The sequence below is a fragment of the Chryseobacterium formosum genome (genome assembly GCF_026460885.1).
Taxonomy (GTDB): Bacteria; Bacteroidota; Bacteroidia; order Flavobacteriales; family Weeksellaceae; genus Chryseobacterium; species Chryseobacterium formosus.
Genome location: NZ_JAOVZW010000018.1, coordinates 1 through 115343 on the forward strand (window position 1 = coordinate 1; position 115343 = coordinate 115343).

123 protein-coding genes and 1 riboswitch (1 of these 124 running past the window's edge) are annotated in these 115343 nt (G+C 33.5%); of the genes, 27 read left to right on the forward strand and 96 right to left on the reverse strand.

Annotated features, from left to right (window positions below; all coding sequences use genetic code 11):
- Positions 1 to 49 precede the first annotated feature (49 nt).
- The 9 genes from OF897_RS14470 to folE all read right to left on the reverse strand — a co-directional run bounded on the left by OF897_RS14470 (position 50) and on the right by folE (position 10770).
- Positions 50 to 559: a ferritin gene (locus OF897_RS14470; protein ID WP_267266404.1), complete on the reverse strand. Its 510-nt coding sequence runs from the start codon at positions 557 to 559 to the stop codon at positions 50 to 52.
- Between the two features lie 146 nt (positions 560 to 705).
- Entirely contained in the window at positions 706 to 1161 is a 456-nt protein-coding gene (locus tag OF897_RS14475) for a hypothetical protein (protein WP_267266405.1), read from the reverse strand.
- 179 nt (positions 1162 to 1340) lie between these two features.
- Positions 1341 to 2351, reverse strand: coding sequence for a hypothetical protein (locus tag OF897_RS14480; RefSeq protein WP_267266406.1), 1011 nt, complete (start codon positions 2349 to 2351; stop codon positions 1341 to 1343).
- Positions 2352 to 2490: 139 nt separating this feature from the next.
- Complete coding sequence (locus tag OF897_RS14485) at positions 2491 to 5139, reverse strand: 4-alpha-glucanotransferase (RefSeq protein ID WP_267266407.1); 2649 nt, start codon at positions 5137 to 5139, stop codon at positions 2491 to 2493.
- Between the two features lie 126 nt (positions 5140 to 5265).
- Positions 5266 to 6429 (reverse strand): T9SS type A sorting domain-containing protein, encoded by a 1164-nt coding sequence (locus tag OF897_RS14490; RefSeq protein ID WP_267266408.1) that lies wholly within the window; start codon positions 6427 to 6429, stop codon positions 5266 to 5268.
- Positions 6430 to 6595: 166 nt separating this feature from the next.
- Positions 6596 to 7912, reverse strand: coding sequence for a T9SS type A sorting domain-containing protein (locus tag OF897_RS14495; RefSeq protein WP_267266409.1), 1317 nt, complete (start codon positions 7910 to 7912; stop codon positions 6596 to 6598).
- 174 nt (positions 7913 to 8086) lie between these two features.
- On the reverse strand, positions 8087 to 9553 hold the full coding sequence (cysS, locus tag OF897_RS14500; RefSeq protein WP_267266410.1) for a cysteine--tRNA ligase: 1467 nt from the start codon (positions 9551 to 9553) through the stop codon (positions 8087 to 8089).
- A 120-nt stretch (positions 9554 to 9673) separates the two neighbouring features.
- Complete coding sequence (locus OF897_RS14505) at positions 9674 to 9931, reverse strand: hypothetical protein (RefSeq protein ID WP_267266411.1); 258 nt, start codon at positions 9929 to 9931, stop codon at positions 9674 to 9676.
- Between the two features lie 170 nt (positions 9932 to 10101).
- A complete protein-coding gene (gene folE / locus OF897_RS14510; RefSeq protein WP_262149433.1) occupies positions 10102 to 10770 on the reverse strand; it encodes a GTP cyclohydrolase I FolE in 669 nt (222 codons plus the stop codon).
- A 98-nt stretch (positions 10771 to 10868) separates the two neighbouring features.
- On the opposite strand from folE, the gene OF897_RS14515 reads away from it, so the two are divergent.
- Together OF897_RS14515 and OF897_RS14520 are read left to right on the forward strand one after the other, a co-directional pair.
- Entirely contained in the window at positions 10869 to 12023 is a 1155-nt protein-coding gene (locus OF897_RS14515) for a hypothetical protein (RefSeq protein ID WP_267266412.1), read from the forward strand.
- A gap of 20 nt (positions 12024 to 12043) precedes the next feature.
- Positions 12044 to 12535 (forward strand): hypothetical protein, encoded by a 492-nt coding sequence (locus OF897_RS14520; RefSeq protein ID WP_267266413.1) that lies wholly within the window; start codon positions 12044 to 12046, stop codon positions 12533 to 12535.
- A gap of 48 nt (positions 12536 to 12583) precedes the next feature.
- On the opposite strand, the gene metF is transcribed toward OF897_RS14520, so the two are convergent.
- From metF to OF897_RS14570, 10 genes are all read right to left on the reverse strand, one after another.
- Positions 12584 to 13540: a methylenetetrahydrofolate reductase [NAD(P)H] gene (gene metF / locus OF897_RS14525; protein ID WP_262149436.1), complete on the reverse strand. Its 957-nt coding sequence runs from the start codon at positions 13538 to 13540 to the stop codon at positions 12584 to 12586.
- Positions 13541 to 13571: 31 nt separating this feature from the next.
- Complete coding sequence (locus OF897_RS14530) at positions 13572 to 14006, reverse strand: hypothetical protein (protein WP_267266414.1); 435 nt, start codon at positions 14004 to 14006, stop codon at positions 13572 to 13574.
- 31 nt (positions 14007 to 14037) lie between these two features.
- Positions 14038 to 16704 carry a methionine synthase gene (metH, locus tag OF897_RS14535; RefSeq protein WP_267266415.1) on the reverse strand — a complete coding sequence of 889 codons (2667 nt, stop codon included), beginning with the start codon at positions 16702 to 16704 and terminating at the stop codon, positions 14038 to 14040.
- Between the two features lie 225 nt (positions 16705 to 16929).
- Positions 16930 to 18021, reverse strand: a complete 1092-nt coding sequence (locus OF897_RS14540) for a fatty acid desaturase family protein (protein ID WP_267266416.1) — start codon at positions 18019 to 18021, stop codon at positions 16930 to 16932.
- A 63-nt stretch (positions 18022 to 18084) separates the two neighbouring features.
- Positions 18085 to 19095 (reverse strand): homocysteine S-methyltransferase family protein, encoded by a 1011-nt coding sequence (locus OF897_RS14545; protein WP_267266417.1) that lies wholly within the window; start codon positions 19093 to 19095, stop codon positions 18085 to 18087.
- Positions 19096 to 19144: 49 nt separating this feature from the next.
- Positions 19145 to 19273 carry a hypothetical protein gene (locus OF897_RS14550; RefSeq protein WP_267266418.1) on the reverse strand — a complete coding sequence of 43 codons (129 nt, stop codon included), beginning with the start codon at positions 19271 to 19273 and terminating at the stop codon, positions 19145 to 19147.
- Complete coding sequence (gene tnpA / locus OF897_RS14555) at positions 19251 to 19703, reverse strand: IS200/IS605 family transposase (RefSeq protein WP_267266419.1); 453 nt, start codon at positions 19701 to 19703, stop codon at positions 19251 to 19253. The genes OF897_RS14550 and tnpA overlap by 23 nt, the downstream gene beginning before the upstream one ends.
- A 241-nt stretch (positions 19704 to 19944) precedes the next feature.
- Entirely contained in the window at positions 19945 to 21111 is a 1167-nt protein-coding gene (locus OF897_RS14560) for an O-succinylhomoserine sulfhydrylase (RefSeq protein ID WP_267266420.1), read from the reverse strand.
- A 101-nt stretch (positions 21112 to 21212) separates the two neighbouring features.
- Positions 21213 to 22757, reverse strand: a complete 1545-nt coding sequence (locus OF897_RS14565) for an ACT domain-containing protein (RefSeq protein WP_267266421.1) — start codon at positions 22755 to 22757, stop codon at positions 21213 to 21215.
- Positions 22758 to 22759: 2 nt separating this feature from the next.
- The gene (locus tag OF897_RS14570) at positions 22760 to 23698 is read right to left on the reverse strand and encodes an alpha/beta fold hydrolase (protein ID WP_267266422.1); all 939 of its coding nucleotides are present in this window, start codon (positions 23696 to 23698) and stop codon (positions 22760 to 22762) included.
- A 60-nt stretch (positions 23699 to 23758) separates the two neighbouring features.
- Positions 23759 to 23871, reverse strand: a riboswitch (SAM riboswitch).
- 186 nt (positions 23872 to 24057) lie between these two features.
- Between OF897_RS14570 and OF897_RS14575 the strand changes: the two genes are divergently transcribed.
- On the forward strand, positions 24058 to 26670 hold the full coding sequence (locus OF897_RS14575) for an MGH1-like glycoside hydrolase domain-containing protein (protein ID WP_267266423.1): 2613 nt from the start codon (positions 24058 to 24060) through the stop codon (positions 26668 to 26670).
- A gap of 141 nt (positions 26671 to 26811) precedes the next feature.
- Here OF897_RS14575 and OF897_RS14580 read toward each other — a convergent pair whose 3' ends face one another.
- The 9 genes from OF897_RS14580 to OF897_RS14620 form a co-directional block, all read right to left on the reverse strand.
- Positions 26812 to 27237: an OsmC family protein gene (locus OF897_RS14580; protein WP_267266424.1), complete on the reverse strand. Its 426-nt coding sequence runs from the start codon at positions 27235 to 27237 to the stop codon at positions 26812 to 26814.
- 18 nt (positions 27238 to 27255) lie between these two features.
- On the reverse strand, positions 27256 to 27759 hold the full coding sequence (locus OF897_RS14585) for a YegJ family protein (protein WP_267266425.1): 504 nt from the start codon (positions 27757 to 27759) through the stop codon (positions 27256 to 27258).
- A 125-nt stretch (positions 27760 to 27884) separates the two neighbouring features.
- Complete coding sequence (locus tag OF897_RS14590) at positions 27885 to 28154, reverse strand: FHA domain-containing protein (protein ID WP_267266426.1); 270 nt, start codon at positions 28152 to 28154, stop codon at positions 27885 to 27887.
- A gap of 44 nt (positions 28155 to 28198) precedes the next feature.
- On the reverse strand, positions 28199 to 29521 hold the full coding sequence (locus OF897_RS14595; RefSeq protein WP_267266427.1) for a DUF58 domain-containing protein: 1323 nt from the start codon (positions 29519 to 29521) through the stop codon (positions 28199 to 28201).
- Between the two features lie 72 nt (positions 29522 to 29593).
- Positions 29594 to 30538, reverse strand: a complete 945-nt coding sequence (locus OF897_RS14600; RefSeq protein WP_267266561.1) for an AAA family ATPase — start codon at positions 30536 to 30538, stop codon at positions 29594 to 29596.
- Positions 30539 to 30746: 208 nt separating this feature from the next.
- A complete protein-coding gene (locus OF897_RS14605; protein WP_267266428.1) occupies positions 30747 to 31904 on the reverse strand; it encodes a DUF4350 domain-containing protein in 1158 nt (385 codons plus the stop codon).
- A 15-nt stretch (positions 31905 to 31919) separates the two neighbouring features.
- Positions 31920 to 32726: a DUF4129 domain-containing protein gene (locus OF897_RS14610; RefSeq protein ID WP_267266429.1), complete on the reverse strand. Its 807-nt coding sequence runs from the start codon at positions 32724 to 32726 to the stop codon at positions 31920 to 31922.
- On the reverse strand, positions 32719 to 33681 hold the full coding sequence (locus tag OF897_RS14615) for a DUF4013 domain-containing protein (protein WP_267266430.1): 963 nt from the start codon (positions 33679 to 33681) through the stop codon (positions 32719 to 32721). The genes OF897_RS14610 and OF897_RS14615 overlap by 8 nt, the downstream gene beginning before the upstream one ends.
- Positions 33665 to 34648, reverse strand: coding sequence for a stage II sporulation protein M (locus tag OF897_RS14620; RefSeq protein WP_267266431.1), 984 nt, complete (start codon positions 34646 to 34648; stop codon positions 33665 to 33667). The genes OF897_RS14615 and OF897_RS14620 overlap by 17 nt, the downstream gene beginning before the upstream one ends.
- 27 nt (positions 34649 to 34675) lie before the next feature.
- Between OF897_RS14620 and OF897_RS14625 the strand changes: the two genes are divergently transcribed.
- Complete coding sequence (locus OF897_RS14625) at positions 34676 to 35425, forward strand: RDD family protein (RefSeq protein ID WP_267266432.1); 750 nt, start codon at positions 34676 to 34678, stop codon at positions 35423 to 35425.
- 69 nt (positions 35426 to 35494) lie between these two features.
- On the opposite strand, the gene OF897_RS14630 is transcribed toward OF897_RS14625, so the two are convergent.
- Complete coding sequence (locus OF897_RS14630) at positions 35495 to 35968, reverse strand: hypothetical protein (protein WP_267266433.1); 474 nt, start codon at positions 35966 to 35968, stop codon at positions 35495 to 35497.
- Positions 35969 to 36164: 196 nt separating this feature from the next.
- Between OF897_RS14630 and OF897_RS14635 the strand changes: the two genes are divergently transcribed.
- Positions 36165 to 36455: a GNAT family N-acetyltransferase gene (locus OF897_RS14635; protein WP_267266434.1), complete on the forward strand. Its 291-nt coding sequence runs from the start codon at positions 36165 to 36167 to the stop codon at positions 36453 to 36455.
- Here OF897_RS14635 and OF897_RS14640 read toward each other — a convergent pair.
- The 5 genes from OF897_RS14640 to smpB form a co-directional block, all read right to left on the reverse strand.
- Positions 36444 to 37415 carry a glycosyltransferase family protein gene (locus tag OF897_RS14640; protein WP_267266435.1) on the reverse strand — a complete coding sequence of 324 codons (972 nt, stop codon included), beginning with the start codon at positions 37413 to 37415 and terminating at the stop codon, positions 36444 to 36446. The two genes, OF897_RS14635 and OF897_RS14640, sit on opposite strands and share 12 nt — an antisense overlap.
- A gap of 1 nt (position 37416) precedes the next feature.
- Positions 37417 to 38241 carry a UDP-2,3-diacylglucosamine diphosphatase gene (locus OF897_RS14645; protein ID WP_267266436.1) on the reverse strand — a complete coding sequence of 275 codons (825 nt, stop codon included), beginning with the start codon at positions 38239 to 38241 and terminating at the stop codon, positions 37417 to 37419.
- Between the two features lie 288 nt (positions 38242 to 38529).
- Positions 38530 to 39270, reverse strand: coding sequence for a YebC/PmpR family DNA-binding transcriptional regulator (locus OF897_RS14650; RefSeq protein ID WP_267266437.1), 741 nt, complete (start codon positions 39268 to 39270; stop codon positions 38530 to 38532).
- A 93-nt stretch (positions 39271 to 39363) separates the two neighbouring features.
- Positions 39364 to 40854, reverse strand: coding sequence for an OmpA family protein (locus OF897_RS14655; RefSeq protein ID WP_267266438.1), 1491 nt, complete (start codon positions 40852 to 40854; stop codon positions 39364 to 39366).
- Between the two features lie 77 nt (positions 40855 to 40931).
- Entirely contained in the window at positions 40932 to 41390 is a 459-nt protein-coding gene (smpB, locus tag OF897_RS14660; protein WP_267266439.1) for an SsrA-binding protein SmpB, read from the reverse strand.
- Between the two features lie 118 nt (positions 41391 to 41508).
- On the opposite strand from smpB, the gene OF897_RS14665 reads away from it, so the two are divergent.
- Entirely contained in the window at positions 41509 to 43131 is a 1623-nt protein-coding gene (locus tag OF897_RS14665) for an ABC-F family ATP-binding cassette domain-containing protein (protein WP_267266440.1), read from the forward strand.
- 85 nt (positions 43132 to 43216) lie between these two features.
- Here the strand turns inward: OF897_RS14665 and OF897_RS14670 are convergent, their stop codons facing one another.
- The 3 genes from OF897_RS14670 to OF897_RS14680 form a co-directional block, all read right to left on the reverse strand.
- On the reverse strand, positions 43217 to 44032 hold the full coding sequence (locus OF897_RS14670; RefSeq protein ID WP_267266441.1) for a M48 family metalloprotease: 816 nt from the start codon (positions 44030 to 44032) through the stop codon (positions 43217 to 43219).
- A gap of 102 nt (positions 44033 to 44134) precedes the next feature.
- Complete coding sequence (locus OF897_RS14675; protein WP_267266442.1) at positions 44135 to 44950, reverse strand: ferritin-like domain-containing protein; 816 nt, start codon at positions 44948 to 44950, stop codon at positions 44135 to 44137.
- Between the two features lie 23 nt (positions 44951 to 44973).
- Positions 44974 to 45684, reverse strand: a complete 711-nt coding sequence (locus OF897_RS14680) for a ferritin-like domain-containing protein (RefSeq protein ID WP_267266443.1) — start codon at positions 45682 to 45684, stop codon at positions 44974 to 44976.
- 215 nt (positions 45685 to 45899) lie between these two features.
- On the opposite strand from OF897_RS14680, the gene recJ reads away from it, so the two are divergent.
- The 4 genes from recJ to OF897_RS14700 all read left to right on the forward strand — a co-directional run bounded on the left by recJ (position 45900) and on the right by OF897_RS14700 (position 51689).
- Positions 45900 to 47618: a single-stranded-DNA-specific exonuclease RecJ gene (recJ, locus tag OF897_RS14685; RefSeq protein ID WP_267266444.1), complete on the forward strand. Its 1719-nt coding sequence runs from the start codon at positions 45900 to 45902 to the stop codon at positions 47616 to 47618.
- Between the two features lie 78 nt (positions 47619 to 47696).
- The gene (gene nadD / locus OF897_RS14690) at positions 47697 to 48281 is read left to right on the forward strand and encodes a nicotinate (nicotinamide) nucleotide adenylyltransferase (RefSeq protein WP_267266445.1); all 585 of its coding nucleotides are present in this window, start codon (positions 47697 to 47699) and stop codon (positions 48279 to 48281) included.
- A 51-nt stretch (positions 48282 to 48332) separates the two neighbouring features.
- Entirely contained in the window at positions 48333 to 48671 is a 339-nt protein-coding gene (locus tag OF897_RS14695) for a DUF3817 domain-containing protein (protein WP_267266446.1), read from the forward strand.
- A gap of 732 nt (positions 48672 to 49403) precedes the next feature.
- Positions 49404 to 51689: an outer membrane beta-barrel family protein gene (locus OF897_RS14700; protein WP_267266447.1), complete on the forward strand. Its 2286-nt coding sequence runs from the start codon at positions 49404 to 49406 to the stop codon at positions 51687 to 51689.
- Positions 51690 to 51900: 211 nt separating this feature from the next.
- Here the strand turns inward: OF897_RS14700 and OF897_RS14705 are convergent, their stop codons facing one another.
- The 16 genes from OF897_RS14705 to OF897_RS14780 all read right to left on the reverse strand — a co-directional run bounded on the left by OF897_RS14705 (position 51901) and on the right by OF897_RS14780 (position 69000).
- Positions 51901 to 53655, reverse strand: a complete 1755-nt coding sequence (locus OF897_RS14705) for a discoidin domain-containing protein (RefSeq protein WP_267266448.1) — start codon at positions 53653 to 53655, stop codon at positions 51901 to 51903.
- A 98-nt stretch (positions 53656 to 53753) separates the two neighbouring features.
- On the reverse strand, positions 53754 to 54779 hold the full coding sequence (locus tag OF897_RS14710) for a hypothetical protein (protein ID WP_267266449.1): 1026 nt from the start codon (positions 54777 to 54779) through the stop codon (positions 53754 to 53756).
- 98 nt (positions 54780 to 54877) lie between these two features.
- On the reverse strand, positions 54878 to 56500 hold the full coding sequence (locus OF897_RS14715; protein ID WP_267266562.1) for an NAD(P)-binding protein: 1623 nt from the start codon (positions 56498 to 56500) through the stop codon (positions 54878 to 54880).
- Positions 56475 to 57989 carry a polyamine aminopropyltransferase gene (locus tag OF897_RS14720; protein ID WP_267266450.1) on the reverse strand — a complete coding sequence of 505 codons (1515 nt, stop codon included), beginning with the start codon at positions 57987 to 57989 and terminating at the stop codon, positions 56475 to 56477. The genes OF897_RS14715 and OF897_RS14720 overlap by 26 nt, the downstream gene beginning before the upstream one ends.
- On the reverse strand, positions 57982 to 58197 hold the full coding sequence (locus tag OF897_RS14725; protein ID WP_056076051.1) for a DUF350 domain-containing protein: 216 nt from the start codon (positions 58195 to 58197) through the stop codon (positions 57982 to 57984). Before OF897_RS14725 ends, OF897_RS14720 begins: the two co-directional genes overlap by 8 nt.
- A 12-nt stretch (positions 58198 to 58209) precedes the next feature.
- Complete coding sequence (locus OF897_RS14730) at positions 58210 to 58410, reverse strand: hypothetical protein (protein WP_267266451.1); 201 nt, start codon at positions 58408 to 58410, stop codon at positions 58210 to 58212.
- A gap of 3 nt (positions 58411 to 58413) precedes the next feature.
- Positions 58414 to 59874: a DUF4178 domain-containing protein gene (locus OF897_RS14735; protein ID WP_267266452.1), complete on the reverse strand. Its 1461-nt coding sequence runs from the start codon at positions 59872 to 59874 to the stop codon at positions 58414 to 58416.
- Between the two features lie 5 nt (positions 59875 to 59879).
- Positions 59880 to 60239, reverse strand: coding sequence for an S-adenosylmethionine decarboxylase family protein (locus OF897_RS14740; protein ID WP_267266453.1), 360 nt, complete (start codon positions 60237 to 60239; stop codon positions 59880 to 59882).
- Between the two features lie 23 nt (positions 60240 to 60262).
- Positions 60263 to 61186: a citrulline utilization hydrolase CtlX gene (ctlX, locus tag OF897_RS14745; protein ID WP_267266454.1), complete on the reverse strand. Its 924-nt coding sequence runs from the start codon at positions 61184 to 61186 to the stop codon at positions 60263 to 60265.
- An 11-nt stretch (positions 61187 to 61197) separates the two neighbouring features.
- Complete coding sequence (locus OF897_RS14750) at positions 61198 to 61866, reverse strand: CPBP family intramembrane glutamic endopeptidase (protein WP_267266455.1); 669 nt, start codon at positions 61864 to 61866, stop codon at positions 61198 to 61200.
- An 8-nt stretch (positions 61867 to 61874) separates the two neighbouring features.
- Entirely contained in the window at positions 61875 to 62789 is a 915-nt protein-coding gene (locus OF897_RS14755; RefSeq protein ID WP_267266456.1) for a dimethylarginine dimethylaminohydrolase family protein, read from the reverse strand.
- A gap of 370 nt (positions 62790 to 63159) precedes the next feature.
- The gene (locus OF897_RS14760; RefSeq protein ID WP_267266457.1) at positions 63160 to 64446 is read right to left on the reverse strand and encodes a citrate synthase; all 1287 of its coding nucleotides are present in this window, start codon (positions 64444 to 64446) and stop codon (positions 63160 to 63162) included.
- A gap of 90 nt (positions 64447 to 64536) precedes the next feature.
- A complete protein-coding gene (gene eno / locus OF897_RS14765; protein ID WP_267266458.1) occupies positions 64537 to 65829 on the reverse strand; it encodes a phosphopyruvate hydratase in 1293 nt (430 codons plus the stop codon).
- Between the two features lie 292 nt (positions 65830 to 66121).
- On the reverse strand, positions 66122 to 66910 hold the full coding sequence (locus OF897_RS14770; RefSeq protein WP_267266459.1) for a sensor histidine kinase: 789 nt from the start codon (positions 66908 to 66910) through the stop codon (positions 66122 to 66124).
- A gap of 648 nt (positions 66911 to 67558) precedes the next feature.
- Positions 67559 to 68362: a hypothetical protein gene (locus tag OF897_RS14775; protein ID WP_267266460.1), complete on the reverse strand. Its 804-nt coding sequence runs from the start codon at positions 68360 to 68362 to the stop codon at positions 67559 to 67561.
- A gap of 5 nt (positions 68363 to 68367) precedes the next feature.
- Positions 68368 to 69000, reverse strand: coding sequence for a response regulator transcription factor (locus OF897_RS14780; RefSeq protein ID WP_267266461.1), 633 nt, complete (start codon positions 68998 to 69000; stop codon positions 68368 to 68370).
- A 172-nt stretch (positions 69001 to 69172) separates the two neighbouring features.
- On the opposite strand from OF897_RS14780, the gene OF897_RS14785 reads away from it, so the two are divergent.
- On the forward strand, positions 69173 to 69601 hold the full coding sequence (locus OF897_RS14785; protein ID WP_267266462.1) for a hypothetical protein: 429 nt from the start codon (positions 69173 to 69175) through the stop codon (positions 69599 to 69601).
- 56 nt (positions 69602 to 69657) lie between these two features.
- On the opposite strand, the gene rplQ is transcribed toward OF897_RS14785, so the two are convergent.
- From rplQ to rplC, 28 genes are all read right to left on the reverse strand, one after another.
- Positions 69658 to 70176 (reverse strand): 50S ribosomal protein L17, encoded by a 519-nt coding sequence (gene rplQ, locus OF897_RS14790; RefSeq protein ID WP_267266463.1) that lies wholly within the window; start codon positions 70174 to 70176, stop codon positions 69658 to 69660.
- Between the two features lie 6 nt (positions 70177 to 70182).
- Positions 70183 to 71178 (reverse strand): DNA-directed RNA polymerase subunit alpha, encoded by a 996-nt coding sequence (locus tag OF897_RS14795; RefSeq protein ID WP_074230972.1) that lies wholly within the window; start codon positions 71176 to 71178, stop codon positions 70183 to 70185.
- 33 nt (positions 71179 to 71211) lie between these two features.
- Complete coding sequence (gene rpsD / locus OF897_RS14800) at positions 71212 to 71820, reverse strand: 30S ribosomal protein S4 (RefSeq protein ID WP_066679831.1); 609 nt, start codon at positions 71818 to 71820, stop codon at positions 71212 to 71214.
- A 19-nt stretch (positions 71821 to 71839) separates the two neighbouring features.
- A complete protein-coding gene (gene rpsK / locus OF897_RS14805) occupies positions 71840 to 72229 on the reverse strand; it encodes a 30S ribosomal protein S11 (RefSeq protein ID WP_066679832.1) in 390 nt (129 codons plus the stop codon).
- Between the two features lie 12 nt (positions 72230 to 72241).
- On the reverse strand, positions 72242 to 72619 hold the full coding sequence (rpsM, locus tag OF897_RS14810) for a 30S ribosomal protein S13 (RefSeq protein WP_034678036.1): 378 nt from the start codon (positions 72617 to 72619) through the stop codon (positions 72242 to 72244).
- Between the two features lie 3 nt (positions 72620 to 72622).
- Positions 72623 to 72739: a 50S ribosomal protein L36 gene (gene rpmJ / locus OF897_RS14815; RefSeq protein ID WP_007839480.1), complete on the reverse strand. Its 117-nt coding sequence runs from the start codon at positions 72737 to 72739 to the stop codon at positions 72623 to 72625.
- 65 nt (positions 72740 to 72804) lie between these two features.
- Positions 72805 to 73020: a translation initiation factor IF-1 gene (infA, locus tag OF897_RS14820; protein WP_027381317.1), complete on the reverse strand. Its 216-nt coding sequence runs from the start codon at positions 73018 to 73020 to the stop codon at positions 72805 to 72807.
- A gap of 3 nt (positions 73021 to 73023) precedes the next feature.
- Positions 73024 to 74403 (reverse strand): preprotein translocase subunit SecY, encoded by a 1380-nt coding sequence (gene secY, locus OF897_RS14825; protein ID WP_129535101.1) that lies wholly within the window; start codon positions 74401 to 74403, stop codon positions 73024 to 73026.
- Positions 74404 to 74412: 9 nt separating this feature from the next.
- Positions 74413 to 74862 carry a 50S ribosomal protein L15 gene (rplO, locus tag OF897_RS14830; RefSeq protein ID WP_267266464.1) on the reverse strand — a complete coding sequence of 150 codons (450 nt, stop codon included), beginning with the start codon at positions 74860 to 74862 and terminating at the stop codon, positions 74413 to 74415.
- 19 nt (positions 74863 to 74881) lie between these two features.
- Positions 74882 to 75058, reverse strand: coding sequence for a 50S ribosomal protein L30 (rpmD, locus tag OF897_RS14835; RefSeq protein ID WP_047442249.1), 177 nt, complete (start codon positions 75056 to 75058; stop codon positions 74882 to 74884).
- A 10-nt stretch (positions 75059 to 75068) separates the two neighbouring features.
- Positions 75069 to 75590 carry a 30S ribosomal protein S5 gene (gene rpsE / locus OF897_RS14840; protein WP_027387203.1) on the reverse strand — a complete coding sequence of 174 codons (522 nt, stop codon included), beginning with the start codon at positions 75588 to 75590 and terminating at the stop codon, positions 75069 to 75071.
- Between the two features lie 18 nt (positions 75591 to 75608).
- Positions 75609 to 75962: a 50S ribosomal protein L18 gene (rplR, locus tag OF897_RS14845; RefSeq protein WP_267266465.1), complete on the reverse strand. Its 354-nt coding sequence runs from the start codon at positions 75960 to 75962 to the stop codon at positions 75609 to 75611.
- A gap of 14 nt (positions 75963 to 75976) precedes the next feature.
- Complete coding sequence (gene rplF / locus OF897_RS14850) at positions 75977 to 76522, reverse strand: 50S ribosomal protein L6 (RefSeq protein ID WP_267266466.1); 546 nt, start codon at positions 76520 to 76522, stop codon at positions 75977 to 75979.
- 17 nt (positions 76523 to 76539) lie between these two features.
- A complete protein-coding gene (gene rpsH / locus OF897_RS14855; protein WP_267266467.1) occupies positions 76540 to 76938 on the reverse strand; it encodes a 30S ribosomal protein S8 in 399 nt (132 codons plus the stop codon).
- A gap of 351 nt (positions 76939 to 77289) precedes the next feature.
- The gene (gene rpsN / locus OF897_RS14860) at positions 77290 to 77559 is read right to left on the reverse strand and encodes a 30S ribosomal protein S14 (protein ID WP_047442254.1); all 270 of its coding nucleotides are present in this window, start codon (positions 77557 to 77559) and stop codon (positions 77290 to 77292) included.
- A 3-nt stretch (positions 77560 to 77562) separates the two neighbouring features.
- Complete coding sequence (rplE, locus tag OF897_RS14865) at positions 77563 to 78114, reverse strand: 50S ribosomal protein L5 (RefSeq protein ID WP_267266468.1); 552 nt, start codon at positions 78112 to 78114, stop codon at positions 77563 to 77565.
- A gap of 11 nt (positions 78115 to 78125) precedes the next feature.
- Complete coding sequence (rplX, locus tag OF897_RS14870; protein ID WP_267266469.1) at positions 78126 to 78452, reverse strand: 50S ribosomal protein L24; 327 nt, start codon at positions 78450 to 78452, stop codon at positions 78126 to 78128.
- Positions 78453 to 78474: 22 nt separating this feature from the next.
- Positions 78475 to 78843, reverse strand: a complete 369-nt coding sequence (rplN, locus tag OF897_RS14875; RefSeq protein ID WP_034684837.1) for a 50S ribosomal protein L14 — start codon at positions 78841 to 78843, stop codon at positions 78475 to 78477.
- A gap of 2 nt (positions 78844 to 78845) precedes the next feature.
- Positions 78846 to 79100: a 30S ribosomal protein S17 gene (rpsQ, locus tag OF897_RS14880; RefSeq protein WP_034678021.1), complete on the reverse strand. Its 255-nt coding sequence runs from the start codon at positions 79098 to 79100 to the stop codon at positions 78846 to 78848.
- Positions 79101 to 79114: 14 nt separating this feature from the next.
- Positions 79115 to 79300, reverse strand: coding sequence for a 50S ribosomal protein L29 (gene rpmC / locus OF897_RS14885; protein WP_267266470.1), 186 nt, complete (start codon positions 79298 to 79300; stop codon positions 79115 to 79117).
- Between the two features lie 12 nt (positions 79301 to 79312).
- Positions 79313 to 79738, reverse strand: coding sequence for a 50S ribosomal protein L16 (rplP, locus tag OF897_RS14890; RefSeq protein WP_267266471.1), 426 nt, complete (start codon positions 79736 to 79738; stop codon positions 79313 to 79315).
- A gap of 76 nt (positions 79739 to 79814) precedes the next feature.
- On the reverse strand, positions 79815 to 80561 hold the full coding sequence (gene rpsC / locus OF897_RS14895) for a 30S ribosomal protein S3 (RefSeq protein WP_066679842.1): 747 nt from the start codon (positions 80559 to 80561) through the stop codon (positions 79815 to 79817).
- A gap of 8 nt (positions 80562 to 80569) precedes the next feature.
- Complete coding sequence (gene rplV, locus OF897_RS14900) at positions 80570 to 80965, reverse strand: 50S ribosomal protein L22 (protein ID WP_267266472.1); 396 nt, start codon at positions 80963 to 80965, stop codon at positions 80570 to 80572.
- A gap of 2 nt (positions 80966 to 80967) precedes the next feature.
- Positions 80968 to 81246 (reverse strand): 30S ribosomal protein S19, encoded by a 279-nt coding sequence (rpsS, locus tag OF897_RS14905; protein WP_267266473.1) that lies wholly within the window; start codon positions 81244 to 81246, stop codon positions 80968 to 80970.
- A 2-nt stretch (positions 81247 to 81248) separates the two neighbouring features.
- On the reverse strand, positions 81249 to 82070 hold the full coding sequence (gene rplB, locus OF897_RS14910; protein ID WP_267266474.1) for a 50S ribosomal protein L2: 822 nt from the start codon (positions 82068 to 82070) through the stop codon (positions 81249 to 81251).
- A 22-nt stretch (positions 82071 to 82092) separates the two neighbouring features.
- Positions 82093 to 82383, reverse strand: a complete 291-nt coding sequence (gene rplW / locus OF897_RS14915; protein WP_047442263.1) for a 50S ribosomal protein L23 — start codon at positions 82381 to 82383, stop codon at positions 82093 to 82095.
- Between the two features lie 3 nt (positions 82384 to 82386).
- Positions 82387 to 83016, reverse strand: a complete 630-nt coding sequence (gene rplD / locus OF897_RS14920; RefSeq protein ID WP_267266475.1) for a 50S ribosomal protein L4 — start codon at positions 83014 to 83016, stop codon at positions 82387 to 82389.
- Positions 83007 to 83633, reverse strand: a complete 627-nt coding sequence (gene rplC, locus OF897_RS14925) for a 50S ribosomal protein L3 (protein WP_267266476.1) — start codon at positions 83631 to 83633, stop codon at positions 83007 to 83009. Before rplC ends, rplD begins: the two co-directional genes overlap by 10 nt.
- Positions 83634 to 83875: 242 nt before the next feature.
- Between rplC and OF897_RS14930 the strand changes: the two genes are divergently transcribed.
- The 3 genes from OF897_RS14930 to OF897_RS14940 all read left to right on the forward strand — a co-directional run bounded on the left by OF897_RS14930 (position 83876) and on the right by OF897_RS14940 (position 88128).
- Entirely contained in the window at positions 83876 to 84289 is a 414-nt protein-coding gene (locus tag OF897_RS14930) for a hypothetical protein (protein ID WP_267266477.1), read from the forward strand.
- A complete protein-coding gene (locus OF897_RS14935) occupies positions 84289 to 85260 on the forward strand; it encodes a hypothetical protein (RefSeq protein ID WP_267266478.1) in 972 nt (323 codons plus the stop codon). Before OF897_RS14930 ends, OF897_RS14935 begins: the two co-directional genes overlap by 1 nt.
- Before the next feature lie 156 nt (positions 85261 to 85416).
- Positions 85417 to 88128 carry a hypothetical protein gene (locus OF897_RS14940; RefSeq protein ID WP_267266479.1) on the forward strand — a complete coding sequence of 904 codons (2712 nt, stop codon included), beginning with the start codon at positions 85417 to 85419 and terminating at the stop codon, positions 88126 to 88128.
- A 43-nt stretch (positions 88129 to 88171) separates the two neighbouring features.
- Here OF897_RS14940 and OF897_RS14945 read toward each other — a convergent pair whose 3' ends face one another.
- On the reverse strand, positions 88172 to 89005 hold the full coding sequence (locus OF897_RS14945; protein WP_267266480.1) for a GLPGLI family protein: 834 nt from the start codon (positions 89003 to 89005) through the stop codon (positions 88172 to 88174).
- Between the two features lie 93 nt (positions 89006 to 89098).
- The gene (locus OF897_RS14950; protein WP_267266481.1) at positions 89099 to 89593 is read right to left on the reverse strand and encodes a low affinity iron permease family protein; all 495 of its coding nucleotides are present in this window, start codon (positions 89591 to 89593) and stop codon (positions 89099 to 89101) included.
- A gap of 392 nt (positions 89594 to 89985) precedes the next feature.
- Between OF897_RS14950 and OF897_RS14955 the strand changes: the two genes are divergently transcribed.
- The gene (locus OF897_RS14955; RefSeq protein WP_267266482.1) at positions 89986 to 91722 is read left to right on the forward strand and encodes a tetratricopeptide repeat protein; all 1737 of its coding nucleotides are present in this window, start codon (positions 89986 to 89988) and stop codon (positions 91720 to 91722) included.
- A 2-nt stretch (positions 91723 to 91724) separates the two neighbouring features.
- Here OF897_RS14955 and OF897_RS14960 read toward each other — a convergent pair whose 3' ends face one another.
- The 7 genes from OF897_RS14960 to OF897_RS14990 all read right to left on the reverse strand — a co-directional run bounded on the left by OF897_RS14960 (position 91725) and on the right by OF897_RS14990 (position 98519).
- Positions 91725 to 92552 carry a GLPGLI family protein gene (locus tag OF897_RS14960; protein ID WP_267266483.1) on the reverse strand — a complete coding sequence of 276 codons (828 nt, stop codon included), beginning with the start codon at positions 92550 to 92552 and terminating at the stop codon, positions 91725 to 91727.
- A 113-nt stretch (positions 92553 to 92665) separates the two neighbouring features.
- Positions 92666 to 93499, reverse strand: a complete 834-nt coding sequence (locus OF897_RS14965; RefSeq protein WP_267266484.1) for a GLPGLI family protein — start codon at positions 93497 to 93499, stop codon at positions 92666 to 92668.
- Between the two features lie 148 nt (positions 93500 to 93647).
- Positions 93648 to 93953, reverse strand: a complete 306-nt coding sequence (gene rpsJ / locus OF897_RS14970) for a 30S ribosomal protein S10 (RefSeq protein ID WP_002661363.1) — start codon at positions 93951 to 93953, stop codon at positions 93648 to 93650.
- Between the two features lie 17 nt (positions 93954 to 93970).
- Positions 93971 to 96088, reverse strand: coding sequence for an elongation factor G (fusA, locus tag OF897_RS14975; protein WP_267266485.1), 2118 nt, complete (start codon positions 96086 to 96088; stop codon positions 93971 to 93973).
- A 6-nt stretch (positions 96089 to 96094) separates the two neighbouring features.
- Positions 96095 to 96571 (reverse strand): 30S ribosomal protein S7, encoded by a 477-nt coding sequence (rpsG, locus tag OF897_RS14980; RefSeq protein WP_055987532.1) that lies wholly within the window; start codon positions 96569 to 96571, stop codon positions 96095 to 96097.
- A 23-nt stretch (positions 96572 to 96594) separates the two neighbouring features.
- The gene (gene rpsL, locus OF897_RS14985; protein ID WP_027383325.1) at positions 96595 to 97008 is read right to left on the reverse strand and encodes a 30S ribosomal protein S12; all 414 of its coding nucleotides are present in this window, start codon (positions 97006 to 97008) and stop codon (positions 96595 to 96597) included.
- 134 nt (positions 97009 to 97142) lie between these two features.
- The gene (locus OF897_RS14990) at positions 97143 to 98519 is read right to left on the reverse strand and encodes a hypothetical protein (RefSeq protein WP_267266486.1); all 1377 of its coding nucleotides are present in this window, start codon (positions 98517 to 98519) and stop codon (positions 97143 to 97145) included.
- Between the two features lie 137 nt (positions 98520 to 98656).
- Here OF897_RS14990 and OF897_RS14995 point away from each other — a divergent pair, with 137 nt between their 5' ends.
- The 8 genes from OF897_RS14995 (at position 98657) to OF897_RS15030 (ending at position 105473) form a co-directional block, all read left to right on the forward strand.
- Entirely contained in the window at positions 98657 to 99133 is a 477-nt protein-coding gene (locus tag OF897_RS14995) for a Dps family protein (protein WP_267266487.1), read from the forward strand.
- A gap of 95 nt (positions 99134 to 99228) precedes the next feature.
- Positions 99229 to 100407: a nicotinate phosphoribosyltransferase gene (gene pncB / locus OF897_RS15000; RefSeq protein ID WP_267266488.1), complete on the forward strand. Its 1179-nt coding sequence runs from the start codon at positions 99229 to 99231 to the stop codon at positions 100405 to 100407.
- An 18-nt stretch (positions 100408 to 100425) separates the two neighbouring features.
- On the forward strand, positions 100426 to 101109 hold the full coding sequence (locus OF897_RS15005; RefSeq protein WP_267266489.1) for a hypothetical protein: 684 nt from the start codon (positions 100426 to 100428) through the stop codon (positions 101107 to 101109).
- A gap of 51 nt (positions 101110 to 101160) precedes the next feature.
- Entirely contained in the window at positions 101161 to 101667 is a 507-nt protein-coding gene (locus OF897_RS15010) for a YciI family protein (protein ID WP_267266490.1), read from the forward strand.
- 11 nt (positions 101668 to 101678) lie between these two features.
- Positions 101679 to 102416 carry a hypothetical protein gene (locus OF897_RS15015; protein WP_267266491.1) on the forward strand — a complete coding sequence of 246 codons (738 nt, stop codon included), beginning with the start codon at positions 101679 to 101681 and terminating at the stop codon, positions 102414 to 102416.
- Between the two features lie 59 nt (positions 102417 to 102475).
- Positions 102476 to 103231, forward strand: a complete 756-nt coding sequence (locus tag OF897_RS15020; RefSeq protein ID WP_267266492.1) for a DUF5995 family protein — start codon at positions 102476 to 102478, stop codon at positions 103229 to 103231.
- 59 nt (positions 103232 to 103290) lie between these two features.
- Positions 103291 to 104646: a DNA recombination protein RmuC gene (gene rmuC / locus OF897_RS15025; protein WP_267266493.1), complete on the forward strand. Its 1356-nt coding sequence runs from the start codon at positions 103291 to 103293 to the stop codon at positions 104644 to 104646.
- Positions 104647 to 104705: 59 nt separating this feature from the next.
- Positions 104706 to 105473: a TrmH family RNA methyltransferase gene (locus tag OF897_RS15030; protein ID WP_267266494.1), complete on the forward strand. Its 768-nt coding sequence runs from the start codon at positions 104706 to 104708 to the stop codon at positions 105471 to 105473.
- A 73-nt stretch (positions 105474 to 105546) separates the two neighbouring features.
- On the opposite strand, the gene OF897_RS15035 is transcribed toward OF897_RS15030, so the two are convergent.
- Positions 105547 to 105804: a hypothetical protein gene (locus OF897_RS15035; protein WP_267266495.1), complete on the reverse strand. Its 258-nt coding sequence runs from the start codon at positions 105802 to 105804 to the stop codon at positions 105547 to 105549.
- A gap of 184 nt (positions 105805 to 105988) precedes the next feature.
- Between OF897_RS15035 and OF897_RS15040 the strand changes: the two genes are divergently transcribed.
- Positions 105989 to 107155 carry a hypothetical protein gene (locus OF897_RS15040; protein WP_267266496.1) on the forward strand — a complete coding sequence of 389 codons (1167 nt, stop codon included), beginning with the start codon at positions 105989 to 105991 and terminating at the stop codon, positions 107153 to 107155.
- Positions 107139 to 107714, forward strand: coding sequence for a hypothetical protein (locus OF897_RS15045; RefSeq protein ID WP_267266497.1), 576 nt, complete (start codon positions 107139 to 107141; stop codon positions 107712 to 107714). The genes OF897_RS15040 and OF897_RS15045 overlap by 17 nt, the downstream gene beginning before the upstream one ends.
- On the opposite strand, the gene OF897_RS15050 is transcribed toward OF897_RS15045, so the two are convergent.
- A complete protein-coding gene (locus OF897_RS15050; protein ID WP_267266498.1) occupies positions 107672 to 108238 on the reverse strand; it encodes a 5-formyltetrahydrofolate cyclo-ligase in 567 nt (188 codons plus the stop codon). The two genes, OF897_RS15045 and OF897_RS15050, sit on opposite strands and share 43 nt — an antisense overlap.
- A 94-nt stretch (positions 108239 to 108332) precedes the next feature.
- A complete protein-coding gene (gene trhO, locus OF897_RS15055; protein ID WP_267266499.1) occupies positions 108333 to 109691 on the reverse strand; it encodes an oxygen-dependent tRNA uridine(34) hydroxylase TrhO in 1359 nt (452 codons plus the stop codon).
- A 332-nt stretch (positions 109692 to 110023) separates the two neighbouring features.
- Here trhO and OF897_RS15060 point away from each other — a divergent pair, with 332 nt between their 5' ends.
- A complete protein-coding gene (locus OF897_RS15060) occupies positions 110024 to 111547 on the forward strand; it encodes a trypsin-like peptidase domain-containing protein (protein WP_267266500.1) in 1524 nt (507 codons plus the stop codon).
- A 69-nt stretch (positions 111548 to 111616) separates the two neighbouring features.
- Here OF897_RS15060 and OF897_RS15065 read toward each other — a convergent pair whose 3' ends face one another.
- Genes OF897_RS15065 through OF897_RS15075 form a run of 3 tightly spaced genes read right to left on the reverse strand, consistent with a single transcriptional unit; the run spans position 111617 to position 115098 of the window.
- Positions 111617 to 112069: a hypothetical protein gene (locus tag OF897_RS15065; protein ID WP_267266501.1), complete on the reverse strand. Its 453-nt coding sequence runs from the start codon at positions 112067 to 112069 to the stop codon at positions 111617 to 111619.
- Positions 112069 to 112449 (reverse strand): RidA family protein, encoded by a 381-nt coding sequence (locus tag OF897_RS15070; RefSeq protein WP_267266502.1) that lies wholly within the window; start codon positions 112447 to 112449, stop codon positions 112069 to 112071. Before OF897_RS15070 ends, OF897_RS15065 begins: the two co-directional genes overlap by 1 nt.
- Before the next feature lie 60 nt (positions 112450 to 112509).
- Positions 112510 to 115098 (reverse strand): putative LPS assembly protein LptD, encoded by a 2589-nt coding sequence (locus tag OF897_RS15075; protein ID WP_267266503.1) that lies wholly within the window; start codon positions 115096 to 115098, stop codon positions 112510 to 112512.
- Positions 115099 to 115150: 52 nt separating this feature from the next.
- Here OF897_RS15075 and OF897_RS15080 point away from each other — a divergent pair, with 52 nt between their 5' ends.
- Positions 115151 to 115343 carry the 5' end (the start) of an N-acetylmuramoyl-L-alanine amidase family protein gene (locus OF897_RS15080; RefSeq protein ID WP_267266504.1) on the forward strand. The gene runs 1100 nt beyond the window's last position, so the window shows 193 of its 1293 coding nt (coding positions 1–193); its start codon is at positions 115151 to 115153; the stop codon falls past the right edge of the window.

Here is a 115343-nt window from a genome sequence, read left to right on the forward strand (position 1 = left end):
GGCGGCACCTTTGGTGCCGCCGAAACTTTATCATATTAATTAAAATAACTTACGCTGTTGCATCTGCTACAAAAACTCTTTTCGCCAGTTCCTGATCAAAAAGATATAATGCAGAAGGATTATCGCAAACCATTTTAATTTTTGTCACATATTGAGAAGCACTTGCCTCTTCTTCCACTTGCTCATTGATAAACCACTGCAAGAAGGAAGTCGTTGCAAAATCACCTTCGTCATTTGCATTTTTCACGATGTTGAAGATGCTTTTTGTTACTTTCTTTTCGTGTTCCAAAGCTTTTTCGAAAATATCTACTGCGCTCTCAAATACATGAGGCGGCTGCGCAATTTCTCCAATAACAATTTGACCTCCTACATCATTTAAGTAATCAAACATTTTATCGGCATGCATCAATTCTTCTTTGCTCTGAACTCTGAAGTAATTGGCAATTCCGTCTAAATCTTTTGCCGAAAACCAAGCCGACATAGAAAGATAATATTGAGCCGCATATTGCTCGTGTGCGATTTGTTCGTTTATTAACTGTGCAATTTTTTCACTTACCATAATAAAAAATTTATACTCAAATTTACGGATTATAAGGCGAATTGGAAAGTTTTCACAAAATTTAGATTTAGATTGAATATAAAAAAGGACAGAATTGCTTCTGTCCTCTAACATTAAAAATCAAAATTATAAACTTCTACATCAGCTTAGATTGAAGCTCCAGACTGAGGTTTCGCCATCATTTTTCTTTCACCTTTAAAACCTCTTTCTTTCATCGCAGCTTTTCTCTCTTCCATTTTTGCTTTTCTTGAAGCCTGCCATTTATCATATTGTTCTGGAGACAAAATGCTTTTCATTTCGGCATCCATTTGTTGTCTTTTAGCTTTCATCTTCTCCATTCTTGCCTGTCTTTCACCTTTGTTTTTTTCAAAGTTAGCTTTCATTTCAGCTTTTCGTTTTTCGTGCAGACCTTTTATTTTAGCAACCTGAGCTTCGTTCAGATTTAAATCTTTTTGCATTTCAGCCATTTTTTCTTCATGCTTCTGCTCCATTTTTTTATGCATTTCCTCTCTGTTGATTTTTTTATCCTGAGGATTTACTTGCTGTGCCATTGCGAAACTTCCTGTTACGATAAACGCTGCGGCTAATACTAATTTTTTCATGTGCTTAAATTAATTAATTGTTTGTTATATCTTTTTGATACTAAATTTCAGAAGAAGTTAAAAACGAAATTCATAAATATTGTTAAATTTTAATATTAAATATTTAAACATTTTTAAAATAAAAAAGAGAGTAGATAAAAAATCTACTCTCAACACCACTCAAATATAATATATGAAAACTAATTACTCACTAAATTCCCTCTAAAGCCAGAGCCTCTTCCTTCACCTCCTCTGCTTTCCTGTCTTGGAGAACTATTTTGTCTCGGGCTAAAACTTTCGTTTCTCGGTTGAGATCTGAATCCACCATTTCCGTTATTTCGAGGCGAACTGCTTTCTGATCTTGGAGAAACCGTTCTTGGAGTTTCTGATCTGAAGCCGCCATTACCATTATTTCTCGGAGAACTGCTCTCAACTCTTGGACTTTCAGATCTGAAACCACCGTTTCCTGAATTTCCTCTCACTCCATTGTTTCCGTTGTTATTTCTTACACCATTATCAGAATTTCTGAATCCACCATTACTTCCTCCTCTTACGCCACTTTCATTTCTTGCTCCTCCAGAATTATTATTTCTGAATCCTGAATTTCTCACCATATTTAAAGTTGGGTTATCATTTCCACGGAAACCGCTTCTTTCAACTTTATAGACATTGATGTTTACATTTCTATATCTCGGAGTTACTCTAAATCTAGGAACATAATGCGTTCTTCTATAATTTTGGAAATATACAACCGGGCTCGCTCCGTGATAATAATTATTCTGGAAAACCACAAAAACTCTTGGGCCTAAAATTCTTTCCATTGCATAAAATCTGTCGTAATACCATCTGTCTGGATTGTAACGGTAGAAATTATTCCAAGTTGCAAAGTTTGAGTATAAATTATTCAGATACAAAATCTGATCAATTTGCCAACGGTTTAATCTGTTCTGAGCAAAGAAACCGTTCCAGTTGATATTTATAATACTTTGTCTGTAATCGTTATAATAACTTTGGTAATAATCCTGAGGATAATAATCTTGAGGATAATTGTAGTAATAGTCATCCGGAAAATAATTCCTGTCATCTTCATCACTATAATATCCGTCGTTATTTCCGTAATAGCCGTCATTATAGCCACCGTTATTTGGATATTGCTGAGCAAAAGTTAAAGTTGCTAATCCAAGTGCAAATCCTATAAATATTTTTTTCATTTTTTTAATCATTAATTGGTTAAATAAGAATTCTCATTCTTGTCTTTTTGATATGAATAAAAAAAAGAAGTTAAATCCTCAGATAAAACTTCTTCTTAAAATATTTTTAAACAATTGATTTTCAATTAAATAATTTTCATCAATTTCGACCACTGTCATTAATCCAAGTTGAAATTTTCTGGTTAAATTCTGAATTTTTCATTAAATTTTCTAAATTTAAGTGCATTCTGTATCGCCAATAGTGCGGAAACTCTGCAGGATTGTTAATTCGTTCATTATCTATTTCAAGATTAACCAAATTTTCGTTAAGAGCAAAGAATTCCTGAATCGGGAAAATCGCCAACATAGCATCGTTGTAAAGATGTTGCTTCATAATAATTTCCGCTAAATATGGACTCAAATCTTCCGGAGCTTTTCCTTGTTGATTTAATTGTTGATTAAAATAAGTCTGCGTTAATTGAGGATTTTCTTTCCACCATTGTCGAAGCGTCGAGCTGTCGTGAGAAGAACCCGTAACCACATTCAAATACTCTGCCTTTTTAGGATTGTAAAACTGAATATTTCCTGAAGGCATTCGCTGAACTTTCAAAGCAATGATTGCCAATTCATCCATCACTTCGGGAACACAATCGGGAACTAAACCTAAATCTTCACCGCAAATCAGCATATCTGTAGCATTCAAAATCACAGGAAGTTTCTCCATTGCATTTTCTTTCCATAAATAATCTTGTCTTTTGAAGAAATAATCCTGATAAAGCTCGTAAATCGACCTTTTCTCCCAGTCAGAAAGATATTGGTAAGATTCAGTTTTAAAAACATTGAATCTTGGATGGTACACGGTATCACCATTTTTTTCTTCCGTTAAAAACAAAACATTGGCGCATAGTGAAATTAATTTCTCAGCTAAATCATCATTTGATTCTTTGAAATAATCTGAAATTTTTCTCTGCGTATTAAATTCTTCTTTAAAATGATATTTTCCGTCTGAATTTTTATTAATAAATTCTAATGCTTTGAAACTTTCTTCCCCAAAATATTTCCACAAAATCTCATCATTGATGAAAGGTGTACAATATCTTTCAAAATCAAAAGGAATATGTCTCGCTCTAAATTCATCCAAAACTACCGGAACTGCAGGGTAAAAATAACCCAAAATTCCCTGAGTTGCAGAAATAGGCATTCTCCAGATTCTGAAAAAACCAAGAATATGATCAATTCTCATTGCATCAAAATATTTCTCCAATGCTTTGAATCGGTTTTTCCACCATTTATAATTGTCATTCTTCATTGCTTCCCAATTATACGTCGGGAATTCCCAGTTTTGTCCGATTTCCGTAAACTGATCTGGTGGAGCTCCTGCCTGAAAATCCATCCCGAATAATTCAGGTTCCGTCCAAGCTTCTACAGAATATCTATAAATTCCGATTGGTAAATCTCCTTTCAAAGAAATTCCTAAACCATGAATATATTCTACCGCATCTTTTAGTTGCTTATTAAGTTGAAATTGCACCCAAGCATGGAGCATTGACGCATCATAATCTTTATTTTTAGCCGAGAAAAACGGAGTAATTTTTCCTGCAATGTATTTTTTATGGGTTTTCCAATTGTTGAAATTCGGAGTTTTATATTTATCTCTTAAAACACAAAAAGCTGAATAAGGTAGAAGCCATTCTTCGTTGTCTTTTAAGAATTTTTTGAAACTTCTGTCTTTGTAAATTTTCTCTTTTTCTACATTGAAAACAGCTTTCAGATATTTCCATTTTGAAGAAATTACCTTTTCATAATCAACTAATTCCAACGAATTTAATTCATTTTTCTCAGCTTGATATTCTTGAACTAAATCCTTCGGTAATTTAAAATCAAGATTTTCTATAGAGATATATTGTGGATGTAAAGCGTAAACAGAAACCGCTGCATAAGGATAAGAATCTGTCCAAGAATAATTTGCAGTTGTGTCATTTATTGGTAAAATCTGAATAATTCCCAACGAAGTTTGATTTGCCCAATCTGCCAGTTTTTTTAAATCTGAAAATTCACCTACGCCAAAACCATTTTCGGTTCGTAAAGAGAAAACAGGAACTGCAACTCCTGCATCGTGATACATTTGATAAGATTTAAATCTAAAATAATGATCTGAAACAATCTGCAAGACATCATTTTGTGGATTGGGATGAGTTGATCTGTTTTCACCACTTTCAACATCAATTATTTTCTGCTGTTTTTTATCAAAAATTGCATATTTGTATTGAATCAATTGAATTTCGGCAATTTCAACCGAAGCTTCCCAAATTCCGAAATCTGTCTGAGACAAATGAATTGAATTTTCATAGCTCCAATTTCCTAAAGAGGTAACATTTCCAATTAAGATAATTTCCCAATCCGGATTATAAACTGGTGCTTCAATTCTGAATAAATGAGTGTGCTTTTTTAGAACTAAAGTTTTTCGTGGACTGAAATGATTAAGCTTATTTTTAAGAATTTTATTATTTAAATAATTTTCAGGAAAGTTTTTACTGTTCCATTCATCAAAAATTAAAAACTCTTTATAGTTGTGAGGAAAATTTAAATGATGCTGAACAAATTCTTCATGCAAGACATTTCCTTTTTCGTCTTTAAGCTGATATTGATAAGCAATTGATTTTGAAAAAAAATCTACTTCACATTTCCATAAGCCATTTTCGGCATGAAACATCATGTGATTTCGAATGGCAGAATCTTTTTCCTCAATGATCAATTCTAGTTTTTCGCCCGGCTTCGCATGATATTCTATATTAAAATATAATTTCATCTATGTATATTTTTCTTAAAAATACGTTTAAAAATTGAAAAACAAGTTGTTGCAACATCAAATATTCATTAAAAAACCTCTTCTCAAAACTGAGAAAAGGTCTTTAAATATTATAAAAAAGTAAATTTATTTGGTAACCAAAATTTTCTTAGAAAGTAAAATCTTACCAGATTCTTCTGCAATATTTACGATATAAGCTCCTGTCACAAGATTTCTAAGCTGAATCTGCTGATTAAGATTTCCGTCTTTAACCGATAAATTAGTTGTCATTACAGATTTCCCGGAAGCATCGAAAATATTCACTTTAATATTTCCTTTTACAGCTTTATCGTTCACATTTACAGTGATGTTTTGCTCGTCAACTCTTGTAGGATAAACATCAATATTCGCCAATGCAGCTACAGCCGCAACTCTTTCATTTGCAAAATACTTACTTGCCAAATCGTAGATGTGAAGATTTTGTTCTCCCGGAAGCTGTTTAGCTTCTAAATTTTCAAGATTTAATTCATATAAAGCAGCTCCTTTTGCACTTGCAACTACTACTTTTCCTTTTGAATTTACAGCCGCTCCGTTTACGGAATACGTTTCAGGCAAACCAGTGATTTTTCCGACAAATTTTGCGTTTAATTCTTTTGTTGAAACTTTAAACACATTTCCTGAAGTTGAAAAAACGAAGAAATTATTGTCTGCATCGGCAATCATATCGCCTCCAAAACCGCTTGACATTTCGGTAAACGAATTTTTACCATTTGAAGGATCATCTTTAATCGTTCCAAGATCGTTTACAGCATATTGATTATTTTTCTTGGTGATTTGTAGGAATTGCGTTCCTGCATTGTTAATTGCATAAATATTTCCGTCGTAACCGGTTGTCATTCTCGTAATATGCGAATTGATATCACAAGATGTAACTCTCGCAACTGAATTTTCAACTAAAGTAATTTCTTTTGTTTTTTGATTTAAAACATAAATATTAGAAGAAAACATCGGCATATACACCAAATTATTTCCAGAGGAATCTAATGCTAAAGCCGCTAAAGTCATCGACTGAGCATGATTATAAGTGTTTTTATCTTCGGTAACCGCAGTTTTTCTTTCCTGAGAAATAACTTTTGCTTCCGAAGAAACGCCGAAAATACTTTGCCCAGAAGTTCCATCCGAATTCATTGCACGGAAGTCACTAAACTCAATTCTTGGAGAATCTTTTCCTGTCAATGCAAAAAAATCTTGTTGTGCGTTGATTGTATTTCCAAGTAATAATAAGATAATAGGGAATAAATGTTTTTTCATATATCGATTTTTATTTGTAATGTTTTTGTTCTTACTAAGTTAAATAATTTTATTGAATAAGAAAATAAAAAAACTCTCAAAACTTAAAGTAATGAGAGTTTTGATTTTTAAATAAACTTAGAATTATATTTTATCGTTTCGCAGTATTTAACGTCAAAGAAAATATTTATTCTTTAATGAATTTTCTATAGTGATAAATTCCCTGATGCAACACAGAAACCTGATAGACACCTTTGCTAAGCCAAGAGACATTTATTTTATTATCGTTACTTTTTCCTTGCCAAATTAATCTTCCTGAAAAATCCCAAATTGAGAAAGAATCTAACAATATTTTAGATTTAATATTTAAAAAATCACCTGTAGGAATAGGATAAATACCAAAAATATCAGATTCACTTCCTGATCCTATCTGAGGACTTCCCGGAACGCCTGGAACACCGGGAGTTCCCGGATTTTGGGGACCTTGCGGATCAATCGGTCTTCCATTTAATTTCACAATTCTCCAATAATCACTATCTCCACCCAAACCGTCCCAACCGAAAGCAAAAGTCATATCGATTCCTTTAGACTTTATAAACATTCTGCCTATATTATTAATAAGAACCCATGTAAGACCGCCATCAGTGCTATACTTTGACCCTCTTGAAGTTCCTGGGTTGAAGCTTCCCGAAACAGCAATTAAAATATCGGTATTAGGTATTTTCTCTAAATAAGTTTGCCGACCAAATCCGGGATCACCAACGTATTGTTCCGTTAAGAAACCATCTGTAGTTTTATACAATTTTCCTGTATTATAATCAGTAAAATAGGCACTATTAGAATCAATCATTGCAAAATGCCCTAAGCTTTTAGCACCAAATTCATAATGAGAAGAATCGTAAGGCGATTGTGTTACCGACCATGTTGTACCTTGATTATTCGTTTTTATCATTTCACCATCGCTAGAGCCAAACCAAAAGGAATTTCCCAAATCATCTTTTATATATCTAGGAATTTGATTAGGCCGTGAATTTGTCAATAAACTACCACCTTTCGCAATCCATGTAACTCCACCATCTATAGTTTTAAATATTTCTATTTTTTTAGAACCATTACTACTATTATCTGGATAACAAACAGCAATTCCGACATTTGCATCCCAAAAATGAATATATGATAATAATGTAGAAAAATCTTTTACAGCATTCCAAGTAGCACCTCCATTTACGGTTTTGTACAAACGTCCTCTTCCGATATTATTCTGATAAGATGCCGCTAAAAAAGCGACATTTTCCGAAACTGCAAAAAAATCTGTAACCCGAAAATTGTAATCATTATATTGAAATACAGTAGGTATTGCATTCCATGTATTTCCGCCATCTGTACTTTTTGAGTAAGCTACCCTTCCCATATCATTCCAAGAATTTGCCCAAATCACTTGGTCATTAACAATACTGTAATTAATAGAAATATTATTTACACCTGAAGGATATACCGTGTTCATTTTCTGCCAACTAAATTGTGAAAACAAGAATAGATATGAAAAGAATAAGAGAATAAAAGAGAGTAGTTTTTTTATCATAGTTAATAGTTTTAATTGATGCTTCTCAAAGTTAATAAAAAAATCCCTTCCAAATGATAAATTTGAAAGGGATGTAAATATTAAATATTTAAAACTTTATGATATTGAGTACGTTGTACCGTCTCTGCCGTCTTTTAGCTCAATTCCTTCTGCTAGAAGTTTATCTCTGATCTGGTCAGAAAGGTCAAAGTTTTTAGATTTTCTTGCTTGATTTCTCAATTCAATTAAAACCTGTAATGTCTGATCTAATTTTTCGTTGTTATTTTCTTCGATATTCTGTAAACCTAAAACATCAAAAACAAACGCATTTAAAGTTGATTTTAAATCTTGCAAATCCTCTGCTGAAATGGTTTCTTTATTTTCTTTTAATTTAAAAATAAAACTAACCACTTCAAAAATATGTGAAATCAAAATCGGTGAATTGAAATCATCTGTCAATGCATCATAACATTTTTGTTTCCAACCTTTCAAATCAAATGACGATGAATCTGAAACCTGAAAATCAAAACTTGAAACAATTTTCAATGCTTCCATTAATCTGCTGAAACCTTTTTCACTTGCCAACATTGCGTCATTAGAAATATCTAAAACACTTCTGTAATGTGCCTGTAAAAAGCAAAAACGAACAATCGCAGGATTAAATGGTTTTTCAAAAAAATCATTCTCTCCAGAAACCAATTGTTTAGGTAAAATATAATTCCCTGTAGACTTGCTCATACGCTGAGAATTCATCGTCAACATGTTGGCGTGCATCCAGTAATTAACAGGTTCTACACCATTGCAAGCTTTCCCTTGTGCTATTTCACATTCGTGATGTGGGAATTTCAAATCCATTCCACCACCGTGAATGTCGAATTTATCGCCAAGATATTTTGTACTCATCGCAGTACATTCAAGATGCCATCCCGGGAAACCTTCCCCCCACGGAGAATTCCAACGCATAATGTGAGCTGGAGATGCTTTTTTCCAAAGTGCAAAATCCTGTGGATTTTTCTTTTCACCTTGTCCGTCAAGATCTCTTGTATTGGCAAAAAGCTCTTCGATATTACGTTTTGAAAGTTCACCGTAATTCAAGCCTCTTTTGTTATATTCTAAAACATCAAAATACACCGAACCTTTGCTTTCGTAAGCAAAACCTTTCTCTATTAATTTTTGAGTCAGTTCAATTTGTTCAACAATGTGACCTGTGGCAGTCGGTTCTATATTTGGTGGAAGTAAATTAAACATATCCAAAACTTTATGAAAATCTACAGTGTACTTTTGTACGATTTCCATTGGTTCTAATTTTTCAAGACGTGTTTGCTTTACAAAACGGTCGTTATTTACGTCTCCGTCGTCGGTAAGGTGGCCTGCATCGGTAATATTTCTTACATATCTTACCTTGTAGCCTAAATGCATCAAACTTCTGTAGATAAAATCGAAGGAAAGAAATGTTCTCACATTCCCCAAATGTACGTTGCTGTAAACTGTCGGTCCACAAACGTACATTCCTACATTTTCGTCTAAAATTGGTTTGAATATTTCTTTTTCCGCTGTAAGCGAGTTGTATATTTTTAGTTGCATTATTTGATTTGAAATTTGAGGTTTGAAATTTAAAATTGATTCACAGAAAATTATCCACAACAGACAATGGTTGTGATGAAAATCTGGTTTAAAACTTTTTTAAATTTTATCATTTCCTGATTATTTTTTCAATTTAAAATCATTATTTTTTTGTACTCCGACTCTTGCATTATCAAAAAAGCCATGCCCAAACTTAGCCGTAATGCTATTGTTCATCTTTGTTTGATAGCAAATTTCACTTTCTTCAAGTTCATTCCGGTCATTAGGCAAGCAAGAAACAGGATATTTTGTTTTAAATATAACTTTAATATTCTTTTGTTTCAAAATATTAACAAAATCAACATTTTTAGATTTATCATCATTCAAATAGATATTCATAAAAAACGTATTTCTGCTTATCGAAATCTGCTTTTGCAATCTGGCGGGCTTCAATACAAGTAGGTATGCTGTTCTTTTCTTTTTGGCAAGAAAAAAATATCACGAAAATCAGAACAAATTTTAGATCACTTCGTATAAATAAAGGTGAGAATCTGTTCATTTTTCAAGTTTTAATAATCCAGTTTCGCATGACTTCCTACATAATGCAGAAACTCTTGTCTCGTAATAGGATTGGTTCTGAAAATCCCGCTTAATTCTGCCGTAATTGTAGAACTTGCGGTGTCTTTTATTCCTCTACAATTCACGCAAAGATGTTTTGCATCGATGATACAGGCTACATTTTGAGTTCCCAACGCATCTTTCAACGCATCTACTATCTGCATCGTTAATCTTTCCTGAACCTGTGGTCTTTTTGCGTAATAATCAACAATTCTGTTGATTTTTGAGAGTCCGATCACGTCGCCGTTTGAAATGTAGGCAACGTGCGCTCTTCCGATGATTGGCAAAAAGTGATGCTCGCAGAATGAGTAAACTGTGATGTCTTTTTCCACCAACATCTGGCGGTATTTGTATTTGTTTGAAAATGTAGAAATTCCTGGTTTGTTTTCCGGAAGAAGTCCGCCAAAAATTTCATTGACATACATTTTTGCAACTCTTTTGGGAGAATCTTTTAATGAATCATCGGTCATATCAAGACCTAAGGTTTCCATGATTTCTCCGAAGAGTTGGGTAATTTTTTCTATTTTTTCCTGTGGCGATTTCTCAAAGGCATCTTCACGAATCGGCGTATGCTCTTTCCCTGTGAAAATATCATCATCGTTATCGGTAAAATCAACCATTTTTATTTATTTTGCAACAAAAATACGGATAAAATTAATTCTATATTTTAATTTAAACCTAAATTGAATTACCTTTCCCATCTAAAGTCTATAAAAATATGGTCACTGCACAAGAAGTACTGAATAACGCACAAAAGAAAGAATTTTTGGAGTTTCCTGCGAGACTTTACAGGAATGACGAAGCGTACATTCGACCATTGGATAAAGATATTGAGTTCGTTTTTGATCCTCAGAAAAACAAGTTTTTTGACAATGGTGTCTGCAAACGTTTTTTATTTTCAAATAAAAATGGCGAAACCGTAGGAAAAGTTGCTGTTTTTAATCATCAGCTGTATCTGCAGGATCAACCAACAGGTGGAATTGGTTTTTTCGACTGCATTAATGATCAGGAAACAGCTAATTTCATTTTTAATTTCTGTAAAAACTGGCTTCAGGAAATCGGAATGGAAGCGATGGATGGCCCGATAAATTTTGGAGAACGGGATAAATTCTGGGGCGTTTTAATCGATGGTTTTACGCCGCCTTTGTACGGAATGAATTATAATTTCCCGTATTACAAGGATCTTTTTGAGAATTATGGTTTTCAGGTTTATTATGATATGTTGTGTTTCAGCAGAAAAGCACACGCTCCGACTTCCAGAATTTTCAATCTGATGCACGCGAAGCATTCAAAAAACGAAAATTTTTCTGCAAAACCTGTGACTAAAGCAAACATGGATCAGTTTGCACAGGATTTTTTTGAACTTTACAACAAAACGTGGGAAAGCCATGGTGGCGGAAAACAGATGAATTTAAAGGAAGTTAAAAAAATGTTTAATCAGATGAAACCAGTAATGAATGAACACATTGCGTGGTTTGCCTACGAAAATAACAAACCGATTGCGATGTGGATTAATATTCCGGATTTGAACCAATGGTTTAAATATCTAAACGGGAAATTCGGATTTTTGGATAAACTGAAATTTTTATACTACAAAGCCACAAAAACCAATACCAAGTTTGTCGGCCTGATCTTCGGAGTGGTTCCTGAATGGCAAAATAAAGGTGTGGAAGGCTATCTGATAGTGGAAGCGGCCAATCATTTCAGGGTTGCCACAGAATTTTTAGATTTTGAAATGCAATGGATTGGTGATTTTAACCCAAAAATGCTGGGACTCGCGAAGCATTTGGAGACTGAGGTGACAAGAAAACTCGCAACTTACAGATATTTATTTGATCCCAGCAAGGAATTTGAAAGACATCCAATGATATAAGTTTAAACCAAAATAAAATTATGGATTCTTTAATTTTTTTCTTTATCGCAATTGTATTTTTCATCCTGTTAATTCCGGTAATTATTCTTTTGATAGCCTATTTTGCGGCGCAAAGCAGAAAAAAGAAACAAAAAATTCTTCTTGACGAGGTTGGAACAACTGAATTTCATGCTTTTGTAAGGTATAATCTTGGGAACGCACAAAACGAGTTTTTTAAACTGAAAGCATTCCAGGGAAGTGGGATTATTTATATTGAAGACCGAAATATAGTTTTCAGGGATACATTAAATCAACATCCGTACACGTTCAATTTAGATGAAGCTTCAATAAAATGGGAAGACATCAATCTTGTAAATGGTCTGTTGAAATGGTTTTCAGTAAGCGATGAAACGAAGAAGTATTACTTTAATATCGACAGTGGAATGTTTATTTTTAATACCAATTCTTCCAAACCCACGACGAAAAGTGTTTTTGACAAACTGATTCAATACCAAACAGAATACAAACAATAAGGCTTCGGAAAATTCCCGAAGCCTTGTCTTTTCACTTTTACTGACTATTTAAAACAGCTCTCCGGCTACTTTTTTAATATTATCACTTTTACCCATCGAGTAAAAATGCAGTACGGGAACGCCAAAATCAAGCAATTCCCTGCATTGGCTGATGGCCCATTCCACGCCGATCTGTTTTACGGCTTCATTGTTTTTTGCACTTTCTACAGCGTTGATTAAGTCTTCAGGCAGATCAATTTTGAAAACCTGAGGCAGTAATTTTAAATGTTTCTTCGTCGCAATCGGTTTAATTCCCGGAATAATTGGAACCGTGATTCCCATTTCACGGGCTTTTGTGACAAATTCGATGTATTTTTTATTGTCAAAAAACATTTGGGTTACAATATAATCTGCTCCTGCATCTACTTTCTGTTTGAGCCATTTCAGATCGTAATTCATTGACGGAGCTTCCATGTGTTTTTCGGGATAACCGGCAACTCCGATGCAGAATTTGTTGTTATCATCGCAAGCCTGATCGTCGTGAAGATATTTTCCTCTTCCTAAATTATTGATTTGATTCACCAAATCCATTGCACTGGCGTGCCCGCCTGGGGTTGCTTCGAAATACTGATGACCTTTCATCGCGTCGCCACGGAGTGCCATGATGTTGTCGATTCCCAAATACATACAGTCAACCAAAAGATATTCTGTTTCTTCTTTGGTAAAACCTCCGCAAAGCAAGTGAGGAACGGTATCTACGCCATATTTGTGTTGAATTGCCGCACAAATCCCCAAAGTTCCGGGACGCATTCTAGTGATTCGGCGTTCCATTAAACCGTTTCCTTTGTCGATATAGATGTATTCTTCTCTGGAAGTGGTGACATCGATGAATGGAGGTTTAAACTCCATCAAAGGATCGATGTTGGTATATAAATCTTCAATTCCAATTCCTTTTTGAGGCGGAACAACCTCCAAAGAAAATAAGGTTTTGCCGTTGGCGTTTTTTATATGGTCTGTGATTTTCATTTATTATAATAGTCGTTTAATTTTTGTATATCTAGTCAGTAATTAATTTGTTTGATTCTCCACAGCGAGCGTAAGAATCGAGAGGAAAAGAAATTTTAAATCTGTATTTTCGGTCATTAAAGGTTTCGAAAAAATCAGTCGATTGCAATACAGCAAGATCAGATTTGATATCAACTGTGTAAATATTGGTTTTAGCAGGTTTAAGCTTTATTGATTTATCTTTAAAATCAAAACAATCAATATCTTTTTTGGCTAAATTTATTTTTTCAAAAGATTTTTTACTTTCATCATACATTTCCAGATCGATCAATCTCAAATTGCACAAATTAATTTTTTTCGGAATTTTGAAAGATTGAGAGTCTGTGCTTACAATAGTTAATTTAAATTTCCCTGTTGCTTTTAAATTTTCTGAATTGATGGCTACCTGATATCTACAGTTCTGCGCAAACGAAAAACTGTAGATCATAAAAATTATAAAAGAAAAAAGTTTTTTCATTTTAAATTCCATCTGCCAAATTAGGGTTCAGCCATTTTCTGGCTTCCTGTAAAGAAATTCCCTTTCTTACAGCATATTCTTTCAACTGGTCTTCTGAAATTTTTCCTAAACCAAAATATTTGGCGTGCGGACTTCCAAAATAATATCCGGAAACGGCTGCTGTCGGGAACATTGCTAAACTTTCAGTCAGATAAACCCCAATTTCTTCTTCCACATTCAAAAGATCCCAAATAGCATGCTTTTCCAAATGGTCAGGACACGCGGGATAGCCCGGAGCAGGACGAATTCCTTTGTATTTTTCGGCAATTAATTCTTCGTTGCTTAAGTTTTCCTGATTGGCGTAACCCCAGTATTCTGTACGCACTTTTTTATGTAAAAATTCGGCGTAAGCTTCTGCAAAACGGTCGGCAATAGCTTTTACCATGATCGCGTTGTAATCGTCGTTGTCTTTTTCATACTGATCAGACAGTTCATCTGTTCCGAAACCTGTGCAAACACAGAAAGCGCCCATGTAATCGGTCTTTCCTGAACTTTTTGGTGCAATAAAGTCGCTTAATGCGATATAATCTTTCCCTTTCGATTTCTGAACCTGCTGTCTTAAAGTCAAAAACTTAACTTTTTCCTGATCATTTTCATCATAAATTAAAATGTCATCGGTTTCGTTTGAATTGGCTTTAAAAATTCCGAAGACCGCTTTGGCAACCAAGAGTTTTTCGTCAACAATTTTCTTTAAAATTTTCTGTCCGTCTGCAAACAATTCTTTTGCCTGCTCGCCAACAACCTCATCATCAAAAATATTCGGATATTTCCCATGGAGATCCCAGCTTCTGAAAAACGGCGACCAGTCGATAAACGGAATCAGTTCTTCCAAATCCTGATTTTCAAAAACCTGAATTCCCAAATTGTTAGGCGTGAAAATTTCTTCGTTTTCCCAATCGATTTTAAATTTATCTTTTCGGGCATCTTCGATGGTAACGTAATTTTTATCAACTTGTCTGTTTAGGAACTTTTCTCTAAAATCTGAATAGTCATTTTTCAGATCGTCAACATATTCTTTATTTCTGTCCCCAAGCAATGAACTTACCACGTTAACCGCTCTGGATGCATCATTCACGTGAACGACTGCATTTTTATATTTTAAATCAATCTTTACAGCTGTGTGAGCTTTAGAAGTTGTCGCACCACCGATCAGCAAAGGGAAATTTAAATTCTGTCTTTCCAGTTCTGATGCGATGTACACCATTTCATCCAAACTTGGCGTGATCAGTCCGCTCAGACCAATAACATCGACGTTGTGATCAATCGCTGCCTGAATAATTTTCTCGGCAGGAACCATCACGCCCAAATCAACAATATCGTAATTGTTACAACCCAAAACGACACTCACAATATTTTTTCCGATATCGTGAACATCGCCTTTTACGGTTGCCATCAAAATTTTTCCGTTAGGTTTCTGAGCGACGTCTTTTTCAGCTTCAATAAATGGCTGCAGATAAGCAACCGCTTTTTTCATCACACGGGCAGATTTCACGACCTGCGGAAGGAACATTTTTCCTGCACCGAAAAGATCACCGACAACACCCATTCCGGTCATCAGATTGACTTCGATCACGTGAAGAGGGCGGTCAGCAAGCAATCTGGCTTCTTCCACATCTTCTTCTATGAATCGGTCAATTCCTTTCACCAGAGAATGTGTAATTCTTTCCTGCAAAGAATGTGTACGCCATTCGAGCTCCTCAACTTTCTCTTTTTTAACAGATTTATTCCGTTCAGAATAATCCAAAAGCCTTTCAGTCGCATCTTCTCTTTTGTCGAGAATAACATCTTCAACGAGCTCGAGAAGTTCTTTATTAATTTCATCATAAACTTCAAGCAATGCAGGATTTACAATTCCCATGTTCATCCCCGCCTGAATCGCGTGGTACAGAAAAACCGAGTGCATCGCTTCACGTACCGTATCATTTCCACGAAACGAGAACGAAACATTGGAAACTCCTCCACTGACTGAAGCATAAGGAAGATTTTGTCTCACCCATCTCGTAGCTTCGATGAAATCGATTGCGTTTCGACGGTGCTCATCCATCCCAGTGGCTACTGGGAAAATATTTAAATCGAAAATAATGTCTTCAGCAGGAAAACGAACAATTTCAGTTAAAATTTTATAACTTCTTTCGCAGATTTCGAGCCTTCTGTCATACGTATCGGCCTGCCCTACTTCATCAAAGGCCATTACAATCACGGCGGCTCCGTATCTTTTAATGGTTTTTGCCTGTTTTATGAATTCTTCTTCACCACCTTTCAAACTGATGGAATTCACCACGCATTTTCCCTGAACAACCTGCAAACCGGCTTCCAGAATTTCCCATTTGGAAGAATCAACCATAATTGGGATTTTGGAAATATCCGGTTCGGAGCCAATCAAATTCAGGAATTTAATCATGGAAGCTTTTCCGTCGATCAAACCGTCGTCAAAATTCACATCAAGAATCTGAGCACCGCCATCCACCTGATCTCTTGCGATCTCTAAGGCTTCAGAAAATTTCTCTTCTTTTATTAATCTTAAAAACTTTTTAGATCCGGCAACGTTGGTTCTTTCGCCCACGTTGATAAAATTTGATTCCGGAGTAATAATCAGAGGTTCCAGCCCTGATAATTTTAAATATTTCATTTTTATTTATGTAACAATTGATCAATTTAACAGTATACCACTGTTTGGAATCGCTAAACTGATTTGTTTTTAATTTAAATTTTTAATCATCATTTTGAATACTAAATACACTAAGTTTTTTAATGCTTATTGTTTTAAGTTTTACGAACCGTTAAACCTGTAAAAGCAAGCTAAGTTCTTTATCTTAAACAGTACTCAATATTCATTTTTTTTATTTTAAACCATTTATTCTTCTAAAATAAAATAAGCGTTATTCGCATTTTGCTTCAGCAAATCGACGTGTTTGCCCAAAGCAGTAAACATTGGAAAGCGTTTGTAACCCAGATTGTTTTCTTTGGCAAACTGTTCAATTTCCTCTGTAATTTCGTTGTAATACATATAGCTGTAGTTTGGGAAAAGATGGTGGGCAACGTGAAAGTTGAAATTTCCCAACACATTTCGCACAAACCAGTTGTTTTCTTTTAAATCATTCGTTACTTCTAGCTGATGACGGATCCAGCTGAACGGGAGTCCGTTTTTTTCATCCAATTTCGGAAAGGCATTGTCTGGCAGCGGATGTAGTGGCAACAGTACAAAAAGCGCAAAAATGCTCGCTGCAATCACCTGTAAAAACCATGCGCCCAAAGCCAACCCCAAAGAAACCTTTAAAAATAAAACCGGTACGGCGATCTGGTAGAAAAAGTAAAATAATTTAAAGCAAATCATCTTAATTTTCTCTGAAACCGGAATCTTGCCCTGCGTTTTTAAAATCACTCTGTCGTTATCAAAAAAATCTCTGAAATCCCTGATAAACATCCAGTTGAACAGATATAAAGGATACACCAGAAAGAAAAAGAAGTGTTGATATTTCTGAACTCCTTTAGCCTTGATCCATGGCACGATGAGTAAAAGACCGCTCTGCTCGATGTCGGTATCCCAGCCGTCAACATTCGGATAGGCGTGGTGCGCTGTGATATGTCTTTTTTTCCAGATGTAGGAATTGGCTCCCACAAAATCGAAAATCTGCAGTACAAAACTGTTGAGTTTTTTACTCTTAAAAATATTGTTGTGAGCAGCCTCGTGAATCAGATTTAAATAAATTAAAACCAGAGAAATTCCCATCAGAACAAAACTGGAAATGTAAACCCAAGGTCTGTCTGCATTGAAAAGTGCAAACACATACAAACCAAAATAGACCAAAGGCAAAATAATGGCTTTGATCCGGATGTAAACATCTCTGTTTTTGGGAAGTGTTTCTACGCGCTCGTTCACTCTTTTTCTCAGTTCATTAAACAATTTTGTATCGTCGGAATTTTTAAGGTAAAGTGGCTTGTCCATAAGATTGTTGATTTGATTTAAAAAAAGTTTTCACACTCGTTCTAAATTTTCAACAATCAAAAATCATACAAAATCCTTTACTTTTCTCGGTTCGTATTTATCTACAAGTTCGGCAATAGCTTTGATGTGTTCAGGCGTTGTACCACAGCATCCGCCGATGATATTGATCAATCCTTTTTCCACATATTCTCTGATCTGAGCAGCCATCTGATCCGGCGATTCATCGTACTGACCGAACGCATTCGGAAGACCCGCATTGGGATAAGCCGAAACGTGGAATTCTGAATTGTGCGCCAGTGTTTCCAGATAAGGCGTCAGCTGATTGGCTCCCAAGGCACAGTTGAACCCGACACTCAGTAAATTTAAATGCGAAACTGAAATTAAAAATGCTTCAGCTGTCTGTCCGCTCAATGTTCTTCCTGATGCATCGGTAATCGTTCCTGAAACCATAATTGGAATTTCAATTCCTCTTTCTTCCTGAATTTCGTCAATGGCGAACAACGCCGCTTTTGCATTCAGTGTATCGAAAATAGTTTCTACCAGAAGAATGTCTGAACCGCCGTCCAGCAAAGCCTCCGACTGTTGCTTGTAAGCCAGTCTCAAGTCTTCAAAAGTAATTGCGCGGTAGCCCGGATCATTCACATCCGGACTTAAACTTGCCGTTCTGTTGGTCGGTCCGATGGAGCCTGCAACAAATCTTGGTTTATCAGGATTTTGAGCAGTAAACTCATCACAAACTTTTCTTGCTATTTTAGCTGACTCATAGTTAAGTTCGTACACCAAATCTTCCATGTGGTAATCTGCCATTGCGATGGTCGTTCCGGAAAAGGTATTGGTTTCCAGAATGTCCGCACCGGCTTCCAGATACTTTCTGTGAACTTCCTCAATCGCGTGAGGTTGAGTTAAAGAAAGCAGGTCGTTATTTCCTTTTACAGGATGTTCCCAGTCTTTGAAACGCTCACCACGGTAGTCTTCTTCTTCAAATTTATACCGCTGAAGCATGGTTCCCATCGCTCCGTCGAGAATAAGGATTCTCTCGGAAAGGGCTTTGTATAGTTGTTCTGAATTTTTCATTTTTATTTATTTTTTAGCTCCGGTGGCTTTTCATTAGTAGTAAAATTAATTAGTATTTTTTGATACCGTTTAGCCCTGAAAGGGCTCTGTCATTAGCATTGGGTGAAGCCCAATGATTTACATCTGCGGGTTCATTAAGCCCTGAAAGGGCGACATCAATCCCACACATAATCTTCATTATAATCAATGTTATACTTTTTTAAGAACACCCTGAATTCATCCTGATAACTTTTTGTTTTATGATGTTCTTCCTGATTCTGAATATAGTTTTTGGCCACTTCAATCTCTGTAGGATTTACTAAAAATGCTCCGTAACCACTCTGCCAATAGAAATTTGAAAATTTTTCGTCTTTTGTTTTAATCCATTTTGATGATGAAGATTTTACATCCTCTAATAATTTGACTAACGTTACCTTTTTCGAAAGCAGGCACAAAATATGAACATGATCGCGATACCCACCAACTTGTAGAGGATTACATTCCAAACTTTTGCAGATGCCTCCTAAATAGCTAAACAATTCTTCTTCAATTTCTCTAGAAATAACCGGTTCTCTGTTTTTTGTACTGAAAACGATATGAACATACATTTTACTTAAAGATTGTGGCATAATATTTTACTTAAAAAAATTGATTCCGCCCTTTCAGGGCTACATAAAACCTGACCATTTTCCTGCGGCTGCACCGCAGGCTATTGATTTTGCCCTTTCAGGGCTTGCAACTAACATTCTTCTTAAAATTTTCTAAATAACAAGATGTTATCTCGTCCTTTCAGGGCTACATCCCGTTATTTCATTTGTTCCTTTGGCTTCACGTTGATTTTGTCCTTTCACGGAAAACCTAAACCATAAACTATCCCAATGCCTGCTTCAAATCGGCAATAATATCATCCACATTTTCCAGACCTACCGAGCAACGGACCAATCCCGCAGTTATTCCAACTTCATTTCTCTCTTCGTCAGAAAGTTTGGAATGGGTTGTAGATGCCGGATGAGTGACAATGGTTCTAGTGTCGCCCAAGTTTGCAGACAGTGAGCACATTTTTATTTTATCTAAAAAGTTTCTTCCGCCGTCAATGCCACCTTTGATTTCAAAAGCAACGACGTTTCCGCCCAACTTCATCTGTTTTTTGGCAATTTCATAGCTCGGATGCGATTTTAAAAACGGGTATTTTACCAATTCCACATTTGGATGATTTTCTAAAAACTCTGCTACTTTCAAGGCATTTTCGCAGTGTCTTTCTACACGAATCGCCAAGGTTTCTAAGCTTTTTGAAAGAACCCAAGCATTGAAAGGCGACATTGCAGGACCCGTATTTCGTGCAAAAAGATAAATTTCTCTGATTAAATCTTCTCTTCCAACGGCTACTCCGCCCAAAACACGACCCTGACCGTCAATCAGTTTTGTGGCTGAATGAACCACCAGATCAGCTCCGTATTTTATTGGCTGCTGAAGGTAAGGCGTCGCAAAACAATTGTCTACAATGAAAATGAGATTGTGTTTTTTGGCAATCTGACCAAAATATTCCAAGTCTAAAATTTCTATGGCCGGATTGGTCGGCGTTTCCAGATATAGAATTTTTGTGTTGGGTTTGATGTACTGCTCTACGTTTTCAGAATCTTCGGCTTTGAAATAGGAGGTTTCGATATTCCATTTCGGGAAATATTTTGTGAACAACGTGTGCGTAGATCCGAAAACCGACTGACAGCTCACAATGTGATCTCCAGCATTCAGCAATGTTGCAAAGGTAGAGTAAATTGCGGCCATTCCGGTGGCGAATGCATACCCTGATTCAGCACCTTCCATTTTGACGATCTTATCTGTAAACTCTGTCACATTTGGATTTGAAAACCGGCTGTACAGATTCTTGGATTTCTCCTCAGCAAAACTTGCTCTCATATCTTCCGCATCTTCAAAAACAAAGCTTGAAGTAAGATATAAAGGCGTAGAATGCTCGTCAAACTGAGTTCTTTCGGTTTGGGTTCTTATCGCGAGGGTTTCGAAATTTTCGTTTTCCATAAATTTAATCTAATGTAACAATGTACCAGTTTAACAGTTTACCAATGTTTACAGCATTTTACGATTGGTACATTGGTACATCGTTATATTGGTACATTTATCTATTTTGTTTCACTTAATCTTAAAATATCTCCAAAAACACCGCGGGCAGTTACTTTTGCGCCGGCGCCAGCTCCCATGATGACGATTGGATTTTCACCGTAACTTTCTGTGTAGATTTCGAAAATTGAGTCTGAACCTTTCAATTGTCCTAAAGCGGAAGTTGCGGGAACGGAAATCAATTTCACATCCAGTTCACCTTTTTCTTTCTGTAAATCTCCGTGCAGATCGCCAACGTATCTTAAAACATGATTCGGTTCCTGATTTTTCTTGATTTGATCGTATTCTTCATCCAGTTCTTCCAATCTTGAAAGAAATTCCTGTTTTGAAACTGAAAGCAAAGCTTCAGGAACCAAATTCTGAATGTTGATATCACTAAATTCATTGATTAAATCTAATTCTCTGGCTAAAATCAAAAGTTTTCTCGCCACGTCATTTCCTGATAAATCTTCTCTTGGATCCGGTTCGGTAAAACCTTTTTCTAAAGCTTCATTAACGATGGTTGAAAATTTATCATCTCTCAAAGAAAAATTATTGAAAACATAACTTAGCGTTCCCGAAAATACACCTTTGATTCTCGTAATATTTTCTCCGGAAAGATGTAAAAGTTTTATAGTATCGATCAACGGCAAACCTGCACCTACATTGGTTTCATAAAGATAACGTTTGTTATTTTTGTTCAACGTATATCTTAGTTTACGATATTCTTCAATCGGAAGCGTGTTGAAAATTTTGTTGGAAGAAACCAGATCAAAACCATTTTCTGCCAAAGCCTGATAATTTTTCACGAAGTCAACACTTGCTGTATTATCTACAACAATCAGGTTTTCAAGTTGATTTTCTTTTGAAAAATTAATTAACTCGTCTACGCTTGTAGATTTTTCCGCTGTAAAAACTTCATCACTCCAAGTGCTGTCAAATCCTTTTTTGTTAAAAGCAATTTTGCGCGAATTGGCAACAGCTACAACTTTCAGGTGAATATTTTTTCTTCTTTTAATTTCTTCTGAAGAATGTAAAACCTGCTCTATTAATGTCTTTCCAACATTTCCATGACCAATAATTGCTAAGTGAACTGTTTTTGGTTTCTTAAAAATTTCCGATTCAATGATATTTTTAGTTTTCTCATCCTGAGAAGACGTCACCACAATATTGATTCGCTTTTCGCTTGAATTTTGGTTTAAAAGTAATGGAAAAACGTTGTTTCTCGCCAGCTCAGAAAGTATTTTATTTAAATCATCTGCCACAAAACCAATGACAGAAACATTATTGATGCTGTAAATCTGAGAAACTTTTCCTGATTTTCTTTCGGGAGCAAATTCCTCAATCAGACAGGTTACTGCTTTTTCAGAATCATCTTCGTGTACAAGAATTGACAATCCATTCTCAACGGCCTGCTGAGAAATTACGCCTACACTAATTCGTGCCAAGGTGAGCGCCTTAAAAACCCTGCCGTCAATCCCGATTTCGCCTAGAAAATCTGCTCCTTCAAATTTGATGATTGATCTGTTTTTTAAAAATTTTATTTCGTTTGCATTAATCTTACTCATCTCTACAAAATATTTTTTATGATATAATTTAACTGTTGATATTCCATTAAAAAGGCGTCGTGCCCATGAATTGATTTGATCTCGTGATAGAAAACATCGTCTTTCTCAGCCTTCAGCTTATTAAAACACATTCGGATTTCAGAAGCTGGGAAAAATAAATCAGTATCTACAGAGATCATGTGCATTCGTGCTTTGATTTTACTTAAATCTTTATCGTCTGCATTAATATTCATCAGTAAATGATTCATCAGCTGATAAGCTTTTAAACTAAATCTATCGTTTAAAGAATTTCCGTGATAAACAAGCCAGTCTTCAGATTCTAACTTCTGCTTTTCCTGATTGAATTTATTTTGAAATCTGTCATTTAAAGACTGTGGTGTTCTGTAGCACAACATCGCATGAATTCTGGCTTTTTGAAGTGGCTCATCATTTCCGTTCAGTAAAAATTTCTGAACCAGACATTGAGCGTGCAGCCAGTCATGGGTCTTGGAATCACAGGCGATCGGAATGAATAGCTCAGCCAAATTTGAATTCTTAGCAAGCATTTCCCAACCGATCCCGCCTCCGAGCGAGCCACCTATAATGGCATATAAGTTTTTAATATTTAAAATTTCTAAACCTTTCAGAAATATATTCGCAATATCTGAAGGTGTGAAATCTGAATATTCATCAATAAAAAAATCATCATATCCGTTTCCGGGAATATTGAAACAGAGAACTGTATATTTATTGGTATCAATGACTTGGTTTTCCCCAATCAGTTGTTTCCACCAACCTTTTTCTCCGGAAACATTTGAATTTCCGGTTAAAGCATGATTGACCAAAATAATGGGTGCAGAAAACAAGTCTTTCCCAAAAAGCTGATAGCTTAATGAGATATGATATTCCTTTTGGGAATCGGTTGTGTACAAAAAATTAATATGTTGCAGTTCTGTTTTCAATTTTATATTATTAAAATAAATTTGAAAATGCCATAAGAAATGGCTGAAAAGAACTTCAGTAAGTTATCTGTCCAAAATAAAATTTTATTTGGTAGAACGTAGCACCTTCTTCGCTTGCGCAAAGGGTTGCTAAGGTTTCACAGGGTCTATCCCTCAACCTTTCTTGATAACATTTTCAATATGTAAATGAACGAATGGTGCAAAGATAGAACTTTTCTTTTTAAAAATTAAAAAAAATTAATAAACATCATGAAACTTAATATTAGAGAGGTTTTAATTGGATTGTTAAGAATTATTCAGATTAAAAAAATTGGAATTATTTCTCAAAAAAATTAACTTAGCGATGAAAATGATTGGCAATGAACATTGAAAAGCAAAGATTACAAGATAAAAGCTGGAAAAACTGGGGACCTTATGTAAGCAACAGACAGTGGGGAAATGTGCGTGAAGATTACAGCAACAACGGAAATGCATGGCATTTTGCTAATCATGATATTGCAGAAAGTCACACTTACAGATGGGGTGAAGAAGGTATTGCCGGAATTTCAGACCCCAAACAAATTTTCTGTTTTGCACTTTCATTTTGGAATAAAAAAGATAAAAGGGTAAAAGAAAGGCTTTTCGGACTGAGTAATCCGCAGGGAAATCACGGAGAGGATATTAAAGAAATTTTCTATTATCTTGACAATACACCGACTCACAGCTACATGAAAATGGTGTATAAATACCCTATAAATGAATTTCCGTATGATGATATTGTTGCTGAAAATGCAAGACGTTCAAAAAAAGAACCTGAATATGAACTTTTCGACACCGGAATTTTCGATAAAGATGAATATTTTGACATTTTTATAGAGTATTGTAAATCTGATGCTCATGATATCTTGGTAAGAGTAACGGTTTGCAACAGAAGTAACCGAGCTGCACCGATTGTTATTTTGCCCACAACTTGGTACAGAAACAACTGGAAATGGGGCTATAATGAGTACAAAGGTCAGGTTGAAGCAGGAAAAGATGGATGCATCAATGTCAATCACGACAGTATTCCTATTAAAAAGTTTTACTCAAAAAATAAAAATGCAGAACGTGTTTTTTGTGAAAATGAAACAAACAATCCTAAGCTTCACGGAACACCAATAGTTGAAAACGCTTACTATAAAGACGGAATCAACGATTATGTTACTCATCAGAAAAACACTATTAATCCTGAAAAAAGAGGAAGCAAAGCAGCATTTATAATTGATGAAATTATTGAAGCAGGAAAATCTGAAGTTTTCGAATTCAGATTGTCCCCCTACGATATGGAAGATGCATTTTATCAGTTTAATGATATTTTTAATGCAAGAATTAATGAAGCAAATGCTTTTTATGATGAAATTCAGCAGGATATATTTAATGATGATGAAAAAAATGTTCAGAGACAGGCTTTTGCTGGACTTTTATGGAACAAACAATTTTATCATTACAACGTTGGAAAATGGTTAAAAGGAGATCCTAATCATGAAGCTCCACGAGATTTCAACAATTACGTTCGGAATACGGAATGGGATCATCTTCACAATAAAGATATTATCTCAATGCCCGATAAATGGGAATATCCTTGGTATGCGACTTGGGATTTGGCGTTTCATTGCGTTCCGTTTGCGATTATTGATGCTGATTTTGCTAAAAACCAATTGCTATTACTGACCAAAGAATGGTACATGCATCCGAATGGACAAATGCCTGCTTATGAATGGAATTTAAGTGACGTAAATCCACCTGTTCATGCGTGGTCTTGTTTCAGAGTTTTTAAAATTGATGAAAAAACTAACGGGAAACCAGATCTTTTATTTCTTGAAAAAGTTTTCCAAAAATTACTGCTAAATTTTACTTGGTGGGTGAACCGAAAAGATAAAAACGGTAAAAATATTTTCGGTGGAGGATTTTTAGGGCTTGATAATATCGGTGCCTTTGACCGAAATATGGAGTTGAAAGATGGTGAACACCTAGAACAAGCTGATGGAACCAGTTGGATGGCAATGTATGCTTTGAACATGATGCGAATAGCGATGGAACTTGCTCAATATTATCAAGTTTACGAAGATATGGCAATCAAGTTTTTTGAGCATTACCTTTATATTGCAGAAGCCATGGAAAACATGGGAGAAGGCAAAGAAGGACTTTGGAACGAAGAAGACGGTTTCTTCTACGATGTTTTACAGTTGGCAAATGGAGAGAGCGTTTCTTTAAGATTGAGAAGTATTGTGGGTTTAATTCCTATGTTTGCTGTTGAAATTATCGATCATCATTTGCTTGATAAAATGCCGAATTTCCGTGAAAGAATGGAATGGGTTTTAAAAAATAAACCCGAATTAACTTCTTTAGTTTCACATTGGGATGAAGAAGGAAGTGGCAGAAAACATTTGATGAGTATTTTACGAAAAACAAGACTGACAAAAGTTTTGAACAGAATGCTTGATGAAAAAGAATTTCTGAGTTCTTACGGAATCCGTGCGATGTCTAAGGTTTATGAAGAAAATCCTTTTGTGTTTACCGTTCATGGCAATAAAAATGTAGTATATTATACTCCTGCAGAAAGTGACAGCCGAATGTTTGGTGGAAACAGCAACTGGCGTGGTCCGATTTGGTTCCCAATAAATTTCCTGATTGTTGAAAGTCTGCAACGTTTCCATTTTTATTATGGAAACAGCTTAAAAGTAGAATTCCCAACCGGAAGTGGAGAAAAGAAAAACTTAGATGAAGTTGCCCAAAATATCAGCGGAAGATTGTGCTCAATTTTCCTGAAAGATGAAAGCGGACAACGTGCTTTCAACGGTGGAAATTATAAATTTAATTATGATCCAAACTTCAAAGATTACATTACTTTCTTTGAATATTTCCACGGAGACAATGGAAGAGGAGTTGGTGCATCACATCAAACGGGATGGACTGCAACTGTTGCAAAACTGATGAAGCCGAGACTTGCGTAATTGGGTTGAAGTGTAGTAGTAGTAGTAGTAGTAGTAGTAGTAGTAGTAGTAGTAGTGTTTGAGCGTATTAGAGTTTGAAAATTGTAGATAATTTTTATTTTCTAAAATTCTCAAACTCTATTCATCTCCCACTCTATTGCTCTATCCCTCAACTTTCTCTCCGTTTACAAAAACTTCGTAACCAATTTCTACATTTGGTTCTAAAGTTTTAGAAACTGAACAGTATTTTTCAAAAGATAATTCTGATGCTTTTAAAGCTTTTTTAGGATCGATATTTCCTTCCAGTAAAAATTTTACCGTGATTGATTTGAATGGTTTTGCATCATCAACTTGAATTCTTTCGCCTTCAACTTCAGCTTTAAAATCGGTAATTTCCTGTCTTTGCTTTTTTAAAATTGACACAATATCTATTCCGCTACAACCAGCAACTGCCATCAAAACGCTTTCCATCGGAGAAACACCTTTTGCTCCTGGTTGAGAAGTATTATCCAATAAAATCGAATTTCCCTGCGAATTGGTACATTCAAATAAAAAATCGTCGTTTAGTCTGTTTAAAGTAATTTTCATTTTTAATTATTTCTAAATTTATTCATAAATCAAGCCTTGAGAATCCATTTGTTTCTTTTCTTCATCGGTCATTGTCTTTCTTAAAACTTTTACGGTATAAGCTCCTTTCACAATGTTTTTATCATAATACATCCAATCTGAAAGATTTTTAATGTTTACAACAACTTCATCTCCAAGTTTTACATCAAGTGGTTGCATTGGTTCATTTTGTACAATACCGCGATATTTTCCGTTATCAAAAACAATATCACCAATCCACATATGTTCCCCTCCTCCATCCGGAGTATCGAATCTCTGTTTTACAACGAAATTAGAAAAGTTCGGATTTTTGCTTAAAAGTGCTCGATGAAAATCTGTTTTGAAAGTTTTTTTAGCATTTTCAATAGCCTCATTCATCTCATTATCCTGATTTTCCACAAATATAACATCTGGTTCGCCTTCTCGCTGAACTTTTTCTCGTTTATTATTTTCGCAACTCACGGCAAATAATGAAATTGCCGCAACAATAATTATTTTTTTCATCTTATTTAATTTTTTCAGTATAATAATCTGCATAAACTCACTTACTCACCTTGAATATGCATCCAACTTATTACATTAAATTCATTTTTTCTGAATCTTGAAAACTCATCTTTATTAAAAATAAGTTAAACATTCTTATTGCTTTCATTATAATCTATTAACCATGGCATTGCAATTTTATTGGCGTACGATAAAATTTCGTTAATAAAATTATTTTTTTTTGAACCGAGTGAAATTTCAAATTCAAGTTGAAATGAGTTTTCATTTTTAAAATATTTCTCAATAGAAATAAGATTAAAATTTTCATCGCAATTTTGAAGTTGATGGCTAAGTTTTTCAGCTTTAATTTTGCTATTTTGATTTTCAGTAATTATAGTGAGATTAATTTTTTTCATAATATCTTGTCAAGAGAATCCCGTACTTAAAACTAAAAAAATTGCTACAGAATTCCTCTTGCTTTTATTTCAAGATATTTATTAATAACATCTACATTTAAATTTTCAGGCAATGTATACACTGAATAAATCCCATATTTTCTTAATTCCTGAATAATCAGTTTCTTTTCAAACTCAAATTTCTCTGCGATGATTTCGTCATAAATTTCCTGCGTACTTTCAGGATTGGTATGAATAAGATTCTGAATTTCAGTATTTTTAAAGAAAACAACAACCAACAAGTGATTTTTGGCAATCCCTCGAAGATATTTCATTTGACGATTTAATCCATCCAACGTTTCAAAATTAGTGAAAAGCAAAACCAGACTTCGCTGATTGATAGAATATTTCACATCCTGATACAATCTGTTAAAATCACTTTCAAAAAAATCGGTTTTAATATTATATAAAGCTTCAGAAATCTTTCTTAACTGTCCGGATTTATTTTCGGCAGCAACTTTATTTTCTGCCTTTTTCGAAAAAGTCATCATTCCGGCGCGATCTCCTTTTTTTAAAATAATATGAGACAAAGCCATCGTCGCATTGATGGAATAATCAAGAAGGCTCAACCCATTAAAAGGCATTTTCATTGTTCTTCCCTTATCAATCAGCATAAAAATTCGTTGCGATTTTTCATCCTGAAACTGATTCACCATCAAGCGATTCGTTTTTGAAGTTGCTTTCCAATTGATCGTTCGAACATCATCTCCGGGAACATATTCTTTGATTTGTTCAAATTCCATCGTGTGTCCCAATTTTCTGATTTTCTTGATTCCACCTAAAAGAAATTCGTTCTGAAGCGCCATCAATTCATACTTTCTCAAATGAATAAATGACGGATATGAAGCTAGAGAAGTATCTTTCTGAAAAATAAATCGCTTTGAAACAAAACCAATCGGCGAAGAAGCATAAATATTTAACGCTCCAAAATGATATTCGCCACGTTCTTTAGGTTCTAAAAAATATTGAAAAAGTGTATTTTTCCCCGACTGAATCTGCTTTTTAATTAAAAAATCTCTCTTCTGAAATTGAAAAGGAATTTCATCAATAACTTTTACATTAATTTTAAAACTGTAATTGTTTTTAATATCAATTTTTACTGCATTTTCATCGCCATTTGATAGTTTTTCAGGTAAAATTCTCTGCGCTAAAATGGCATCTTTCTGTCTGAAAATAAGCAAATAATCAACAAATGCTGTAAGAAAAATCAACAATAAAAACCCATGCCCCAAAATCATAAAAAATGGAAAGAAAAATGCCAAAACATAAAGCATTCCCACACCGATGAGTGCGAAAAAAAAGCGTGTATTGATGTATAAGTTCTTCATTGGTATATGCTGTAAGCAATAGGCAGTAAGCTAAAAACCGTCAACCGACAACTTCTAACCAACAACCAATTTCTATCTCGGAATCTCTATTCCTTCCAAAATCTGTCTGATAATTTCATCTGCAGTTAAACCTTCCATTTCTCTTTCAGGCGAAACGATTACTCTGTGTCTCAAAACTGCATAACTTGCTTCTTTAATGTCTTCCGGAGTTACAAAATCTCTACCTCTCAATGCTGCGAAAGCTTTTGAAGCCGTCAATAATGCCAAACTCGCTCTTGGTGAAGCTCCTAAATATAAGAATTGGTTTTCTCTTGTATTGATGATGATTTTAGCAATATATTCAATCAACTGAGATTCAACAATAATTTCCTTTACTAATTTTTGATAATCATTAAGTTGCTGTGCTGTAATTACTTTATTTATTGCTTCAGTCTTATCAACCAATCTGTTATTATGCTGATTTTTAATGATTGAAACTTCCTGCTCAAGCGTAGGATAACCAACATTTATTTTAAATAAAAATCGATCAAGCTGAGCTTCCGGAAGTCTATATGTTCCTTCGTGTTCAATTGGGTTTTGAGTAGCAATTACCAAAAAAGGTTCATCCATTTCATAACGGGTGCCGTCAATCGTAATCTGTTTTTCTTCCATCACCTCAAACAAAGCAGCCTGCGTTTTTGCCGGAGAACGGTTGATCTCATCAATCAGAATAAAACTTGAGAAAATCGGACCTTTTTTAAACTCAAATTCCGAATTTTTCATACTGAAAACCGATGTTCCCAAAATATCTGAAGGCATTAAATCCGGTGTAAACTGTATTCTGCTGAAATCTACATCGATTGTTTTTGCCAATAACTTAGCCGTAATTGTTTTCGCAACTCCGGGAACTCCTTCAATCAAAACATGACCGTTAGAAAGCAAAGCCGCCAAAAGATGTTCAACCATATTTTCTTGTCCGACAATGACTTTTGCAATTTCCGTTTTTACTTTATTCAAATTTTCCCGGAGATCAATCATATCAATTCTTGATTCAAATTGACCCTGATCTTTTTGCTCTTTATTTAAATTGATAGAATTTTGGCTTTCTAAATTCTGTTCTATGTTATTTTCCATACTAATTTGTTTTTATTTTTGAAAAATAGTTTTGCTCCTACGGAGCTCAAATTCATTGTACACTTTTTTCTACAAAGGTCAGACTCCTACGGAGCCTTTTTTGCCTACTTCTTTATTTCAATATCCCATCTAAAAGCTTATTCATTCTTCCCAAATCTTCTTTCATTACACCTGCATAAGGATCTTGTGCTTTTTTAATCAGCGAAATTGCTTCATTCACCAATTCAGCCGATTTTCCAGTTTTTAGTTGAAGCTTTTTTGAAAACTCTTCATCCAAATTTTGAGTATCAATTAAAAGATCAAGCCTTACTTTATTTAAGAAATACTGAGCTTTCTTTGCCATCATATCGTGGAAATCTCCTTCTTGTAGATAAAGATTTCCAATACTTTTCACAAAATCGGCAGATGTATTTTTTAAAGGTTCAATGATCGGAACAATTCTTTGTTTTCGTTTTACATTAAAGAAAATAAATAAAACAATTCCACCTAAAAATACCCACCAAGCATATTTCAAAGCAGGATTTGCAAGAATAAATCTTAATAATGAACTCGATTCTTTGGTATTACTCTCTACAAACCATATTGTTTCTTTATCTCCCAAATAGGAAAAGATACTTTGAGCATATTTTACATTTCCTGATTTCAGCAGATAATAATTGGTAAGAAAAAGCGGTTCGCAATGCACATAAATATTTCCTTTTCCAAAAGTTGCTTTGATGAAATTTGCCTGATCTTCATTATTCTTTTCAACTGTTTTTCCTAAAACCTGAACGTTGGGTTTAATGTAAGAAAAACCTCTTCCAGACGGAAATTTATCTAATTCAATAAAATCATTTTGATATTTTTTGTCAGTTAGTTTCAAAACATTCTGTTCTTCAAAAGATATTTTTGAATTGTAAAAACCAATCGAATCTGAAATATTTTTCGGAATTCGGGTTGCAATAATCATCGCATCAGAACCTTTTGAAACCTCATCCAAAATTTTGTTCCAGGATTCCTGATCGACTTCGCTTTCTACAACAAGAATATTGTGGGGTTTCTTGTTTTTTTCCGAGTAATAATCGTACGGAGTAACATCTATTTTGGTAAAATTATTTTTAAATAAATCTTTTATTTCTTTATTAAAGACAAACAAACCGAAAGGCGATTTTTCATTCACATCAAAGTTTTTTCGCCAGTCTGTAACCTCCTTTTTACTCACTTCAAGCAATGCCAAAATCACCATGATAATGATGAAGATAACAGCATATATTTTGAAAGTTTTATTCATTATAAGAAGTTTTATTTAAGGCTTAAATCCTTGAAATTGATTTTTAAATTTATTGTAACTCTGCTCATCGATACTGAATTCACCGTACCAAACGTAATCGAAAATATAAGAAAGATTGTAAAAATCGTTTTTTAAATGGTTCACTTTTAATTCTGAAACGTATTCTTTATTTGTTTTTTCGGGATTCCAAAGGATGAGCTTTTTATCACTTAATTTTTTAAGGATAAATAAAAACTGATAACGAACGGCAGAGCGATAATCTCCGTCATTTTCAAATTTAGCGATACTTTGTGGAAAATTGATTTCGTGGATGTTTTCGTGAAGCTCTTCGTCGTTGATTTCTATTTTTTTATTTTTCTTTCCAAAAAATAGACTTCCATTATTTTTAATTAAAAATTTAACGATAAAATACAGTAAAAAGCCTACCACAATAATCGCAAAAAGTCGAATGATTATTCCTGTAATTTGTGAAGAAGTTTCTAAGCTTGTATCACCAAAAATACTTCGGATTAATTGAATCAATTTTCGCTGAAGTTTTTCAAAAAATGACTCTCTAGGCTTTGAAGTGGTATAATCGAATTCGTTTCCTTTATATCTAGAAGGTAGATTTTCTTTAAATTTCTTTGGAAAAACTGTATTTTCAGTCTGCGGATTGGCTTTTAAAATTGAATCTGCAATATACATATTTTTGTAATGACTAGTAAAAACAGTATCTGTAGTCACAACTTCTGTATAATCATCAGAATATTCATCATCATATTCCTGAGCTTTTACAAACCCAAGATGTAGAAAAATCAGTAAAAAAAATAACAATTTATTCATTGATACCGATTGTTTCAATTTCTTCCAACTCAACTTTTTGGTGAAAATCTCTTCTGCTGTCGTAATACATTAATCCTGAATTGACGTACAATATATTCGAAAGGAAAAATGAAATCAACGTTGAAACACCATACATTACAAAAATTATTATACCGAAACTTCCGGCAAAAGGATTTTGTTCAAAATTTCCATCGGGTGCCATTGTGGTAATTTTCAGCATGAAAAATATCATCGGGATCATCGTAAAAACAGTTGTGATGACATACAAAATAATAAGTATAACTATAGTTGCACCCCAATATTTCCAGAAAGGTGAACCTTCTCTGTTATTTGCATAAGAAAATTGTGAACGAATGGAATAGCTTAAACTTTCAAAAAAACCTCTATTGCTGTTAAAATAATCAAACATCAGAAAATTAATCACATTGATCACGACCGGAAATATTAGCAGCAAAAGAAAAAAGCCAATAATAACAAGCATTAATGCGTAAGAAATTCCGATAATGATAATTGATATTGGGGTCACTATAAAAATCAACCCCAACAAAAGTTTACCGATTCTTCCTGCATTTTTCTTAAAATCACCAAAAATATCGTCGGTTTTTATTTTGGTTTCACCCTGAGCTAATCTTTTCAAATAAAAAATAGGGAAAAGATAATTGACAATCATCATTGTCATGAAAAGCAAAAATGTGATTACTCCGATTACAATAAACATTCCGATGTTGTCTTCAAAATAAGACTCGAAATAATAACTTTCTCCGCTCATATTTGAACCGAAAATCTGCATAAATAATTCCCTGTAGCCGAAAATAAAAATCGTCACCATGAGAATCAGCAAAAGACCATTCAGCAGAATATAATTTTTGAAATAATTTTTACCGTAAAGTTTGAAAAATGTAAAACTATCTGTGATAAAAGCTCCGAAATCTCTTTTTTTATAAAATTGCATCATTGATAAGATTTTTTATTCTTCGGTTAACAATTCTTGGGTACACAAAATAATAAAAGCCGATGATTCCCAAACAGCCAAAAATAATGACAAGATTTAATATTAAAGGCATTTCTAAAGCGTGTCTCGTAACATAACCTTCAAGAATTCCGGCACAGATTGTAAAGGGAATTGTGCTTAAAAATATTTTGAATGAATTTTTAAATCCATTTTTAAAAGAATTAAATCTTGAAAGCGTTTTAGGAAAAAGAATAGAGGTTCCCAAAATCAAACCGCACATTCCTTCCACTACCATACTGAAAATTTCAAATGCACCGTGAAGCCAAATTCCTCTTGCGCTATCTCCCAAAGCTCCGTGTTGATAGAAAAAATACTGAAAAGTTCCCACCATAATCGAGTTATGCATCAAAAGATATAACGTTCCGATTCCGCAAGTGATTCCGTAAATATAAAGTTTTGCGCCAACAATGATATTGTTGAAGGTAATCCCAATTGTACTTCCCCAAGTTGAGCCATCCTGATAAACACCAACCGCATTTCCATTTTTGATATTTTCAATGGTCATATTTACATAACCTCTACTTAGAATGAGATTGGCAAATTCATTATCATAAATCGCTGAAAGTACACCAATCAGCATAAAAAATATAAAGAACAAAAACGAATAAACTAAATATCTTCTGTTTTCATAAACAATCAAAGGAACTTCGGTTTTAAAGAAATAAATCAGCCTGTTTTCTTCAACCCTTTTAGTTTTATAAATTTTCTGGAAAATCTGAGACGAAAGATGATTAAGATAAACCGTCGTATTGCTTTTAGGATAATAAGTTTGAGCAAAGGAAAGATCATTGACAAGGTTGATATACAGCGAAGACAGGTCATCAGGATTTTTTTTAATTTTCCCTTGAACAACCTGCTCAATTCCCAACCATTTTTCTTTATTTTGTTTAATGAAATAAACTTCTCTCATAATTGTAAGGCTAAAATAATAAAAATTATGTCTCAAATTGCGATAAATACCTCCCAAAATGTAAATATTAATTTTATCACTGCAAGTATCGGAGAACGAATAGTAGCGTACCTTATAGATGGTCTCATCAAGGTGGCTTATCTTGTTGCAACTTTTTATTTATTTTTTAATATTTTAAATTTAGGCTACCTATTAGACGGGATGGATTCCTGGTCTCAAAACGCAATTTACATTGTCCTTACATTACCTGTTTCGCTTTATCCGTTAGTTTTGGAAAGCTTAATGGAAGGACAGACTCCCGGAAAAAAAGTGATGAAAATACGTGTGGTAAAAATCGACGGTTACCAAGCGAGTTTTGGGGATTATTTGATTCGCTGGGTTTTCAGATTAATCGACACCACTTTTGTAGGAATTATTGGTTTAATTTCTATGATTGTTTCTAAAAATAATCAGCGTTTGGGTGACATCGCTTCCGGAACAGCGGTGATTTCATTGAAAAACAACATCAATATTTCCCATACAATTCTTGAAAACATCAATCATGATTACATTCCAACTTTTCCACAAGTGATTGGTTTGAGCGATAATGATATGAGAATTATTAAGGATAATTATTTAAAAGCTTTAAAAATTGATGACCGACAAGTCATTACAAAGCTTTCAGACAAAATAAAAAGCATTCTCAAGCTGGAAGTTGATCCTACAAGAATGACCGAAAGGCAGTTTATCGGTGTTGTTATCAAAGATTATAATTATTATACGGGAAAAGACAGCTAAATTATTGACAATTTTGCTCCACAAATGAATTGTTATTTTTTAATTTAAATACTAAAAAATTAAAATAGGTTATTTCAGAAGCGACCAAATTCCAACACCAATTCCCGCATAAGCAGCAATAGTAATAATATCTGCGATAGGTTTTGAAAATTGTTTTTCAGCAATTTTTTCGCTATTAATTTGGTTCTTATGGAATTTGAAAATTACTTTAGGATTACTAACCGAATGTGCAACCAGACTATCACTTTCCCATCGGTCAACTATTATTTTATAACTCTTACCATCAACATCAATTTTAAAATTCTTATTAGGAGCAAGTTTCTCCTGAACATTGATTGGGATAGGTGTTTGTTGTGAATTTAGACTTTGGGATTTGGCTTTTTCACTATTCATCTGTATTGAAGACTCCTTTGCAAGCTCAGCACTTCTCTTAGAATCTTGCTTATTATCAATTGCTGTAGCATCCAAAGGTTTTTTAACTTGGTACGTATAGCAACTCACAAGACATAACGATACAATGATAAGATAAAAATTCTTTCGCATAAGTCAAATTTAAGAATTAAACGGAATATTTGGTATTTTCTTTTGAAAGATTCTGTTTTAAAAAAAAGATTCTGCAAAAAAATTGACAGGTGAAACAAATTAACTATTCACAAACCACATCAATTCATTTCTTGATGTAGATCAAAACTGCTGCGGTTCAATTTTTGTATTTTTAATTTTAATTAAAATATAGATTATGAAATTCGAAAATAATAAATCTGGAAACGGCGGAGTCATTACACTCAACAACGAAATAAAAGAAGTTGGAAGATTGACTTACACAATTTTCCCGGAAGACAATAAATTGATTATTTCTTTTGTTTTGGTTCATCCCGAGTTTGAAGGTCGTGGAATGGGAAAATTTCTTGTAGAAGAAGCTATAAAATTTTCAAGAGAAAACAAATGGAAAGTTTATCCGCATTGTTCTTACGCAAGAGCGGTGATGAAAAGAATGAATGATGTGGAAGATATTTTTTTACAGAACTAAAACTTCATTCAGAAGAATATCTTCAATATTATCTGGATAATCAACTTGAAAATGAAGATCAGAAGCTACCCAATTTTTAATTTCTTCTAAATCTAAAATTTTAGAATTCGGAATTCCCATTTTATTTAAAGCACATGCATTACATTCCTGTTCATACTGGTTATGAATAGGAATTACGAATAGTTTTTTATCCATAAAAAGTGCTTCAGCCGGAGTCTCAAAGCCAGCATTGCATAAAATACCGTCACAGTTTTCGAAAGATTTTAAATATTGAATTTCATCAATCGGGAAAACCTCAACATTCCTCTCCTTTCTGTGAAGTTTGCTATGTTTGGAAAAAACTTTCCACTCTACAGGAATTTCACTTAAAACTTTAATGATATTTTCATCTGAAAAACTCGGAAGATAAACCACGTAAAATCCTTTTTTATCAGGATTTAAATTTCTTATTTTCCTTCTGATAACCGGTTTTTTAATTTGTGGATGATAGTTATTAAAATGAAAACCTATTTTCCTTTCACTTGGAACATAATATTTTAAAATCAATTCTCCGAAAAAGTCTTTTTTATCAGGTTTTGGTGTTTCTTTAAAACTCATTGAGGCTTGATGACTCAGCTCAATCATATTTAAATTTTTCGTTTTACAAGCCCAACCCGTCAAAGGTTCATAATCATTAATGATTAAATCATACTTGCTTAAATCGATATCTTTAATGGTTTTAAATGCTTCTAGAAAAGAATTTTCAAAAAGAATTTTTTTATAAGAAATTCCTCCTGTTTTATTGTAAAGCAGAGAAACACCTTTGTGTTGAAAGTTGATAGGAAAATCAGCTTTTAACTGAGATTGATGACCACTGATTAATGTATCTACAGAAACATATTTTTTAAGAATCGGAATAATTTCCTGCGCTCTCGCAACATGACCGTTTCCTGTTCCCTGAAATGCATACAAAACTTTCATGCTAAGTAAATTGGGTTACAATTTTCAAAAGATCCGAACTTTTGATATCCTGAATTTCTTCAGTTTCGTCATCTTTAAGTAAATGTTTGTAATCTTCATAGTGAAAAATCGTCCATTCATTCTGATTAAATTCTAAAGCTGATAAATTTTCAATCCAATCTCCTGAGTTCAAATAAGTACATGAACCTTTTTTGTTTACTACTTCACGCATTTGAGGTTGATGAATGTGACCACAAATTACATAATCGTAGCCGTTATCGATTGCCAGTTCAGACGCCGTTAATTCAAAATCGCCGATGTATTTTACCGCCTTTTTTACGTTATTCTTGATTTTTTTTGAAAATGAATATTTTTCTCTACCCATTTTTTCTAAAAACCAATTCACAGCATTATTAATGACGATGAGAAGATCGTATCCTTTTCCACCTAATTTTGCAATCCATTTTGAATGCTGAACGGATGCATCAAAAACATCTCCATGGAAAATCCACGTTTTTTTGTGATTAATTTCAAGGCAAAGTTTGTCGCAAACTTTTAGTTTACCCAATTCGAAGTCGGTAAACTTTCTGAACATTTCATCGTGGTTACCGGTAATATAGTAGACATTTGTGTTTTTCGTAGCAAAAGAAATAATCTTTTTGATTACTTTTAAATGAGGCTTAGGGAAGTAAGACTTTTTAAACTGCCAAATATCGATGATATCACCATTTAAAACTAATGTTTTCGGTTGAATAGAATTTAGATATCTAAGAAGTTCTTTAGCCTTACATCCGTAAGTTCCCAAATGTACATCCGAAATAACAACCAGTTCAACGTCTCTTTTCATTTGCAGATATTTATCTTACTAAATGATCAAATGTGATCGCCATATCAATTAGTATTTTTGTATTACCAAGGATGGCGATTGCACAATTGATTCTTTTGCAAAGAAACTAATTGAAAATGAACTGTGTATGAATGCTATATTATTTTTTATAAACAACTCTAATTTTAATCTTAAAAAATAGCCACGAATTCACGAATAATCAATCTTTCCTTTTAAGGGATTTCATTTGATTACCTAATTCGTAAATTCATGGCAAAATATTTAGAAGTTTATAAAACTTGTGAATTTTTATAAAGACTCCAATAATTCGTCTGTGATTTCCATGTTATGATATACGTTTTGTACATCATCATCTTCCTCAAAACGATCAAGCATTTTCATATTTACTTTAAATTGCTCTGCATTGACTTCTTTTATATTATTCGGAATCCTTTGCAATTCTGCACTTTTAGCTTCAATTTTAAGCTCATCTAATTTGTGAGATAAAGAACCGAAGTCCTCAAAAGCAGTTGTGATCATTACTTCCTCATCATCTTTTTCTACATCTTCTGCTCCACCGTCAATCATTTCCATTTCAAAATCATCCCAATCCATCGTAACTTTAGCTAAATCGATTGTAAAAATTCCTTTTCTGTCGAAGATGAAGGCTAATTCGCCATTCTTTCCAAGATTACCATCAAACTTATTGAAAATTGCTCTTACATTAGCTACAGTTCTTGTAGGATTGTTTGTAGTACATTCTACGAAAAATGCAACACCACCTTGTCCGTAACCTTCATAAGTGATTTCCTCATAATTTTCTGCATCTGCACCACCTGCTTTTTTGATTGCTCTTTCAACATTATCTTTAGGCATATTTGCACCCTTAGCATTCTGGATACATCTTCTCAATGCAGGATTGGCTTCCGGATCTGTTCCTCCAGCTTTAACTGCTAAGGCAATATCTTTACCTATTTTAGAAAAAGTCTTGGCCATTTTATCCCAACGAGCCATTTTGGATGCTTTTCTATATTCAAACGCTCTTCCCATTTTTTGTATTAAATTTTGACAAAAATACTCAAAATCAACAACAAAAAAAATACCCCCAGAAACCTGGAGGTATTTATTATTTAGAAAAATTAATTATTTTTTCTTTTTAGCTGGAGCTTTTTTCTTTTTAGCTGGAGCTTTTTTAACTGGTAAGTCAGATTTCTTGTAAGTTTCCCACTCTGATCCAGAGATAGCTCTTACAACAACTCTTCTATCAGCTTGTCTTTCTTCATCAGAAGCAGTTTCAGCAACTTTAGCGTCTTGCTCACCAATACCGATAGATTTCAATACTGATGGATTAACACCTCTAGATTCTAAAGCAGCAACTACAGCAGCAGCTCTTTGCTTAGATAGGTTTAAGTTATAAACATCACTACCTTTTTTGTCAGTCATACCAACAATTACAAAGTTTTGACCTGCAGCTTCATCCTTAATGATTCTAGCAGCTTGATCCAATTTACCATTAGATTGTGCTTTGATTGTAGCTTTGTTGAAGTCAAATAATAGATCTCTAAATTCTTCAGTTACTCTCTCGTCAATTGGCTTAACTGGAGCTGGAGGAGGACATCCGTTAAATTCTGGAACTCCAGGAACTGTAGGACATGCATCATCTTTATCTAAGATTCCGTCACCGTCTGTATCTGGCCAAGGACAACCGTTGTTTTCTGCAGGACCTGCAACTGATGGACAAGCGTCATCTTTGTCGATTACACCGTCACCATCTGTATCTGGCCAAGGACAACCATTGTTTTCAACCGGACCAGCAACTTCTGGACACTGATCGTCTTTATCTGGAACTCCATCACCGTCTGTATCAGGACATCCTTGGAATTCTGGTAAACCTGGTGTATCTGGACACAAATCATCTTTGTCTAAGATACCATCCTTATCTCTGTCTCTGTTTCCGAATCTGAAGTTCAATGAAGCAGAAGCTTGCCAAAAGTTAGCATAGTTAGCTTTATCTCCAGGAGTTGAAACGTAATCACCTTGAACACCTAAACCGAAGTTCTTAGTCAACCAGAAGTTAACACCTGCACCTGTAGAAACTACGAAGTGATTAGCTTTACCTGGTTCCATTCCATTATCACCATTGGTAGTCATTTCTGCTGGATTACCGTTGATGAAAGTTTGTCTTGGGAAAGAAAGACTTGTGTAGTCATGTCTTAAATAGTTAGCACCAACTCTCAAGTATGGATCAAACCAAGACTCTTCATTCCAGATAAGTCCAGCCGCTTTAGCTTGGAAACCTAAACCTGTCATCAACATGAATTCTTTACCCATGTTAAGTCTTTTGTTTTCAACATTTCCTACACTAGTTTGCCAGTCGATAACTAAACCTTTACCGATGTTTCTTGCAACTGTTAATTTAGAAAGTGGTGGTGTAATTGAAAAATTGTTCACGTTGAACATATTTTTCGTCAAATTAGTAGCAGAAAACGTATTGGTAAAATTACCACGCTGTGCTGTATGGTTTTCCGCATGAGCACCAACTCCGATCATCCACGGATTGTTGGTAGTCTGAGCGAAAACAGTAGAAGCAACCGTAAGCGCCAATACTGAAATTCCTAATTTTAGATTTTTCATAGAATTAAATGATTAAATAATTGATATTGCAAAATAAATATAATTTTTCTTTATAAACAAAGTTTTCAGGATGATTTTTAACTTTTCTTTAATATTCTATCGAGGTTTCGCTTATTTTCTCTATCTTTTATACTCTCCCTTTTATCAAAGAGTTTTTTACCCCTTCCCAAGGCGATAATAATTTTAGCTTTTCCCCCATCGTTTATATAAAGCTTAAGCGGAATGATTGTATTCCCTGCATCCTTAAGTTTTTTTTCAAATTTTAACAGTTCTCTTTTGTGCAACAGCAACTTCCGTTCCCTTTTTGTTTTGTGGTTATAAAAAGTTCCCAATTTATATTCATCAATCATCATATTAATGATATATAATTCCCCATCAATAAACTGGCAAAAAGACTCTGTGATAGATGCTTTAGAAGAACGAAGCGCTTTAATTTCCGTTCCCATCAACACCATCCCAGCTTCTACCTCTTCTAGAATTTCATATTCAAACCGAGCTCTTTTATTTAATATCCTGACTGTTTTTTCAATCTTCATTATTCTTAATTTTGTTAATAAATATACAAAATTTGCTTTCATATAAAAACTTGAGTATTACATTATTATAATTTACCCAAATTCTTTTCGTAATTTTGCGCCAAATTTACAAAACTATATGTTAACAGTATCTAACTTATCTTTACAATTCGGGAAAAGAGTTCTTTTTGACGAAGTAAACATTATGTTTGCGAAAGGAAACTGCTACGGAATTATCGGAGCAAATGGTGCAGGAAAGTCTACATTCCTTAAAATATTAACAGGAAAGCAAGACCCAACAACAGGGCACGTATCTTTAGAACCTGGAAAAAGAATGTCAGTTCTTGAGCAGGATCACTTTGCTTATGATGAATTTACTGTTCTTGAGACTGTTTTAAGAGGTAACAAAAGATTATTTGAGATAAAGGAGGAAATGGATGCGCTTTATGCAAAAGAAGATTTCTCTGACGAAGACGGTATTAAAGCCGGAGAACTGGGTGTAATCTATGATGAAATGGGTGGATGGAACTCAGAATCTGATGCACAAACAATGCTTTCAAACGTAAGAGTGAAAGATGACATGCATTATCAATTGATGAGCGAACTAGAGAATAAGGACAAAGTAAAGGTTCTTTTAGCTCAGGCACTTTTCGGTAATCCTGACGTATTGATCTTAGATGAACCTACGAATGACCTTGATATTGAAACAATTTCTTGGTTAGAAGATTTCTTGGCCGATTACGAAAATACAGTAATCGTAGTATCTCACGACCGTCACTTCTTAGATACGGTTTGTACACACATTGGAGATTTAGATTATGCTAAATTAAACCTTTATACAGGTAACTACTCTTTCTGGTATCAAGCTTCTCAATTAGCAACGAGACAAAGAGCTCAAGCTAACAAAAAAGCAGAAGAAAAGAAGAAAGAACTTCAGGATTTCATCGCTAGATTTAGTTCAAACGTTGCAAAAGCTAAACAGGCAACTGCAAGAAAGAAAATGATCGACAAGTTAAACATCGATGATATCAAACCGTCTTCAAGAAGATATCCGGCGATTATTTTCGAGATGGAAAGAGAAGTTGGAGACCAGATTCTAGATGTAAAAGGTCTTGAAAAAACTAAAGATGGAGAATTATTGTTCTCAAATATCGATCTAAATCTTAAGAAGAATGATAAAGTTGCTATTTTATCTAAAAACACTTTAGCAATTACAGAATTTTTCGAAATTTTAGCAGGTAATAATGAAGCAGATAAAGGAACTGTTGCTTGGGGAGTTACTACAAACCAATCTCAAATGCCTTTAGATAATACTAAATTCTTTCAGGAAGACATCAGTTTAGTTGATTGGTTAAGACAATTCACCAAAAATGATGAAGAGCGTCACGAAGAATTTATGAGAGGATTCTTAGGTAGAATGCTTTTTTCAGGAGATGAAGCGCTGAAATCTTGTAAAGTACTGTCCGGAGGTGAAAAAATGAGATGTATGTTCAGTAGAATGATGCTTCAGAAAGCAAACGTTCTTTTATTGGATGAACCAACAAACCACTTAGACCTTGAAAGTATCACAACATTAAACAACTCATTGTCGAACTTCAAAGGAAATCTTTTATTGTCATCTCATGACCACGAAATGCTTTCTACTGTCTGTAACAGAATCATCGAATTGACTCCAAACGGAATCATCGACAGAGAAATGACTTATGACGAATATCTTGCCGACAAAAAAATCAAAGAATTAAGAGAAAAAATGTACGCTTAATCTTTAAGATACATTTAAACTTATACTAAAGAAAACTCCTCAAAATTAATTTTTGAGGAGTTTTTGTTTTAAATATTAAACTAAATTATTTTGTAAGCTTTGTTGTTGGCAAAGAAACTGTTCCCGGATCTTTCCAAAGACCGTCTTTTTCAGCTTTTTTCTTAATCGCCTCCGCTCTTTTATTACTGTCGGGATGAGAATTAAACATTTTTTGGAATTTAGACTGAGTTGAACCTCCTTCAGAAAGTAAAGCCAACTTCTTGAATGCCGTATAAGCTCCTACAACATTGTATTTATTAGATTTCATAAAATCATAAGAATAATCATCAGCTTGATTTTCCTGTTTTTTGCTATGCGAAGCGTCAAGGAAAGCATTTGCCATTTTTCCAACCTGAGTTTCGCTTAGATTTGCTACAGTGGAAGAAGCAGATGAAGCTGCATCCATTGCGGCAGCTTTCAGATAAGCAGACTTTATTCCATCTTTGGTGTCTTCGTTTTTGACATGACCGATTTCATGACCGATTACCGCTAATAATTCATCATCAGTCATTATATCCATTAATGAAGAAAAAACACGTACACTTCCATCCGCACAAGCAAATGCATTGATGTCGGTCACTTTGTAAACTTTATAATTTAAGTTTAAACCATCCTGAGATTTGTGCTTTGCAAAAAGTTTGTTTAAACGAACCGTGTAAGGATCTTTCGGACCTGCAATCGGGTTGTTTTTATCCATATAATCTACCGATTCTTTAGATAATTTAATTGCATCTGCATTAGAAAATGTTAAAGCTGAAGCGCCTTTAGAAACTACACCTGCAGCTTTCCCTAAATTGATTTTTTGAGCTTGAACGTCCGTTACAGCACTTATCAAAAGTGCAGAAATTAAGATTTTTTTCATACTATAAAAATTTGTGCTGTGAAGATAATACTTTTTATAAAATAAAAATCCTCTTCCGGAAATGTACCGAAAAAGGATTTACTATATATGAGAATTTATGCTTTAAACAATAAACAAACCGGCAATTGCAGCCGCATCTGTACCACTTAAAATTTCGTCATAAGCAGCAGAACCAGCCGCTGCACCGAATTTCGTGGCAGTATTAAAACCAGCCTGCATTGTCACGTCTTCTCCTGCGTAAACAGGATTTGTTGCAGCAGGCATATTTCCACCATTTGCTAATTCAATCCAGCCTTTGTTTGAGCGCATTCTTCTTACTTGAGAAGCATGTCTCGCTTCTACGGAATGAATTTGTAAAGCCGCCTGAAGAACCGCTTTATTTGACATTACATTTCCCGCTTGTCCTTTATATGCTCTTACTCCCGTATCTTCAAAAGCCTGAGCTAAAATCAGAAACTGTTGATAATTAGTAAAAGGTGTAAAGTTTCCTCCCGCTGTAAAATCGAAAGTTGGCTTCGCTTTCGGTGCTTCACCTAAAGAAGTTAAAGTAGCTTTTAAAAATGCAACGTGAGCTGCTTCATGTTTAGAGATCTGCATAAAAACAGTACGATCTGCCGTAGGAATCAATGTTCCTGCATTAAGACCGATTCGGTAATATTCATCTTCAAGATATTCAAGCGTTAAAGCTAATTGTAAAGCATCGGTTAAGACAGTTTTAGCGGTGATAGGATCATTATTTACTGTCAAAGTTTCAGCTTTTGCATTAGTTGACATTAATCCAGCTAGTCCTAAAGGTAATGCAGCAACTGCTGCTTTTTTTCCAAATGCTGAAATATCTGAAAATGTTTCTGATCTGGACGTTTGTCTTGTGAAAAAAGAATCGTCAGAAAGTTTATCTAATAATTTTAGAATGTTCATAATAATAGGTTTTGATGTGATAATTAGTTAATACCCTGTTCTTTCCAAGTGAAAGGTGTTTTTATAAATCCTCCTGCAGCCATTACAATTTCTTTCGGTTCTTTAGCTACATCAAGTCCGTTTGCATTGATTACATCATCTCCTGAAAATGCAGCCGTTCCTGGATTAATCAAATCTCTAATTGCAGCAGCATGTCTTGCTTCAACAGAAACAATTTTACCTGCAACAACTAAGTAAGTAGGATTTGTAATATACTTTCCTGCTGCGTTATATGCAGCAACACCTGTATCTTCCAATGCTTTTGCAGTAGCTAAAACAGAAGCTCTATCATTAAAATTCACATTTGGATATTGAAATTCTAAAGTCGGTAAAACATTTTGTGTCGCAGCTGAAATTGCAGCTTTAAAAAAATCACGGTGAATAACTTCATGGTGATAAAGATCTGTTAAGATTTCCTTTTCAGCATTTGAAATTCCGCTATAGAAACTATTAACAACTTTCGTATAAAAATCAGCTTCTAACTGCTCCAAAGCATATGCATAATTAAGAATACCTACATCTCCCGAACCCAAATCAAATATTCCGGGGTTTTCCATGTATTCCATATCGTCATCGTTACATCCTACCAAAGTAAGACCAGCTACGGCAAGACCAATACCGCTTAGTTTTAGGAAGTTTCTTCTACTGGTGTCCAGAGTGGCTCCCTGGCTTGAAACTTTAATTGTTTTTTTCATAATATAATTTTAAATAGGTTTAGTATTTAAAATCATCTACGAGAACAAACAACATTTTGGTTTTAATAAATTGTAATTATTTTTAAATTTTACTAAAAATTTAATTACACATACCACATTTAGTTAAGAATATTTCAAAATTTCACCTCAAGAGAATTTGAATTTGCTTATTATTTTCAATAGCTTTTAAAATAAATTTTGCCTATTTTTGTGAAATGAGTCAAAAATGGATTTATAAAACCGAGCCTGATGAAGAAATTGTAGATGGATTGAGTTCATCGCTTGGTTTTGGAACTTTTGAATCCAAGCTATTAGTTCTCAGAGGCATTGACAATTATCAGAAGGCTAGAGAATTTTTCAAGCCTAACATGACCGATATTCACAATCCTTTTTTAATGGCGGATATGCAAAAAGCGGTAGAACGCATTGCAACAGCTATCGAAAATGGAGAAAAAATAATGGTTTACGGAGATTATGATGTTGACGGAACGACCGCCGTTGCATTAATGTATCTTTACTTAAGTAAAATAGTTCAGAAAAAATATTTAGACTACTATATTCCAGACCGAAATTCTGAAGGTTATGGAATTTCAACTGAAGGTATCGACTTTGCTAAAGAAAATGGTTTTTCGTTGATTATCGCACTTGACTGCGGAATCAAAGCGATTGACATGATTAATTATGCTAAAAGCAAAAACATCGAATTTATTATCTGCGATCACCATTTACCAGGGGACGAAATTCCTGATGCGACTGCAGTTTTAGATCCCAAAAGAAACGATTGCCGATACCCATTTAAAGAACTTTCAGGTTGTGGTGTTGGTTTTAAACTTTGCCAAGGTCTGAATACCATTTATAAAATACCGGAACAGGAACTTTTTGAACTGACAGATCTTTTAGCAATATCAATTGCTGCAGATATCGTTTCAATGACCGGAGAAAACAGAGTTTTAGCAAAAATGGGACTTAAAATGCTCAGAAAAACCCGAAATATGGGACTGAGACTTTTGATTCCGGAAGATAAACTTTCTCATTTTGAAATTTCGAATATTGTTTTTGAAATTGCGCCTAAAATAAATGCTGCAGGTAGGATTTCTCAAGGAAAAGCTGCCGTAGAATTGATGGTTTCGGATAATTTGAAACACGCACATCAAATTGTAAGCGACATTATGAATCTTAATGATGAAAGACGGGAACTCGATATGAATTCTACAGTTTCAGCATTAAATCAAATTATAGAATCACAACAGGAAACAAAATTTTCAACAATCGTTTATCATCCTGAATGGAACAAAGGCGTAATCGGAATTGTTGCTTCCAGATTGATTGAAACTTATCACAAGCCAACTTTGGTTTTTACCGATGGAAATAATGGTGAAATGGTTGCTTCAGCAAGATCTGTTTCAGATTTTGATGTACATGAAGCTCTTGATTTATGCTCTGAATATTTTCTAAAATTTGGAGGACATCATGCTGCTGCAGGACTTTCAATGGAAAAATCTAAGTTTGAAGATTTTAAAATTAAGTTTGAAAAAATTGTATCTGAAAAAATCAAAGATCATCAAAAAGAACCATCGATAACCGTAGATTGTGATATTAATGCAGATGAAATCAACAGAGATTTCATTAATTTTCATAGAAAACTAGCTCCATTCGGACCACAAAATATGAAGCCTAATTTGGTTTTAAGAAATCAGAAAATTTCAGGTTATTTAAAAACGATGGGTAAAGATAATAATCACCTCAAATTTTACATTAAACAGGAATCTACAGGTAGAAATATTGAATGTGTTGGCTTTAAATTAGGTCAATTTGCTGATGATTTCAGAACTAAAAATTTCGACATTGCTTTTACACTTGAAGAAAATCACTGGAAAGGAAATGTTACGCATTGTTTAAACATTAAAGATGTGAAGTTTCATGAAAGTGAATAGTGAAGTTTCCTTTGGAAGTGAATGGTTAATCTCAATCTAAAATTAATTTCTATACAAATTTCATAATACTCATCAACATTGAAAAAAATCGGCTTATTTTTCGGTTCGTTTAATCCCATTCATATTGGACATTTGATTTTGGCGAATTATATTCTTGAAAATTCGGATATGAATGAATTGTGGTTTGTGGTAAGTCCACAAAATCCGTTCAAAGAGAAAAAATCATTACTAAACGATCATAACAGACTGGAAATGGTAGAATTGGCGATAAAAAATTATCCCGAAATGCGCGCTTCAAATATCGAATTTTCGCTTCCTACACCAAGTTATACAATTGACACACTGACTTATCTTAAAGAAAAACATCCGGACTATTCTTTTAGTTTAATAATGGGTGAAGATAATCTGGAAAACTTGCACAAATGGAAAAACTCTGACTTACTAGTTAAGAATCATCATATCATTGTTTATCCAAGAGTTTTTAATGATGATAAAAAGGAGTCTGAATATTTAAAACATGAAAATATTTCTTTGATAAAAGCTCCTGTAATCGAATTGTCTGCAACAGAAATTCGAAACATGATTAAGCAAGGCAAAAACGTAAGACCAATGATTCCACCGGAAGTTTTTGAATATTTGGATGGAAGTAGTTTTTATAAGTAGAAATTAGTTGTTAGTTGTTAGTTGTTAGTCAAAATTAATTCTTAGTTTAAAATGGAATTTCTCGAAAATCTTTTCGCAAAATATAGTCAGGAAAAAGTTATCAAATGGTTTAAACAAATCTGTTTAGCTGAAGCTATATCATGGTTTTTTCTATTCACTGCAATGATTTGGATTCGGGTTGACCCAGAAGGCATTTTACCGATTGTTTACATCAGTACAATTGGAAGCATCCACGGATTATTTTTCACGCTTTATCTTTTATTTTTACCTTCTGTAAGAAAAATTTATACTTGGGATGATGAGGATACAGTCTTCTCATTAATTTCTGCATTCTTTCCTTTTGCTACCATTTGGATTGATAAAAAACTGGCTCGTTTTGACAGAGAATAAAAATAAAAAAAGGACTTGAAAAAGTCCTTTTTTGTTATCATTTTTTAAGTAATTCAATTAGAAATCTCTTTTTACATGTCCTGTTACAGATAATGTTCTTGTTACTGGAACCCCATTAAAATTCTCTGAATAAGTACCGTTTATTGTAAAATCTACGTAATTATTTACTGTTCCAAACTGGATTATCTGTAAAGTTAAATTATTTCCTACCGCAGGAATTGGAACATTAGGTAATAAGAAAACAGTAAAATCAGTTGTATATGTTCCAGCTGAAGTTATTCCATTAGATTGGAATTGAAAATACGGAATACTACACCGTGAAAATTTCGTTAAGCAGTATTCCCAAAATTGAAATCTATTGCCATATTTGGCTGCTCGTCATCCTCTATGTTAATATCGCTTTTGCAAGAAATAAGCATTAACACTAAAAATAATAAAGGATAAAGTTTACTCATATATTAATAATTAAAAGTTTAGGCTAATTTAATCAAAAAACGGTGATGTAAATTATTTTTAAAAATTATTGTAACAAAATTGTCATTCCAGTTGTCTTATTAAGTGTAAAGATGAAACAATAAATTTTAAAACATATTTTTAATCACTAACAATCAACTAGTTAAAATTAAAATCAAAACATTTTTACTACTTTGTATTGCATGATACTATTTTTATTATATATCTTTGCAATGTAAATTAATAACAGATACAAGCATCTAAACTAAATATACAATTATGAAAACTCAAATATTCATTGCGGCACTTTTTTTCAGCGGATTTGCATTTGCTCAAGAGAAAAAAACAGACACTACAAAAACTAAGAACATTGAAGCGGTTGTTTTAACAAAACAAGTATTCAAAAAACAAAGCGACCGGTTTGTATATGATGTTGCAGCCTCTCCGATTGCAAAAGGAAATACTACTTTTGATCTTTTGAGACAAACACCTCTACTTTCTACAACTGATGATAAAACTTTAAAAATTGCAGGAAAAAACAATGCGCTCATCTATATCAACGGCAGAAAATCTAATATGGATGCCGAATCTCTGGCTCAGTTTCTAAAAAATACTCCGGCTGAAAATATTCAGAAAATTGAGGTCATTACAGTTCCAGGAAGTGAATTCCAGGTAGAATCTTCAGACGGAATCATCAATATCATTTTGAAAAAGAAAATGAGCGACGGTTTGAACGGAAATATGAGAATGTCGAATACCCAAAATAAATACAATGCAAGTTCTGCAAGTTTCTCTGCAAACTACAGAAAAAATAAGTTAGGAATCAGTGCCAATTTGTATGGAGGAGAGAATATTGACGCTCAACAATATGTTTTACGAAACGGAAATGCTTCTTCTTCTAATGAATCTACCGGAAATATTGATGACCCGAATCAGTACATCGGAGGATATTTGAATATAGATTATCAACTCACGGAAAAAAGTAATTTAGCTCTTTCATGGAATTCTAATGCCAACAAAAGTTATAATTCTACAGTTAATTTATTCAATAATATTCGTTCTTTTGATAAAGATACTCAGTCATACATTACCAATTATACTAACTCAAGAAACAATGAAGATGCGAGATCATACAACAATTCGGTTAATTTAAACTATGAATTAAAAACCGATTCTTTGGGAAGTAAGTTAAATGTAAATGCAGCTTATCTTAATTACAGAAGATTTCAGTTTACCAATAATAAAACATATTTATCTGATGCAAATGGTACAGATGGATTACTAAGCCAGACCATTGACCAGAATCTACCTCAAATCATCAATAACTTTTCCGGTACTGTAGATTATATTCAGAAATTTAAAAATGACTTTACAGTTGCTATTGGTGGAAATTTTAATAAAACCAAAACGGATAATGACACTCAGAATATTACTTATATAACAGGAAAAGATGATGAATTTGCACCTAACCATTTCATTTATGACGAAAATATTTATGGCGCCTATTTAACTTTAGAAAAGAAATTTTCTGATAAATTTTCCGGAAAAGTTGGTACTCGTTATGAAATCACGAACAGTTTAGGAACTTCGGACAATGCAGCTCCTGAATACAGAAAGATTGAAAGAGATTACCATAATGTACTTCCTTATCTAAGTTTTAATTACGCAATTAACGATAAAAACAACATCTCTTACGCATTTTCAAGCCGAATGAGAAGACCAAGCTTCTGGGAACTGAATCCCGTAAGAAACATTCTTACAGAAGACAATTATACTCAAAACAATCCTTTTGTGAAAGCTTCTTCTACTTACAGTAATGAATTAACCTATATGTTTAAAAACTCATATTTCTTAATCTTAAGCCATTCATTATTTAAAGATAAGATTACCCAAGTACCTTTGCAGAGAGATATTCTGAAACCGAGAAAAGATAAAGACGGAAATATTATAATTAATCCAGTAACTGGCAATCCATTTTTAGATCCCTATAAACAATTAAGATACATCCGTACCAACTTCGGTGACAAACAGGAAATGTCTGCCATGTTAGGAATTCAGAAAACATTCTTTAAACAATATTTAACAACAAATTTCAATGTCGGAATTCAAAGAAATGTAAACGACGGAAGTTTAAGCGTTGACCCTACTTCGGGAGATGTTTTCCCGATTTATGAAAATAAAATAAGTTCTACAAGTATTTTGATTCAGACCAATAATACAATCCGTTTAGACAAAAAGAAAACATGGTTTTTAGGTGTAAATTATTTCTTCGTCGACAAACAGCAAATCGAGTTGGGGATGCTTAAAAATCTTTCAAGTCTTGATTTAAGTTTAAAGAAAAACTGGAATGATTGGACTTTTGCTTTAAACATTACCGACGTTCTTAGAACCAACATCGTAGAAATTGAGGATTATCAAGCCAACGGAAATTACAACTATGTAAGAAACGACCAGTTTAGAAGAGGCGGAACTTTCAGCATAACGTACAACTTCGGAAACCAAAAAGTGAAAAAAGTAAGAGACATCGAAGGCGCATCAGACGCTATCAAAAGCAGAACACGTTAACATTCAATCTTCATATACATTTATTTTGTACAGAAACCCGCCGAGAAATTGGCGGGTTTCGATTGTACTTTTACTATAAAAAAAACTGCGCAACTTTAGCATAATAGCTGCGTAAGTTTTGTACAACTCTTGCTTAAAAGTTACTCAACTCTTGCTTAGAAGTTAAGTAACTCCACACAAGAGGTAAAATTATCTTATTAAAATATAAATTCTACTCAGACTTTACAACCTCCGTTCTCTCAGACATTCCATTCGCATTGAAAGCCTCTATTTGGAAATAATAAGAATCTACTCTATCTGCTCCAGTGAAGAAATATTCATTTTTTCCGTAAACCATGATGCTACCATATAATTTATCAGGAGATTTTCCCCAATAAATAACGTAACCATCTGCTTCGGAATTTTGTTGCCATTTCATCCAGATGCTCCTTCTTTCGCCATATTTTTTAGCATCAGCTCTCAACGGAACAAAGTTCTGAACTTTTGCAGGTTTTGCTCCTGCTCCTTTTCCGAATACTCTGAAACCGCTTAAGGCAAACTTCCCTGTAGGCATTTTCAAGTTCTCCATTTTTAAATATCTTACTGAGGCAGGTTTTTCCAATTCGATATAATCGTGAGGAACATCTTTGGTGTTCTTACTTTTATCAACAATAACTTTCCATTTTTTACCATCGTTTGATCCGTAAACTTTATACTGATGCATTTTACCTTCCGTTTTTCCCATAAACTCAACATCCTGATCTGCATAATTGATCTGAATGGCATTAATCGTCGAAACCTCTCCTAAATCTGTCTGAAACCACTCTCCCGAATTTCCAGTTTTTGCGCTCCAATAGGTTTTAATATCTTCATCCACTGCATTATTCGAGTGATAACCACCTAAAGTTGACGAAACTTGAACGGGTTTGTTGTAATTCAGCAACATCCACCCTGTGAAAAGCCCTTTAGAGAAATCTTTTCCCTGTGCAAACTGCGGAAGTAAAGTCGGATAATCACCATAAGCAGTGTTGGTATACATGACATCATCTTTGTCGAAACCTGCAGGCCAGATTCCCAAGCGTCTTTCAAAATTGTTTTTAGTAGAAATAAAAATCGTTGAAACGTGCCACCAATTTTTGAAATTATCTTCGAATGTTGCTCCGTGTCCCGCTCCTCTTGCAAAACCTCCCGGTTTATAAGAAAACGGATTGTGCTGTTGATATTCGTAGCCTTCCAAAGGATTTTTTGAAACATACACTCCATCAGAATATCCGCTGAATTCTGTTGCAGGAGCTCCGTACTGCATATAATATTTGTCTTTGTACTTCGTTACCCAAGCTCCTTCCACAAAAGGCTGAAGAAAAACATTATCATTATATTCTCCGAATCTTTCCCAACCGTGATCTTCAGGTTTCAATCTTAAAATAGGTTTTACAAAACCTTCAGACTGCAAGTTTTTTACTTTAACTTCTGTTCCTAAAAGTGGCCATTCGTTGCTTGAACCCCAATATAAATACAGTTTGTTTTTATCTTCATCGTAATGAAAAGCAGGATCCCATGCTCCAACTTTCAGAGTATCAACTGCAATCTTCCAATCATCTACCGTAGGATTTGTAGATTTCCAAATAGGAAAGTCGGATTCCCAAGTTGAACCATAAACGTACAAAGTGTCTTTCATTGCCCAAACTGCGGGAGCATTCAAATCATGGGTATATTTATTGTCTCTGAGGAATTTCCTTTTCACAAATTTCCAATCGAGCATATTATCGCTATGCCAATATCCTTCTTGGTTTGTAGAGAAAAGAAACAGTTTTTTCTGAAAATTAACAATCACAGGATCGGCTGTTGCACGGTGTTTACCCTGTTTTGAAAAGACTTCAAAAGGTGTGTAACCATAGTCGATGTTGATTGGGTTACAGTAGGTTTTTTGCTGCGCGTTAATGGTAAACCCTAATAAAACAGCTAGTAAAAGAATGTGTTTTTGCATCTAAATAATTTCTTGAAGACAAATTTAATTAAACATTTTGGGTTAAGTCTCAAGATGAGAAAATAAATCAGTATTGGTTTTTTACCTTGAAGATAAATTTAATTAACCTTATTTGGTCTACGCCAAATAAAACCATCCAATAAATAATGGGTGAGCTGGGGAACAACTAACAAAGGAATTAACAGTTGAAACCAAAATTCTGAAAGCTTAAAATTCCAGGAAAAGTGTTCACGCCAAATTAAAATCTCCCAAAGAAACTCTTCAAAAAAGGCAAAGGTGAGAATGACAACAATAAATAAGAAGACTCCGAAAGTAGATTTGAATATGGATAATTTATTTAATTGAGTCGATTCTTTCTGTTTAATTTCTCTGATATAAACTAATGCAACATAAGGAATTCCGTGGGAAATAACATTCAGAAAAGTAAAAACCAAATCATTATTGAAGTAAACGATCCCAAAATACCACGAAAGATAAGTTCCTGTAATTAAAGCATTTTTAGGAAGATTAATTTGTTTGGTCTTAATGATTCCAATAACTGTTTTAATCATCCAAACCAAAAGAATAATGAAATACAAAACCTTAAGAAAAGGGACATAATTGGGAATATGATGAAACCATTGAAACTCATTTTCCACAAACCAGTTGAAAGCTCTCGGCGTTTTAAACCAATACAACATCGGGAAAATGGTCGCCGAATAAATCGCAACCTCATCTATTTTTTTGCTCCAGTTATTTTCCTCAAATCGAGCATAAATTCTCATGAAACCATATTGCTGTCTGATGAAATGAAAAACAGCAATCAATGCCAAAGCTGACCAAAAAGTAAGGCTTCCAAACTGGTGTAAAATCAGACCTAAAATCCAGCTCAACAAAGGAATTCCATAGTACAAAAGTTTTCTCTTTTGAATTTCTGCTTTTACAAAATACGTTTTAAATAAAGTGGAATAAACATGCGCAACATCCACAAAAACAATCAGAAAAAGCCATGTGTAAAATGAATAATGGTTTTCTAATCCTTGAATCTCTTTTTGAAAAAGTAAAATGATAAGCAAAATGACAAATGGCGGCGAGAGAATAAACCAGCCGTCTGTTTTTGCATTATGTATCCAAGGTTGCTTCATATTTTTATTTAAACGCAAAGTTCGCAAAGATTTTTTTAGCTACTATCTGTTTTTAAGTTCGCAAAGGCGTTTCACTCAGCTAAGAACGTGAAAAGAATTTAGGTTTTTGCTCTCTTTATATACTTAAATTCACTCATTTTCCTTGCGGTATTATATCCCTGATAAAAGGCTTCCTCAAAAATTGAAATTCCTGATAAATCTGAATGTGCAAAGAAAATTTTATTGTCAATAGATTGTTTTGCATTTTCTGTTGCTGCACCAAAAATTTGATTCGGAACCGGAGCAATCATCGCATGACCGATTTTGTGAAACTGCATTTCTACAATATATTCTTCAATTAAAGGATGTGCTTTTTTTAAATCTTCCAAAACCATATTTCGAAGCTGATCTTCCTTCATCGAATACAGTTTCTTTCGTGCTTTTCTACAATCATCCGAAGAAAAACTTTTATAATAAGTGATTACTTTTTCTCCCAGAATCTGATCAATATTCTGATGCTGATCGTAAATATATCCCAAACCTTCCGAACCGTAAATTACATTATCCCAAGCCAATTCTTCATCTCCACCAAAATCATTTTTCAGCGTAATTGTCGTTAAAAGCCACGGAACATAATTGAAAGATTTTGTATTTCTATCTTTAAAAATTCTGTCATTCACGAATTGAGGCGTTGCAAAGAGAACTTTTTCAGCAATAATTTTCTTTGTTCTATTTTGAGTATTATCGAAACTTAAAACCTCAACATTATTTTCTTTCAACTGAACATTAAAAACTAAATTTTTAATCATTTTTTTGCCATCAACATATTTTGAAAAATGCTTAACCAATCTTGCATTTCCTTCAGGCCAGGTAAAAACCTGATCTTTATATTTTTTGCTCCAGTTATTTTTTCTTCCTGCGTAATAATGAATTCCCGACCAGGCAGAAACGTAGTCAATACCCAAACCGTAATCATCTCTGCAGGAATAATCTAAAAACCAAAGCAATTCATCAGATTTAAAATCGTTTTTATTTAACCAATCTTTAAAAGTAATTTTTTCGAGTTTTAAAACCTCTTCTTCTCTACTTGAATCCTGAACAGGAATGGCAAACCAATATTTATTGTGATTGTCTTTTTTCAAACGAAATTCATTCATCAATACAAAAAATCGCTTCAATTCATCCTGAGCTTCAGTGGAAATTCCTTTTTGAGGAACGATGTCGTTTTGCCATGAATTTTTATAAAATAATCTTTCCTGCTGTGGAAAAGTCATTTGATATTCGTCTAAAATAGGCTCTCCAATTTCATCTTCTCCCAAACAGATTTTACATTCTTTCAGAAAGTCGATAATTTCTGTATTCTCTTTGTTTGGTAAAGGTAAATAATGTGCTCCCAAAGGAAATTTCGAAAACTTATTTTCTCCGTTAGAAGAGTTTCCACCAAGATGATTTTCCATTTCCAAAAGAAGATAGTCATTTTCGTTATTCTGATTTAGAAATCGACAAGCAGAAAGACCTGAAATTCCACCACCGACGATTAAATATTTAGTATGAATTTCTTCTGAAAACTCAGGAAAATCTTTAGCCCAAAGTCGGTGACCAAGAATGTGGTTTGTTCCTGTAATTTTAAGTAAAAATGTTTTGCCTTTCTTTCCGCAATATTGCAGAAAAGGAAGAAAAAGACTTCCAAAAATGATGGTTTTAAGAAAATCTTTTCTACTGTATTTTGCCCCACTCTTCATCAAAATAGCGTACTAAAATTTGATTATCCAAACGATTGACTTCCACAGAATCTGCTTTCATATCTTTTGTAAAATAAGACAACTGTGAAAAATTATAGTCATAAAATTTAAGATTAGGAATCTTTCTGTAAATCTTGTTATGTATCGGTTCAAAAGATGCCATCGAAAAACCCCATTCTCCAAAAGACGGAACGTAAGTATGATAAGCCTGTGTAAAAGGAAAAATCTGACTCATTGTTTTTTCTATACACCAAAAAGATTTCGGTGCAAAATAAGGTGAAGTGGTCTGTACCACAATTTTCGTGTCTGTTGTAGTTACTTTTTCAAGCTCATGATAAAACTGTAATGAATAAAGTTTACCTAAGCTATAATTGGAAGGGTCGGGAAAATCGATAATAATGACATCAAATTTTGCTTTGTTTTCTTTAATCCAGATATAAGCGTCTTTATTGATAACTTTCACTTTTTTATCAGACAAAGAATTCTGATTGAGTTGACGCATTGTTTCATTGGTTTTAAAGAAATTCGTCATTTCACCATCCAAATCTACGAGTGTGATATTTTTCACATCTTTATATTTTAAAACTTCACGAACCGCAAAACCATCGCCGCCACCAAGAATTAAAATGTCATCAATTTTCTTCGCCATAGACATTGCAGGGTGAACCAAAGCTTCGTGATAACGATATTCATCGGTGGAAGAAAACTGTAAATTGTTATTTAAATATAATCTGAACTCTTTACTATTTCTCGTTAAAACAATTCTTTGATAAGGTGAATTGTTGGTATAAACTACATTTTCACCATACAATTTTTCCTCAGAAAAAGATAAAATTCTGTCTGAGAAAATAAATAATACCAAAAGCAAAAGGAAAGCTCCGATGGATTTTATTTTAAGCGAAAAAGAATTTTTTAAGTCTTTTTTTAAATAAAAACATAAAAATATGGCAATTGAAATATTAATTAATCCGAAAAAAAGTGGTGTTTTAATAATTCCAAGATTCGGAATTAAAATTAAAGGAAATAAAATGGATGCCAATAAAGCTCCTACATAATCAAAGGCAAAAACGTTTGAAACTAAATCTTTAAATTGAACTTTATCCTGCAGAATGTTCATCAATAAAGGAATTTCCAGCCCAACTAAACATCCCGTTGAAAAAACAAAGGTATATAAAGCCCACTCAAAATTTCCAATCGTATTGAATAAAAGAAAAAGCACGACAGAGCTTATTCCACCAACAATTCCGACTAGAATTTCAATTTCGATAAATTTATCTATTAAACTTCCTTTAATGAATTTCGCTAGATAAGACCCCACTCCCATCGAAAAAAGATAGACACCGATAATGAAAGAAAACTGCTTCACAGAATCTCCCAAAAGATAACTCGCCAAAGCTCCTGCAACCAATTCGTAAATCAATCCGCAAGTTGCAATAACAAATACCGAAGACAGTAAAAGAAGTTCTAAAGACAGTCTTTTTTTATCCATGAACCGCCGAACCGATAATGATGGAAATCCCAATAATAAATGAACCGAAAATAATTGCCAACGCTACATTTTTGTTTTGTGCAATCTCATGCCATGTTTTTTCAGGAGTCAGTTTTTCGATGATAACGTAGCAAACCAACAGAATTGCAATTCCCAAAAATGAATAAATTACTGAATTGATTACCGGTAAAAAGTTTATATTTTCCATGATGTTTTATTTTTATTTGTGATGATATCTGTAAAATCCGTGTGTTCCTCCTGTTCTGTGAACTCTTGTCGTTCCGTCTCGATACTTTTCTGTTTTTTCGCAGTCGCACAATTGGTTTCCATCATACGTCAGATAAGCGAATAAGCCTAGAAAAAAGCTACCGAACAGAAGAATGATAAAATGCTTTTTAATATAATTAATGATATTTTCCATGATTTAAGAGCTTTGAGGATAAGGCGAATTTGAGCTGTTCTTCCATTTAGAAACATTGAAAAGATACCTTCCCCAGTAAATGATACTAAAAAATATAATCATTGTAATCAAAATAATGGCAAAATTCCAAAAAGAAACCGGAAGCCAGGTTGCTTTTATCGTAACTGAATTATTTATTGGAGTTGTAGATAAATTAATCGCTTCTGCATTAATTAAAGAATCCAATTTTTGATGTCCGAAAGATTCCCGAGTCAATTTTGCAATGGAAGAAGTATCTTTTTCTAAAGCTTTTGCATCGCTGAAAGTTGTAATATTTCCTAAACCCGTTTCGGTAACATTGATCATTCCTGTTTTGTCCCGAGAGATTTCTACACGAGAATCGGGAGATTTTAAATTATCTAAAGGAATAATTACAGAACCATCTTTTTCTGCAGAAATAGCGAAATGATATTTTCCGGATGTTACCCCACAAATATTAAAATCCGCAGATTTTTTCCCTTCGCTCCAACTTTCCCCATCTTCATAACCATGATATTCTTCAATATCTTTTGATGCGTAAGTAATTTCATTTGTTTTCTCGTTGACCAGACTCAACTGAAAATTTGCCCAGGAATTATCAACATCAGAATGAGCTTCAATTTTCAATGGAGCAGAACCTCCGGAAAGTGTAAAGCTTTTGGAAATCATTTCCTTGCTCTTCACATCTTCAAATTTGATGGCTTCTTCAAAAACAATATCGTTGGTTCTTGAATAAGATACATACAACTGCAAAAGACAAATTAAAAGCCCAGTTATGCTCAAAATATTCATCGCTTGTTTAACATCTAAATAATAAGGCTGAACAATCCCAATTCCCGAATAATTGGGCATTTGAGAAATACCAAAACTTTTTTTAATGATAAATTTAGAAATATGCTTTCCAAAAAAATAATGGTTCGTATTTCCAGACTGTTCCTGAGAAATCATTTCGGTACCGTTGACATATTCTTTGTATGTTGCAAGTTTAAAACTCAGTTTGTCTTCGAAAAAACCGGTTGCAGAATCAACAGAACACGGTGTAGTTTCGTACCAACGGTAATTCTTTGTATTTAAAACAGCTATTCTGTCGTTTTGTTCTTTTTTTACATCTTCAGAATGAATCGACTTCAAAAAAATCCAGTGACCATCACTTTCGCTGAGAAAAGCATCATTATTTTTGTAGTCTTTCAAGAAATATTCTCTCCAAAAAATATCTGATCCGTATTTTCTTACGATAATTGCAACGACGGTATATTGAACATTTTCAATAATACCTTTCTGACCAACTTCTAAAACGACGTTTTCGGTTGGTTTTTTGATAACTTTTTGAGAGGAACTTCTGTTTACATCAATAAGTTTACTGCAGGACTTACAAATATATTCTGTGATGTTGAATGTAAGCTCCGATTTATTTTCTGTATTACAAACGGGACAAATGTAATGCATCTTTTTTATCTGTAAATCTTGTGTTCTTGTATAATTTTAGCTTCAAAATACTTGGTGACTTCATCAGCAATTTCTTCAACTTTTTCCGTATTGTCTTGTGTATAATTACAAAGGAAAACATCAAAAGTAAGTTGCTTAAATTCTGGCCAGGTATGAATGCAGAGATGAGATTCTTTTAAACAAACTGCAGAAGTAAAGCTTTGGTTTTCAAAATCATGATTCGTAACGCCCACAATTTCCACTTCTTTATTTTCTAAAATATTGGTCATATATTCCAGAAACTGCACACTGTCTAATAACAAATCTTCTAACTCTGTTTCCAAAGTTAGAAGAATGTGTAAACCTTTATTTGATAATGGCTTCAATTAAATAATTTTTAACAAATATATCATTTTTTCGGGAGGAAAACTTCAGCCAACATACATCTTGCACTTCCACCACCGTTTACTTCAATAGTATTTAAATCTGAATAAATAATTTCGCAATATTTTTCAATATTTGAAACTTGTTCGGCATTTAATGATTGATAAGCAGTTTGGCTCATTACCAAAAACTTTTCTCCATCTTTATTCTGAACCTGAAGCATATTTCCTGCAAATTGCTGCATCTGCTCTTCCGAAATTTCTATAATTTCTTTTCCTGAATTTTTAATGGTTTCAATGACTTTGCTTCTTTCCAATTCGTTATCGATACAGTCTAAACAAATGACCACAAATTTATCAGCAACGCACATCATGACATTGGTATGATAAATCGGAAGTCTTTCTTCTCCAACTGTTTGAAAAGAATGGAAAACAACAGGCGTGAAATCATATTTTTCACAAAATTCTCTGAATAAATTTTCATCTAATCTCAAAGAAACTGAACCGTAAGCAATTTTATTGTCGTGATCGAAAATCATACTTCCCGTTCCTTCCAGATAATGACCTTGGATTTCCGGCAATGACCAATCGTCAATTTCAGCAACTTCAAAACCTTGGTTTTTGATGCTTTCAATAATATCTTCTCTTCGCTCTACTCTTCTGTTTGAAGCAAACATCGGATATAAAACTACCTTTCCATCTTTGTGAAAACTCACCCAGTTGTTTGGGAAAATTGAATCCGGTGTGTGTGGATCGATGGTATCCTTGATGGAGATAACATTGATTCCTTTACTCTTTAATTTCTCTACAAAAATTCTGAATTCTGCCAAAGCTTTTGACTGAATATCTGCACCTTTCTGTTCTACTTGAAAATAATTATTTTCCGCAGTTTCTGCGTTGTAACCGAATGCAATCGGCTCTATCATTAATACTGTATCTGTTGTCTGCATTTTTTTAAATTTTATAAAATAATATTAAATCCGGAATAAAAATCTGTCAGTCCATAATAGCTTAATGTGAGAAATACTGTATCTATCAAACCGTGAACAATGATATTTATCCAAATATTATTGAATTTTAAGTATATAAATCCGAAAGCTAATCCGAATAAGAAAGTCATTACCAATCCCGAAATCCCTTGGTATAAATGAGGCAATGAAAACATAATTGCACTTAAAAATACGAGTAATATTTTCTTTTCACCAAAAAGCTTCCTAAACTGTGAAAAAGCAAAACCACGAAATAAAAGTTCCTCGCCAATTGCTGCACTAATCCACATGTTAACAAGCCATTTAAAGTATTGATGGGGATTATTTTCTATTATTTTAAAAGATGAATAATCTGCCGGCTCATTAAAAACTTTGCTTGTCAAAGGTTGGAAAATAAAATCCATAGAAAGCTCTAAAATGAGATAGCAAATCAGAATGATTTTAATTTCTGAGGATTTTATTTTCTTAAAATTAAGATTTTTAAAATTTCCATCTTGTAAATATGAAAGTAAAAGAACAGCTAAAATAATGATACAAAATGTAAATGGAAACTTTGTGAACGGATTATAAATCAATGAAAAAGTTAGCATTAAAAGCAATAATGCAACCCATTTATTATTTAATAATACTTTCAAATTCATTCTCTAACTTATTCTCTTACCAATGGCATTGTAGAACATCTCAACAAACCACCCATTTTAGAAATCTCTCTGTAAGGAATTTCTTCAACGGTCATACCCCAAACATCTCTTAAATGATTGTTCATTCTTTTGAAAGCTTTATCGGAAACTACAACTTCCGGAGATATTGAGAAAATATTCGGGAACATTTCAAACATTTCTTCGGCAGTCACGTGGAAACAGTTTTCTTCACCGAAAATATCAATGATTAAATTATAATCGCTTTCATCAACAAATCCGTCTTTGTAAATAATGCATTTATCTTTTCCAATCGGATTGAAAGTGCAGTCTAAATGCAAAATTCCTTCGTATGGAATTCTGTCATTTTTCTTTAATTCTAAATCGATAATTCTCTTTTTAGGAAAATATTCTTTAAGAATTTCGATAGCGTATTCGTTAGTTCTCGCTGTTTTATAACTTCTGTAATCTTCGCTAAAACAAGTTCCGATAAAAATGAAATCGTTCCAAACGATAACATCGCCACCTTCAATATGCGCTGTTTCTGGAAGATTAATAATATCTCTCCATTTCACATTTTCATATACAGTTTTATAAGCTTCCTGTTCATCGGCTCTATCTGCAATCACATTGGAAATAATCATTTTATCATCAATGACAAATGCAACGTCTCTTGCAAACACCTGATTGTAATCTTCGATAATATCCGGGCGAAAAACTTCGACATTATATTTTTTCAAAACAGCTTCAAAAGCGTTCATTTCATCAATAATATCTGCTTCTTTCGGATACATATTGTGCTCAATCGTGTAGTAAGATTTAGCATCATAGCTTTCTTCCAAAGTGGGAATTCCTCCCATAGAATTGGGCTGTCCTAATACGACCGACCTCAGTCTTCCTGTTTCGTTTTTTATATTTAATTTCATTTGTAGAAATTTTTATTCTAAAGGTCAAATGCAATCGCCTTATATCGTTGGGTATTTATCTTTAAATTTAGTAAAGGGCGATTTCATAAATAATGAGAATTACGCAAATATAATCAAACGGTTGTGATGTGGAAAGCTTTTTATTTAGCTAAGATTGAGACGTGTTTTAATGGTTTTGAAGATTGTTGATTCTTCACTAATTTCATCTGATGAACTAAAAACTCACAGATAGAATTAATGATAATCAGTGAAAATTCAAGCACAAAATCTGTGTTAAATTTTAAAATAATTTTTAAAAACTAAATTATAGAACAACAAAAATCCCAAAGCAAAAAACTTTGGGATTTTAAATTGATATGAGAAGTCAATATTATCTGTTTGAAATATCGATATAATCTCTTTTTTGAGCTCCTTGGTAAACCTGTCTTGGTCTTCCGATCGGATCTCCTTTTAGTCTCATTTCTTTCCATTGAGCGATCCATCCCGGAAGTCTTCCCAATGCGAACATTACGGTAAACATTTCTGTAGGAATTCCTAATGCTCTGTAGATGATTCCTGAATAGAAATCTACGTTTGGATATAATTTTCTTTCGATGAAGTATTCGTCTTCAAGAGCTACTTTTTCTAATTGCATTGCAATATCAAGCGCTTTGTCTTCAATTCCTAAAGCAGCTAATAAATCATCAGCAGCTTTTTTGATGATTTTTGCTCTTGGATCGAAGTTTTTGTAAACTCTGTGTCCGAATCCCATCAAACGGAAACTGTCATTCTTATCTTTAGCTTTAGCCACCCATTTATTAACGTCTCCACCATCTTTTTCGATTAATTCAAGCATTTCAATAACCGCTTGGTTTGCACCACCGTGAAGTGGTCCCCAAAGTGCAGAAATACCCGCTGAAACTGAAGCGAAAAGACCTGTGTGAGCAGAACCTACCATTCTTACAGTAGATGTAGAACAGTTTTGCTCATGGTCAGCGTGAAGGATTAACAATTTATTTAAAGCAGCAGTAACCACAGGGTTGATTACAAACTCTTCGTTGGGTAATCTGAAAGCCATTTTATAGAAATTTTCTACATAATCAAGGCTGTTATCTCCATGGTTTAATGGTAAACCAAGAGTTTTTCTGTACGTCCAAGCTGCAAGATGAGCAAATTTAGCTATCAATAATTCTGCTGCAAGATCCATCTCTTCTTTAGATTGTACATTAACAGATTTAGGGTTAAATGCTGTTAACGCAGAAGTAAGAGTAGACAAAACTCCCATTGGATGAGCAGAACGAGGGAAAGCATCGATGATTTTTTTCATCTCCTCTGCTACGAAGTTATATTTTTTAATATTACCGTTGAAAGTATCAAGCTGATCTTCTGTAGGCAATTCACCGTGCAATAAAAGATACATTACCTCAGTAAAGTTTGATTTCTCAGCGATTTGCTCGATAGGATAACCTCTGTAGAACAACTCTCCTTGGTCACCATCAAGATATGTAATCTCGCTTAATGTAGCACCTGTATTTTTGTACCCTAAATCTAAGGTAATAAGACCAGTTTGGTCTCTTAATTTTGAAATATCTATTCCTCTGTCTCCGATTGTACTATCCACGACTGGATATTCATACGAATTACCGTCGTAATTCAATATAACTTTGTTGTCTGACATTATTTTAAATTTATTTTTTTAAATATACTATTTATTATAAAATACGGCAAACAAAAAATTTCGTTCGCCGTTATTTATAAATTCGATTAATTATCTTTTGATTTTAAAAGCATCTAATCCTGGGAAATAAGCTGTATCACCCAAAGCTTCTTCAATTCTTAATAATTGGTTGTATTTTGCCATTCTGTCTGATCTTGAAGCAGAACCAGTTTTAATTTGACCACAATTCATCGCAACCGCTAAATCTGCGATTGTAGAATCTTCAGTTTCACCAGATCTGTGAGACATTACAGAAGTAAACTTGTTGTGTTGAGCCATTTGTACAGCTGCCATTGTTTCTGAAAGCGAACCGATTTGGTTTACTTTAACCAAAATTGAATTTGCGATTCCTTCGTCAACTCCTCTTTTTAATCTTTCAACATTAGTTACGAATAAATCGTCACCAACCAATTGTACTCTGTCCCCTATTTTATCGGTTAACATTTTCCAACCTTCCCAGTCATTTTCCTGCATACCGTCTTCGATCGAGATAATTGGATATTTGTTTGCCAATTCAGCTAAGTAAGAAACCTGCTCGCTGCTTGAAAACTGAGGCGCATCTGCAGTTTGGAATTTTCTGTAATCGTAAATTCCGTCTTTATAAAATTCTGAAGCTGCACAATCTAATGCAATCATTACATCATCACCTGGTTTGTAACCTGCTTTTTCTATAGCTTGTAATAAAGTATCTAAAGCGTCTTCAGTTCCTTTGAAAGTTGGTGCAAAACCACCTTCGTCACCTACAGCCGTTGAAAGGCCTCTTGAATGAAGAATAGATTTCAAATTGTGGAAAATTTCAGTTCCTTTTCTCAAAGCATGAGAAAAAGAGTCCGCTTTTACCGGCATTACCATAAATTCCTGGAAAGCAATCGGCGCATCTGAGTGAGATCCACCATTGATTACGTTCATCATCGGAACAGGAAGTGTATTTGCATTTACACCACCTACATATTTATATAAAGGCATTTTTAATTCAGCAGCAGCAGCTTTTGCAGCAGCTAAAGAAACACCAAGAATTGCATTTGCACCTAAATTTCCTTTATTATTAGTACCATCCAATTCAATCATAATCTGATCAATCAAATTCTGATCAAAAACCGGAAGACCCACCAATTCCGGAGAAATAACGTCTCTTACATTTTCTACAGCCTTAGAAACACCTTTCCCCATCCATTCTGAACCGCCATCACGCAATTCAACAGCTTCATGTTCACCAGTAGATGCTCCAGAAGGAACGGCAGCACGACCCATCGCACCACTTTCTGTAAATACATCAACTTCAACTGTAGGATTCCCTCTAGAATCCAAAATTTGTCTCGCTTCTATGTAAGAAATGTAACTCATTTTTCTGTTTATTTTATAGTTTAGACAAATTTAGTCAAAATTTAATTTTTTACATTATATTGAATGCTTCATTTGAGTTTTTGTGAGTTAAATTTTAGTTAATTCTTAAACTATAAAATACATTTTATAAATTCAAGGAAGAATTTTAATAATCTAGAATAAGAAAAAAGTTTTCATGGCTATTGGTTCTTAATCTTTACCATTCAAAATTCTGTTTATTTTAATTTTCTAAACGATTAATTTTACAATAAAAAAGCATCATTTTTTAATGATGCTTTTTTGCTTAAAATAATTATAAATCTATTTTGAAAAACAAATTCGTTCCGTTATCGTTCGTCACTTCGCAATGTCCTTTTTGTTCCTCCATTCTTCGTTTCATATTTCGGAGTCCATTTCCGTCTGTTTTTTCATGACTGATTCCTATACCGTTGTCTGAAATTTTCATTATGAATTCTTTATCATTTTGAATAAACGATAGTTTTAGTTGATCAGCCTGACTGTGTTTATAGGCGTTATTCAAAGCTTCTTTTAAACATAAGAAAAGATTTCTTCGTTGCTCAGTCGTGATTATTCTTTCAAAAGCTATATTTTCTTCTTCGAGAATAAGTCGAATTTTTGTTTTTTTAAGAAAACTCGCTGCATATATTTTAGCATATTCAACTAAACTCCCAATAGTGTCATTTCCTGAATTTAAGCTCCAAAGCATTTCTCTCATAGAAATATTCATTTCTTCAGATGTTTTCAGAAGTTCGTCGATATCTGTTTTTAAATCTTCGTCTTCTGCTTTTTGTTTGAGAAATTCTGCCTGAAGTTTAAGTGCAGAAATTCCTGCGCCAAGATCGTCGTGCATATCGTGGGAAATACGTTCACGCTCGAGTTCTATTGATTTTTGCTTTTCAAGTTCTTTTTGAAGGAGTTGGTTTTGATATTCTGATTCTTGAAGTTGTTTTTCTTTTAAATAAAGCAGTTGTTTTCTGTTATAAATAAAAACTACAAAAACGATGAACAAAACTAAAATCATCATAATTGCTATTGCAATGATGTAAGTAATTTTTATTTCATCCTGAAGCTCACTCATCATTAGAATTCAAATATATTTTATTTTCATATTTTTTCATTCCTACATATAGCAAAGCGTACATAATTATATTAATTATATTTTGGTTTACCCTAATTAATTTTAAAAATTCGGGATCTATTTTATTAAACAAAAACATCGGTACGGATCTAAATACGAAGAAACAACTCCACATTAATATTGCGGTCGATATCCAAAAAACAGGATCAGATGTAATTTTATTTTCATCAAACAACATAATTTTCTGATAAAACCATAATAAAGAAACAACTATGTAAAATAGAGATATTAAAACTCCAATTTTAATATCAAAATCTGTTTTATAAAATTTTGTAAAACCAAAATAAACGAATAGTGAAGCTGTAAAAATTATATCTAAACTTCTTTTCCTTAATTTCTCGAAAATTTTCCTGTAAAAAAAATAAAAAAAACCTATACTAAAAAGGCAATAAAAATTATATAAGATTCCTGTTGATATCGATGTATCTATGTTTAGCAAAACATAAGAATATATTTCAAGACAAGCTGTAACTATGATATAAACATTCAAAAAGTTTAGTCCTGCAAATCGATATTTTCTTAAACCAAATATCGATTTAAGAGCCAGCAAAAATAATACTGAATAGTAAGTAATCTCGATTATTAAAGAAATCATGGTCTCAGACTTCCCATGTCATAATAGTCAGCTCCTGACTCGAAAACCATAGTTAACTGTTTTACACGAGATTCAAAATGTTCTTCATACAATGCTACATTAAGTTGATCACCCAAATTATTTTCTTCAATAATTGCCAAAACATCACTTATTTCACACATATACACATTAAATTTAAGAGTGTTTACCTTTGCCAAAGTATCTTTTATATCTTCTATATTATAAAAAACAGAGCATGTATTTTTCTTAGATGAATATGGCCCTGGAAAATACTCTTTAAGTTTAGAACTACTACTATTATCAAATACTTCCTTATACATTAAAAATTCAGTATCCGTAATTTTCAATTCTTCTAAACTTTGATCGCTTTTTGCATTCATAATTAAATAATTAAGCTCAGGAATATTTTTTTCATCAATTGTTTGTAGAGACGCAACCATATAAATCATTTTACCACTAGTCATAGGATTTACATCTAGTCTTGAATCATTAGAAGGTATTTCTACTAAAGTAAAATTGAGGTTTACAGCATTATTATCTTCCATCATTTCACAAATTTCTCTTAGCAAATCGCAACTTACCTCGTAAATACCATCATTGTTATAGTTTATATTATTTTCATTCAAAAATGGTAGCATTCCGTTATTTGCATTGTCAATAAAACTTTTTGCTATTATAGTGTTAATTCCGCCAATTGGATTGACATCAACTAAATGATCTAATTTATTACCAATTGGCCCTTTTGCATAATTCTTATTTTCTACTTTTCCTTCCTGATTGATCTCGTTTAAACTGCTCATGTTTTTTAGTTTTTAAAATGGTTAAATTTATTTATAGCTTCAACTTTATTATTTACCTGAAGCTTTCTATATATATTACCGACGTGTTTTTTTACGGTATCGATGCTTACGAATATTTTATCTGCAATCTCTTTGTATAAAAGACCTTGAGACAAAAGTTCTACAATTTCCGTTTCCCTTTTTGTAAGTTCTTCAAAGTATTTTACTTCAATTGTTTTTTTTTCAAAATGAGTTAAAACTTTTCTGGCAATTGAAAAACTCATTGGGGCACCACCGTTGTAAACATCACGAATTGATGAGAGAATTTTATCCATGCTTTCACCCTTTACGAGATAGCCCATTGCTCCGGCTTTTAAAGAATTAAAAATCATTTCGTCATCCTCAAAGCTTGTACACATGATAAATTGTGTTGAAGGTAAATCTTTTTTTAACTTAGTAATGATTTCTATACCAAGCATATCCTGTAATTGAATATCCATCATCACAACATCCGGAGAAATCTCTGATAGATTTTTGAGCGCAGCATTTCCGTCAAAGAACTGAGCAATTACCTTCATATCAGTTTGGTAATCGATGATTTTCTTCAACGCATTGTTGTAGTTTTTTTCGTCTTCTACTATGGCTATGGAAATGCTCATGTTTATGATTTTGTTAAGACAAATTTCATTAAAAAACAAAGCAGAATCAATTACACCTTTGGGTAATTTTTAAAGTTTTGGGTTTTCGGTTATTGGTTTGTTTTTTGTTTTATTAAATTTAAAGAAATTTCTGCAAATAGAAAATTAATTTAAATTAATAATAAATAACTGAATGAAAAAAGGACTTATACTATCCATTGGGATTTTAACTCTTTCGTTATCAAGCTGTAAAAAGTCAGAAGAAGGAAATAAAGGAATCATTAAATCTGATTCTGAAAACATTGAAGTTCTTGCCGATAATGGAGCGATTGATTCTACGATTGCCTACAATACAGATATTAACGGCAATAAAAGCATAAAAACAGATTACGTTTACAAGGCAACAGACGGAACTTTGGTAAAAGTAGTATTTAATTACGATCCTAAAAGTAGAAATGTTTCTATCACGAATAACAAGAAAACCTTTGTTTTGGATAAATCTGAAGCGAAAGTAAATGAAACCATTTATCAAAAGGATGATATGAAAGCTACCGTAAAAGGTGACAGCTTAATTATTCATCAAGGTGAAAACATTATTGAATTGGTAAAAACCAAAATATAAGAAACAAAAAAACCGCTCAGAAATCTGAACGGTTTTTTTATATATCTGTAAGAATATTATTCTCCAGATTTTTCTTCAGTAGAATCAGTTGATTCAGCTTTAGCCTCTTTAACTTTTTCTATTGCTACAGGAGCAGCTTCAACAGCTACTTTTGCAGTAGTAGATCTTCTACTTCTTCTTGTCGTCTTTTTCTCCTCAGCATTAGGATTGTAAAGTTCGTTGAAATCAACAAGCTCAATAAGAGCCATGTCTGCAGCATCACCTTGTCTGAAACCAGTCTTGATGATTCTTGTATATCCACCGTTTCTTTCTGCGATTTTAGGAGCTACTGTTCTGAAAAGTTCAGTAACCGCCTCTTTACTTTGAAGATATGCAAAAACAATTCTTCTATTGTGTGTAGTATCTTCTTTTGCCTTTGTTAATAAAGGTTCAACATATACTCTTAAAGCTTTAGCTTTAGCTACAGTAGTGTTGATTCTTTTATGCTCAATTAGAGAACAAGCCATATTAGAAAGTAAAGCGCTTCTGTGCGAAGACGTTCTTCCTAAGTGATTGAATTTTTTACCGTGTCTCATTATTATTTAATTATCAGCGTCTAATTTATATTTTGCAACGTCAAAACCGAAGTTAAGACCTTTTGAATGCACCAATTCTTCTAGTTCTGTCAAAGATTTTTTACCAAAATTTCTGAATTTCATCAAATCAGACTTACTGTAAGAAACAAGCTCACCAAGAGTTTCTACTTCAGCTGCTTTCAGACAGTTTAGGGCTCTTACAGAAAGATCCATATCTGCTAATTTAGACTTAAGTAATTGTCTTGTATGAAGAGTTTCTTCATCGTACTGGATAGATGCTTTTACAGCTTCAGTCTCCAAAGTGATTCTCTCATCAGAGAACAACATGAAGTGATAAATTAATATCTTAGAAGCTTCAGTTAAAGCATTCTGAGGGCTGATTGAGCCATCAGTTTCTATATCTAATACAAGTTTTTCGTAGTCTGTTTTTTGCTCTACACGGTAATTTTCAATACTATACTGTACTTTTTTGATCGGCGTAAAAATAGAGTCGATAGCAATAGTTCCTACAGGAGCATTGTTTGACTTGTTTTGTTCAGAAGGTACATACCCTCTTCCCTTTTCTATGTTAAACGTAATTTCAAAAGTAACATCAGAGTTTAGGTTACAGATCATCAAATCTGGATTCAAGATCTCAAATCCGTTGATAGACTGTCCTAAATCTCCAGCAGTAATTACGGTTTGACCAGAAACTTTAGCAACAACCTGCTCTGAAGCTTGGTTTTCTGCTGTAGCTTTAAGTCTCACCTGCTTAAGGTTAAGAATAATTTCGGTAACGTCTTCGATTACTCCTGGAATAGTTGAAAATTCGTGCTCTACACCTTCTATTTTGATAGATGAAATAGCGTATCCTTCCAGAGAAGAAAGCAACACTCTTCTCAAAGCATTACCGATTGTAAGCCCGAAACCTGGTTCTAAAGGACGAAATTCGAATTGACCTTTAAATTCATCAGAGTTAAGTAGAATTACTTTATCGGGTTTTATGAATTGTAAAATTGCCATATTATTGGGTTGAGCAAAAAATTGATTAAAAAATTATTTAGAGTAAAGTTCGACGATAAGCTGTTCCTTGATGTCTTCCGGGATTTGGATTCTCTCAGGAGCAGAAATGAAGGTACCTTCTTTTTTCTCGTCGTTGAATTGCAACCACTCATAGTTTGCTTTTGATGCCAAAGCATCAGCAACTACTTCAAGAGACTTAGATTTCTCTCTTACAGCAATTACATCACCAGCTTTTACTAAATAAGATGGAATGTTAAGAATCTCACCATTCACAGTGATGTGTCTGTGAGAAGTTAACTGTCTTGCTCCAGATCTAGTTTTAGCAAAACCTAATCTGTAAACAACGTTATCCAATCTTGATTCGCAAAGCTGTAATAGAACTTCACCTGTTACACCTTTACTTCTGTGCGCTTTTTCGAATAAGTTAGCAAACTGTCTTTCTAAAATACCGTAAGTATATTTAGCTTTTTGCTTTTCCATCAACTGGACAGCGTATTCTGATTTCTTTGCTCCTCTTCTTTTGTTAACGCCATGTTGTCCTGGCGGTTGGTTTTTTCTTTTCTCGAAGTTTTTATCATCTCCGTAGATTGCAGCACCAAACTTTCTAGCAATCTTAGTTTTAGGTCCAATATATCTTGCCATAATGGGTAAATTCTAAAAATTAAACTCTTCTTCTTTTCGGTGGTCTACATCCATTGTGTGGCATAGGAGTAACGTCGATAATTTCGCTTACTTCGATACCTGAATTGTGAATTGTTCTGATAGCAGATTCTCTACCTGCACCTGGACCTTTCACATACACCTTTACTCTTCTAAGACCCGCTTCGTGAGCTACAGTAGAGCAATTTTCTGCTGCCATTTGAGCAGCAAAAGGAGTGTTCTTTTTAGAACCTCTGAACCCCATTTTACCGGCAGATGCCCAAGAGATAACTTCTCCGCTTTTATTTGTTAAAGAAATGATGATGTTATTGAAAGAAGCTTGAATATGCGCTTCACCAATAGCCTCAACTTTTACTTTTCTTTTTTTAACTACTTTAGTTTGTTTTGCCATAATTCCTAACGATTATTTACTTGCTTTTTTCTTGTTAGCAACTGTTTTTCTCTTTCCTTTACGGGTTCTAGAGTTGTTTTTCGTTCTCTGGCCTCTTAAAGGTAGTCCTAGTCTGTGACGTATTCCTCGTTGGCATCCTATGTCCATTAATCGCTTAATGTTCAATTGCACTTCAGATCTAAGCTCTCCTTCCACTTTAATGTTTTCTGAGATATAAGTTCTGATTGCAGCCAATTCATCGTCATTCCATTCGTTGACTTTCTTGTCTTCGCTGATACCGGCAGCCTTAAGGATTTCAGAAGAAGTACTTCTTCCAACTCCATAAATATAAGTTAAACCGATAACACCTCTTTTGTTTTTTGGTAAATCAATACCTGAAATTCTCGCCATAATTTAGCCTTGTCTTTGTTTAAATTTTGGGTTTTTCTTGTTGATTACGAAGAGTACACCCTTTCTGCGTACAATTTTGCAATCAGCACTTCTTTTTTTAATTGATGCTCTAACTTTCATTTGAAATATTTATATTTTTTTAACAATAGCCAAATGGAGATCAGAAGATTCCACTTGGCATTTGTTTAATATCTAAATGTAATTCTCCCCTTCGAAAGATCGTAAGGAGACATTTCTAATTTTACCTTATCACCAGGTAATAGTTTAATATAATGCATACGCATTTTACCAGAGATATGAGCAATAAGAATATGCCCATTTTCTAGCTCTACACGGAACTGCGCGTTCGAAAGTGCTTCCGTAATAACGCCATCCTGCTCGATATGTTTCTGTTTTGCCATAAATTAATATCCAGTCGATCTTGATAATTTAGACTGCATTAAGCCATCATAATGATGATTCAGCAGATAAGTGTTAATCTGTTGAACAGTATCTAATACTACCCCAACCATAATTAGCAACGAAGTTCCCCCGAAAAATAGGGCGAACGCATCTGTCTGAACAAGACTTCCATGCACTATTGCTGGAAGGACTGCAAAGATAGATAAAAATATTGCACCTGGCAAAGTAATTTTTGATAAAATATCATCCAAATAATCAGCGGTTTCTTTACCGGGTCTTACTTTAGGTACCAAACCTCCGTTTCTCTTTAAATCATCGGCCATTTGGTTTACCGGAATTGTAATTGCGGTATAGAAAAATGAAAAGATAATAATCAGTAATGCAAACAATACGTTGTATTGCCAGCTGAAAACATTTTTGAAACCAGCAAGAAAAGTATTAGACTCATCAAATTTAGTCAACAAACCAGGTACGAACATCAATGCCTGAGCAAAGATAATCGGCATTACACCGGCCGCATTTACTTTTAATGGAATCCACTGTCTTGCTCCCTGCATAAGATTTTTATTTACACCTCCTCTTGCCTGAGCTCTGCTTACATACTGAATAGGGATTTTCCTTACTGCAACAGATAATACTACTGCTAAAAGAACCACCAACATCCAGAATATTACTTCAACAAGGATCATGATTGAACCTAATCCTCCTTTTCCGTTTTGTACTGCGATTTCCTGTACAAATGCTTCTGGTAATCTAGATAAAATACCTACCATAATAAGGATAGAAATACCATTTCCAATACCTTTATCGGTAATTTTTTCACCCAACCACATTGCAAATACAGAACCACCCACCAAGATTACAATACTTGGCAACCAGAACATAATAGAATTAGGATCTACAAAATATGCAGACTGGAACTGAGCATAAGGTAAGAACAATTGAGTAATAGAAGTTAAGTAAGAAGGCGCCTGTACAAGACAAACCCCAATTGTTAACCATCTAGTAATTTGATTCAATGTATTTCTACCAGATTCTCCGTCTTTTTGAAGTTTCTGAAGATAAGGAATTGCCATCCCCATCAACTGAACAATAATAGAAGCAGAAATGTAAGGCATGATACCTAACGCCATTACAGAAGCGTGGCTGAAAGCTCCTCCTGTAAACGACGAAAGCAAGCCAAGGAGACCTGCTCCTTGCTTGTTACCGCCTTGATTTTTATAATGCTCTAAGAGATCACCTACTTCTGCAAGGTTAATTGCGGGAAGTGAGATGAAAGATGCGAATCTATACACAAGGATAATACCCAAAGTAAAGAGAATCTTATCTCTCAATTCTTTAAGGCTCCAAATATTTTTGAGGGTTTGTATAAATTCTTTCATTAGTAATTATTATAAAGTAATTGCTTGACCACCTGCTTTAGCAATAAGCTCTTGAGCAGATTTAGTGAATTTGTCAGCTGTAATTGAAACCGCAGATTTCAATTCTCCTCTACCCATAATTTTCACTAATTCGTTTTTAGTAGCTAAACCGAATTGTACCAAAACTTCTTTTGTAATATCTCCTGTTACAGATTTATTTTCAATTAAAATTTGGATATCATCTAAGTTGATTGCTCTAAATTCTTTTCTGTTTACGTTTTTGAAACCAAACTTAGGTAATCTTCTTTGTAAAGGCATCTGTCCACCTTCGAAACCGATTTTCTGAGAATAACCAGCTCTAGCTTTTTGACCTTTATGACCTTTTGTAGAAGTACCTCCTTTTCCACTACCTTGTCCTCTACCAATTCTTTTTGAACTAAATGTAGAACCTGCAGCAGGCTTTATGTTGTTTAAATTCATTTTAAAATTATTTTAAAAATTATTTTTGAACTTCAAGTAAGTGGCTAACTGCAGCTATCATTCCTAAAATAGAAGGTGTAGCTTCGTGCTCGATAACTTGGTGAAGTTTCTTAAATCCTAATGCTTCAAGCGTTCTCTTTTGGGTTTTTGTTCTACCAATAGCGCTTCTTACTTGCTTTACTTTAATTGTTGCCATTGTTTATTTATTAACCGTTAAACACTTTAGTTAGAGAAACTCCTCTCATTCTTGCAATTTCTTCTGGTCTTCTGATGTCTAACAATGCTTTGAAAGTTGCCTTTACAACATTGTGAGGGTTTGAAGATCCTTTAGATTTTGAAAGGATATCGTGAACACCAGCAGATTCAAGTACCGCTCTTACCGCACCACCTGCGATAAGTCCTGTACCGTGAGAAGCAGGTCTCAAGAAGATATCTGCACCACCGTATCTAGCAGAAGTTTGGTGAGGGATAGTATGGTTCATTACAGGAACTTTTACTAAGTTTTTCTTAGCATCTTCTACCGCCTTAGCAATAGCAGAAGCAACTTCCTTAGATTTTCCTAAACCAAAACCGATAGTTCCAGCTTCGTCTCCTACAACAACAATTGCAGAAAATCCGAAAGCTCTACCTCCTTTAGTTACTTTTGTTACTCTATTAACAGCTACGAGACGATCTTTTAATTCTAATCCTCCCGGTTTTACTCTTTCTATATTATCTAGTCCTAACATATTTCCGAAATTTAATGATTAGAATTTAAGTCCTCCTTCTCTCGCTCCGTCAGCTAGAGCTTTTACTCTACCATGGTAAACGAATCCGTTTCTATCAAATACAATAGATTCGATTCCTGCAGCAAGGGCTTTAGCAGCAATTGCTTTACCTACAGCAGCAGAAACTTCACTTTTTGTTCCGTTAGCATCTACTCCTTTCTCTCTAGAAGAAGCTGAAGCTAAAGTTTTTCCGTCTTTATCGTTGATTAACTGAGCGTAAATTTCCTTATTACTCTTGTATACAGATAATCTTGGCAAATCAGCAGATCCAGAGATTTTTCCTCTTACTCTTCTTTTGATTCTTATTCTTTTTTCTAATTTACTTAGTGCCATTTTCTTAAATTTTATTAAGCAGATTTACCAGCTTTACGTCTTACAATTTCTCCTACGAATTTCACACCTTTTCCTTTGTATGGCTCAGGTTTTCTGAAAGATCTGATCTTTGCAGCTACCATCCCTAAAAGTTGGTTATCGTGAGACGTTAAAGTAATAATTGGGTTTTTACCTTTTTCAGTCAATGTATCAACTTTCACTTCATTTGGAAGTTCTAATACGATACCGTGAGAGAATCCTAAAGCTAGCTCAAGTTTTTGACCTGCGTGTGAAGCTCTGTATCCTACCCCTACTAATTCTAGTTTCTTTTCGAAACCTGTGTTAACACCAGTGATCATATTAGCGATTAACGCTCTGTATAAACCGTGAAGTGCTTTGTGTTGTTTAGCTTCAGATGGTCTGCTAACAGTTAACTGACCTTCGTTTTGCTCAATAGTAATTCCTTCTGTAAGCTCCTGAGAAAGTTCTCCTTTAGGACCTTTTACTGTAACTACACCTTCTTTTTCAGAAACTGTGATACCAGCTGGAATTGTTATAATTGCTTTACCAATTCTTGACATTTTCCTTTGATTAAAAATTAATAAACATAGCAGATTACTTCACCACCTACTTTCTCTTCTCTAGCTTTCTTGTCAGTCATTACTCCTTTAGAAGTAGAGATGATAGAAATACCCAAACCGTTTAGTACTCTTGGAAGTTCACCTGAACCTTTGTACTGTCTCAAACCTGGTCTAGAAGCTCTTTGGATAGATTTAATAGCTGGTTTGTTAGTTTGCTTATCGTACTTCAAAGCGATTTTGATGTTTCCTTGAACAGCGTTATCTTCAAACTTAAAGTTTAAGATATACCCTTGATCAAATAAAATCTTTGTAATCTCCTTTTTGATTTTCGATGCAGGAATTTCCACCACTTTGTGGCCTGCGCTTTGTGCGTTCCTTACTCTAGTCAGGAAATCTGAAATTGGATCTGTTACCATTTCTTTGTTTTAAATTATTGGTTAATGACAATCAGTATTGAAAAGACTTGAAGATTAAAGACTATATGGTTCCGAATATTTCTTCACCTGATCTCTTTACCTTCAGTATCTCAACAACTTAATTGTCACTTTGATTTTTTTAATTTCATTTTATTCTAATAAACATAGCCAAAACGAAGATTAGTCTCCCAGAGAAATAATAATTTTCCTGAGCGGGTGCAAAAATACAAAAAAAAATTAATAATATTTATTTTTTTCTCTGCCTCTAAGCCGACTAAATTTTGTACTTTATTTATTAAAATACAGCTGACTTATAAAAATATAGAAGTCAGCTGTAAAAATTTTTATTGCTTACCAACTAGCTTTTTTAACGCCCGGGATAAGTCCGTTGTTTGCCATTTCTCTGAAAGTTACTCTCGAAATACCAAACGTTCTCATGTACCCTCTTGGTCTACCTGTCAATTTACATCTGTTGTGTAATCTTACAGGAGAAGCATTTTTTGGTAATTTTTGAAGTCCTTCATAATCACCAGCTTCTTTTAAAGCTTTTCTTTTCTCAGCGTATTTAGCTACAGTAGCTTCTCTTTTGCGCTCACGCGCTTTCATTGATTCTTTAGCCATTTCTTAGTTCTTTTTGAACGGTAAACCGAAGTGAGTTAATAATGATTTAGCTTCTTTATCTGTTTTCGCAGTTGTAACGAAAGTAATGTCCATCCCTTGGATTTTCTTTACTTTGTCGATTACGATCTCAGGGAAGATAATCTGCTCAGTAATACCTAAGTTATAGTTACCTCTACCATCAAAACCATCAGCTTTGATACCAGAAAAATCTCTGATACGTGGTAAAGCAGAAGCAGTAAGTCTGTCTAAGAATTCGTACATTTTTGTAGCTCTAAGAGTTACCTTAGCTCCTACAGGCATACCTTTTCTTAATTTGAAAGCAGCTTCATCTTTTTTAGAGATAGTACCAACAGCCTTTTGACCAGTGATATTTGTAAGTTCTTCTACAGCATAATCGATGATTTTTTTATCAGCAGTAGCGTCTCCTAAACCTTGAGATAAAATAATTTTCTCAAGTCTTGGTACCTGCATTACTGATTTGTATCCGAATTCTTCCATCATTGCTGGAACAATCGTTTCTTTATATGCTTTTTTGGGTCTTGCTATAAATTCCATGTGTTATTTAATTATAAAGTTTCACCCGTTTTTTTGTTGATTCTTACTTTCTTATCTCCTTCGATTTTGTAACCTACTTTGATAGCTTTTCCGTCTTTATCAACTAGAGCTACGTTTGAGATATGAACAGAAGCTTCCTTCTCAGTGATTCCTCCTTGAGGGTTAGAAGCTGAAGGCTTAACGTGTTTTTTAACGATGTTAAGACCTGCAACAATAACTCTAGGGTCTCTTCCTTCTTTTTTGATCACTTCAATAACTTCACCAGTTTTACCTTTGATATCTTTTTTACCAGTAGTAATGATTACGTTATCTCCTCTTTTTATTTTTAACTTTGACATTTTCTTTTAAAAATTTTAAAAATTAAAGTACTTCAGGAGCTAATGAAATGATTTTCATATATTCTTTGTCTCTCAACTCACGAGCAACCGGTCCGAAAACACGTGTTCCTCTCATTTCTCCTCCAGCGTTTAGTAATACACAAGCATTGTCTTCGAATTTGATGTATGAACCATCTTTTCTTCTTACTGCTTTTTTAGTTCTTACTACAACTGCTTTAGATACCTGACCTTTTTTTGCGTTTCCTGATGGTGTAGAATCTTTAATAGTAACTACGATTTTATCACCAACTGAAGCATATCTTCTTCTGGTTCCTCCCAGAACTCTGATAACCAATACTTCTTTAGCACCTGTGTTATCAGCAACTTTTAATCTTGATTCTGTTTGTAACATGATTACTTAGCTTTTTCAATGATTCTTACTAATCTCCATCTTTTACTCTTGCTCAAAGGTCTAGTTTCAGAAATTAAAACTGTATCTCCTTCGTTGCATTCGTTGTTTTCGTCGTGTGCAGTATATTTTTTCGTTTTCAAAACGAATTTACCGTACATCGGGTGTTTTACTCTCGTAGTTTCACTAACAACAATAGTTTTTTCCATTTTATTACTGGAAACCACTCCGATTCTTTCTTTTCTTAAATTTCTATCCATTGTAAAAAGGAATATTATTGTTTGTTAGTTAACTCAGTGTTTAATCTTGCGATTGTCTTTCTCAAATCTCTGATTTGGATCGGGTTTTCAAGTGGGCTGATTTTGTGAGCCAATTTCATTTTTGAAAATTGAGCTTTAGCTTCAGTCAATTTAGCTTGAACATCTTCCGCGCTTAGATTTTTAATTTCAGCTTGTTTCATTGTATTCAGAGATTAAAGAGGTTTAACAAAATCGTTAGCAACTACAAATCTAGTCGTAACTGGTAATTTTTGTGCAGCAAGTCTTAATGCTTCTTTAGCGATTTCGTAAGATACACCTCCGACTTCGAACATAATTTTACCTGGCTTTACTACAGCTACCCAATATTCTACAGCACCTTTACCTTTACCCATCCTTACTTCGGCTGGTTTTTTAGTAATAGGTTTATCCGGGAATATTTTGATCCATAGTTGACCTTCTCTCTTCATATATCTTGTCGCAGCGATACGAGCAGCTTCGATTTGTCTTGCAGTGATCCAAGCACCTTCGTTAGCTTTGATTCCGAAAGTTCCATAAGCAAGTTGATTACCTCTTTGAGCAATCCCCTTCATTTTCATCTTATGAACTCTACGGAATTTGGTTCTTTTTGGTTGTAACATAATTTTAAATTTTAGATTTTAGAATTTAGATTTTAAAAAAGTAACGGTCGTTTAAAAACTATCCTCTAAAATTTTATTAATTATTTTTTTTATCTCTAGAAGGTCTTCTGTTATCTCTATCTCCTCCTCTTTCTCTGTTTCCACCACCTGAAGGACCACCTTTCTTCTGTTGTCCTACTAATGGCATAAGATCTCTCTTACCATAAACTTCTCCTTTCATGATCCAAACTTTAACTCCTAGTTTACCGTATTGAGTTAAAGCTTCACCGATATGATAATCGATGTCTGCTCTGAAAGTAGACAATGGGATTCTTCCGTCTTTGAAAGACTCAGATCTTGCCATTTCAGCACCGTTCAATCTACCAGAGATTTGAACTTTGATACCTTCAGCACCCATTCTCATTGTAGAAGCGATAGCCATCTTCACAGCTCTTCTGTAAGAGATTCTGTTTTCGATTTGCTTAGCGATACTGTCTGCAACTAATACTGCGTCAAGTTCAGGTCTTTTGATTTCGAAGATGTTGATTTGAATATCCTTTTTTGTAAGTTTCTTCAATTCTTCTTTCAACTTGTCAACTTCCTGACCTCCTTTACCGATGATTAATCCCGGTCTAGCAGTAGTGATTGTTACAGTTACTAATTTAAGTGTTCTCTCAATATAAATTTTTGAGATCCCACCCTTAGATAATCTTGCTTCAAGGTATCTTCTGATTTTGTAATCTTCAGCGATTCTATCACCGTAGTTTTTACCACCAAACCAGTTAGAATCCCATCCTCTGATGATACCTAATCTGTTACCAATTGGATTTGTCTTCTGTCCCATACCTTGAATTAATTTTTAGTACCTAAGATTAATGTAATGTGGTTTGATCTTTTTCTGATTCTGTACCCTCTACCTTGTGGAGCTGGTCTTAGTCTCTTCAATTGTCTTGCACTGTCTACAAAAATTTCTTTAACGATAAGGTTTGCTTCTTCAATATCAGCACCTTCGTTTTTAGACTGCCAGTTTGCCATTGCAGAAAGTAAAACTTTCTCCAATTTGTTTGACGCGTCTTTCTTTGAATATTTTAGAATGCTTAATGCTTTATCTACTTCTACTCCTCTGATGATATCAGCTACTAATCTCATTTTTCTTGGAGAAGAAGGGCAATCATTGTGTAACGCTTTCGCTACATCCTGATTTGTTAATTTACGTGCTAATGCACTTTCTCTTTTTCTTGATCCCATGATTATCTGCTACCTTTGTTTTTGTTACCACCATGACCTCTGAAAGATCTTGTTGGAGAAAATTCGCCTAACTTGTGACCTACCATGTTTTCTGTAACGTAAACAGGGATAAAAGATTTCCCGTTGTGTACAGCAATAGTTTGTCCTACGAAGTCCGGAGAGATCATTGATGCTCTAGACCAAGTTTTGATAACTGTTTTTTTACCAGCTTCTACGTTTGCCTGAACCTTCTTATCTAAAGTATGATGAATGAATGGTCCTTTTTTAAGTGATCTTGCCATAATTATTTTCTTTTAGATACGATGTAACGGTTAGACGCTTTGTTTTTCTTTCTGGTTTTGTAACCTTTAGCCGGCATACCGTTTCTAGATCTTGGGTGACCTCCAGAAGAACGTCCTTCACCACCTCCCATTGGGTGATCTACAGGGTTCATTACTACTGGTCTTGTTCTAGGTCTTCTACCTAACCATCTGCTTCTACCAGCCTTACCTGAAACAGTTAACTGATGATCAGAGTTAGAAACAGATCCAACCATTGCATAACATTCAGTAAGGATCATTCTAGATTCTCCTGAAGGCAATTTTACGATTGCATATTTACCGTCTCTTGAAGTTAATTGAGCTGATGAACCAGCACTTCTAGCTAAGATTGCACCTTGACCTGGCTTCATTTCGATACAAGAAATTACAGTTCCCAAAGGAATGTTTTTCAATTTCATTGCATTACCTACATTAGGCTCTACACTTTCTCCTGAAATGATTTTTTGATCAACTTTGATCCCGTTTGGAGCGATGATATATCTCTTCTCTCCGTCTGCATATTCAACTAAAGCGATGAAAGCAGTTCTGTTTGGATCGTACTCTACAGTTTTTACCGTTGCTTCAACATCATGCTTGTTTCTTTTGAAGTCGATAATTCTGTATTTCTTTTTGTGTCCACCTCCGGTGTAACGCATGGTCATTTTACCAGTTTGGTTACGTCCACCTGACTTACTAATACCAACTGTTAGAGACTTCTCTGGTTTGTTGGTAGTAATTTCCTCAAAATTGTTTACAATTCTGAATCTCTGTCCTGGGGTGATAGGTTTTAATTTTCTAACAGACATTACTATTATTTATAATTAATAATTAATTTACAGCAAAAATGTCGATTACTTCTCCTTCAGCAAGAGTGATAACCGCCTTTTTCAATTTGTTTGTCTTTCCTACTTGAAGACCTTTTTTAGTGTATTTCGAAGAAACTTTAGGAGCATAAATCATGGTTCTAACGTCTGCTACTTTCACACCGTAAGCTTGCTCAATTGCATTTTTAATTTGGATTTTATTCGCCTTAGGTTGAACTAAGAAAGAATAAGCACCTCTTAAATCTGTAAGATAGTTAGCTTTTTCTGAAATAACTGGTTTAATAATTAGTGACATGATTTATTTCTTTAAATTTTCCTGGAATTTTTCAACTGCACCTTCTAAGAAAACAATCTCACCTGCATTAATTAAGTCATAAGAAGAAATTTCGTTGAATTTCATAACTTTAGTCTTAGGTAAGTTTCTTGAAGATAAATATACATTCTTGTTTGTTTCAGGAAGAATGAATAAAGATTTCTTATCGTTCAATGCCAATGCATTCAAAATAGTGATGAAATCTTTAGTTTTAGGAGCAGCAATGCTCAATCCTTCAACAATTCTGATGCTGTTATCTCTCATTTTCTGAGAAAGAACAGATTTTTTAGCTAATCTCTTAAGAGCTTTGTTCAATTTGAATCTGTAGTCTCTTGGCTTAGGACCGAATACTCTACCTCCACCTCTAAAAGTAGGAGATTTAATATCACCGTATCTAGCAGAACCAGATCCTTTTTGCTTCTTAAGTTTCTTAGTAGAAGCAGTAATTTCGCTTCTTTCTTTTGATTTATGAGTACCTTGACGCTGCGCAGCAAGATATTGTTTTACTTCTAAGTAAACCGCGTGCTTATTTGGCTCAATTCCGAATACTGTTTCGTCTAGAGTTACTTTTTTTCCGGTTTCTTTTCCTGATGTATTTAATACTACTAGTTCCATTTTCTGATAATTACATAAGAATTTTTAGCTCCCGGAACAGCACCTTTTACTACTAAAAGATTTTGTTCTTGATCCACTTTTAATACTTGAAGGTTTTGTACAGTCACCTGCTTACCTCCCATTCTACCTGCCATTCTCATCCCTTTGAATACTCTCGAAGGATCCGATCCCGCACCGATTGAACCAGGAGCTCTTAATCTGTTGTGCTGACCGTGAGTAGCTTGCATTACACCTCCAAATCCGTGTCTTTTAACAACACCTTGGAAACCTTTACCTTTTGAAGTTCCTGTTACATCAACAAATTCACCTTCAGCGAATAAATCAACTTTTACTTCTTCTCCTACTTTTACTTCGTCAACGAATTCTCTGTAGAATTCTACCAACTTAGCTTTAGGAGTTGAACCAGCCTTTTTAAAATGACCAGCTAACGCTTTACCAACGTTCTTCTCACTCTTGTCATCGAAACCTAACTGAACAGATTTATACCCGTCCTTTTCAATGGTTCTGACCTGTAAAACTGAGCAAGGACCTGCCTGGATAACGGTACACGGCATATTTTTGCCGTTTTCGTCAAACAGAGAAGTCATCCCAATTTTTTTTCCAATAATACCTGACATTATTTATATAATATGTTATAAAATTTTCTTGTATTCACTTTCATTTTTCGGGTTCTCAAATAATTACCAAGTTTGAATTGGGCATATTCCTCCCCTAAAATGAGTGTGCAAATGTATGAATAAAATTTAATTTGACAAATATTTCTTGCAAAATATTTTGATTTTTAATCATTTAGCAGATTTGCATCATTTTTGAAATAAAATTCTTTTAATTAATTTTTTAATTTTGAGAAAAAAGAAATATGAGAGCTATTTTCACCACGCTTTTAATATGTTTTAGCATTGTCGTGTTTTCACAGGCTAAAACACCTTTTATAGGCAAAAGACATTTCAATATCGAACAGGGAGCAAGCGGTTCCGGAACTCCTGCCTATTATTTAGATATAAGGAAAAATGGAAATGTACATTTTGGATTTCTTCAAATCAACCAAGCCGATGGAAAAGAAACAAAAGAAGAAATCAATGCAGGAAAATATAATCCTGAAGCAATGAGAGTTCATTTTAAAACTTATAATGAAACGTTTTATGTAAAATTCAATAAAGAAAAAATTTACCTGACTGACGAAAAAGGGAATATAAAAAAATCTGATGATTGCTGCCCTATTTCTGAAATGGCTGAAATGAACTGCAACTGTCAAAGCATTCTTTACAAATAATGAAAGTCTTATCTTATCTTTTTATTTTCCTGCTCATCTTTTCATGTGGCAAAAAAGAAAAACATCCTTACTCTTTTTATTATTGGAAAACCAACCTCAAACTCAATGATACTGAAAAAGAAGTTTTAGCCAAAGCTAATACTTCATATTTATATACAAGATTTTTCGATGTTGATAAAGTCAATGGAAAATTTGAACCAGTTGCCGTTATTACAAAAGACAAAAGTTTTAAAACAGAAAAAGAAATTATTCCAACAGTTTTTATTACGAATCGGAGTTTTATTAATATTCAAAAAGAAGAAATTGGTTTTTTGGCTGAAAAAGTGAGCGATTTAATTCAAAAGAAAATCAAAGATTACGGTTTAAAAGTCAATAACGAAATTCAGATCGATTGCGACTGGACTTCCGGAACGAAAGACGATTATTTTGAATTTTTAAAACAGTTAAAAAAGATTTCACAAAAAGAAATTACCTGCACTTTAAGACTTCATCAGGTAAAAGATAAAAGTCTCACAGGAATTCCGCCCGTCGAAAAAGTTTACTTGATGTGCTACTCTACTTCTTCACCATTAGAAAATTCAGATAAAAATTCAATTTTAGATTTGAATGTTCTGAAAAGCTATTTATCAAAACTGGAAGATTATCCCATCAAAAAAATTGAAGTCGCACTTCCGATTTATTCGTGGGGAATTGTAACCAATCATTTCGGAAAGCACAAGCTCATTAATGCACTTTCAACAAAAGATTTAGATAATCCTGATTTCAAAAAAATTTCCGAGAATGAAATTGAACTTTTAAAAGACGGATTTTACTTTGGAAACTTTTTAAATAAAGGTTTTAAAATAAAAATCGAAGAAATCTCTGAAGAACAACTTGAAAATGCCATTCAGTTTTTAGATAAAAAAATCGGTTCTTATAACATTATATATTATCAATTAGATAGTAAATTTGTGGAAGGACGGAATCTTTGATTTGCTTGATGATAGAAGTTTTTAAATGCATCAAAAAATTCGTGCATTCGTGGCAGTAATTTCACTCACAGATAAATTGAAACACTTATAACCATGTCTAGACTTAAAAGCTTGACACGGTTGTTAGAAAAAATATATAAAACACCAACCAACAATATGAAAAAGTATATCATTTCACTTTCAATCGCATCGCTGTTCTACACAAAGACCGAAGCTTGTGCATGGTCTGATCCTGATCATGATTATTTTAATCTTTTCACGCAGAGCATTATAAAAGACAAATCTTATCTCCCATTTTTACATAATTATTCTGACCGATTTTATACTAACTATAAACCTTCTCAGATTCCTGATGAAAATATTGAATCGTGGAGAATTTTTTTTGGAAATCAATTGAGTTATACCGAGACAAATTATTTGGTAAACAAAATCAGCTTAAATGATTTAAACGAATTAAAAAAAGGGAATCCCAATAATCAGCTTTTAAAGAAACTAGGAACTGGATTTTATGCTAAATATCGTGAAGCTATAGATTATTTAATTGAAGCAAAATATCTTGAGCCTTACATGAGAATTAATTTTGTGGAAGGTGCAGATTCTTTTTATTACAGAGAAAACGAAAATGATAAAAATGCAACGAAATTAGATTACAACAAAACCATTTCAGCATTAAATTCTCTATATAACGCAGCAAAAAATCCTGAAATCAAGCAGCGTTATGGTTATCAGTTGGTGAGATTCAATCACTATACAAGAAATTATGATTCTGCGGTTGAAGCTTTCAAAAAATATGTACAACCTATAAAATTGAAAGGCGCTCCTTATTATATGGCGCTCGATCAATTAGCAGGAGCTCAGAGAGGACTTCAGTTGGGAAATGAAGCCAACTGGAATTTTTTTCAGGTTTTTATGAACTCCAAAAGCCGTAAAGAATCTTCTTTTGTTTCGATGAAGCTTTCAGATTCTGCTTCTTTTAACAATATTATGAAAAGAGCGGGAACGAGCGAGGAGAAAAATATGGCGTATTTTCTGTTGGGATATGAAGATTTTACCAATCCGATTCCCATGATGGAAAAGATGTACGACATAGATCCAGACTCCGAAATTCTAAAAGTAATGGCTGCAAGAAGCATCAATGAACTCGAAAGAAATTATCTTCCTACTTACTATTACTCTTCGAAAGATTCAAGTAAAAATTTAGATAAAAAAGACAATAATTCTACCACTACAAAAACAGAAGTCAAGAAAAAGGAATTGAGTTTCTGGCAGAAAATTGTTCTTTTCTTTAAAAACCTTTTTGGCGGAAAAAAATCTGAAAAAACGGATTCTAAATCTGAACAAAGCAATGATGAACTGTTTGAAAACCCAGACAGGATCCCAACTTTTGTAAAAAATAATTCTTATTACTGGTCTGAAGATCAAAATCAGAAAGATTTCATCGATGATCTTGAAAAATTCACGGCTAAAACGAAAGAGAAATCTAAAGATGAATATTGGCAGATTGCAGATGCGTATTTAAAATTCCTTAAAAAAGATTACGAAGATAGCAGTGATATTTTAGCAGATATTAAAACGAATAATCCTGAATATCTTGAAGAAATCAAGCGAATGAAAGTATTGAATGATATCGTTTCACAACCAAAAATCGATGCGGATTATGAAGGCCATTTAATGAAAGATTATCCTGAATATTTTGTTGCGAAAAAACAAAAAAGAGACAGCGTACTGATTGAATATGATAATTACGATTATTTTGGTGAAGCCCCTTCAACCGCAGAATTTCTGAAAGATGTTTTGGCAAACCGTTATTTCCTTCAAGGTGAAGACGGAAAATCTTTCTTGATGAATAATAAACTTTCTGACTTACAATACAATCCTAATTCAAGTCTTGTAAAAAGTGTAGAAGAGTTTTACAGAAAACCGAATAAAACCCAATTCGAACAGCAGATTATTGCTAAAAATCTTGATAACGTAGGAAATATTGATGCATTCTTTGCCGATATTTATGGTGACAGAGCGATGAGGCTGGCTGATTTTGATAAAGCTAAATCTTATTATCAGAAAGCGCTGAAATTCTCAGGAATTCCTAGAGAGAACTATGAAACTTATAATTCTGAAACCGGAAAATATGAAAAACTAGTTTACAATGGTGAAAATTATGATGGTTACAACAATATTCCGAATCTCGTTTTCGGACATAACAATTGGGAAAGCTTCCAAGGTTCTGATGCGGAAAGTATGAAAGCCGAGGATTACACTCAATTTCCTTTTATTAAAACCAAAATGAATAAGCTGGAATTAGCAGATGCATTGGTTCAGCTTAGAAAAATAGGAACCGGAAAAGATGCAAAAGCAGTTCAAGCCAACCAACTTATTGGAAATGTTTTGTACAACACTTCAATTCTCGGTTATTACAGACAGCTTTTCGTGATGGATGTTGACAACAGCAACGGCGGAAAATATGATTTCTGGGCAACGGAAAGACAAAATCCTTTTCAGTATTATTATAAAGATTTCACCAATACTACTTTCATAGAGCCAGATAATTTTGATTTAGCAATTAATTATTACAAAAAAGCATTTGATTTATCGACCGACAGAGAACAAAAAGCGAGAGTTTTATTTCAAATGGCAAGTGCAGAACAGGGAAAATATTACCAGTACGAAGCGAAACATCAAGCCAATATTGATTATTCTGATCCAAAATGGTCTGAGAAAAATGACAGCTATGAAAAACAGATGGGCGATCTGAAAAATCAAAAATACAGAACCTACTTTACACAATTGAAATCTCAGTTTTCAAATACAGAAACTGCGAGAGAACTTTTGGGAAGCTGTAGTTATTTTGATTATTTCATGAAGAGATAATTTAAAAACAAAGCCTTACAAAATTTTGTAAGGCTTTGTTTTTTTATTCTACTTCAAAAGGATCATAAAGCAAAGGTTTAGATTTAACAACCATTGTTGAGCCATCTGCATTTAAAGCTTTACCGTGAAAAGCTCCCGGATTGTCATGATACGTTTTTTCAACTTCTCTAAATTTTGTACGGTTAATTTTTAGGATTTCTTTGTCGTTTCTTAAATAAATATCCATTGGCTTTTTATCAATTGCAAATGCTGTAAAATGATATTTGTTTTCTGAATCTTCCAGTTCCAAAATCAAACCCGGTAATCCTTCAAAAACAAACGGGCCATTGTTTACAGGAATTTCTGATGTGTACCACGCTGTAAATTCTCTTCCTCTGTATTTTACGGTTGCTTTCCTACATTGATAGTCAAGAATTTTTTTTGATTCGTTATGAAGTTGCCATTTGAATTCCGGCTGCAGTTCTTCATATTCGTATTTTGTTTTATATCTTCTTTGGTAAATAATCTTCCTCTCGACAACAGATTTTAAACTTTCAATTTCCCATAAAGGTTTATGCATCAAAAGCTGATTCATTTCCTTCGCTCCGTTAGTATCTCGATCAGAAAAATTCTCAGACAAAGAATCTATCTTCAGTGTTTTAATATCGCTGAATTTTGAATAGCTTTCACCGATTTGTAACACACACAATCCCTCTCTTGGATTTTGAGACAACTTGATGTCTTTTAAAAACTTAAATTGATAATAAATATTAAACTTGCTCTTTTCAAAAACCTTTGCAGAATAGGAAGATGGTTTCATCGAAAAATCGCCCAAAATTTTGGGTTGTGCTGAAAATAAAACCGAACAAAATATCAAAATTGAAAATAAAAATTTCATCGTAAAAAACTTTAATCACAAAAATAATGTGAAAAAGTCAATTCAAACTACTTCAATCAATAAAAACACACCCAAAAGTGACAAATTTAATCTTTATTGGTTTTTAGATTGCTGTTTCAGAAGCCATTCCTCATGCTTCCTCTTAAAAAAATGATGCTTATAATCTTGATTTCTTTTGGCTGCATCAATAGAATGTGAAGTGTGAATATCCGTATCATCTTCAGCAAAGTCAGCAAGTTTTTCGTAATAGCAATGTAATTGGTCGAGTTCTTTTTCGGTGAGATCTTCGATGTCAACAATTCGGTTGCTTGCTTTTTCATTAGCGGCAATTAATTCATTTAATTTTATCTGAATCGCTTTTGAGTCTTTATTCTGAGATTTTTGAATGAGGAAAACCATTAGAAAAGTAATAATAGTTGTTCCAGTATTGATGACCAATTGCCAAGTTTCAGAATAATTAAAAACCGGTCCGGAAACTGCCCAAATTACAACGATAGCAACCGCTCCTATAAAAGCATACGAACTGCCCGTAAATTTCGTCGCCCAATTGGCAAATTTTTCAAAAACACTTTTATCTGATGTCGACATTTATTTTTAATTAAAATTACAAAAAAACACTTACCATTAAGATAAGTGTTCATAATAACTTTTCATCATTCAGAAACTCTATGTTTAAAATAAAAAATATGGTTATTAGTTTTTATCGATTACTAGACATTTCGTTTCCTTAAATTTTTTCTTTAAAAAATCATTTATTACATTTAATGTTTTAAAGATTGTCTCATTATGTTTAAGACTCTCCAAAAATATAGGTATATTATAAAAATACAAAAAAACTGGGGTGGACAATAAGGTGGACATTTTAAAATAAACTAATTATCAGAAACTTGCATTTAAATCTTTCTAAGCACTTTTAGTTAATACGTCTATTTTAAAATTAACATAAAGATTTAAAAAACAGATTTGAATATTGAAAATCTATGGTAAAATTTTTATCATTTTTAATTCTCATTTTCTTTAATGCATTTTTTTGTGCACAGATTTTCTTTACATCAAATCATTCTTCGTCTGATAAAAAAGTAATTGATGAGATTGCCCATCAATATCCTGATTTTAAAAATAAAACAACAAAGGATTTCACCGATTTTATTGATGAATACACCCGAAAAAACTCTTTGGAAAACCCAAAAGTTAAAGAGATCGTCATCAATGTTTTTTCAGCATTAAAAATCGCCGAAAAAAGAGATCAACTCAATTTCACCTCCAATCGTCTTTTTGAAAAAGCGATTGCAGATTCCCGAGCTGAAAAAAGAATTGACCTTGAAATTTGGGCTTCATTGCATTACGCTTTCTATTTTTATACTTATCGGAAATATGAAAAGTCATTTCCTCTTTTCATGTTTTGCATTGAAAATTTAGACAAAACTGAAGATGAAGATGTAATTCAGATAAGTGAAACCTATAAGAAGATTGCCTATTTTCTGACAACAACAGATGAATTTTCAAAAGCTGAAGAATACCTGAAGAAAGCCAAAAAATATGCAGAGCCAAACAGCAGCGAATTGGCAAGTATTCTAAATACTTTAGGACATTGCAGCGCAAAAACGAATAAATTATCAGAAGCGAAAAATTATTTCGAACAAACTTTAAAAATTGCTCGGAAAAGTGGAGATGAAGTTCGGTATGCAAAAGCATTGGGGAGTTTAGCTGAAATCGAACTTAAAAAGAAAAACTACGACAAAGCAATCTCACTTGTAGAAAAAGATATTGAGATTTCGGAGAAGAATAAAAACAATCAAAATACAATGTATGCTTTGACGGTTTTGAGTAAAATTTATTTTGAAAAAGGCGACGTCAACAATGCCGAAAAGTATCTTGAAAAAGCTAAAAATTATTCTCAGTCTAAATCTTATTTCAGAAGTGCGGAATATGGTATCAATGAAATGATTTTAAAAATTGCCGAAATTAAAGGTGATGACAAAACAGAGCTTCAGGCAAGACGCAGACTAGAAAAGCTAAAAGATTCTCTTAAAGATTACGACGGGAAAGAAACCGTTCTAAAAGTTGGTTGGGAATCTCAAAAAAATCAGCTGCAGTTAAAAATTCAGATGGAACAGGCAAAACAGGAGAAAGAATCTTACATGAAAATGGCAGCGATTGTTGTCTGTTTTCTGCTTGTTTTAATCATTATTTCTATTATTCGCACTTACCGTCACAAGATGAAAAGTAAAAAAAGCGAGTATGAGGCAAAAGTTTTGAACCTTTTAATAGATAAAATAAAATCAGAAAATAAGCTCAATACCACTCACAAAACCATTCATTCTTATCAGGTTTATCTTGCTGAAAAAAATAAGCAAATCGAAGTACTCGAAAAAGAGATGGAAAAAGTAAAAAACTCATCTTTTTCTGAGCTTGAAGAAAAATCTGGTGAGCTGCAAAAACTATTGGAATCTCATTTGATGACCGATGAAAACTGGAAGAATTTCAGAAATGCATTTATTCAACGGTATCCGTCGCAATATAAAGAGCTCACAGATCAATATCCTGATCTAACCGATTCTAATATGCGAATCATTATTCTTACCAAACTGAATATGAATAACACGGAAATATCGCGTCTTTTGGGCGTTACTTTGGATGCGGTAAAAAAAGCGAAACACCGTCTCCGCAAAAAGTATGAAAATGATTATAAAAATCTTTTTGAGCAGATTTTATAATATTATTTGACGGGATATTTTACTACTTTATCAATTTCTATAGGATTATTTTCTTTGAGCATCGTTTTTCTTCTCTCATCAGACATTCCTTTTATTTGATCTAAACTTTTTATCTGCACACCCATTACATAAAATGTGTTTTCAGAATTGGTATTAGACTTGAATGATTCTGCAATATCCTGCAAGGGATTGTTATAAAGTTCTAGTTGCTTTTTAGCAATGATTTTTTCAGAGACAGGAATCGGTTTTTTCCCGATAAAACTATCAAGGAATTTAGCTTCATAGGTTTTAGGGAATTTCATGCTTTTTGAGAGTTTAAAAATGAAGTTTTTCTTATCATCTTCAATCTCGAAAATCAATCCGGGAAGTCCTCTAAATTTATATGGACCTTCACTCAAATTAACATCTGTAGAAAACCAGGCAATCCAATTTCTTCCACCGAAGGTTGTAGTTGCTTTTTGTAATTTGTATTGTCCTTCAACTTTTGTATCATTTAGAAGTTTCCAATTCATTTTGTCTGTAGATTTTAAAGAAAATAGATCATTCAGCAAAATCAAAGAAGTATTTTCAAAAGAATCTTTTTTTCTGATAATCGCAGGAAGATGATCATCCCATCTTGACCTTCTCTGACCACGAATAATATTTAAAGAATCGGTTTCGGCATACGAATATGGGTAAAATTTAACATCATCAGGATTGATGTCCAAAATCATATTTTCGGCAGCTAATTCTATTGCTGTTGAATCTAATTTATAGTGAAACTGATAAATAAAACGGTGCGTCTGTGCCGAAAAGAGTAAAGGAAATAATAGCAGAATCAGTTTTTTCATTTCTAAATTTTAATCAAATTTATCAATACTATTTGAATTAACTGGGATTGTATTTTAATTAATTCAATTTAAAATAAAAAATCCCTCTTTTATTGAAAAGGGATTCAGTAAGTTTATCTCATCGGATAATGAATTGCTTTATCAAGTTCTATTGGATTATTATTTTTGCGAATATTTATCTGCATCCTGTCCGATAACTCTTTAATTTGCTCTGGACTTTTCACTTCTATTCCCATAACCATAAATCTTGCATTAGGATCTGTATTATTTTTATAATGCTCTTTAAACTCATGAAGAGGATCATTATAATTATCAAGCATCATTTTTTTGAGTTTTGCTTCGTTGATTTTAACAGGTTTTTGTCCGGCAAAGTTTTCTATAATTCCTATAGTTTCATAAGTTTTAGCAAGTTTATAGCTTTTGACTAAAGAAAATTTAAAATTATTTTTATCATCAGAAATTTCAAAAATCATTCCTGGCAAACCGTTAAATTTATATGGACCTTCGCTGAGAGCAATATCTTTTGTGAACCAAGCCGTCCAGTTTCTACCGCCAAAATTTGTTGTTGCTTTTTGTAATTGATAACCTGCCACACTTTTAGTCTCATTTGAAAGTTTCCAATTAACTTTGTCTTCTGTATCTACAATAAACATGTTTTGTACATGGATATAATTGGAATTCACACTTGAATTTTTCTTTCGAATTACAACCGGAGTATCATCCCAAATGATATTGTTCTGACCTTTCGTTTTATTGGCAGAATCGGCAACAATAAAATCATAGTTATAAAATTTAACATCTTCTGGATTTACATCTAAAACCATACTTGATTTTCTTGCTTCTGCTGATGTGGAATCCATCTTAAATTGATATTCATAAATAAAACGATGTGTTTGAGCACTCAATGATAAGCTAAATGTTATCAAAAATAATAATACTATTTTCATTTTGTTAATTTTAAGCAAATATACAAATTAAATAGAACCTTGCAATACATAATAGTATTCAATGTAGCATAATCAATTTAAAAACAAAAAATCCCTCTTCTTTCGAAAAGGGATTTATATCAATATGATAAGCCAAAAGGCTTAATTATCACACCTTAATTTCAACGTCAACTCCTGAAGGAAGTTCTAATTTCATTAGAGCATCAACAGTTTTAGAAGAAGAAGAGTAGATATCCATCAATCTCTTGTGAGCTGATAATTGGAACTGCTCTCTAGCTTTCTTGTTTACGTGCGGAGATCTCAACACTGTGAAGATTCTCTTGTTCGTAGGTAATGGAATTGGTCCGTTTACAACAGCACCAGTAGCCTTTACCGTTTTTACGATCTTCTCAGCAGACTTGTCTACCAAGTTGTAATCATAAGATTTTAATTTTATTCTGATTCTTTGTGACATTTCTTGTACTTTAAAAATTAACCTTTTGCTTTAGCAATGATATCTTCAGCAACGTTTTGAGGAGTCGCTTGGTACTTCTCTAATTCCATAGAAGAAGTAGCTCTTCCTGATGAAAGTGTTCTTAGAGTAGTTACATATCCAAACATTTCAGACAATGGAACTGAACCTTTGATAACAACTGCACCGTTCTTTTCTTCTTGTCCACTGATTGTACCTCTTCTCTTGTTAAGGTCACCAATGATGTTACCCATATACTCTTCCGGAGTTACAACCTCCAATTTCATAATAGGCTCCATAATTACTGGCTTAGCAGCACGTCCCGCTTCTTTGAATCCTAATTTTGCAGCTAATTCGAAAGAAAGTGCATCAGAATCCACTGCGTGGAAAGATCCGTCTTTAAGAGTAACTTTAATACCTTCAACTTCGAAACCAGCCAAAGGACCGTTTTTCATTGCAGCTTTAAAGCCTTTTTCAATTGCAGGAACAAATTCTCTAGGAACGTTACCACCTTTGATCTCATTGATGAATTCTAAACCAATTTTACCTTCGTCAGCTGGTCCAAGATCAAATACGATATCAGCAAATTTACCTTTACCACCAGATTGTTTTTTGTAAACTTCTCTATGGCTGGCAACTTTTGTAAGATTTTCTTTGTATTCTACCTGAGGCTGTCCTTGGTTAACTTCAACTTTGAATTCTCTTCTCATACGGTCAACAATGATATCCAAGTGAAGCTCACCCATACCAGAAATGATCGTTTGTCCAGAAGCTTCATCAGTTCTCACTGTGAAAGTAGGATCTTCTTCAGCCAATTTAGCTAGAGCGTTACCCATTTTATCCTGGTCAGCTTTAGTTTTAGGCTCAACAGCGATACCAATTACCGGATCAGGGAAAACCATCGATTCTAGAACGATTGGGTTTTTCTCGTCACACATTGTATCACCAGTTTTGATAGATTTGAAACCTACCGCTGCACCAATATCTCCTGCTTCAATATATTCTACAGGGTTTTGCTTGTTAGCGTGCATCTGATAGATTCTTGAGATTCTTTCTTTATCTCCTGAACGCGTATTCAAGATATAAGAACCAGCATCTAGTCTTCCAGAGTATGCTCTGAAGAATGCTAATCTTCCTACGAAAGGATCGGTAGCAATCTTAAATGCTAAAGCCGAGAAAGGCTCTTTTACGTCTGGTTTTCTGAAAATTTCAGCGTCAGTTCTTGGGTCAGTACCTTTAATATCATCTTTATCCAATGGAGAAGGCAGGTATTTACATACTGCATCCAACATAAACTGTACTCCTTTATTCTTAAATGAAGAACCACAAGTCATTGGGATAATAGACAAATCGATAGTAGCAGCTCTCAATGCAGCATTGATTTCTTCTTCTGTAATTGAATCCGGATCTTCGAAGAATTTCTCCATCAAAGTTTCGTCATATTCAGAAACAGCTTCTACTAATTTCTCTCTGTATTCAAGAACTTCATCCTTCATATCTTCCGGAATTGGAACTACCTCGAAAGTAGCACCTTGTCCAGCTTCATCCCAGATGATCGCTCTGTTTTTAATCAAGTCAACAACACCTTTGAAATCTTCTTCAGCACCGATTGGTAAAACGATTGGAACTGCATTTGATCCTAACATTGTCTTAACCTGGTTTACCACGTTAAGGAAGTCAGCACCTTGTCTGTCCATTTTGTTTACAAATCCCATTCTTGCAACTTTGTAGTTGTCGGCAAGTCTCCAGTTTGTTTCAGACTGAGGCTCTACTCCATCTACTGCAGAGAATAAGAATACCAATCCATCCAATACTCTTAAAGATCTGTTTACTTCTACTGTGAAGTCAACGTGTCCCGGTGTATCAATGATGTTGAAGTGGTAAGGTTTAGTATCAGCTAATGGCTTACCTTGGTCTGTTGGGAAATTCCAAGAACAAGTAGTTGCAGCAGAAGTAATAGTAATACCTCTTTCAGCTTCCTGCTCCATCCAGTCCATTGTAGAAGCACCATCGTGAACTTCACCAATTTTGTGGTTTACACCTGTATAAAATAAAATTCTTTCTGTAGTGGTAGTTTTTCCCGCATCAATGTGCGCAGCAATACCAATATTTCTTGTAAATTTAAGATCTCTACTCATTTCAGATTAGAATTTAAAGTGTGAGAAAGCTTTGTTAGCTTCCGCCATTTTGTGAGTATCAGATTTTTTCTTATAAGCAGCACCTTCTTCTCTTGAAGCAGCTACAACTTCGTTAGCCAATTTCAAAGCCATTGACTTATCATTTCTCTTTTTAGAGTAAAGGATCAACCATTTCATTGCCATAGAAATTTTTCTGTCAGCTCTGATTGGCATAGGAATCTGAAAGTTAGCTCCACCTACTCTTCTAGAACGTACTTCTACGTGAGGCATAACGTTAGTTAATGCATCTTTCCAGATTTCTAGTGCAGTCTTTTCAGTTTCTCCTTTTTTAGTTTCTACGATCTCTAAAGCATCATAGAATATTTTGAATGCGATTGACTTCTTACCGTCAAGCATCAAGTTGTTTACAAATCTAGTTACCAATTGATCATTAAACTTTGGATCTGGTAACAACGGTCTTTTTTTCGCTTTTGTCTTTCTCATTGTTTCTGTACCTTATTTAATGATTATTTTTTCTTTCCTTTAGCCGGTGCAGCTGCAGCTTGACCTGGCTTAGGTCTCTTAGCTCCGTACTTAGATCTTCTTTGAGTTCTTCCGCTTACTCCAGCAGTATCCAACGCACCTCTTACGATGTGGTATCTTACTCCTGGTAAATCTTTTACTCTCCCCCCGCGTACCAATACTATCGAGTGCTCTTGAAGATTATGTCCTTCACCTGGGATATAGGCGTTAACTTCTTTACCGTTTGAAAGTCTTACCCTTGCAACTTTTCTAAGTGCAGAGTTAGGTTTCTTAGGTGTGGTAGTATATACTCTCGTACATACACCTCGTCTTTGTGGACAAGAATCAAGTGCAGCCGATTTACTCTTCTTGGTAAGTGCGACTCTTCCTTTTCTAACTAATTGTTGAATAGTAGGCATTTAATTGCTTTTATTTTAGGGTGCAAAAGTAGTAATAATTTTTTAATCTACAAGTAGTTGCGAATAAATTATTTATATTCTTAAAAATTAATTAACAGAAACTTACGTTGTCATTTCATGATAATCTAAAGAATCTATTGTGTCGAAAAATTTATTTCTGAAGTATATAAAACTTTAGACTTATCTTTTATAGTGTCCTGCATCAACCATTTTATTTTAGGATTTAAAGACCCAATAATATTTTCTTTAATGCTTCCTATTTGCTTATTGGTGTGGATATAATTGAAAGATTTATTAATAACAGGAATATGATAATTTGTGGTTGTAACTTTATTTTTTTCGTCATTAAACAAATACTTCTTACCAACAAAACGTGACATCTGAGGCTCGATTTTATTTTTATTTTTCAGGAAATTACTCGGATCTTTTAAATTATAAACTGTAAGAAAAGCAAAGAAGAAACATCCAATTCTCCAAATCCATTTATCGGATATTGAATATTTAAAATATAAAATAAGAAACGAGAAAAAGATTGCAACATTTGCGGCGGCCAACATTCTCACATTCATCTCCTCTATCTGTTGAAACCAACCAGAAACAAATAAAGCTATCGAATATACAAACGTTATAATCCACAAAAATATATGAAAGTAATAATTTGAATCATTTTTAGCCTTTTTAAGAAATTTCAGCATATAAATAAATAGACAAACATCTATTAAAAAAACAAAAAATTGAAATGTTATACTTAAAAAACTATTAGATGCCGGTTTTATCCCAATAAAAGGATCGACAACATTTGTCACACCTAAAATACTTCTCAATATAAATATTGGAGATCTTCCCATCGGAGCACCACGTAAATTTTCACCGGTAAAACTTCCGAAATGCAAATAATTAAATAATAAATAAGAACCAATTCCCAATCCAGACAAAAAAACAAACAACGTAAAAGGCTTGAAATACAGTTTAATTTTCAGCTTAAAAAACAACAATAAAAAGAAAACCAATATTGATGCATATATATAGATACCGGAATACCTTACCAGAAACATACAAATCAACATTACGGAAGCATAAATTGCATTTTTATAATCTTTTTTTTCTTCAGAAAACAATTGATATAAAAAATAGAAAAGAAAATATAAGAAGAAAATAAAAGGCTCTTCAGACATTGCCTGAGTAAAGACAAAAAAGCAGGTTTTTCCTGTGAATAATAAGACAGTTTCTCTGAAATAAAACTTTTTAAAATATGAAAAGCTTAAAATAATGATCATAAAAAGCAGACTCAGAATTCTGGCCGTCCAACACCAATCGCCTACAAGATTATAAATCATTCTCAACATCACAGGATAACCCAAAGGAAAAAGATTGGTTTCAGGATGCGGCAAATCAACAGCAATTCCAAAATAAGAAAGACTATCTGCTCCAATCCCGCCATTTGAAAAGAAAAATGGCTGTATAAAATAAATGATTACTATTAAGACCGCTAAAACTTTGTACTTAAACATTGCTTTCTGTATATTTTTTCACAATAATAAGAAATCTTATTCAGACAATTTTTAAAAACTTGCCATAGTCAACTTCTATCAGATTAATCAGTTTTATGGCACAATATTTCCTTCTAAAATCACAAATAAATAAACTTATGAAAAATGCCAACATTATCGGTCTTGAAGAATCCGATTGCAAAAACATTTCAGAGAAGCTGAATGTACTTTTAGCCAACTACTCCGTTTTTTATCAAAACACAAGAGGTTCACACTGGAATATTAAAGGAGAACAATTTTTCACATTACACCCAAAATTTGAAGAACTTTACAACAGTTTAGTTTTAAAAATTGACGAAATCGCAGAAAGAATTCTTACACTTGGCGCAACTCCGGCTCATAATTACTCAGATTATTTAACGGTTTCTACAATTAAAGAAAGCAAAGAAGTAAGCGACGGAAATAAAAGCGTCGAAATTATTCTAAATTCTTTCAAGATTGTCATCGATTTACAAAGAGAGCTTTTAGACATCACGGAAAAAGCCGGAGATGAAGGAACAAATTCACAAATGAGCGATTACATTACCGAACAGGAAAAAGAAGTTTGGATGTACAATTCGTACTTAGGAAAGTAAACTGGACAAAAACCAAACTTATATTAGAAAAAATCGTCTTACATTTAGACGATTTTTATTTTTAAATAACTAAATTTGTGTTAAAATTACACAATATGCAAAATATACATTTAAACTCTATTCTCGACAACGATTTCTATAAAATCACCATGCAAAATGCGGTGGTCAAATTGTTTCCAAGTCAAATTGTAAAATACGAATTTATCAATCGTGGAAAACATCATTTTCCTGAAGGTTTCGACCATTCTTTAAAAGAAATCGTCAACAAAATGGCAGAACTTAAGCTCACAAAAGACGAGAAAAAGTTTTTAGCTAAAACCTGTCCGTATTTAGATTTGCCGTATTTAGATTTTCTTGAAGGTTATCATTACGATCCGTCAGAAGTAAAAATTGTACAAACAGGAAATGATTTATCGGTTACTGTTGAAGGGCTTTGGTACAGAACAATTCTTTGGGAAGTTCCTTTATTAGCCTTAATCAGCGAACTTCACTACGAAATGAATCACATGGAAAGAGATTCCAACGAAGTCGTAATGAATAAAACTCTTGAAAAAGCAGATTCTTTAAATAAACTTGGCGTTACTTTCGCAGAATTCGGAACACGAAGAAGACATTCTCACAAAGTACAAAATCTTGTAATGGAAGCTTTAACACAGAAAAAAGATTCTACGTTTATTGGAAGTTCTAACGTACATTTTGCGATGAAATATAATGTAAAACCAATCGGAACCCATGCTCACGAATGGTTTATGTTTCATGGAGCAGAGTTTGGATTTAAAATGGCAAACGAATTAGCCCTTGAACATTGGGTTGATGTTTATCGAGGTGATTTGGGAGTTGCACTTTCTGACACCTATACAACAGATGTTTTCTTCCAGCAATTTGACAAAAAATTCGCAAAACTTTTTGATGGAGTTCGTCATGACAGCGGTGACCCATTAGAATTTGCAGACAAAACCATTGCGCATTATCAGCGTCACGGAATTAATCCTTTATTTAAATATATTATTTTCTCAGATAATCTGAATCTTGAAAAAGTCGAAGAAATTACCAATTACTGCAAAGGAAAAATAGGAGTTTCTTTCGGAATAGGAACTAATCTGACCAACGATGTCGGTTTAAAACCAATGAATATCGTGATGAAATTAATCGGTGTACAAGCCACAAACAAAGAATGGATTCCTACAGTAAAACTATCAGACGAACACGGGAAATATACAGGCGATCCAAAAATGATTGAATTAGCAAAGGAGTTTTTGAGAATTAAAGATTAACTTTCATCTTAAAATCAAATGCGAATTAAACATTTTGTTATCATAATATTGCTTCTTTTTTCTTGTAATAAAAGAGGTAATTATCATAATGAATTTGAGAATATCGATGTTTTCAATGAAGAACAAATAAATAATTTTACTCAGTTTTTCATTGAAAACTTAGATCACAAAAATGATTTACCTTCATTTGTAAAGAGCACAAAATTTTATGGTAACAAACTTGAAAAAAATTCAATTCTATTAAAACCTGAGAGATGGATTATCACAAAAACTCAACAGGATTCTTTATTTACCAATGAAGATTTAATTTTTCTGAAACAACAAATTACTGATAAGAAAGAATATTCTCTTAACAGAAAAAACTTCACGCAAAAAATCATCAATTCTGATTCCTTGAGAAAAGAAAATAATAAATTTAGTGATTGGCAAGATAAAAAAACAGACTCTTTAAGAAAAATAAGCATTTCAAAAGCAAAGGAATATATCTCACATGAAGCATCTAGCGAATATCAGAATTACATCAAAAAATACACTCCAATATTACATATCAATAAGCCAATATTTTTAAAAGATAAAAACAGAGTTATTTTTTCCTATTACATGTATTCAGGATACTTGAGTGCGTATAGTGAAACTGCCATTTTTGAATTTAAAAATGGTAAATGGCATAAACTGAAAATTATTTATTCTACAATTAGCTAAAACTTCCGACATTTATAGTTGCTAATAAACTTATTATAAAACTTCAAGATGATGAAAAATTTATTTCTACTTAGCGGAATTATCTTCACTTTAGTTTCCTGCTCGATTCAGACAAAAGCACAAAATGGCAAATCTGGAAAAGATGGTGTTTCTTCAAATTCTAAGATTACATTTAATCAAAAATTGGCAGATTCTTTAGGTGCAGACAAATACGGAATGAAAGGCTACACAATTGTAATGCTCACCACCGGAACTGCAAAAATTGATGATAAAGATAAAAAAGCCGAACTGATGAAAGGTCACATGGAAAACATCGGAAAGCTTGCCAAAGAAGGAAAAATCACAGTTGCCGGTCCGTTCTTGGAAAAGAATAAAGAAAACTATCGTGGAATGTTTATTTTTAACACAAAATCAAAAGAAGAAGCCGAGTCTTGGGTGAAAACCGACCCCGCTGTTGCTGCCGGAATTTTCAATTATGAAATATTTTCTTGGTATGGTTCTGCAGCTTTGCCTTTGTATTTGAAACATCATGACGAGATTGCGAAAGAAAATCCTTAAACCTTTTGTTTATGAAATCTTACAGCATCTTACTTTTTCTGTTAGTTTTAATTAATTGCAAGAAAGAGCAAGAACCAAAAGTTTTTGAATATACAACAGAAACTGTTGATAAAAATATTGTCCAAGAATTAAAACAAATAAAAAGCTGGAAACCTTACGGCTTACTTTTTCAAGATGAAAAATATGAAGTATGGAATAGTTGTTCTGGAGAATGGGGCGGAACCATTTATTTTAAAAATAAACACAATGGAGAAATTTGCCATGCACGTTCTACTTGTGCCGTTTCAGTAAATAAAATCAATGGCAAATATTATATTTCTAATACTTTGGCTCATTTATATGAAAGTTCTTCTGTTTTAGAAATAACAAATCCTGAAAAATTAGAACTTACATCAAAATTACCACTCTTTCATCCTGAAATACTAACTAGAGAATACGAAGCTGAAACCGATTTAGGAACAACAAGAATTGCAGATTCTACCGGAGTGATTATTCTTACAAGTTTTTCCTACAAAGACAAACTCTATTCAGTGATAAAAGACATTACGGACGAATCACTTACCATTTCTGAGATTAAAAACAATAAGTTTAAAACGGTTCAAACATTGGATGGATTAATTTTAAACGACTCACCACAGATTTTAAAAGAATCAGAAAATCATCAAAAAATTTATTTTCAAAATCCCACATCTGGAGTTTTAGATATTAAAGACAACAAAATAAAATTTACATTTTACAAAAATAACTGAAAATTCAATTTCGCAAATCTTTGAGGTTTTTTCTTATCTTTAAATAAAACTAAACCATCATGAAAACCATCGAAGAAGTTCTGAAAAAATTAGATGAAATTATTCTCTGGAGCAAAACAAACCAAAGTCCGGTTGGATATTTTGCGTGTACTTACAGAATTATGACTGCTCAGGTTTTGAAAGGAATTCAGCAGAAAAAATTTGAAGACAATCCGAGAATGACAATGATGGATGTTGCTTTTGCAAGTCGTTATCTTGACGCGTGGGAAAATTATTCTAAAGGTAGAAAATGCAGCAATTCGTGGTATTTAGCTTTTGAGGCAACAAAAAACAAAGACCTTTTAATTCTTCAGCACATCTTTTTGGGAATAAATGCTCACATCAATTTAGATTTGGGAATTTCCGCTGCATCGATTATGCCTTACCGAAAAATCAATCCGCTGAAAACCGATTTTGAAAGAATCAATTCTGTGATTTCTTCGATTAATCAAAATGTTCAGGATTCTTTAAATAAAATCTGCTATCCCGTCAATCTCATCGACAAACTTTCAAACGGAAAAGACAATGCAGTTTTAGATTTTGCCATTTCAAAAGCTAGAGATACTTCCTGGGCAACCGCAGTAATTTCTTCAAATACTCCAAATTTTCTGAAAGATTCGGTTATCCATATTGTAGATTACGCAGCAGCGAAAGTTGCTTCACAGATTTTAAATCCGAAATTACTTTCATCATCTTTAGCAAAAGAATTAAAGAAATGCGAAAGCAATGATGTTGTGAAAAATATTGAGATTTTAGAACAAACGAAGACAACTTAATTTATCAACATTAAGGTTTTCCTCAAAGAAGCTATTTTATTGTTTTGTAATTTTGAAAAATGGAAATCACTTATCTTATCATCGGATGTTTTGCCGGAGGAATTGTCGGAGCTATTATTATTTACTTTGTTTTGAAATCTACGATGATTTCAAGAAACTCTTATGATGAAATAAATAATTCCCATATTAAATCAAATGCAGATTTAGAGAATTCCAACACTAAAATTAGGGAATTAGATCAAATTATCAAAAATGAAAAAGAAAACAATCTTCAACAATCAGATCTTTTAAATGATTTAAAGGCAGAATTTGCAAAAGTTTCTGCCGAAAATACTTTTCTTAAAGCTCAGAAAGAAGAAACAAAAAGAATTCAGGAAGAAGGGAAATTGCAATTTGAAAATTTAGCGAATAAAATTTTAGAGGAGAAAACTGAAAAGTTTACAACACTTAATCAAAATAATTTAAAAAACATCCTCGATCCTTTTCAGGAAAAAATAACCGATTTAAAAAACAAGGTTAACGAAGTTTACGAAAAGGAAAACAAAGAACGTTTTTCATTGGGCGAAAAAGTAAAAGAATTATCCTTACTCAATCAACAAATTTCTGAAGACGCAAAAAAATTAACCCGAGCTTTAAAAGGCGAAAGTAAAACTCAGGGGAATTGGGGAGAAATGATCCTGGAAAGTATTCTGGAAAAATCTGGCCTGGTAAAGGGAAGAGAATATTTTCTGGAGCATGAACTTAAAGATGAAGACAACAAGGCTTTATTTTCAGAATTTTCGGGTAAAAAAATGCGTCCGGATGCCGTTGTAAAGTATCCCGACGAGAGAAATGTGATTATTGATTCTAAAGTTTCTCTTACCGCTTTTACAGAATTAGTTGACGAAACAGATTCAGATATTTACCAAATCAAAGTGAACCAACATTTGTCTTCTATCAAAACTCACATCAATCAACTAAGTCAAAAAGCTTACGACGATTATGGAAAATCATTGGACTTCGTAATGATGTTTATTCCGAGCGAACCAGCATATATTGCAGCAATGCAGGCCGACCAAAATCTTTGGAATTTTGCTTATGAAAAAAGAATTTTACTTTTAAATCCAAGCAATCTTATTACTTCCTTAAAATTGATTGCTGACCTTTGGAAAAGAGAGTATCAAAACAGAAACTCTATGGAAATCGCAGATCGTGGAGCAAAGCTGTATGACAAGTTTGCAGGTTTCATAGAAAATCTTGAGAAAGTAGGCAAGAATATCGATCAGGCAAAAAATGTTTATAATGACGCTTTCAAGCAATTATCAACTGGAAACGACAACTTAATTTCTCAAACCCAAAAACTAAAATCTTTAGGAATTAAAAACAAAAAAGAGCTTCCACAAAGTCTAATCAACAGTATAAATGAGGATTTATGATGGTTAAATGATTTTTAAAAATTATTTTTGCATCAATTATCATTTATTATTCATTAATCATGATTATCGAGAGCTTCCAAAACGAAAAGATAAAACACATTACAAAACTTCTTACAGACAACCGATTTAGAAAAAAATCAGTTGTTTTTGTTGTTGAAGGACAACAAGAAAACGAAAGAGCACAGAAATACGATTTCGAACCAGTTGAGTTTTTTATCTGTGAAAATATTTTCAAAGGAAAACTTCCTACTGAAAAAACTCATTTTGTAACCGATAAAGTGTATGAAAAAATTGCTTATCGTGGAAGTTCTGAAGGAATCATCGGAATTTACAAAGCTAAAGAATCAAATTTAAATGATTTTAAACCTAAAAAAGATTCTACGATCATTATTGTAGAAGGTGTTGAAAAACCAGGAAATTTGGGTGCAATTTTGAGAAGCTGTGAAGCATTTGGAATTGACGCATTGATTGTTGCGGACGGAAAAACCGATTTTTATAATCCAAATGTTATTCGTTCAAGTGTAGGCTGTCTTTTTGGGATGGAAATTTTTCAGGGAGAAAATAATGAAGTGTATGAATTCTTACAAAAACAAGATTTCAATATCTACACAACAATAATGGATGAAACTTCCGAAGATTTATACAAAAGGGATTTCAAGAAACGTTCAGCAGTTTTATTTGGAACAGAACATTCTGGATTAAGTGATTTCTGGTATGGAAAAGGGCAAAATACTTTAATTCCTATGAGCGGAAGTATTGATTCTTTAAATTTGAGTAATGCCGTTGCAATTACTTGTTACGAAACTTTGAAACAGAAAAAGTCTTAAGCTTTAAAATTATAAGACATAAAAAAACCGTCTCACTGAGTGAAACGGTTCTTTTATTTTAAGTCGGAGCTGATTAGTGTTTAGCTTCTTCTTTCTTAGCTTCACCTTTAGCAGCTTCAGTAGCAACTTTAGCGTCAGCTTTTACTGAATCAACAGCAACATCAGCAGTAGTTTTGATAGAATCTACAGCAGCATCTTTAGTAGAATCGATAGCAGTAACTACTGAATCTTTGTTAGCTTCTACAGAATCAGTTGAAGTTGTAGCTTCACCTTTTTTACAAGCAACTAAAGAGATTGCAGCGATAGCAGCTACGAATAATGACTTTTTCATAATAAATTAAATTTAATTTGTTAATATTGTTTTTTTAAATCTTTTTCTCTGTTCGGTTATTTGAACAAGACAAAGGTATAGCAGATGTAAAATTTGTTTATGAAAAATAATTGTAATAACTTTGTAAAATAGTTTTACAAATAAGATAAACTGAAAATCAACATTTTAACTACTTTTTTAAAAAGTGACAGATCTAGACCTCTTACATTTTGAGCAACTTAAAAAGGACGTTCAAGCTCAATATTTGAAAGAATATAACCCTTCCTATGATGAAATTTCAAAATGGAAGGGTATTGATATTATCTATTTTCAGGAAGACCTTAGAAAAAAGGCTAAAGGTAACATCAGCGAAAAGTCTTTTTACACTTACTTTAAATCTTCTCCGGTTTCAAAATTACCACGTATTGACATGCTTAATTTATTGAGTATTTATACGGGTTACAACTCTTGGTACGACTTTAAAAAGAGCCATCTTTTTGCAGGAGAATTATTGACAGATGATAAAGATTTAAGTGATGATGAAATGAAAGAACTTGAAAAAACAGTTTCAAGCGCATTAAACTTACCTAAAACTGAAGAAGAACCTAAAAAAACAGAGTTTAAAGCAGAAGAAACTACTATTTTACAAGAAATCAATACTGAAAATCAACACATTGAACAAAATACAATAAATTCAGATATAACTGAAAAATCACAAATAAAACTGGTAAAAAAGAATTATCAAAGAACCGCTTGGATTGCCGCAACATCAATTTTTGTGGTCTTATTAGGACTTTTAGGTTTCAAAGACGAAATTTTTCAAAAAAATTACGTGTATTGTTTTACTGATGCTGATAGAAATCTAAGCGTACAAAGAGATATTGAAATAAAAGTTATTAAAGAAAACGAATCTCCTATTTTATACAGAATAAAACCAGGTGAATGTTTCAAATACCAAACTAAAGACAAAACGCTGAAAATGCAGATTAGTTCTACGACTTATGAAAATCTTGAAGTCAACAGAACTCTTGAAAATGCACCTGAACAAGAAACCATTGAGCTAAAACCTGATGATTATAAGATGGCGCTTTATTATTTCTCTATGAAAGACATCAATGGAGAAAATTCTGAGGAGTTAATCAAACAAAAAAGAAAACAATTAGAAAATCTTATCAGTAATGAAGCTGTTATTACACAGGTTTATGACAGCGATGTTTACGGTTTAGAGTCACTCGACAAACAAAAATACATAACACTAGTAACCACACCTACTACTGCCTTAAAAAACCTTAATGTAATTGAGATGAAAAAAGAAAAAGGCAAAATAGTATCTATTAAATTCAAAATATCGACCCATGAAAACAGCAAATAAACTATGGATTTTCATCCTATTGATGGGCTTATTTACTTCTTGCGTAAAGAAAGAAGAACCAACCGTAAGTGATCTTGAAAAATTAAGAACCAGCAATAATACAAAGTCATATCCGGCTGTGCAGATGGACAGCGCTCAGGTAATTAAAGATATTACCACCCAGAAAGTACAGCAACTGCTTGAACTTTCTACGCTCTATCTTTCAGGAAATAAAAACACAGAGATTGACAATACAATTTACTCTCAAATGCAGGGATATTTTCATAATCCCGATAGTTTGACGCTTAAACCTTTATTTAGAGAATTAGACAGCTTAAAAGTAAAAACAATCAAGGTTAACAATCTGCAAGTGTACAAAGAAGTACAGAATCAGGATACTTTGGATCTTGCTAAATTTAACGTAGAATATTTTGACAGTAAAAATAAACCCATCGGAACATTTGAAAGAAATGCACGTTACACATTGATTTCAAAGGAGAAAAAGGAGTTTAAGTTTTATTTTATCAGCATTTATTCTCAGCCTAAAAAAGACAGCACATCAGTTGGCGTAACAAGATAATCTAAGGGAATGTCATTTTTCCAAACATCTTCAACCATAGCTTCGGGGTTAAAATAATTAACTCCGATTTTTTTTGTTTCTTTTGAAATATTTTCAAAAAAATGATCGTAAAAACCTTTCCCGTAACCTACTCTATTTCCATTAGAATCACAATACAGCAAAGGTGTAATTACAAAATCAAAGTCTGAAATTTCGGAATCTTCAATAGAAATTGGCTCAGAAATACCCCAACTATTAACTTCAAATTTTGATTCAGTAAAAATTTCGACCGAAATCAATTTTGTATCGACGATTTTAGGAACAAAAACCTGAATATTTCGACTTAAAAAATAGTCGATGAAAATCTGTGTTCGTATTTCGTTAAATTTCTCAATTGGAATGAAAACATGTACTTTCTGTCCGGAAATTGGTTTGAAATAATCAATAAAATTTTTAAAAATATTTTCTGAAAGAGAAAAAATCTCATCGGATGATAAAGCTTTTCGTTTTTGCAGATACAATTTTCTGATTTCAGATTTCTTCATTTTCAAATTTAAAAAAAGTTGCGTTCCTGAGAAACGCAACTTTATAGTTTTAGATGAATAAATTTAAATCTATTTTATCCAAATATGTTTAATTCTAAAGAATTTTATACATTTTATCTGACAAACGCACTCTAAAAGGAATTTCAAATGTAATTTGATCACCGATATTTGCAGTTTCAACAGTATTTCCGTTTACATGAAGCTCAGTAATCGTTAATTCTTGTTCTCCTGTAGTAGATCCTGAAATTAAAACTTTGTCACCAACAGAAAGCTCTTTTTCAATTAGAAACTGTCCGATTTTAGATTTTGTGTAATAATGTTCAACTTTTCCAACCAAAACTTTCTTAATCTTAATTTTCTGACGAATATCTTTTGTTTCAGTTTTTGCCGCCTTTGCTAAAGTCTGAGTTGATAAATCTCCAGAATTTTTAAATGTTAAAGCATCAGATTTACCCTTTCTGAATACTTTATTTCCAACTTGCAAGCCTTTTCTTAATCTCAATTGTTCTTCAACAGGTAAATGCGTGATGTCTAAACATTCTGTTGAACAAGTATTTTCCATCGCAACTTTACAATCATCACATTGTATAAACAAAAGGTGACAAGCATCATTTGCACAGTTTGTATGATTATCGCAAGGTTTTCCGCATTGGTGGCATTTTGAAATGATATCGTCTGTAATTCTTTCGCCTAAACGGTGATCAAATACGAAGTTTTTCCCGATAAATTTACTTTCAATATTTTCTTCTTTAATTTGACGGGTATATTCAATAATTCCGCCTTCTAACTGGAAAACATTTTTAAAACCTTGATGCTTAAAATATGCACTCGCTTTTTCACAACGGATTCCACCGGTGCAATACATTAATAAGTTTTTATCTTCTTTAAAATCCTGTAATTGCTCGTTAATAATCGGCAAACTTTCTCTGAAATTTTCAACATCCGGAGTAATTGCTCCTTCAAAATGCCCAACTTCACTTTCATAATGATTTCTAAAATCTACTACAATCGTGTTTGGATCTTCCAACATATTGTTGAATTCTTGAGCTTTTAAGTGAACTCCTTTATTGGTTACATCAAAAGTTTCGTCATTCAAACCATCGGCAACAATTTTGTTTCTAACTTTTATTGTTAATTTTAAAAAAGAGTGATTATCCTGCTCAACTGCCACATTCAAACGAATACCTTTCATAAAATCATAAACTTCTAAAGTCTCTCGGAAAGCTTCAAAATTTTCTGCAGGAATACTCATTTGAGCGTTGATACCTTCTTTGGCAACATAAATACGACCGAGTGTATCAAGTGCATTCCAGGCTATAAATAAATCGTTACGGAATTTTTGGGGATCTGAAAGATTGGCATACGCATAGAAAGACAATGTAAGACGTTCCTTACCAGCTTCATCAATAAGTTGAGCTCTTTCTTCTGCGCTTAAGGTGTTGTACAGTTGCATGCTATAAACGTTTTAAGTGAGAAAAATAATTTTTGCAAAGGTAAGAAAATTTTAAAATGACTTTAGCATGACATGAAGCACATTTTGACATATCTTTCAATCGGAAATTTAACCTTTTGACACTTTTAGCAATCTATAACTATGACATTTTGTCTTTAATAATTTTTTAAGCAGTGTTAAACTAACAGCAAAATTATTACATAAACTATAAAATGGCATAATTGTCGTTAAATTTTAGTTAAAAATGAAACACTTAAGAGTATTTACATACTTATTTAGCATTAAATTTGTGTAGATAAAAACAACAATTAAACAAACAAAGAAGACATACAATGAAGAGTACATTTAAAAAACTATTACCATTTGCCGTAGTTGGAGTGCTTTCAGGAGCAACAACAGTCGGTGTACAACAATACTTAGGTCACGATTCTAATAGCGGAGACCAATCTTATTTTACAAAGTCGAATAACGCATCTTTTGTCGGCATGAATACCGCAAATGTGGGAGACGATTTTGTGAAAGCATCAAAAACAACAGTTCCGGCGGTTGTTACGATTAAAAATTATCAAAACAGGGCGACAAGCAGAGCTTCAGAGCAAGATTTGTTTGAGCATTTCTTTGGAAATCCTTTTGGAGACAGAGGTCAACAAAGACAGCAACAGCAATCACCTGACAATATGCCTTCAGGATTAGGTTCAGGAGTAATTATTTCGCCGGATGGATATATCATTTCAAACAATCACGTTGTTGCAGGAGCGAATAAGCTTGAAGTTGTTTTAAGCAATAAAAAATCTTACATCGCAACTTTAGTAGGTACTGATCCCAATACAGATATTTCCTTACTAAAAATCGAGGAAAAAGGACTGCCATTTTTAAATTTTGCCAATTCGGACAACATCGAAGTTGGACAATGGGTTTTAGCAGTGGGTAACCCTCTTGGATTAAATTCTACGGTAACAGCGGGAATTATTTCAGCAAAAGGAAGGGGTATAGGAATTTTGAGCGGACAAGGAAAAGCAGCTAACCCAATTGAAAGTTTTATACAAACAGATGCAGCGATTAACCCTGGAAACTCTGGAGGAGCTTTGGTGAACGTAAACGGAGATTTAATTGGAATTAACTCTGCGATTTCTTCTACAAACGGATATTACCAAGGATATGGTTTTGCCGTTCCAGCGAATTTAGCAAGAAAAATTATTGAAGACATTAAGAAATTTGGTATTGTACAAAGAGGTTTCTTGGGTGTAACATCTATCGATTTATCAAACGATCAATTGGTTGCAGCTTATAATAAAGATAAAAAGACAAATCTTAAACCAGGATCCGGAGTTTACGTTACAGGTTTCTCTGCAAGTAGCGGAGCCGAAGATGCAGGTCTGAAAATTGGTGATATCATTACAAAAGTAGACGGTGTAGAAATTACAGATTTTGCAGACTTATCAATCTCAATCGGAAGCAAAAGACCAGGAGATAAAGTACAGTTAACTTATTCCAGAAATGGTAAAGAAACTTTAACAACAGTAACTTTAAAAGACCAAAAAGGTGGAACCTCAGCAAGAACAAAAGCTGATCTAAGCGTAACTGAAAAAATTGGAGCCGAATTCCAAAGCTTGGATGACAGAACAAAATCTTACTATGGTCTTACCAGCGGAATTGTTGCTAAAAACGTTATCGAAGGAGGCGAAATGGCCAAAGCCGGAATTGTAGACAATTACATCATTACAGATATCAACGGAAAACCTGTTAATTCTCAAAAAGATGTAGAAAATATCTTAGGTAAATTCTCAGGAACAGTTCAGATAAAATATATGGACGACTACGGTAGAAATTATACCAGAGGATTTAAAATGCCTTAATAAGTAAAGTACATAAACGAAAAACGCTGCAAAATCTGCAGCGTTTTTTTATTTTCTGAAATGAATTTTTTATTTCTTATTCATTTTCTCAGCAATTCTTTTCTTTTTATTTCTTTCATAAATTACCTCAACGATTTTCCCACCCATCCAAGCAAATGGAAAAAAGACAAGGAAAATAGAAATTTTATAAAATGTAGGATGATAAGGAAGAATAATTACATCAAGCATTGCAATAAACAGCATGATGAAACCAATAAGAATTGCATAAGCTACTTTAGCATATTTTACAATCATGGCAGTAACAACACCTCCAACTGTAGTTCCCAATCCTGAAATAAACAGCAAAAAACCAAAGAAAGCATCGTTATTTTTCATGCTTTCTAAAAATCTCTGCCAATGCTCAAAAGGAGCGAATGCTTCAAAGGTAACCCACTTGGGAAATGCTCTTATGCCAAGCGTAATAATAAGCCCTGCAATCGCAAGACCCACCAAAACAGCAAATGTATTTCTTATAAAACTCATTAATCCTGATGTGCAATCATAGAAATTTCGATGTCAACATTTTTAGGAAGACAAGAAACCTGTACCGTTTCACGAGCGGGGAAACTTTCAGCATCAAGGTATGATGCATAAATATCATTCATCACCGCAAAATCATCCATACTTTTTAGGAAAATACTAGCTTTTGCAACATTTTTAAATGTCATCCCGGCTTCTGTAAGAATCGCCTCAAGATTTTTCATTACCTGATGTGTTTCTTTTTCAATACCTTCTACTAACTTACCTGTTGCAGGATCTATAGGAATTTGTCCTGAGATATACAAAACTCCGTTTGCAAGATTTGCCTGAGAATAAGGTCCGATTGCCGCAGGAGCATTTATTGTGTTGATTATTTTTTTCATGTATAGATTTATCTACTCTGGGTGCAAAGATAAAATTTAAATTGTAAAATCAGTATGACTTTAGAAAGGAGCATTAGGTTGAGTAAAACTTCTGTCTTTATATTTCAATGCATCACTTAAGATATTAGCTTTAATTCCGATAAAGAAATCATACACTTTGTACTGCCCGAAAGGAACCCAGTTGAAATTTATCGTAAAACTTCGCTGATCTCTCGAGAAACCAATTCTTGTATATGCCAATTCTTTTGAAACCATATCGTAATGCGTACTTCCGTTGATATTCCAGTAAGGAGTTAACTTAAGACTTCCATCTAAACCAATTGAAGCCATTTTTGTGGCTGTTCTCGAAAGATTTCGGGAATATTGGTAATTTGCATTCACATTTAAAGTCCAGGCTTGTTCGAAATGAGCATAATTATCATCATCGAAGAAATAATTTTCATTTCGAATTTCTCCTTTTTGAGAATATACTTTAGAGTAGTCCTTTTTCTCCCCAAATAATTCATTGCTTAAAGGATAAGAAACCTGCATATTGAAACCTTGCACACTGAATGAACCAAAATCTTCAGTTCTGATTCCTGTATCTGATCCCGGAGCAAACAAAATTTTGTACGGATCTATTGTTAAACTTGTATTAACGCTTAATTTATTATCAAAGAAAGAAGATTGTCCGTTCACAGAAATAATTGACCAAGGATGGTCTTTTGCAGCAAAATTGTAGTTTCCACTAATGTTTAAAGATTCAAACAATTTCATTTTTTTCACACCGGTAGAATCGCTTTTAGACCTTACTTTCATCTCGACGTTATTACCTATGCTGTAACTTAATGCTCCAACCATACCTGTAGAAGGTGACCCAACAATTCCCTGATCAAAAATAGAATACGGAGTTAAAGCGCCATTCGCATTATAATAATTTCGGGTGTAACCAAACTGAGAACCTCCAAAATCTGGTGAATAGGTAAAACCAATACTTGGCGTAACCATGTGTCTGATTGCCTCAATCGCAGATCCTTTTTTAAAATTCAGCATTCCATAAAGCTGAGTCTGCACACTTGCGGTAGTAGAAAAAGTACTGTAACCTGCAATCTTTTTATTGAACTGATCAACCTCAATATTGATAACCGGGTCGTAGTATTTGGTAAGTGTCTTTGTTGTTAATGCATTATCAATATTTGCTCCTAAACTAAATGTAAAATATTTTGCAAATGTAGTATTGGTTCCTAAAGCGATATTATTTTTCAAACCAGTCTGCAATTTATCCCACATTGCATCGGTAAACATCTCACCAGACTCTGTAACTACAGAATTTGTTAAATTTAAACCTGTATTTACGGTAATATTCTCCAGCAAACCAGATCTTACACCTGTTTTTGATTTAAATAAATAAAACTGATTGATGGCTACGTTCATTTGAGGCAAACGCAAACTTGCACTTCCATCTGCAAAATTCTGAGAGTATGAAGCTGTACTGGTAATCGTTGCAGGAAGCTTTAAAAATCTTTTAGTTAATGAAAGCGTTGAGTTTTGTTGTGTTCTCAAGACACTTTGATCCATAATAAAGTTATTATTAACTGTATTATTGTAAAAAGAAGTACTCGTCATATCCACAGAGGCAGAAAATGTAAGAAAAGGATTTGCTTTTGCATCCTGAGTATGTCTCCAAGCAATTCTGTACGTTCCTGTTTTTGAATAATTGCTCAAACCTTTAATTCCACGAACTGTACTTCCAATATCTGCTGAAAAGTTACCTGTGTATCTGTATTTTTTAAGATAATTTACTTCAGGCCGTAAATTCCAGCTTCCTTTTGTATAAACATCTGCAAGAACTTTAAGGTCGAAATGCTCTCCGATCGGTTGATAATAGCCAATTCCATTCAGGAAGAAACCAACATCTTCTCTTTCCCCAAAACTAGGAATCAAAATACCCGCAGATCTTTTACTTGAAAAAGGCAAGATCGCAAATGGCATTACTAAAGGTGTGGGAACATCTTCAATATACATTTGAGCTGGGCCAACAATTAAAGTTGAACTCTCCTTCCCTTTCTGCATTTTAATATAAGATGCCAAAAGGTGATAATCGGGTCTTGTATCTTTTTTGGAGATGTAATAAGTATCTGTTGTAAATTCTGCGTGACGCATCACAAAAACAGAATCGTTGTATTTTTTGGTTTTATCAGCTACAATTAAACCTTCGCTTTCTTCAGTTCTTGCATTGTAAGCAATGGCTTCTCTAGTTTTTGTATTATAACTAAAGCTTTCTACTTCATACTTTTTTCCACCCTGATTTACCTGAGCCCACTCAAATACTTTGCCTAAAGAATCTAGCTTTCCGCGGGCAAAAAATATGTTTCGCTCTTCGTCAATTGATATATAATCTGCATCAATCTGCATATCCTGATATTTTACCTGAGCATTTTTGTTCAGATAAATCATTTTTTTCGGGACATCTCTACGAATATCATCAGCTTTGTAGTCTAAAACATCCTCAAGAGATTCTTTTGCTGCAACTGTGGTATCCTTTTTGGAAATGGTATCATTAATTATCGTAGCTTTAATTGGTCTTTTAGGACTTTCCTGTGCTAAAAAACTGTTAAAAATTAGGATAATTAAAATTTGTAATATATTTTTGAAGACGGTTTTGTCCAATTTTATTTTGTATAATTTGGCTCAAAATTAATATAATTTTTAAAACTGTAAGATGTACAAACTAAATTTTAAAACAATTTTAGCATTTCTCCTCATATTCTCTTCCACATTTATCTTAGCTCAGAAAAAATTCACGGTCGTTTTGGACGCAGGACATGGGGGAAGTGACAACGGAGCCAACCGAAATTATCCGGATCTAGGTCTTGTTCAGGAAAAGTATGTTACCTTGGGAATTGTTCTTAAAT

Bases quoted from the DNA above. Each gene is read 5' to 3' on its own strand.
- OF897_RS14600 (WP_267266561.1), bottom strand. From the start codon at position 30,538: ATGATTGATCTCCGGGAAAATTTGAATAAAGTAAAAACGGAAATTGCA.
- rplV (WP_267266472.1), bottom strand. From the start codon at position 80,965: ATGGGATCAAGAAAAAGAGAAAGTGCATTAGCACGTAAATTAACAAAT.
- OF897_RS14520 (WP_267266413.1), top strand. From the start codon at position 12,044: ATGGATTCTTTAATTTTTTTCTTTATCGCAATTGTATTTTTCATCCTG.
- OF897_RS14490 (WP_267266408.1), bottom strand. From the start codon at position 6,429: ATGAAAAAACATTTATTCCCTATTATCTTATTATTACTTGGAAATACA.
- rpmJ (WP_007839480.1), bottom strand. From the start codon at position 72,739: ATGAAAGTTAGAGCATCAATTAAAAAAAGAAGTGCTGATTGCAAAATT.
- OF897_RS14710 (WP_267266449.1), bottom strand. From the start codon at position 54,779: ATGAAGCAACCTTGGATACATAATGCAAAAACAGACGGCTGGTTTATT.
- rpsM (WP_034678036.1), bottom strand. From the start codon at position 72,619: ATGGCGAGAATTTCAGGTATTGATTTACCAAAAAACAAAAGAGGTGTT.
- rplB (WP_267266474.1), bottom strand. From the start codon at position 82,070: ATGTCTGTTAGAAAATTAAAACCTATCACCCCAGGACAGAGATTCAGA.
- OF897_RS14560 (WP_267266420.1), bottom strand. From the start codon at position 21,111: ATGGAAAACGAAAATTTCGAAACCCTCGCGATAAGAACCCAAACCGAA.
- OF897_RS14540 (WP_267266416.1), bottom strand. From the start codon at position 18,021: ATGGACAAGCCACTTTACCTTAAAAATTCCGACGATACAAAATTGTTT.
- OF897_RS15065 (WP_267266501.1), bottom strand. From the start codon at position 112,069: ATGAGTTTTATAAGAAATACATTTGCTGTTTTGGTGGGTCTTGCGATT.
- OF897_RS14575 (WP_267266423.1), top strand. From the start codon at position 24,058: ATGAACATTGAAAAGCAAAGATTACAAGATAAAAGCTGGAAAAACTGG.
- OF897_RS14630 (WP_267266433.1), bottom strand. From the start codon at position 35,968: ATGCGAAAGAATTTTTATCTTATCATTGTATCGTTATGTCTTGTGAGT.
- OF897_RS15070 (WP_267266502.1), bottom strand. From the start codon at position 112,449: ATGAAAAAAATAATCAACACAATAAATGCTCCTGCGGCAATCGGACCT.
- cysS (WP_267266410.1), bottom strand. From the start codon at position 9,553: ATGCAACTAAAAATATACAACTCGCTTACAGCGGAAAAAGAAATATTC.
- smpB (WP_267266439.1), bottom strand. From the start codon at position 41,390: ATGAAGATTGAAAAAACAGTCAGGATATTAAATAAAAGAGCTCGGTTT.
- rplX (WP_267266469.1), bottom strand. From the start codon at position 78,452: ATGTCAAAGTTAAAAATAAAAAGAGGAGATAACGTAATCATTACTACT.
- OF897_RS15030 (WP_267266494.1), top strand. From the start codon at position 104,706: ATGATTATCGAGAGCTTCCAAAACGAAAAGATAAAACACATTACAAAA.
- rpmC (WP_267266470.1), bottom strand. From the start codon at position 79,300: ATGAAACAAGCTGAAATTAAAAATCTAAGCGCGGAAGATGTTCAAGCT.
- OF897_RS14615 (WP_267266430.1), bottom strand. From the start codon at position 33,681: ATGATGCAATTTTATAAAAAAAGAGATTTCGGAGCTTTTATCACAGAT.
- rpsS (WP_267266473.1), bottom strand. From the start codon at position 81,246: ATGGCAAGATCACTTAAAAAAGGACCATTCATTCATCATACTTTAGAT.
- rplN (WP_034684837.1), bottom strand. From the start codon at position 78,843: ATGTTACAAACAGAATCAAGATTAAAAGTTGCTGATAACACAGGTGCT.
- OF897_RS15020 (WP_267266492.1), top strand. From the start codon at position 102,476: ATGAAAACCATCGAAGAAGTTCTGAAAAAATTAGATGAAATTATTCTC.
- OF897_RS15005 (WP_267266489.1), top strand. From the start codon at position 100,426: ATGCGAATTAAACATTTTGTTATCATAATATTGCTTCTTTTTTCTTGT.
- rpsQ (WP_034678021.1), bottom strand. From the start codon at position 79,100: ATGGATAGAAATTTAAGAAAAGAAAGAATCGGAGTGGTTTCCAGTAAT.
- eno (WP_267266458.1), bottom strand. From the start codon at position 65,829: ATGAGTTACATTTCTTACATAGAAGCGAGACAAATTTTGGATTCTAGA.
- OF897_RS14620 (WP_267266431.1), bottom strand. From the start codon at position 34,648: ATGAGAGAAGTTTATTTCATTAAACAAAATAAAGAAAAATGGTTGGGA.
- OF897_RS14505 (WP_267266411.1), bottom strand. From the start codon at position 9,931: ATGAATATCTATTTGAATGATGATAAATCTAAAAATGTTGATTTTGTT.
- rplP (WP_267266471.1), bottom strand. From the start codon at position 79,738: ATGTTACAACCAAAAAGAACCAAATTCCGTAGAGTTCATAAGATGAAA.
- OF897_RS14605 (WP_267266428.1), bottom strand. From the start codon at position 31,904: ATGAATAAAACTTTCAAAATATATGCTGTTATCTTCATCATTATCATG.
- OF897_RS14950 (WP_267266481.1), bottom strand. From the start codon at position 89,593: ATGTCGACATCAGATAAAAGTGTTTTTGAAAAATTTGCCAATTGGGCG.
- OF897_RS14735 (WP_267266452.1), bottom strand. From the start codon at position 59,874: ATGCATTACATTTGTCCCGTTTGTAATACAGAAAATAAATCGGAGCTT.
- fusA (WP_267266485.1), bottom strand. From the start codon at position 96,088: ATGAGTAGAGATCTTAAATTTACAAGAAATATTGGTATTGCTGCGCAC.
- rpsK (WP_066679832.1), bottom strand. From the start codon at position 72,229: ATGGCAAAACAAACTAAAGTAGTTAAAAAAAGAAAAGTAAAAGTTGAG.
- rpsH (WP_267266467.1), bottom strand. From the start codon at position 76,938: ATGGTAACAGATCCAATTTCAGATTTCCTGACTAGAGTAAGGAACGCA.
- OF897_RS14485 (WP_267266407.1), bottom strand. From the start codon at position 5,139: ATGAAATTATATTTTAATATAGAATATCATGCGAAGCCGGGCGAAAAA.
- OF897_RS15045 (WP_267266497.1), top strand. From the start codon at position 107,139: ATGAAAACAGCAAATAAACTATGGATTTTCATCCTATTGATGGGCTTA.
- rpsJ (WP_002661363.1), bottom strand. From the start codon at position 93,953: ATGTCACAAAGAATCAGAATAAAATTAAAATCTTATGATTACAACTTG.
- OF897_RS14515 (WP_267266412.1), top strand. From the start codon at position 10,869: ATGGTCACTGCACAAGAAGTACTGAATAACGCACAAAAGAAAGAATTT.
- OF897_RS14775 (WP_267266460.1), bottom strand. From the start codon at position 68,362: ATGAGCAGTTTAAACGAGATCAATCAGGAAGGAAAAGTAGAAAATAAG.
- rplQ (WP_267266463.1), bottom strand. From the start codon at position 70,176: ATGAGACACGGTAAAAAATTCAATCACTTAGGAAGAACGTCTTCGCAC.
- rplD (WP_267266475.1), bottom strand. From the start codon at position 83,016: ATGGAACTAGTAGTATTAAATACATCAGGAAAAGAAACCGGAAAAAAA.
- OF897_RS14670 (WP_267266441.1), bottom strand. From the start codon at position 44,032: ATGAAAAAAATCTTAATTTCTGCACTTTTGATAAGTGCTGTAACGGAC.
- rpsD (WP_066679831.1), bottom strand. From the start codon at position 71,820: ATGGCAAGATATATTGGACCTAAAACTAAGATTGCTAGAAAGTTTGGT.
- OF897_RS15015 (WP_267266491.1), top strand. From the start codon at position 101,679: ATGAAATCTTACAGCATCTTACTTTTTCTGTTAGTTTTAATTAATTGC.
- rpsE (WP_027387203.1), bottom strand. From the start codon at position 75,590: ATGTTAGGACTAGATAATATAGAAAGAGTAAAACCGGGAGGATTAGAA.
- OF897_RS14955 (WP_267266482.1), top strand. From the start codon at position 89,986: ATGGTAAAATTTTTATCATTTTTAATTCTCATTTTCTTTAATGCATTT.
- infA (WP_027381317.1), bottom strand. From the start codon at position 73,020: ATGGCAAAACAGAAACATATCGAGCAGGATGGCGTTATTACGGAAGCA.
- trhO (WP_267266499.1), bottom strand. From the start codon at position 109,691: ATGCAACTGTACAACACCTTAAGCGCAGAAGAAAGAGCTCAACTTATT.
- OF897_RS14530 (WP_267266414.1), bottom strand. From the start codon at position 14,006: ATGATCTACAGTTTTTCGTTTGCGCAGAACTGTAGATATCAGGTAGCC.
- metF (WP_262149436.1), bottom strand. From the start codon at position 13,540: ATGAAAATCACAGACCATATAAAAAACGCCAACGGCAAAACCTTATTT.
- OF897_RS14495 (WP_267266409.1), bottom strand. From the start codon at position 7,912: ATGAACACGGTATATCCTTCAGGTGTAAATAATATTTCTATTAATTAC.
- rpmD (WP_047442249.1), bottom strand. From the start codon at position 75,058: ATGGCAACAATTAAAGTAAAGCAAGTAAGAAGCGCTATTGGTAGAACA.
- rmuC (WP_267266493.1), top strand. From the start codon at position 103,291: ATGGAAATCACTTATCTTATCATCGGATGTTTTGCCGGAGGAATTGTC.
- folE (WP_262149433.1), bottom strand. From the start codon at position 10,770: ATGGTTGATTTTACCGATAACGATGATGATATTTTCACAGGGAAAGAG.
- secY (WP_129535101.1), bottom strand. From the start codon at position 74,403: ATGAAAGAATTTATACAAACCCTCAAAAATATTTGGAGCCTTAAAGAA.
- OF897_RS14700 (WP_267266447.1), top strand. From the start codon at position 49,404: ATGAAAACTCAAATATTCATTGCGGCACTTTTTTTCAGCGGATTTGCA.
- rplO (WP_267266464.1), bottom strand. From the start codon at position 74,862: ATGAATTTAAACAACATAAAGCCTGCTGCAGGTTCTACATTTAGTTCA.
- rpsC (WP_066679842.1), bottom strand. From the start codon at position 80,561: ATGGGACAGAAGACAAATCCAATTGGTAACAGATTAGGTATCATCAGA.
- OF897_RS14965 (WP_267266484.1), bottom strand. From the start codon at position 93,499: ATGAAAATAGTATTATTATTTTTGATAACATTTAGCTTATCATTGAGT.
- OF897_RS14545 (WP_267266417.1), bottom strand. From the start codon at position 19,095: ATGAAAAATTCAGAACAACTATACAAAGCCCTTTCCGAGAGAATCCTT.
- rplE (WP_267266468.1), bottom strand. From the start codon at position 78,114: ATGGAATTTATAGCAAGACCCAAAAAAGCATATAAAGAAACGATTGTT.
- OF897_RS14680 (WP_267266443.1), bottom strand. From the start codon at position 45,684: ATGAAAAAAACAATTAAAGTTTCAAGCCAGGGAGCCACTCTGGACACC.
- OF897_RS14785 (WP_267266462.1), top strand. From the start codon at position 69,173: ATGAAAAAAGGACTTATACTATCCATTGGGATTTTAACTCTTTCGTTA.
- tnpA (WP_267266419.1), bottom strand. From the start codon at position 19,703: ATGCCACAATCTTTAAGTAAAATGTATGTTCATATCGTTTTCAGTACA.
- rplC (WP_267266476.1), bottom strand. From the start codon at position 83,633: ATGTCAGGTATTATTGGAAAAAAAATTGGGATGACTTCTCTGTTTGAC.
- OF897_RS15050 (WP_267266498.1), bottom strand. From the start codon at position 108,238: ATGAAGAAATCTGAAATCAGAAAATTGTATCTGCAAAAACGAAAAGCT.
- OF897_RS14795 (WP_074230972.1), bottom strand. From the start codon at position 71,178: ATGGCAATTTTACAATTCATAAAACCCGATAAAGTAATTCTACTTAAC.
- rpsN (WP_047442254.1), bottom strand. From the start codon at position 77,559: ATGGCTAAAGAATCAATGAAAGCGCGTGAGCGCAAAAGAGAAGCTACT.
- OF897_RS14960 (WP_267266483.1), bottom strand. From the start codon at position 92,552: ATGAAAAAACTGATTCTGCTATTATTTCCTTTACTCTTTTCGGCACAG.
- rplW (WP_047442263.1), bottom strand. From the start codon at position 82,383: ATGTCACTAATTATTAAACCAGTTATTTCAGAAAAAGCTAACTATCTT.
- rplR (WP_267266465.1), bottom strand. From the start codon at position 75,962: ATGGCACTAAGTAAATTAGAAAAAAGAATAAGAATCAAAAGAAGAGTA.
- OF897_RS14770 (WP_267266459.1), bottom strand. From the start codon at position 66,910: ATGATGAGTGAGCTTCAGGATGAAATAAAAATTACTTACATCATTGCA.
- OF897_RS14760 (WP_267266457.1), bottom strand. From the start codon at position 64,446: ATGTCAGACAACAAAGTTATATTGAATTACGACGGTAATTCGTATGAA.
- OF897_RS14780 (WP_267266461.1), bottom strand. From the start codon at position 69,000: ATGAGCATTTCCATAGCCATAGTAGAAGACGAAAAAAACTACAACAAT.
- OF897_RS14470 (WP_267266404.1), bottom strand. From the start codon at position 559: ATGGTAAGTGAAAAAATTGCACAGTTAATAAACGAACAAATCGCACAC.
- OF897_RS14940 (WP_267266479.1), top strand. From the start codon at position 85,417: ATGAAAAAGTATATCATTTCACTTTCAATCGCATCGCTGTTCTACACA.
- OF897_RS14565 (WP_267266421.1), bottom strand. From the start codon at position 22,757: ATGAGTAAGATTAATGCAAACGAAATAAAATTTTTAAAAAACAGATCA.
- OF897_RS14590 (WP_267266426.1), bottom strand. From the start codon at position 28,154: ATGAAAAAAATTAATCTCACTATAATTACTGAAAATCAAAATAGCAAA.
- rpsG (WP_055987532.1), bottom strand. From the start codon at position 96,571: ATGAGAAAGACAAAAGCGAAAAAAAGACCGTTGTTACCAGATCCAAAG.
- OF897_RS14645 (WP_267266436.1), bottom strand. From the start codon at position 38,241: ATGAAAAGAGACGTTGAACTGGTTGTTATTTCGGATGTACATTTGGGA.
- rpsL (WP_027383325.1), bottom strand. From the start codon at position 97,008: ATGCCTACTATTCAACAATTAGTTAGAAAAGGAAGAGTCGCACTTACC.
- OF897_RS14610 (WP_267266429.1), bottom strand. From the start codon at position 32,726: ATGAATAAATTGTTATTTTTTTTACTGATTTTTCTACATCTTGGGTTT.
- OF897_RS15010 (WP_267266490.1), top strand. From the start codon at position 101,161: ATGAAAAATTTATTTCTACTTAGCGGAATTATCTTCACTTTAGTTTCC.
- OF897_RS14655 (WP_267266438.1), bottom strand. From the start codon at position 40,854: ATGAAAAATCTAAAATTAGGAATTTCAGTATTGGCGCTTACGGTTGCT.
- OF897_RS14730 (WP_267266451.1), bottom strand. From the start codon at position 58,410: ATGGAAAATATCATTAATTATATTAAAAAGCATTTTATCATTCTTCTG.
- OF897_RS14550 (WP_267266418.1), bottom strand. From the start codon at position 19,273: ATGAAGATTATGTGTGGGATTGATGTCGCCCTTTCAGGGCTTAATGAA.
- OF897_RS14675 (WP_267266442.1), bottom strand. From the start codon at position 44,950: ATGAACATTCTAAAATTATTAGATAAACTTTCTGACGATTCTTTTTTC.
- OF897_RS14930 (WP_267266477.1), top strand. From the start codon at position 83,876: ATGAGAGCTATTTTCACCACGCTTTTAATATGTTTTAGCATTGTCGTG.
- OF897_RS14995 (WP_267266487.1), top strand. From the start codon at position 98,657: ATGAAAAATGCCAACATTATCGGTCTTGAAGAATCCGATTGCAAAAAC.
- rplF (WP_267266466.1), bottom strand. From the start codon at position 76,522: ATGTCAAGAATTGGTAAAGCAATTATAACAATTCCAGCTGGTATCACA.
- OF897_RS14755 (WP_267266456.1), bottom strand. From the start codon at position 62,789: ATGAAATTAAATATAAAAAACGAAACAGGAAGACTGAGGTCGGTCGTA.
- OF897_RS14580 (WP_267266424.1), bottom strand. From the start codon at position 27,237: ATGAAAATTACTTTAAACAGACTAAACGACGATTTTTTATTTGAATGT.
- OF897_RS14650 (WP_267266437.1), bottom strand. From the start codon at position 39,270: ATGGGAAGAGCGTTTGAATATAGAAAAGCATCCAAAATGGCTCGTTGG.
- OF897_RS14625 (WP_267266432.1), top strand. From the start codon at position 34,676: ATGTCTCAAATTGCGATAAATACCTCCCAAAATGTAAATATTAATTTT.
- OF897_RS14475 (WP_267266405.1), bottom strand. From the start codon at position 1,161: ATGAAAAAATTAGTATTAGCCGCAGCGTTTATCGTAACAGGAAGTTTC.
- OF897_RS14665 (WP_267266440.1), top strand. From the start codon at position 41,509: ATGTTAACAGTATCTAACTTATCTTTACAATTCGGGAAAAGAGTTCTT.
- OF897_RS14935 (WP_267266478.1), top strand. From the start codon at position 84,289: ATGAAAGTCTTATCTTATCTTTTTATTTTCCTGCTCATCTTTTCATGT.
- OF897_RS14945 (WP_267266480.1), bottom strand. From the start codon at position 89,005: ATGAAATTTTTATTTTCAATTTTGATATTTTGTTCGGTTTTATTTTCA.
- OF897_RS14715 (WP_267266562.1), bottom strand. From the start codon at position 56,500: ATGAAGAGTGGGGCAAAATACAGTAGAAAAGATTTTCTTAAAACCATC.
- OF897_RS15035 (WP_267266495.1), bottom strand. From the start codon at position 105,804: ATGAAAAAGTCATTATTCGTAGCTGCTATCGCTGCAATCTCTTTAGTT.
- recJ (WP_267266444.1), top strand. From the start codon at position 45,900: ATGAGTCAAAAATGGATTTATAAAACCGAGCCTGATGAAGAAATTGTA.
- OF897_RS14990 (WP_267266486.1), bottom strand. From the start codon at position 98,519: ATGTTTAAGTACAAAGTTTTAGCGGTCTTAATAGTAATCATTTATTTT.
- metH (WP_267266415.1), bottom strand. From the start codon at position 16,704: ATGAAATATTTAAAATTATCAGGGCTGGAACCTCTGATTATTACTCCG.
- pncB (WP_267266488.1), top strand. From the start codon at position 99,229: ATGCAAAATATACATTTAAACTCTATTCTCGACAACGATTTCTATAAA.
- OF897_RS14480 (WP_267266406.1), bottom strand. From the start codon at position 2,351: ATGAAAAAAATATTTATAGGATTTGCACTTGGATTAGCAACTTTAACT.
- OF897_RS14705 (WP_267266448.1), bottom strand. From the start codon at position 53,655: ATGCAAAAACACATTCTTTTACTAGCTGTTTTATTAGGGTTTACCATT.
- ctlX (WP_267266454.1), bottom strand. From the start codon at position 61,186: ATGCAGACAACAGATACAGTATTAATGATAGAGCCGATTGCATTCGGT.
- OF897_RS14750 (WP_267266455.1), bottom strand. From the start codon at position 61,866: ATGAATTTGAAAGTATTATTAAATAATAAATGGGTTGCATTATTGCTT.
- OF897_RS14635 (WP_267266434.1), top strand. From the start codon at position 36,165: ATGAAATTCGAAAATAATAAATCTGGAAACGGCGGAGTCATTACACTC.
- OF897_RS14720 (WP_267266450.1), bottom strand. From the start codon at position 57,989: ATGGATAAAAAAAGACTGTCTTTAGAACTTCTTTTACTGTCTTCGGTA.
- OF897_RS14640 (WP_267266435.1), bottom strand. From the start codon at position 37,415: ATGAAAGTTTTGTATGCATTTCAGGGAACAGGAAACGGTCATGTTGCG.
- OF897_RS14595 (WP_267266427.1), bottom strand. From the start codon at position 29,521: ATGAAGAACTTATACATCAATACACGCTTTTTTTTCGCACTCATCGGT.
- OF897_RS14725 (WP_056076051.1), bottom strand. From the start codon at position 58,197: ATGGAAAATATAAACTTTTTACCGGTAATCAATTCAGTAATTTATTCA.
- OF897_RS14695 (WP_267266446.1), top strand. From the start codon at position 48,333: ATGGAATTTCTCGAAAATCTTTTCGCAAAATATAGTCAGGAAAAAGTT.
- OF897_RS15060 (WP_267266500.1), top strand. From the start codon at position 110,024: ATGAAGAGTACATTTAAAAAACTATTACCATTTGCCGTAGTTGGAGTG.
- OF897_RS14585 (WP_267266425.1), bottom strand. From the start codon at position 27,759: ATGAAAAAAATAATTATTGTTGCGGCAATTTCATTATTTGCCGTGAGT.